Here is a 114,185-nt window from a genome sequence, read left to right on the forward strand (position 1 = left end):
TTCTCGTCGACCTACATCCGCAGCTGTGTCGACGCGGGGGACGTGCGGGCGGCCGCGGCGGCGCTCGGGCGTCCGCACCGGCTGGCCGGCGTGGTCGTGCGGGGCGATCAGCGGGGGCGGGAGATCGGCTTCCCGACCGCCAACCTGATGGTGCACCGCTATGCCGCGGTGCCGGCCGACGGCGTCTATGCCGCGTGGCTGATCCGCGGTGGCGAGCACGCCGCACGCCTGCCCGCGAGCGTGTCGATCGGCACCAACCCCACCTTTTCCGGGCGGGAGCGCCGGGTCGAGGCGTACGTGCTCGACTTCGACGGTGATCTCTACGGCGAGCGGGTGAGCCTCGATTTCGTCGCCCACCTGCGCGAACAGCGGACGTACGACGGCATCGAGCCGTTGGTCGCCCAGATCAACATCGACGTCCAAGAGACCCGCGCGCTGCTTCGTTAACAGGCTGGTAGCCTTGAGCCTGACGTCGGATGTCCGACGACCGGTCCCGCCTGCCTGCCCGACGCCGCGGGTCGCGGGGTAACCGCATTTCACCGGCAACACAGAAGCACGGAGAACATGGCGCTCGATCAAGAGACCAAGACCAAGATCATCGACGAGTACAAGGCGCAGGACGGCGACACCGGGTCGCCCGAGGTGCAGGTCGCGATGCTGACCAAGCGGATCGCCGACCTCACCGAGCACCTCAAGACTCACAAGCACGACCACCACAGCCGTCGTGGTCTGCTGCTGCTGGTCGGCCGTCGCCGCCGACTGCTCAACTACGTTCAGAAGAAGGACATCGCGCGCTACCGGACGCTGATCGAGCGTCTCGGCCTGCGCCGATGATTTGACGGGGGAGTGGCCGACGGCTGCTCCCCCGCGCTGTAAACCCACGGACCCGCGCGGTAAGCAGGCGAGCCACCGGTCCTCGGTAGTGGTACCCAGGCAGACACCACATCCTGGGCACTTCGATCGAAGACCGGCAGCCTAACCGCGTTGTGCAGACCGCCGGGTCCTCGACGAAGGAGTACCGCACCACATGACAGAGCAGAACACCGCTCTCGGCACCGAGTTCCGCACCGCCGTGATCGACAACGGGTCGTTCGGCACTCGCGAGATCACGTTCTCCACCGGCCGCCTCGCCAAGCAGGCCGCCGGCTCGGTCATCGTCCAGCTGGGCGAGACCGTCGTTCTCTCCGCGACCACGGCCAGCAAGCAGCCGAAGGAGCACTTCGACTTCTTCCCGCTGACGGTCGACGTCGAGGAGCGCATGTACGCCGCGGGCCGCATCCCCGGCTCGTTCTTCCGCCGTGAGGGTCGTCCCAGCGAGGACGCCATCCTCACCTGCCGCCTGATCGACCGGCCGCTGCGCCCGTCGTTCACCAAGGGCCTGCGCAACGAGGTCCAGGTCGTCGAGACCGTCCTCGCGCTCGACCCGCAGCACCCGTACGACGTGGTCGCCATGAACGGCGCCTCGATGTCGACCAAGCTGTCCGGCCTGCCGTTCAGCGGCCCGATCGGCTCGACCCGCGTCGCGCACATCGACGGCCAGTGGGTCGCGTTCCCGACCCTCGAGGAGCTCGAGCGGGCCACCTTCGACATGGTCGTGGCCGGTCGCGTCGTGGGTGACGACGTCGCCATCATGATGGTCGAGGCCGAGGCCACGCCGCACGCGATCAAGCTGATCGCCGCCGGCGCCACCGCGCCGACCGAGGAGGTCGTGGCGAGCGGTCTCGAGGCCGCCAAGCCCGCCATCCGCGAGCTCTGCCGCGCGCAGAGCGAGCTGGCCGAGGTCGCCTCGAAGCCGGCCGTCGAGTTCCCGGTCTTCCTGGAGTACCAGGACGACGTCTACTCGGCCGTCACCGAGGCCGTCCGGGCCGAGACCGCCGAGGCCCTCAAGATCGCCGCCAAGCAGGAGCGCGAAGAGGCCCTCGACCTGGTCAAGGCCAAGGCCCACGAGCTGCTCGACGAGCGCTTCGAGGGTCGCGAGAAGGAGATCAGCGCCGCCTTCCGCTCGGTCACCAAGAGCGAGGTGCGCCAGCGCGTGCTGCGCGAGCAGATCCGCATCGACGGCCGCGGCCCCCGTGACATCCGTCCGCTGACCGCGCAGATCGGCATCCTGCCCCGCGTGCACGGCTCGGCCCTGTTCGAGCGCGGCGAGACCCAGATCATGGGCGTCAGCACGCTGAACATGCTGCGCATGGAGCAGGCGCTCGACACCCTGGCGCCGGAGAAGTCCAAGCGCTACATGCACAACTACAACTTCCCGCCCTACTCGACCGGTGAGACCGGCCGGGTGGGTTCGCCGAAGCGCCGCGAGATCGGTCACGGCGCGCTGGCCGAGCGGGCCCTGGTGCCGGTGCTGCCGACGCGCGAGGAGTTCCCGTACGCCATCCGTCAGGTCTCCGAGGCGCTGGGCTCCAACGGCTCGACGTCGATGGGCTCGGTCTGCGCCTCGACCCTGTCGCTGCTGAGCGCCGGTGTGCCGCTGAAGGCCCCGGTCGCCGGCATCGCCATGGGCCTGATCTCGGACGAGGTCGACGGCAAGACGCAGTACGTCGCGCTGACCGACATCCTGGGCGCCGAGGACGCGTTCGGCGACATGGACTTCAAGGTCGCCGGCACCAGCGAGTTCGTCACCGCCCTGCAGCTGGACACCAAGCTCGACGGCATCCCGTCGGACGTGCTGGCCGGTGCCCTGCAGCAGGCGCACGACGCCCGCGCCACGATCCTGGGCGTGATGGAGGCGGCGATCAGCTCGCCCGCCGAGATGTCGGAGTACGCCCCGCGCGTCACCTCGGTCAAGATCCCGGTCGACAAGATCGGCATGGTCATCGGCCCCAAGGGTCAGACGATCAACGCGATCCAGGACGAGACCGGCGCCGACATCTCCATCGAGGACGACGGCACGATCTACGTCGGTGCCACCAACGGCCCGTCGGCCGAGGCCGCGGTCGAGCGCATCAACGCGATCGCCAACCCGACGCTGCCCAAGGTCGGCGACAAGTTCCTCGGCACGGTGGTGAAGACGGCCGCGTTCGGCGCGTTCATCTCGCTGCTGCCCGGCCGCGACGGTCTGCTGCACATCTCCAAGGTGGGCGACGGCAAGCGCGTCGAGAAGGTCGAGGACTTCCTCAACGTCGGCGACAAGGTCGAGGTGTCCATCGCGGACATCGACGCCCGCGGCAAGATCTACCTCGACAAGGTCCGCCCCGAGGGCGCGGAGGCCCCGGCCCCCGCGGAAGGCGCCTCCGAGGGTGGCCGTCCGCCGCGTGAGCCCCGGGGTGACCGTGGCGAGGGTGGTGGCGAGCCCCGCCGTCGCCGGTCCCGCCCGAGCGGTGACCGTGGCGAGCGCCGCGACTAATCACAGGTGACAGCGACATCGCGCGGGTCGGCCAATCGGCCGGCCCGCGCTCTTACCCAGACTTTGCACGAGGGTGCGAAGCGCACAACGCTGCCCAGCGGCCTGCGCATCGTGACCGAAGCCATCCCGACCACCCGCAGCGCCTCGCTCGGCGTCTGGGTCGGCATCGGCTCGCGCGACGAGACGCCGGCCATGTCCGGCGCCTCGCACTTCCTCGAGCACCTGCTCTTCAAGGGCACCCACAAGCGCACCGCGCTGGAGATCTCGTCCGAGATCGAGGCCGTGGGCGGCGAGACCAACGCCTTCACCACGAAGGAGTACACCTGCTACTACGCGCGGGTGCTCGACGCCGACCTGCCGCTCGCGGTCGACGTGCTCTGTGACGCGGTGGCCGACTCGATCCTCGAACCGGCCGACGTCGAGACCGAGCGCGGCGTGATCCTCGAAGAGATCGCCATGCACGAGGACGAGCCCGGCGACGAGGTGCACGACGTCTTCACCGAGGCGATCTTCGGTACGCACCCACTGGGCCGGCTGATCTCGGGGACCGAGGAATCGATCACCCCGATGACCCGCAACCAGATCAACGGGTTCTACAAGCGGCGCTACACGGCCCCGCACATCGTGATCGCGGCCGCGGGCAACCTCGACCACGCCACGGTCGTGCGTCTGGTGCGCAAGGCCCTGGCCGGCACGGCGCTCGACTCGGGTCCGGCCGAGCCCGCCGGACCGCGTACGGGAGCAAAGAAAGTGCCCACCCAGAAGCCGCACACGGTGGTCCGCAACCGGGACACCGAGCAGGGCCACCTGGTGCTCGGCGGGATCGGCATCGGCCGCCGGGACGAGCGCCGTTTCGCCCTCGGGGTGCTCAACAACGTGCTCGGCGGAGGCATGTCGAGCCGCCTGTTCCAGGAGATCCGCGAGAAGCGGGGCCTGGCCTACTCGGTCTATTCGTACGCGAGCCAGTACGCCGACGCCGGCCTGTTCGGGGTCTACGCCGGCTGCGCACCGGGCAAGGTCGAGGAGGTGCTCGATCTCACCCGCACCGAACTCGAACGGGTGGCGGCCAAGGGCGTCACGGCCGAGGAGATCGCCCGGGGAAAGGGCATGGTCAAGGGTTCGTACGTGCTCGGGCTCGAGGACACCGGCTCGCGGATGAGCCGCCTGGCCAAGTCGGAACTGCTGTACGGCGAGCTCATGGGGGTCGACGAACTGCTGGCCCGGGTCGACGCGGTCACGCCGGACGAGGTCAACACGATCGCGGCCGACCTGTTCGCCCAGCCGATGTCCCTGGCCGTGGTCGGACCCTTCGACGAATCCTCGTTCGTGGTCCCCCGCTAACCTTGGACCCCGTGACGACGCTGGAGACCCCACCGCCGCCGACCCCCGCCATCACGCCCGACCAGCGCAAGCGCCGGATCATCGGGATGCTGGTGTGGGCGGCGGCCTTCGCGGTGTTCGTGTGGCTGGTCGGCCTGCCGACCAGCGACCCGCTCGCCGCCTTCGGCTGGCTCTGGCTGGCCACGATCGCGTGGCGCAACTATCTGCCCTGGCGCGAGCACCTGCTGTTCCTGCGCGACTGGGGTCCGGTCGTGGTGTTCCTGATCGGCTACAACGTGTCCCGGGGCGCGGCCGACAAGCTGTTCGACCCGCACGTCACGCCGCTGATCAACGCCGACGTCGACATGTTCGGGTGGTTCACCGGCGGTCAGATCCCGACCGTCTGGCTGCAGCAGCACCTGTACGACGCCAACCACGTCCCCTGGTGGGAAGTGGTCATCACGATCGTCTACACGTCGCACTTCCTCACCGTGCCGACCGTCGCCGTGGTGCTGTGGCTGCGCAGCCGTCAGCTGTCCTACCGCTTCATCCGCCGCTGGATCACGCTGAGCTTCGCCGGCCTGATCACCTACTTCCTCTACCCGGCGGCCCCGCCCTGGTGGGCCTCGGAAAAGGGTTACCTGCCCGACCACGTCGAGCGGTTCTCGACCCGGGGGCTCGACGTGATCGGGCTGCACGGCGCCGGCAACACCCTCAACGCGCTGCAGGTCGAGCAGTCCAACCCGGTCGCCGCCATGCCGTCGCTGCACACCGCGTACGCGATGATGGCGGTCGCGTTCTTCCTGCCGATGGTGGCCCGGAAGTGGTGGCCGCTGCTGTTCGCCTATCCCCTCGCCATGACGTTCACGCTGGTCTACACGGGCGAGCACTACATCATCGACGTGCTGGTCGGCTGGCTCTACGTGGCGATGACGTTCCTGGTCGTCGGCTTGGCCGAGCGCTGGTGGGCCCGGCGCAAGGCTGCGATAAATTACTCGGGTGACAAACCAACCTGATTCGATCCGCGTCGGCGTTCTCGGAGCCCGGGGCCGCATGGGCCTCGAGGTGTGCAAGGCGGTCGACGCCGCGAGCGACCTGGAACTGGTCGCCATGATCGATCAGGGTGACGAGCTGTTCTCGGCCTCCGACGCCGGCGCCCAGGTGTTCGTCGACTTCACCACCCCCGACGTGGTGATGGAAAACCTGCACTGGGCGATCGAGCAGGGCATCAGCATGGTCGTGGGCACCACCGGCTTCAGCGAGGACAGGCTGGCCGAGGTACGCGGCTGGCTCGACAAGGCGCCTGGCGTGGGAGTGCTGATCGCCCCCAACTTCGGGCTCGGCGCGGTGCTGATGATGCAGTTCGCGACCCGCGCAGCGCGTTACTTCGAGTCCGTCGAGATCATCGAGCAGCACCACCCGCGCAAGCTCGATGCCCCCAGCGGCACGTCGACCCACACGGCAAGGCTAATCGCGCAGGCCCGGGCCGAGGCGGGTGTCGGCCCGATGCCCGACGCGACCAAGGACGAGATCGACGGCGCACGTGGGGCCGACATCGACGGGGTGCGAGTTCATTCCGTACGCGCGTCCGGGCTGGTCGCCCACCAAGAGGTGCTGTTCGGGTCGCTCGGCGAGACGCTGACGATCCGCCACGACTCACTCGACCGGGTGTCCTTCATGCCCGGCGTCCTGCTGGGTGTCCGCAAGGTCCGCGAGCACCCCGGCCTGACCGTCGGCCTCGACTCATTTCTCGATTGAGATCGCGTCGGACAGACCGGTCAGTCTGCCGTCGGTGAAGGTGACCGGGCGGCCGGCGATGACCAGGCCGGTCACGGTGGGGGCGTCGGGGAGCGGGCGCAGGCGGACGACGCCGTTCGGGATGTCGGGGTCGAGGCCCAGCTGCGCCTGCACGATCAGCACCGACGCGGCGGCCGCCCAGGCCTGCGGGTGACACGACGCCGGGTAGGGCATGGGCCGGTTGATGTCGGAGCGCGCGTCCCCGGCGTAGAGCTCGGGCAACCGGAAACCGAACGCCTCGCCCGCGCTCAGCAGACCGTCGATCAGTCGCTCGGCCTCGGCCGCGAACCCGGCCCGGGCCAGCCCGGCGGCCACGATCGCGGTGTCGTGGGCCCACACCGAACCGCAGTGGTAGGACAGCGGCGCGAACCCGCCGTCGTCGGCCGACATCGTGCGCAGCCCGTAGCCGCCCGACATGCCCTCGGAGGCGAGCGCCGCCGCGACCCGGGCCTCCTCGCTGGCGGTCAGGATGCCGGTGCCCAGCAGATGCCCGATGTTGCTGGTCAGAGAGTCGACCGGGCGCTTGTCGCGGTCGAGCGCGAGGGCCGGATAGCGGCCACCGTCGACCCAGAAGGCCTCGCGGAAACGAGACGCCAGGCGTTCCGAGAACAAACGCCACCGAGGGGCACCGGAGAGACCGAACGCGTCGAGCAGGGCGGCACCGTCGAGCGCGGCCCGATAGGCGTACCCCTGCACCTCGGCCAGCGCGATCGGCCCCTCGGCGATCCGGCCGTCGTGGAAACGCACCGCGTCGTGCGAGTCCTTCCAGCCCTGGTTGGCCAGGCCGCGACCGGTGGCGTCGAGGTATTCGAGGAAGCCGTCGCCGTCCGGGTCGGCGTGCTCGCCGAGCCAGCCCAGCGCCGCTTCGAGGGCGGGCATCAGCGCCGCGATCTCGGCCGGATCGTGGCCCCAGCGCCAGGCGTCGTGCAGCAGGCTGATCCAGAGCGGGGTGGCGTCGATCGTTCCGTAGTAGACGGCGGGCAGTCGCCCCTCGACCTCGACGTCCGAGCGCCGCAGCTCGTGCATGATCTTGCCGGGGGCCTCGCCGGTCTCGGGGTCGATCTTGGTGCCCTGGCGGCGGGCCAGCACGCGCAGTGTGCCCACGGCCAGCTCGGTGCCGAGCGGCAGCATCATCCGGGCCGCCCACAGGCTGTCCCGGCCGAACAGCGTCAGATACCAGGGGACGCCCGCGCCCAGGAAGGTGTCGCCGTCGTCGATCGCGGTGGTCAGGCGCAGGGCGGCCAGGTCGTCGAGGGACTGGTCGAGCAGGCGGGTCAGCCGCCGGTCGGGGCCGGTGACGACCGGGCGGGCGAAGTCGCCGCGGGGGCCGGGGAACATCACCGCGTGCGGGTCGTCCACGTCGAGCGACCACTGAAGGACCACCGAGCCGCCGGGCGGGATCGTCACCGTGCGGTGGAGATCGCCGGTGATGCGTACGGGAAAATCGCTTTTGTCCGAAAAATCGACGGAGCCGGACTTGACCGCGTCGATCGGCGCCAGATCTGAGGCCGTGGAAAGCATGAACGAGGCAGTCACCGGGGAGGAGGCGGTCGACGACAACGTGATCGTCTCGTCGAGGCCACCCGGCCGCACCCGCCGCAGGCGATCGACGCGAACCGTGGGATCGGGACCGGGATTGCCCAGCCAGCGCGCCAGCGAGACGAAGCGCGTCGCCCCCGGACCGGCCTGCGCGTGCCCGATCGGCTCGGGCTCACGGCCGTCGAGGTGCAGCACGGCCAGCGACAACACCCGCCGGTCGGCGTGGAAGACCCCCTGCACGCCGGCCGCCCGGATCTGACCGTCGGGCCCGGAGAGCGCCGACGTGGGCGCGGCCAAAGTGGGCACCAGATCGTGCAGAAGCGGCTGGAGAGACAAGAGAACCCCAAGGGTTGACACCGGGCCGGGGTGCAGGCAAAGTGCGAAACAACCCCGAAACTTGATCGATCCAATCCTGCCCTATCCGAATTTGATCGTTCAAGACCTAGAGAGGCACTATCTCGGTGGAAAAGGTGACGATCGCGACCGTGGCCCAGCGGGCCGGGGTCTCCCGCCAGACCGTGTCCAACGTGATCAACACGCCGGACGTGGTGCGCGAGGAGACCCGGGAGCGGGTCCGCGAGGCGATCAGCGCGCTGGGCTACCGGGTCAACCAGGCCGCCCGTCAGATGCGTACGGGCCGGTCGCGCCTGATCGCCGTACGCATCGAGCCGGCCCGCGACGGCATCAACGGCTCGGTGCTCGACCGGTTCCTGCACGGGCTGACCGACGCCGCGGGGCTGGCCGGCTATCGGGTCATGCTCTACACCGCCGACGGCGACGACGCGGAGATCGCTACGTACGACGAACTGCTGAATGCCTACGACCTCGACGCGTTCGTCCTGACCAGCACCCACCACGGCGACCCGCGTACGTCGTGGCTCGCCGCCCGAGATGTCCCGTTCGTGACCTTCGGCCGACCGTGGGGCGCCCCCGAGACGCACTCCTGGGTCGACATCGACAACGCGGCCGGCACCGCCGCCGCCACCGAACACCTGCTCGCCGCCGGCCATCAGCGGATCGGGTTCCTCGGGTGGCCGGCCGGCTCCGGTGTCGGCGACGCCCGGCGCGAGGGCTGGCATCGGGCGCTCGGTCCATGGGGGCCGGTCGGCGAGGCCACCGACGGCGTGGAATCCGGTGCCGTCGCCGCGCGCAAAATGCTGCAGAACGACCCCCCGACCGCGATCGTCTGCGCCAGCGACTCCCTCGCCCTCGGCGCCCTCCAGGCCGCCCGCGAACTGGGCCGGGAATGCGCGGTGATCGGCTTCGACGACACCGCCGTGGCCCGGGCGATCGGCCTGACCAGCGTGAGTCAGCCGCTGGCGGAGGCGGCCGGGCGCTGCATGGATCTGCTCCGCGAGCTTCTCGACGGCCACGCGCCGTCGCACCCGACGAATGTCCTGCTCCCACCATCCCTGGTCGTCCGGCAGACGGCCTGAATCCCCCTGGAGACCCCCATGAGAAGAAAGCTCTACGGCGCCGCCCTCGCCGCCGTGCTGGTCGCGACGAGCGCGTGCGGCAGCGGATTCGACGACAACGGTTCGGCCACGACCCAGCAGAGCGCCGGGCCGGCCGACCTCAAAATCATGATCGCCTCGTCCGGCGACGCCGAGACCAAGGCCGTGCAGGACGCGGCCGCGGCGTGGGCCACCAGCAGCGGCAGCAAGGCCACGGTGACCCCGGCTCAGGACATCGTGCAGCAGCTCGGACAGGCGCTGGCCGGAAGCACCCCGCCCGACGTGTTCTATGTGGACGCCGCCCGGTTCGCCGATTATGCGTCTGTCGGCGCGCTGGAGCCGTACGGGGAAAGCTTTGCCGGGGTTGATGCCTTTTTGCCGAACCTGCGGCAGAGCTTCACCTATGACGGCAAGCTGTACTGCATCCCCAAGGACACCTCGACCCTCGCGCTGCAGATCAACACCGACCTGTGGGCCAAGGCCGGACTGACCGACGCCGACATCCCGACCACCTGGGAGCAGTTGCGGTCGAGCGCCGAGAAGCTCAAGGCCAAGGGCATCACGCCGCTGGCCATCGGCGACACCCGCGACCGTGTCGGCGCCTTCCTGGTGCAGGCGGGCGGCTACTGGGTGAGCGCGGACGGCAAGCAGGCGACCGGTGACACGCCGCAGAACGTCGAGGCTCTGACCTATGTGCAGGGGCTGCTCAAGGACGGTCTGGCCAAGTATCCGAAGGCGATGGACGCGGGCTGGGCCGGCGAGGCGTTCGGCAAGGGCAAGGCGGCGATGGCGATCGAGGGCAACTGGATCAAGGGTGCGCTCAAGGCCGACTTCCCGAACATCAAGTACACGGTCAAGGAACTGCCGGCCGGGCCCAAGGGCAAGGGCACGCTCAGCTTCACGCAGTGCTGGGGTGTCGCCGCCAAGAGCCAGTTCAAGCAGCAGGCGGTCGCCTTCGTGCAGGCCATGACCAGCGCCGACCAGCAGCTCAGCTTCAGCAAGGCGTTCGGCGTGATGCCGTCGCGGCAGGACGCGCAGGCCACCTACCAGAAGGACAACCCGGACGACGCGGCGTTCGTGGCCGGCGCCCAGTACGCGCAGGGCCCGGTCAACGCGCCCAAGATGGACAGTGTGCTGGCCGACCTCGACTCGGGTCTGCAGGGGCTGCAGAACGGGAGCCCGGCGACGGTGCTGCAGCGCTTCGACAAGAACGCCAAGACGGCTCTGGGCGGCTGATCTTGCCCTTCGTGAAAGGCATCCGCGGCAACGAACAGCCGGCCGGCTGGCTGTTCGTTGCCCCGGCCGTGCTCATTCTCGGGCTGTTCATGCTGCTGCCGATTCTGATGGCGCTGTGGGTCAGCCTCACCCGCTGGAACGGGCAGGGGAGTCCGTTCACCGGTGACGTGCCGTTCGCCGGGCTCGACAACTACACGCGGCTGTTCACCGACGAGGGCCTGACCCGCCAGGACTTCATGACCAGCATCCGGAACAACGCCTACTACGTGTTCTTCGTGGTGCCGATCCAGACCGTGCTCGCGCTCGGGCTCGCCCTGATCGTCAACAATCGCCTGCTCAAGGGCAAAGGCTTTTTCCGTACGGCGTTCTACTTCCCCTCCGTCACGAGTTCGGTGGCGATCAGCGTCGTCTTCCTGTTCATGTTCGCCAACGGTGGGGCGATCAACGCCATTCTGTCGGTCTTCGGGATTCAGGGGCCGCAGTGGTTCTCGGATCCGCGCGGGCTCCTGCATCTCTTGTTCGAGAAGCTGGGCGTTTCGCCGTTCCTGACCGACAGCGGCGTTTTCGGACTGTCGTGGTGGGACTGGCTCTCCGGACCCAGCGTGGCGATGTGCGCGATCATCTCGCTGGTCGTCTGGACCACCTCGGGCACGTTCATGGTGATGTTCCTGGCCGCCCTGCAGAACGTGCCGGTCCAGCTCGAAGAGGCCGGGATGATCGACGGCGCCAACCGCTGGCAGCGCCTGCGGCACATCATCCTGCCCCAGCTGCGCCCGACCCTGTTCCTGGTGATCACGCTCGGACTGATCGGCACCTGGCAGGTCTTCGACCAGATCTACGTGATGAGTCAGGGCAACCCGGCCAAGACCACGCTGACCCCGGCGTTCCTGTCCTACCGCACGGCGTTCCGCGACTTCGACTACGGCTCGGGCGCCGCCATCTCGTTCGTCCTGTTCCTCATCATCGTGGTGCTCACCCTGATCCAGCGCCGGGTGACCCGGGAGCGTGACTGATGATCCGCACGCTGACCTCGCGTTTCCTGGGCTACGCGATCCTGATCTTCTTCGCCCTGGTCTTCCTCTACCCGTTCGTCATCCAGATCGCGAACTCCTTCAAGAGCGAGGCCGACGCGGCCGACAATCCGCTGTCGCCGATTCCGTCGCCGATCGAGACCGATTCCCTCGTACGCATCTTCGAAGGCACCGGATTCCCCACCTGGCTCGGCAACTCGGTGCTGGTCAGCGTCGTCGTGACGCTGGGCCGGGTGGCGTTCGCGTCGATGGCCGGCTATGCCCTGTCCCGGCTGAGGTTCCGCGGCCGTACGTTCCTGTTCGGCGGCCTGCTCGCGATGATGGCGGTGCCGCCGGTCGTGCTGCTCATCCCCAAATTCCTGGTGCTCAACCAGCTCGGCATGTACAACAGCTACGCCGGGCTGATCGTGCCGCTGCTGGTCGACGCGACCGGCGTCTTCGTGATGAAGCAGTTCTTCGACTCGGTGCCGGTCAGCGTCGAAGAGGCGGCCCGCATCGACGGCGCCGGCTCGTTCCGGATGTTCTGGTCGGTGGTGCTGCCGATGGCCCGGCCGGCCCTGATCACGCTGACCATTCTGATGTTCACCGGTTCGTGGAACGAGTTTCCGCACACCCTCGTCTCGGTGCAGGACCCGGGTCTGTTCACGCTGCCCCGCGGCCTGGCCGACCTGGTGAGCGGCTCGCTCGGGGCCGGGACGCAATATCCGCTCAAGCTCGGCGCGGCCCTGCTGGCGACCATTCCGGTGGCCGTCATCTTCGTGATTTTCCAGCGTTACTTCGTGCGCGATGCGGCCGCGGGTGCGGACAAAGGCTAGATTGCCTGGCTGTGAACCAGCTATCCGTCCGCGGCCGGGGGATCCGGGTGTTCGCCACCCTGATCGCCGGGGCGCTGCTGCTCGCCGGCACCCTCTGGGGCACCGACGACGACTTCCCGTTCGGGCCGTTCCGCATGTATTCGACGGCGCCCGACCCGAACGGGGACGCGCGCGACACCCGGGTCGAGGGTGTCGATGCCGACGGCCGGACGGTGGCGATCACCGAGGGCAACAGCGGCATCCGGCGGGCCGAGATCGAGGGACAGCAGCAGGCGTACGTGGATGACCCGGCCCGCCTCGACCAGGTGATCACGGCGTACGAGGAACACTCGCCGGCCGCCCGGCCCCTGCGCACCGTCCGCATCGTGATCCGCTGGCACGGCATCGAGCACGCCCGGCCCACCGGCACCTGGCGGGACGAGACCGTCGCGGAATGGACCCGCCCATGAAGTGGCTGTTCGCGCCGGTCCCGCTCGGCCGGGTCGCCGTCTTCCGGGTGCTGGTCTACGTCTTCGTGCCGCTCGACCTGGTGGTCTTCACGCCGTGGGTGCGGTCGCACGCCAACACGCCCGGTGACCTCTACGAGCCGCTGCTGGTGGGCCGTCTGCTCCCGCTGCCGACGCCGTCGCACACGTTGGTGTGGGCGGTTTTCTGGGCACTGATTGTTTTGTCATCATTGGCGGCTTTGAACAAAGCGCCCCGCATCCTGGGCTGGGCCGTCTTCGCGCTCTACTTCGAGTGGATGATCATCGCGATGAGCTACGGCAAGGTCGATCACGACCGGGTCGGGCTGCTGGTCGCGCTGGCCGTGCTGCCGACCGTCGGGAAGGCCCGGTTCGGCGACAAGACGCTCTCCGAGGCCGCCGGGTGGGCGCTGCGGGTCACCCAGATCGCCGTCATCTGCACGTATTTCCTGGCCGCGTGGGCCAAGCTCCGCTTCGGCGGCTTCGACTGGGTGACCAGCGCGGTGCTGGCCCAGGCGATCATCCGCCGGGGCACGTGGCTGGCCGATCACATCGCCGTGGTGCCCGGCCTGCTCATCGCGGCGCAGGCCGGGATCATCGCGTTCGAGCTGCTCAGCCCGCTGATCTTCGTCATCCCGCAGCGTTACCGCTGGATGGGCGTGGTCTTCTTCTACTCATTCCACGTGATGACGTTCTCGATGATCACGATCTCGTTCGCGCCGCACCTGGTGGCCTTGGCCAGCTTCCTGCCGTTGGAGAAAATTCGCTTTTCCCGTACGCCTCGTCGACTGGAACAAACGCACCAGGACGGCACCGCTGCTTCGCCCGGCTGAGTGCAACACCGGGCCGTAGCGCCCGACCGGGATGTTCCCGGTGGTCAGGCTCCAGTGCCATAGAGCGCGTCGCGCTGGGCCTGCGGCAACGAGCAGGCCGCCGTGCCGCCGGGCAGCATGTGCCGGTGCTCGGCGATCCACCGGTAGGCCGGCCAGGCCGCCAGCCGCACCGGCCCGATCTGCAGCGCGCTGCCGGCCAGCTGCCACGCGCGGCCCGCGTCGCGCAGCATCAGCGCGATCGCGTCGGGGCCCGCAGCGGTCGCGCCGTCGGTGCCGACCCACTGCACGGCCTCTTCGCACTGCTCCGTCGTGAGGCCGAGCGCGTCGAGGTCGGCGAACTGCCAGGGGACGACCCGGGCGTGGGTCGGGATGCGCGTCTCGATGAACTCGGCGCACGTCGTGCAGAACGAGCAGTCACCGTCGTAGACGAAGGTCGGCGTGGTCATACCGCTATTCTCCCGCTTCGATGTCGACGGACACATGCAGCCGCAGCTGGGGGACGAGCATGTCGTCGACGTCGAGCGCGCGGCCGGCGCCGTCGGGCTCCCAGCCGGCCGAGGTCAGGAACTTCTGCATCGCCTTGTCCTGCTCGTAGGCCCAGGCCACGGCGTACGAGAAATGGTCGTCGCGCCAGTGGGTGACCGCCGCCGACAGCAGCCGGCTGCCGTGCCCGCGCCGGCCCCAGCGGGGCTCGACCAGCAGGTCGGTGATCGCGGCCACGTTCTCGGGCAGCGGCGGCTCCTCGGGCGCCAGCGCCTGCTCGTCGGCCGGCCCGAACGCCGCGAAGCCGACCGTGCTCGACGCCGTCTCGCTCTGTTCGACCGCGACCAGCACACGATGCCGCTCGCTGGGCGGCCGCTCGATCGCCTCGGTCCAGCCGCGGGCCAGGTAGGCCACGTCGAGGTTGGCCAGCACGTGGGCCGGGAACATGCGCCGGTAGGCCGAGCGCCAGGTGTCGAGCTGGATGCGGGCGATCTCGGCCGCGTCGTCGGGACGGGCGGGACGCACGAAGCCGATTGCCATGCGGGGAGCCTACCCAGCCGCCGTGGCGCGCGATTTTGTCGTACCCCTGCTCTAACGTGCTCGTCGATGGCTGCTGACTCTCTCTCCGTCGCGCAGGCTCGCCGGGTGACGCTGGCCGCGCAGGGCTTCGCCGACCCCAAACCGGGCGGCGCGACCGACATGCGTCACCTCCGTCGGGTGCTGCGCCGCGTCCACCTGATCCAGATGGATTCGGTCAACGTGCTGCAGCGGGCCCACTTCATGCCGCTCTACAGCCGCCTCGGGCCCTATCCGGTCGAGCTGCTCGAGCGGGCGGCCTACCGCAAGCCCCGCGATCTGTTCGAGTTCTGGGGTCACGAGGCGTCGCTGATCACCACCGACCTGCAGCCGCTGTTCCGCTGGCGCATGTCGCGGGCCGCCGAGCTGGCCTGGGGCGGCATGCGCCGGGTGGCCGAGGATCAGCCCGAGCTGGTCGAGCGGGTGCTCGGCGTGGTGCGCGACCGCGGGCCGATCACCGCGGCCGAGATCGAGCACGACGAGCCCCGCCGCAAGGACAACTGGGGCTGGAACTGGTCGGCGGTCAAGCAGGCCCTCGAGTGGCTGTTCTACACCGGCCAGATCACCGCGGCCGAGCGCACCACGTCGTTCGCCCGGCGCTACGACCTGCCCGAGCGCGTGCTGCCGCGGGCGGTGCTGGAGGCGCCGACCCCGGCCCCGGTCGACGCGTTCCGGGCCTTGGTCGAGCTGTCCGCGCGGGCGCTGGGCGTGGCCGCCGAGCCCGAGTTGCGCGACTACTTCCGCCTCCCGGTCGACGGTTTCAAGCAGGCCGTGGCCGAGCTGGTCGACGATCGGGTGCTGCTGCCGGTCAGCGTCCCCGGGTGGAAGCAGCCGACCTATCTGCACCACGAGGCCAAGCTGCCCCGCTGGGTGCGCGCCGCCACCCTGGTCAGCCCGTTCGACCCGCTGATCTGGGAACGCAACCGCACCGAGCGGCTGTTCGGCATGAACTACCGGATCGAGATCTACGTGCCGGCCGCGCAGCGTCTCTACGGCTATTACGTGCTGCCGTTCCTGCTCGGCGACCAGCTGGCGGCCCGGGTCGATCTCAAGGCCGACCGCAAGACCGGCCGCCTGCTCATCCCGGCCGCGTGGCTCGAGCCCGGCGCGGACCAGGACGAGACGGCCGATGCCCTGGCCACCGAGCTGCACCGGCTGGCCGGCTGGCTGGGCCTCGACGAGATCATGCCGCCGGAGCGGGGCGATCTGGCCGGCCCGCTGACCGCGGCACTCAAGAGCCGGGCCGGTGTACCGTGACGGCCATGACCACCGCTCCCGCGCGCCCGTGGCTGGACGACCAGCCGGTGCAGGGGCCGCCCGTGCCGCCCGAGTGGCTGGCCTATTACGCGCAGCAGCAGGCGAGCCGCGAGCCCGACCGGGTCACCCGCTGGGTGCAAAAGGTGTGGACGAGGTCGCCGATCTGGGCCGCCCCGCTGGCGCTGCTGGTCTGCATGGGCGGCGCCGTCGGCTACACGCTGGCCACCCATCCGGCCGAGGCGGGGGCCGGCGACGAGCCCACCTGCCTGCTGAAATACACCACCGGCTTCGTCTGCCCGGGCTGCGGCGGCACCCGCGCGGCGTGGTATCTGCTGCACGGCGATCTGCCCGCCGCGGCCCGCCACCACGCGATCTTCACGTTCGCCGTCCCGTTCCTGCTCTACCTCTACGTCGCGTGGGCCGCGAAGCGTCTCTTCAAGTGGAACCTGCCGCAGCTCAATCTCAGCCCGGCCGTCCTGATCACCTTTGTCGCTGTGTGGGGGGTCTGGAGTGTTGCGCGCAACCTGCCCTGGGCCCCGTTCACCGCGCTCTACGTCTGAGCGGGCCGTCCTATAGGTTGGTGGGTATGACGCACGACCCGCGACCCTTCGGACGGTTGCTGACCGCCATGGTCACCCCGTTCGCCCCGGACGGCTCCCTCGACGTCGAGGGCGCGGCGAAACTGGCCACCTACCTGGTCGACGAGCAGCGCAACGACGCGCTCGTCGTCAGCGGCACGACCGGTGAGTCACCGACCACCACCGACGCCGAGAAGGAGACCCTGCTCCGCGCCGTGGTCGACGCCGTGGGTGACCGGGCCAAGATCGTCGCGGGCGTGGGCACCAACAACACCGCACACACCATCGAGCTGGCGCACGCCGCCGAGAAGGCCGGCGCCCACGGTGTGCTGGTCGTGACGCCGTATTACAACAAGCCTCCGCAGGAGGGCGTGGCCCGGCATTTCCTCGCCGTGGCCGACGCGGTCGGCCTGCCGGTGATGATCTATGACATCCCGCACCGGGCCGGCACGGCGATCGCCACCGAGACGATGTGCCGCATCGCCGAGCACGAGCGGATCGTGGCCGTCAAGGACGCCAAGGGCGACCTGATCGCCAGCTCGTGGGTGCTCGGCCGCACCGATCTGGCCTACTACTCGGGCGACGACGCGGCCACCCTGCCGCTGCTTTCGATCGGCGGGGTCGGCCTGGTCGGCACCTCCACCCACTTCACCGGCGTCCTGGCCAAAGACATGATCGAGGCGTTCGAGCGCGGCGACAACGCCACCGCGCTGGCCCGGCACCGGCAGGCGATGCCGCTGTTCACCGGCATCTTCCGGGTCCCGGGCACCATGCTGGTCAAGGCGGGCCTCAACGCGCAGGGCCGTCCGGCCGGTCCGGTCCGTTCGCCGCTGGTCGACGCGACCGGTGCCGAGCTCGACCAGTTGCGCCGCGACGCGGCCGACGCCGGGATCGCCCTGTAGAGGGCACCGGCCTTAGACGCTGAAAGACAGCCGGCTCCACCGGACGAAAGGTAGCCGGCTCCATCCGACGAAAGACAGATAGAAGCGAATGAGTCAAGCGCACGCTGAGCTGGAACCGCCGCCGCCGCTGCCCGAGGGCGCCCTGCGCGTCATCCCCATGGGTGGGCTCGGCGCCATCGGCCGCAACATGACCGTCCTCGAGTTCGACGGGAAGCTGCTGGTCATCGACTGCGGCGTGCTCTTCCCCGACGTGGAGCAGCCGGGCGTCGACCTGATCCTGCCCGACTTCTCGCCGATCCTCGACCGGCTCGACGACGTGCAGGCCATCGTGCTCACGCACGGCCACGAGGACCACATCGGCGCGGTGCCCTACCTGCTGGCCCACAAGGCCGACATCCCGCTGGTCGGCTCCGAGTTCACGCTGGCCCTGGTCGAGGCCAAGCTGGCCGAGCGCCGCCTCGACCCCTACACGCTGACCGTCCGTGAGGGCGGCATCGAGCGGCTCGGACCGTTCGAGTGCGAGTTCTTCGCGGTCAACCACTCGATCCCGGACGCGCTGGCCGTCGGCGTGCGTACCCCGGCCGGTCTGGTGCTGCACACCGGCGACTTCAAGATGGACCAGGTGCCGCTGGACGGCCGCATCACCGACCTGGCCGGGTTCGCGCGGCTCGGCGCCGAGGGCGTCGACCTGCTGCTCTCCGACTCGACCAACGCCGAGGTGCCCGGCTTCGTGGCCCCCGAGCGGGACATCGGCCCGGTGCTGAGCTCGATCTTCGGCAAGGCCAAGGGCCGCATCATCGTGGCCAGCTTCGCCTCCCACGTGCACCGCGTGCAGCAGGTCATGGACGCGGCCTGGGAGTACGAGCGCAAGGTGGCCCTGATGGGCCGGTCGATGGTCCGCAACATGGGCATCGCCCGCGACCTGGGCCTGCTCAACATCCCCGACGGCCTGCTGGTCAGCGTGGACGAGGCGACCCGGATGCCGGGCGACGAGATCGTCTTCATGTCCACCGGGTCGCAGGGCGAGCCGATGAGCGCGCTCGGCCGGATGGCCAACGGCGACCACCGGCACATCACCATCGAGTCCGGCGACACAGTGGTGCTGGCCAGCTCGCTCGTGCCGGGCAACGAGACCTCGGTCTACCGGGTGATCAACCGCCTGTCCCGGGCCGGCGCCACGGTCGTGCACAAAGAGACGGCCAAGGTGCACGTCTCTGGTCACGCCCCGGCCGGCGAGCTGCGCTACCTGCTCAACGTGGTGCGCCCGAGCAACCTCATGCCGGTGCACGGCGAGTGGCGGCACCTGCGCGCCCACGCCCAGCTCGGCGTCGAGACCGGGGTCGCGCCCGACCGGGTCGTGCTCTGCGAGGACGGCGACGTCGTCGACCTGGTCGAGGGCCACGCCCGGCACGTCGGCCGGGTGCAGAACCGCTACGTCTACGTCGACGGCCTCGCGGTCGGTGACGTCAGCGAGTCGCTGCTGACCGAGCGGCGCATCCTGGGCGACGGCGGCTTCATCTCGGCCACGGTGGTGATCGACTCGGTGACCGGCAAGGTGGTCGGCGAGCCGAACATCTCGGCCAAGGGCTTCAGCGAAGACCCGGACGCCTTCAACCCGGTGATCCCGTTGCTGACCGCCGCTCTGCACCGCTCGGCCGAGGACGGTGTCACCGACACGCACCAGTTGCAGCAGGTCGTACGCCGTACGGTCGGCCGCTGGGTCAACGACGCGTACCGCCGTCGGCCCATGATCGTGCCCACCGTCGTAGAAGTCTGAGTCTGATTTAAACCTTTCGCTGTCTCGCCACGTACTTCTGGTCACGACGGTGCCGCCCCCACGGCGCCGGTGGCGACGGGAGTACCTCAGATGCAGCGCAGACGGATCGCCGTGGCGGCGGCGGTCGTGGTCGCGGCCGGAGCAGCGGTGGCTTTCACCCTGCCTTCGATGGCCGGGACCACGCCGTCGACCAAGGCCGCGAAGCCCACGGCGGGTGGCGCAGCGCCGCAGATTCTTGCGGCCATGCAACGCGACCTCGGCCTGGACGGCGATCAGGCGACGGCACGCTTGCAGCGGTCGAAGTGGGCCAGCGGCGTGAGCGCCAAGTTGTCCGCGCAGACGGGCACCGGCTTCGGTGGCGCCTGGCTGGCCAAGGACGGCACCACGCTCAAGATCGCGGTGACCGACCCGGACGCCGAGGCGGCGGTGCGCGCCGCCGGGGCCGAGCCGGTGCTGGTCAAGCGCAGTGAGCAGGCGCTCGACGCGGCCAAGGCCAAGCTCGACGCGGCCGCCGAGGACGGCGCCGGCATCACCGGGTGGTACGTCGACGTCGCGTCCAACAAGCTGGTCATCGTGGCCAAGCCGGGCGAGGTGGCGGCGGCGAAGTCGCTGGCCCGGTCGGCCGGCGTCAAGAGCGACTGGTTCTCGGTCGTCACCAGCGAAGCCAGCCCCAAGCCGCTGTTCGACGTGCGCGGCGCCGACCCCTACTTCATCGCGGTCGACGGCGGCACGGCCCGCTGCTCGATCGGCTTCTCGGTCGAGGGCGGCTTCGTGACGGCCGGCCACTGCGGCGGTGTCGGCACCACCACGACCGGCTTCAACCAGCAGGCCCAGGGCACCGTCCGCGCGTCGACCTTCCCGGGCGACGCCGACATGGGCTTCGTCGAGGTCAACGGCGACTGGACCCCGCGTCCGGTGGTCAACGACTTCGAGGGCAACGAGCTGCCGGTGGCCGGCAACACCGAGGCGCCGGTGGGCGCGGCGGTCTGCCGCTCCGGCTCCACGACCGGCACGTTCTGCGGCACGATCCTGGCCAAGAACCAGACCGTGGTCTACCCCGAGGGTGCGGTCACCGGCCTGACACGCACCAACGTCTGCGCCGAGGGCGGCGACTCCGGTGGCCCGTGGCTCAGCGGCGACCAGGCCCAGGGCATGACCTCGGGCGGTTCCGGCGACTGCACGGTCGGCGGCGAGACGTTCTTCCAGCCGATCAACGAGATCCTCGCGGCCGAGAACCTGACGCTGGTGACCTCCGGCGGCGGCCAGAACGCCGGTGGCGCGGGCGAGGCGGCTCCGCCCGCCGAGTCGGCCACCGCGTGCGGTGACCAGGCTGTGCAGCGCCAGGGCAACCTGGCCCGGGCCCGCACCGCGCAGGCCCAGCCCGAGGGTGGCGCGTTCCGGTCCAACGCCGGCACCCAGACCGCATGCCTGAGCGCCTCCGACGGAGCCGACTTCGACCTCGTCCTGCAGCGGCTCACCCGCAGCGGTTTCCGCACGGTCGCCACCGCCACCGGCAACGGTGACAAGGAGCTGACCTTTGCGGGCCGCGCCGGCACCTACCGGTACGTCGTCGTTGCTTCCTCCGGCACCGGCACGTACACCCTGGGGTTCAGCACCCCGTGACGCGCCGGGCCACCAAACCTGCCTAGGTGGCGAAAGCGCATCGGATGCCCGGGAGGCCGTACGGTCTCCCGGGCATCTGCACGTCAGGAGGCCTGGCGCAGCTCGGCGATCTCGTTGGCCAGCTGCACACTGGTGGCGATCGCGGCCAGCAGCACCTGGTCGAGCTGCTCGGGGGTGACGCCCTTCTCCCAGTCGGCGATCACCTCGCCGACCACGAGCACCGTGCCGTCGTCGTTGACGTGCACATATGCCTTGGGGAAGAGCTGGTCGTGGTTCCACGAGTTGCAGAACTCGTAGAGCCGGGGAACCTCGTCGATCGCGAACAGGTGCTGCACCATCGCCCGGACCTGCAGCACCTCCTGCTGCTGCCCGATCCGGAAGAAATAGATCAGGTTGCCCTGAAAGTTCCCCCCGATGTCGCCCTCGGCATCCTCGAAGTACTTGAAGTCGCGCGCGTCGAGCGCGTCCGTGATCATCTGCTTGGTGAATGCCTGCACAGGTCGACCCTACGTCGGTGCGCCTCCCTTATTCATGAGCGTCGCGGCGATACGGTGTGACCATGGCGGGCCGTACTCCTCCGGCGAGCCGGGGCCGCGCCGCGTCCAACTCGCGCGGCTCCGCGACCAGTCGTGCCCGCCAACCGGCCGCACGACAGCCGGCTCGTAAGGCGACCAAGTCGCGTCCGGCCGCCCGGCGCCCGTCGGCGTCCCGCGCCCGGCCCAGCATGGGCTCGGCCGTCGCCACCGGCGTCGGTCGTGGCCTGGGCGCCCTCTGGATGGGCCTGGCCCACAGCGTCGGCTGGGCCGCCCGCGGCGTCGGCCGGCAGGCGGCCACGGCCAAGGAGATCGACCCCGAGCACCGCCGCGACGGCGCCGGCCTGCTCATGCTGGGCCTGGCCATCCTGGTCGGGGTCGCGGTCTGGGCCGACAGCGCGGGCCCGGTCGGCCAGTGGCTGGCCGACTCCACCCACCTGTTCTTCGGCGGCCTCGCGGTCCTGCTCCCGCTGCTGCTCCTCTACGGCGCGGTCCGGCTCATGCGCAAGCCGGCCGACCCCGAGCACCGGGGTCGTTCCGTGGTCGGCTGGACGGCCCTGGTCGTCGCCACCGCCGCCCTGCTGCACATCAGCGAGCGGCCCACCGACGACGTCGGCATCACCAACGCGGGTGGTCTGCTCGGCTACGGCTTCGGCGCGCTGCTCGAACGGGCGGTGACGGCCTGGGTCGCCGTACCGCTGCTGGTGCTGCTGTTCGTGTTCGGCCTGCTGGTGATCACCGCCACCCCGATCAACAAGATCCCCGAGCGGGTGATGCTGCTGATCGACGTGCTGATGGGCCGCTCGACCGACCGGGCCCCGCTGCCGACGCCGGAACTGCCCGACGACTACGACCCCGACGACGGTGGCGACGACCAGGAGGAGCCGGCCACCAAGCGCCGCCCGTCCCGGCGCCGTCAGGGCTCGCTGGCCGACATCGGCTTGGCGGAGCCCGACCCGGTGGCCGAGGACGACGACTTCCTCGTGCACGACACGGTCGTGGTGCCCAAGCAGCCGGCCGCGCGCAAGAAGCCGGCGCCGCCCCCGGAGCACTCGGAGCCGCTGCCCACCCGGGCCGAGCAGCTCGAGATCAGCGCGGTGCCGGGCGACTACCGGCTGCCGCCGCCCACCCTGCTCGGCAAGGGCGCCCCGCCGAAGTCGCGCAGCCGGGCCAACGACGAGATCATGGCCGCCCTGACCGGCGTGTTCGAGCAGTTCAACGTCGACGCCATGGTCACCGGCTTCACCCGCGGGCCGACGGTCACCCGCTACGAGGTCGAGATCGGCCCGGGCACCAAGGTCGAGCGGATCACGCAGCTGTCGCGCAACATCGCGTACGCGGTGAAGTCGCCCGATGTGCGTATCCTGAGCCCGATCCCGGGTAAGAGCGCGGTCGGCGTCGAGATCCCCAACACCGACCCGGAAAACGTGTCGTTGGGCGACGTGTTGCGCTCCCGCGCGTCGACCGCCGATCACCACCCGATGCTGGTCGCGCTGGGCAAGGACATCGAGGGCGGCTTCGTGGTGGCCAACCTGGCCAAGATGCCGCACATCCTGATCGCGGGCGCGACCGGTGCCGGCAAGAGCTCGTGCCTCAACTCGCTGCTGGTGTCGCTGCTGACCCGGGCCACCCCGGACGAGGTGCGCCTGCTCCTGGTCGACCCCAAGCGCGTGGAGATGACCGCCTACGAGGGAATCCCGCACCTGGTCACGCCCATCATCACCAACCCGAAGAAGGCGGCCGACGCCCTCGAGTGGGTCGTGCGCGAGATGGACATGCGCTACGACGACCTCGCGGCCAACGGCGTCCGGCACATCGACGACTTCAACCGCAAGGTGCGCAGCGGTGAGATCGTGGCGCCGCCCGGCAGCGAGCGCGTGATGAAGCCGTACCCCTATCTGCTGGTGATCATCGACGAGCTGGCCGACCTGATGATGGTCGCCCCGCGCGACGTCGAGGACTCGGTCGTCCGGATCACCCAGCTGGCCCGGGCCGCGGGCATCCACCTGGTGCTGGCCACCCAGCGCCCGTCGGTCGACGTGGTGACCGGCCTGATCAAGGCGAACGTGCCGTCCCGCCTGGCCTTCGCGACCTCCTCGCTGGCCGACAGCCGGGTCATCCTCGACCAGCCGGGAGCCGAGAAGCTGCTCGGCCGGGGTGACGGTCTCTTCCTCCCGATGGGTGCCTCCAAGCCCGTACGCATCCAGGGCGCCTGGGTCGAGGAGAAGGAGATCGCGTCGGTCGTCAAGTTCTGCAAGGACCAGCGCGAGCCGGAGTTCCGCGAGGACGTCACCGAGGCCCCGGCCAGCAAGAAGAAGCAGATCGACGAGGAGATCGGCGACGACCTCGAGGTGCTGATCCAGGCCATCGAGCTGGTGGTCACGAGTCAGTTCGGCTCGACGTCGATGCTCCAGCGCAAGCTGCGGGTCGGCTTCGCCAAGGCGGGCCGCCTGATGGACCTGATGGAGACCCGCGGCATCGTCGGCCCGTCCGAGGGCTCCAAGGCCCGCGACGTGCTGATCAAGCCGGACGAGCTGGAAGAGGCTCTGGCCTCGCTTCGATTGGACTGAGCCTCTGGTCGCCGCTCCGCGGCTCCGGGATTTCGCCCCTACAGGCCGATGACTTGGGCGCCGAAAACGGCCTCGCTTCGCTAGCCGTTTTCGGCGCCCAAGTCATCGACGGGCGAAATCCGACTCTGGTCGCGGTTCGACCATGTCGAGAATCGCTGCGATCTCTTTCTCGATCTTTACTTCCCGTTCCTCTTCCCCCGGCCGGCGGAAGGCGTCCCGCATCAGGTGGACCAGCACCACGATCAGGGCGGCCAGCATCAGCAGGGCGGCGATCGTGGGCAGCACCGGGACGACGCGGCCGAACAGGTAGGGCTGGTAGGACAGCAGCGACGACGCCTGGACGAGCAGCGGGACGTACCAGAGGCGCGGGACGAAGACGGCCAGCACGAGCATCGTCACGTCGGCCAGGAAGAAGTAGCGCTCGTGCATGCCGGGCAGCAGGAACGGCACCAGGATGGCGAACAGGGCGGCCACCACGACGATGCGCTCGGTGGTCAGCTCGACCGCCTTCGCGATCAGCACGTAGATGACGCCGATGACCACGGCCGCGCAGAAGAGGTAGCCCAGCATCCGCAGGCTGTCCTCCCGGGTGCTGCCGGTGACCAGGGCGAACACGTTCGGGGCGCGCAGGCTCAGCTCGGGCACGTTGACCGCCTGACGATTCATCGAATAGATCGTCAGCAGCTCGACCGGGTTGCGGCCGACCAGGATCGCCGGGAGGTCGAGGGCCAGGTAGGCGGCGGGGGCGGCCAGGAGCGTACGCCAGGGAATGCGGCCGGCCAGGGCGAGCAGCAGCAGGAGCGGGAAGATGAACACGCCCTGCGGCTTGATCGCGAGCGCGACGCCGCACAGGGCCACCCCGACCCAGGGCCGGCCGCGCAGCAGGTAGTAGACGGCGCCCAGGGCGGGCGCGGCCCACATCGCGTCCATCTGGCCCCACCACGACGCGTTGAGCACCACCGTCGGCAACATCACCACGACCAGCGCCGCGGCCGCCGGGATGCGGCTGTACGGATGACGCAGGGCGACGATGCGGTAGGTGAAGAAGGCCAGCGCCACGTCGAACAGGACGAACAGCGCCTTGATCTTGAAGAGCAGCGGGCCGGGCACCAGGTGCAGGAACGCCAGCAGATAGACGAACGGCGCGTTGTAGTTGCCGACGTCGGCGCCGAGCGCCCGCCAGTCACCCACCGAGCCGAGCTGGTGGTACCACTTGAAGAAGATCCGCATGTCGGTCGTCTTCTCGTGGAAACCGGCCCAGCGGACCAGGATCGCGATGACGACGAGGGCCGCGATGAGCAGCCACTCCGCGTGCCGGGCGGGCTTGGGTGAAGTCTGCATGGTGACCTGGGGTACGGGCCGGACACCCGATCGGATCAGTGCGCGGGTGAACCGGGGGTGGAAGGCGGCTAACCTTGTCGGGTGTCGGTAACTCCTTCTCCCCGCCGTGTCGCCCTTCTCACCCTCGGCTGCGCCCGTAACGAGGTCGACTCCGAGGAGCTCGCGGCCCGCCTCGACCAGGGCGGCTGGCAGGTCAGCACGGACGCCGAGGGCGCCGACGTGGTGGTCGTCAACACCTGCGGTTTCGTGGAAAAGGCGAAGCAGGACTCGATCGAGACGCTGCTCGCCGCGGCCGACACCGGCGCCAAGGTGGTCGCGGCCGGGTGCATGGCCGAGCGCTACGGCAAAGAGCTGGCCGACAGTCTGCCCGAGGCCGCCGCCGTGGTCAGCTTCGACGACTACACCGACATCGCGGCCCGGCTCGACGGGGTGCTGGCGGGCGAGACGTTCGACGCACACACCCCGCGCGACCGCCGCGAGCTGCTGCCGATCACGCCGGTGCAGCGCCAGTCGGCCAAGGTCGTGATCCCCGGGCACGCCACGGTCGACGAGCACACCCCGGCCCACCTGCGCCCGGTGCTGCGGCGCCGGCTCGACAACGCGCCGGTCGCGAGCCTCAAGCTGGCCAGCGGGTGCGACCGCAAGTGCGCGTTCTGCGCGATCCCGTCCTTCCGCGGTGCCTTCGTCTCGCGTGATCCGCAGGAGCTGCTGGCCGAGGCCGAGTGGCTGGCCCGGTCGGGCGTGCGCGAGCTGGTGCTGGTGAGCGAGAACAGCACTTCGTACGGGAAAGATCTGGGTGACCCGCGCCTGCTCGAGAAGCTGCTGCCGCAGCTGGCCGCGGTCGACGGCATCGTCCGCGTGCGCGCCAGCTATCTGCAGCCCGCCGAGACCCGCCCCGGCCTGGTCGAGGCGATCGCCGGCACGCCGGGCGTGGCGCCCTACTTCGACCTCTCCTTCCAGCACTCGAGCGAGCCCCTGCTGCGCCGGATGCGGCGTTTCGGCTCGACCGACCGCTTCCTCGACCTGCTCGACTCGGCCCGCGCGCTCGCCCCCGCGGCCGGCGCGCGCAGCAACTTCATCGTCGGCTTCCCGGGCGAGACCAAGGCCGACGTCGACGAGCTGGTGCGCTTCCTGTCCGAGGCCCGGCTCGACGCGATCGGCGTCTTCGACTACAGCGACGAAGACGGCACCGAGGCGGCCGGGCTCGACAAGAAGGTCAAGGAAGACACCATCAAGCGCCGGTACGACCGGATCGTCACGCTGGCCGACGAGCTCTGCAACCAGCGGGCCGAGGAACGGCTCGGCTCGATCGTCGAGGTGCTCGTCGACTCGGTCTCGCCGGAGGCCGAGGTGGAAGGGCGCGCCGAACACCAGGCGCCCGAGGTCGACGGCTCCACCACGCTCGTCGCGGGTGACGAGGGTGTCGACCTGGCCGCCCTGCGTCCCGGCGACTTCGTCCGCGCCCGGGTCACCGCGACCGAGGGCGTCGACCTGATCGCCGTGCCGGTCGAGATGATCTCCGCGGCGCCGGTGTCCGCGCGGTGACCGAAGAGCCGGCCCCGGTGGCCGCTCCGCGGACGGTCTCGCCCTACAACGCGGCGAACATCCTGACCGTCGTACGGATCGTCCTGGTCCCGGTGTTCCTCGCCCTGGTGGTCTCGTCGCAGCTCACCGGCACCGGCCCGCGCATCCTGACCTGCCTGGTGTTCTGCGTGGCGTCGGCGACCGACTTCGTCGACGGCTGGATCGCCCGGCGCTGGTCGATGGTCACGTCGTTCGGCAAGGTGGCCGACCCGATCGCCGACAAGGCGCTCACCGGCACGGCACTGGTGCTGCTCTCGGTCTACGACCGCCTGCCCTGGTGGGTGACGGGGCTGATCCTGTTCCGCGAGTGGGGCATCACCGCGCTGCGGTTCTGGGTGATCCGCTACGGCATCATCCCGGCCAGTCGCGGCGGCAAGCTCAAGACCGTGCTGCAGATCGCCGCCATCGCCTGGTACCTGTGGCCGGTGCCCGAGCCGTTCGACATCGTCGGCCCGTGGCTCATGGGTGCGGCCACGGTGGTGACGGTGGTGACCGGTGTGGACTATGTGATCGCGGCTTTGCGCCTGCGGCGCGATGCCCGGCGAACGGCCACCCCGGACGCCTAGACTTTCGGCGTGGGAGTGGAGATCGCGGCCCAGGTGGCCGTACGCCGGCTCAAGGAACGCCAAGAGACCTTCGCCACCGCCGAGTCGCTGACCGGCGGGCTGGTGGCCGCGACCGTGGTGGACATCGAGGGCGTGAGCGCTGTCTATCGGGGTGGCTTCGTCGTCTATGCCACCGACCTGAAGCACTCCCTGACCGGAGTGCCGCAGCAGCTGCTGGCCGAGCGGGGTCCGGTCGACCCCGACGTGGCCAAGGCGCTGGCCGAGGGTGCCCGGCAGAGATGCGGTGCCGACTGGGGCGTGGCGACGACCGGGGTGGCCGGGCCCGACGCGCAGGGCGGCAAGCCGGTCGGCCGCGTCTATGTCGCCGCGGCCGGTCCGACCGGGGCCCAGGTGCGCGAGCTGACACTCGAAGGGGACCGGGCGGCCATCCGCGCCGAAAGTGTGACGAGGGTGCTACTGCTGCTCGCGGACTGCCTGAAGGAGGCCCCGGCCCGCGTCTGAGCTGGGGAATGTCTGATCGATCGACGAGGTTACCCATTCGCGCCGCTGCCGGGCGGCCCCGGAATTCGGCGGGGCGGGATGTCGGCTTGGCCGGCAGCGGGTACGGTTGCGGGAAGCCTCCGGCGTGTGCCGGCGGCCCCGCCGCAGGAGGAGGTGCCATGGTCCTGCTACGCCGGGTCATCGGCGACGCACTAAGGGCGCGCCGGCAGGGGCAGCACCGCACGCTGCGCGAGGTGTCCACCGCCGCGAATGTCAGCCTGGGTTACCTGTCCGAGATCGAGCGCGGTCAGAAGGAAGCGTCCAGCGAGCTGCTCGCCGCCATCTGTGACGCGCTCGGCGCACGGCTCTCCGAGTTGCTCAGCGAGGTCAGCGACACGCTGTCCCTGGCCGAGGACATGGACGGCGTGCTGGTGCCGGTCGACGACAAGAAGAGCGTCTCGACCGACGGGAACGTCTCCGTCTCGGTCCGGCAGGATTCGCCGCTCAAGGCGACCCTGCGCGCGACCAGAAAACCACAACGCGACGTCGTCTACGCCGCCTGAGAATTGTTGTGACCAGGCCGGGCCCGCTCCCCACGAGCGAGTCCGGCCTGATTTCTCTCCACCACCTGTAAAGATCCTGTGCACTACTCCGGGACGCTCCCTCGGGATCGACCCCGACCGGGATGAGCGCGTAGCCTCGAACCGTGGGGGAGACCCTGAGATCCCCCGGAGGTCACGTGACGTCGGTGGCGTCGAGCTGACACGATGGCAGTTACACCGGGCCGAAACACACCTGGTGACCCGCCATCGCGACAGCTCCTCGATCTGCGTCGGTGGCGGAACCGACTGAGTGACATTGAGGGGATACCGCGAGATGGCGAACCCGTTCGTCAAGGGCTGGCGTTACATGATGGCGCTCTTCGGCGCGAAGATCGATGAGTACGCCGATCCGAAGGTCCAGATTCAGCAGGCCATCGAGGACGCACAGCGGCAGCACCAGGCCCTCGTGCAGCAGGCGGCGGCGGTGATCGGCAACCAGCGTCAGCTGGAGATGAAGCTGTCCCGCCAGATGTCCGAGGTCGAGAAGCTGCAGGGCATGGCGCGGCAGGCGCTCGTCCTGGCCGACCGGGCCCGGGCCGGCGGCGACGAGTCCGAGGCGCAGAAGTACGAGTCGACCGCGCAGACGCTGGCGACCCAGCTGGTCTCGGGCGAGCAGTCGATGGAAGACCTCAAGACCCTGCACGACCAGGCGCTCTCGGCCGCGGGCCAGGCCCGCAAGGCGGTCGAGAACAACGCGATGGTGCTCCAGCAGCGGATCGGCGAGCGTTCGCGCCTGCTGAGCCAGCTCGAGCAGGCCAAGATGCAGGAGACCGTGGCCAAGTCGCTCGAGTCGATGTCGTCGCTGGCCGCGCCGGGCAACACGCCGTCGCTGGACGAGGTGCGCGACAAGATCGAGCGCCGCTACGCCGACGCCATGGGCCGGGCCGAGCTGGCTTCCAACTCGGTTGAGGGCCGCATGCTCGAGGTGCAGAAGTCCAGCCTCGACATGGCCGGCAACTCCCGGCTCGAGCAGATCCGGGCCAGCATGGCCGGTGACAAGCTCGGCGCGGCGCCGGCGCAGCCCGCGGTCGAGTCGGCCGGTCCGGCCTCCGACCCGGCCAGCGTGGCCCGGCTCGACGAGATCCGGGCCAGCATGAATCAGAAGCGCGGCGACACGACCGCCGCCGGCTGAGTAGTCCCAGGGGAGGGCGACGGTGGACGAGCGGACCAGATACTTCCGGCGGCTCAAGCGGCTGCGCAGTTCGGCGCGACGCTGGAGTGTGCTGGGAGGCGGACTGACCGCGGCCACCGCCGTCCTCACGCCCTATGCGGGCATCGGCTGGGGCGACGCGATCTGGGCCGGCGCCGCCGGTGCCTCGGTCGCCCTGGCCTGGTGGCGGCACAGCGACCATCGCGAGCTGGCCGCCACGCCCGCCCCACCCGAGCCGCCGCCGATGATCCCGGGGGCCAAGCTCACCGCGGCCCTCGAGCGTTTCCCGGCCGGGCGCACGGTGATGAACGAGATGCGCCGGCAGAAGAACCGCTACGCGCTCCGCGGCTCGGCGATCACCCAGGCCTGGGACAGGCTCGACCGCGCGTCGGCCACCCTGACCGCCCTGGCCGGCCGGCTCAGCGGGCCGGGCGAGGGCGCTCTGCTCGAGGCCGCGGTCGCCGAGGAATGGCTGCGCGATCTCGGCCAGCGGGTGGCCAGCGTCGAGCGGGCCCTGCCGCTGACCCCGCCCGAGCAGCGTGCGGCGCTGGTCGATTCGCACGGGTCGCTGGCCGCGCAGTTCACCGAGGGCGTGGAGGCGTACGAGCGTCTCGTCGCGGCCGCCGCCAGCTACGTCGCCGAAGACGGTCACCCGGTCGTCGACGGGCCGCACCCCGCGTTCGGCAGCCTGGTCGACGCGACCGATCGGCTGCGTGGACTGGCCGAGGGCCTCTCCGAGCTCAAGCGCACGCCGACCACTGTTTTCAAGCAGGCCTCGGCTGACAGCGCGCACACCAATATGTGATCCGTTCGCCCTTCTCGTCCTTCTGGATCGGGCCGGCGCACCGACGGCACGGCTTCGCGCGGCGACCGTACACATAGCTCGTCTCGCCGCGCCGCAGTGAGCCCGTGGTGGTCTGCGTCCAGCGTCCGCGGTTCGAGGCGACCAGCTTCTGCGCCAGCGTGACCGTGCCCAGCAGGTCGGCTACCTGCGACACCGGCGTCCACGGCCACAGTCCACGCAGGAACAGGGTCTCGGCCTTGTAGAGGTTTCCCACGCCGGCCAGGTTGCGCTGGTCGAGCAGGGCCTCGGCGATGGTGGTGCCGGGGTGCGCGGCGATCCGGCGCGCGGCCTCCTCGGCGTCCCAGTCGGCGCCCAGCAGGTCGGGGCCGAGATGCCCGACGTGCTGCTCCTCGTCGGCGGTCGGATAGAGCGCCAGCTCGTGCAGGTGATAGCCGACGGCGACCGACCGCGCGGTGCGCAGCACGACGCGGATCAGGTGGACCGGGCGGGCGGTCCAGCGTTCCCCGGGGGCGTAGGCGCGCCAGGCACCCTCCATCCGCAGATGCGAGTGCAGGGTGAGCGGCTGCTCGTCGTCGCGGGTCAGGCGCAGGAGCAGGTGCTTGCCGCGGCTGGCTGACTCGGCGACGGTCCAGCCGCTCAGGTCGGTGGTGGCCAGCTGCGGCACGCGGAAGTCGGAGCCGGTGAGCAGGTCGCCCTGCAGCGCCTTCTCCAGCACGCGTGCGGTGTTCCAGACGGTGTCGCCCTCAGGCATTGTTCAATTGTTCCCGGTTTCGGCGCCACGATGCGCGCTGATGCTCGTGTTGTCCGCGTTCGCCCTCGCCACGCTCAGCAGGGCGGGTAGGTCCGCCTCGTCGTCGGCCGTGTCGGGGAACGCGGCCGGCGGGATCAGCTCGGCCAGGCCCGCGGCGCGGATCGGGTCGGCGCCGTCGAGGTCGAGTCCGCGGCGGGCGGCGGCTCGGCGCACCGACACGAGGAGCCGGGCCGCTTCGTCGACGCGTCCGGTGAGGGCCATCGCGTACGCCCCGGTGTGCAGGCAGGCGAGCACGTTGCCGACGTCGTCCTCAGAATCAAAAAGAGCCAGAGCTTCCCGTACGACGGTAAGCGCCTCCCCGGGCCGCGCCGGTGTGGCCGCCTCGGTGGGCGTTTCTTGTGGCCGGGCCGGTGTGGCTGCCTCGGAGGGCGGCGCTTCTTGTTGCCGGGCCGGTGTGGCTGCCTCGGAAGGCGGCGCTTCCTGTGGCCGCGCCGGTGACGCTGTGAGCAAGGCGCGAGCCAGCAGCAGGCCGGACATCGCGGCCGTCCAGCCCTGGCGCAGCGCGGTCGCCTCGGCCCCGGCCCGGGCCAGCACGCGCCGTCCCTCGTCGACCTCACCCGAGCCGGCCAGCGCGGCGCCCAGGGACATCGTGGCCGCGGGCAGGATCCACTCCTCACCGATCGCCGTGGACATCGCCATCGAGCGGCGGGCCGGGGCCACCGCCCGGGGGAAGTCGCCGCGGAACGACCAGTAGAGCGACTCGTAGTAGGCGCCCTGCGCGGCCAGGATCTCGCCGTCGTGGTCGGGGTGGTCGCCGAGGATCTCGAAGCCGGCGTAGAGCTCGTCGGGCGCCAACGGGTCGCCGGACATGTAGCGCAGCATGCATGCGCTCAGGTGCGCCCGCGCGCGATCGGTCGGCGGCGCGTCGGGGGCAGCGGCGAGCGCGGCGTGCAGCAGGGGCAGCCCGTCGGCGACCAGTCCGCCGCGGAACCAGAACCACTCCAGCAGACCGGCCGTACGCAATGCCGTCGCCGGGTGCTGTTCCAGGTCGTGGCGGATGGCGGTCCGCAGGTTGGGCAGTTCCCGGTTGAGCACCCGGATCGAGTGGGCCGACCGGTCACCGCGCAGCAGCGGGGCGTGGTGCTCGACCAGAATGCGGACCCAGGCCGCATGCTGCTCCCGGCTTCCCGCGGGGTCGGGGTCGCGTTGCCGGCAGTAGGCCCGCACGATCTCGAGCAGGCGGTAACGGGTCGGGGTCACGGTGGTGTCGGCGACCACGACCGAGCGCGCCACCAGGGCCGACAGGGCATCGAGGTCGTCTTCGACGGCCGAGAGCGGAAAGCCACCTTCGTACGGCCACAGGCGCAGCAGCATGGCGCGGTCGGACGCGCCGAGCAGGTCGACGCTCCAGGCCACCGCGGCCTCCAGCGTCTCGTGCGGAGCGAGCGCGCCGCGCGGCACCGGGCCCAGCGCCGGGAACCGGTCGTGCAGCATGTCGAGCAACTCGGCCAGGCTCAGCACGCGCGCCCGGGCGGCGGCCAGCTCGAGCGCGAGCGGAATGCCGTCGAGCGCCTCGGCCAGCCTGGTCAGCGTCGCGGACTCGGCCGGGGCGGGGCGCCAGCCGGGGCGTACGGCGGAAATCCGGTCGGTCAGCAGCGCGATCGCGTCGGCCGTGGGCAGCGGCGTGACCGGCAGGAGCCGTTCGCCGTCGACGGCCAGCGATTCGCGGCTGGTGGCCAGCACCCGCAGGCCGGGGCAGCGGGTAAGCAGTTCGAGGGCGAGATCGGCGACCGCGGCGACGACATGCTCGCAGTTGTCGAGCAGCAGCAGCCCCGGCCGCTCGCCCAGCGCGGTGGCGATCGCGGTGGTCGTCGCCCCGCGCACCCCGATCGCGGCGGCCACGGCGGCCGGCACCAGCGCCGCCTCCCGCACGTCGGCCAGCCGGACGAACCACGGGCCGAGCGAAGCGGCGTGCTCGATCGCGAGCCGCGTCTTGCCCGCGCCGCCCGGACCGACCAGCGTCACCAGGCGGGCGTGGGCGGTCAGCTCGGCCAGCGCGGCGAGCTCACCGGCCCGGCCGAAGAAGTGCGAGAGCGGCCGTACGGCGGGAGCGGGCCGGGACGGCAGCAACAGTCCCGGGTCTTGGGCCAGCAGCCGGCCCTCCAGCTCCTGCAAAGCCGGACCGGGGTCGATGCCGAGGTCGTCGGCGAGCCGGCTCCGCACCCGGCGCAGCGCGGCCAGCGCCTCGGCCTGCCGGCCGCCGCGGTAGAGGGCCGTGATCAGCAGCTCCCAGCGCCGCTCGCGGTAGGGCTCGGCCCGCACGGCCGCCTCCAGCTCGCCGGCCGCACCGGGGGCGTCGCCGGTGGCGAGCCGGGCCGCCAGACGTTCCTCCTCGGCCACCGCCCGTAGTTCGGCCAGCGCGGTGCGGGCGTACGTGTCGGGAAGGTCGGCATAGGCCTCACCCCGCCACCGGGCCAGAGCCGTCTCGAACCGCCGGAGAGCCTCGCCCGGCCGCTCGTCGCCCAGCAGTTCCCGCCCGCGGCGCACGTCGGCCGCGAACCGGGCCGCGTCGGTGTCGTCGACGACCAGCCGGTAACCCTCACCGGCCCGGATCAGCGCCGACCGGCCCAGCGTGCGGCGCAGCCGGGACACGTACGCCTGCAGGGAATTGCCGGGGTTGGCGGGTGGGCCGGTGCCCCAGACGGCCTCGGCCAGCGCGTCCTCGGCGACCGGCCGGCCCTCGGCGGCGAGCAGCGCGGTGACGAGCCGGCGCGGCAGCGGGCCACCGAGGTCGGCGACGGCTCCGTCCACCTCGACCTCGGTCGGTCCCAGCACCCGGCCGATCAGCACGGGTCAGAGCATAGAAGTGCAGGCCGCTTGCAGGCAGTCTGCAAGGCGACCCTGCGACCTTGGCCGCATGACTTCAGCCGGCATTCTGGAACGTACCGACACCTGGGACATGATCGTCGTTCACCGCGTCTTCCGCCGCGAGTTCCGCATCCTGCCCGCCCTGGTCCGCGCGGTGACGCCGGGCGACACGGACCGGGCCGAGGTGCTCGGTCAGCATCTGGCCAACATCGCGCTCGGGCTGCACCACCATCACTCGGCCGAGGACGAGCTGGTCTGGCCGCTGCTGCTCGAGCGGGCCGCGATGCACGCCGGGCTGATCCACCGGATGGAGGCGCAGCACGAGCGCCTGCACGAGCCGCTGGCCCGCATCGACGAGATCCTGCCGCGCTGGCGGTCCCGGGCGTCGGCGGCCGACCGTGACGAGCTGGCCGACGTGATCGCCCAGGCCGCCGTGGCCCTGGACGAGCACCTGGCCGACGAGGAACGCGAGATCCTGCCGCTGATCGAGGAACACCTCACCCCGGCCGAGTGGAAGGCGGTCGGCGACCGGGGCAAGGAGGTCATTCCGAAGGGGAAGATGGCGCTGGTCTTCCTGGGCGCGATCCTCGAGGAGGCCACGCCGGACGAGCAGCGGCGCTTCCTGGGTGAGCTGCCGCGGCCGGCCCGGTTGTTGTGGCGCCTTCTGGGGGAACGGACCTACGCGACGTCGCGCGACCGGATCCGCAGCGCCGCCTAGCGTCCCTGGATCTTGACGATGTCGCCCGGCTGGACCGAGAGGACGACGACGGCGCGGCCGTTGTTGACGGCGATCGCGACGTGGCCGGCCGAGTCTTCGAAGACCAGCAGGTCACCCTTTCCGACGTCGGCGAACGTGCTGCCGCGGCGGGCGCTGACGCTGGCGTTGATCATGAGTTCGGTGCCCAGACCGCTCAGCATGTCGCCCCCGGCGGCCAGCTGCACGTTGCCGAACCGGTCGACCGTCAGCACCTCGGCCTCGATCCAGCCGTCGCCGAGTGTGACGACCGGGTCGGGGAGGCGTACGAGGGAATCGGGGTTGATCTCGGGCCCTTCGATCTTGTCGCCGAGGGCCAGCCGGGCCGCCGCCGGAGCGAACACGTCGCGGCCGTGGAACGTGCTCGAGACGGTGCCGTCGGTGCGGATCTCGTGCGCCGCCTGGATGCCGCCCAGCGCCTCGGCGGCCCAGATCAGCAGGCCGTTGTCGGGACCGACGAGCAGACCGCCGGGCGTGGTGAGCACCACGCCGCGCCGGGACGTGCCGACGCCGGGATCGACCACGGCGACGTGCACGCTCGGCGGGAGGTGCGGCGCCGTCTGCGCCAGCACCGCCGCACCGCGGGCCACATCGGCCGGCGGAACGTGGTGGGTGACGTCGATGACGCGCACCTGCGGCGCGATGCGGGCGATCGACCCGTGGCACGCCGCGACGAAACCGTCGAACGTGCCGTAGTCGGTCGTGAAGCTGATCCATGAATACCCGGCCATGGTGAGAAACGTTACTGCCTTGCTACGGATCGTGTGTGGCAGGTTCCACAGGGCGCGCCGAGCGTGATCTGGCAGGGTTGGGCCATGCGTCTCGTGATCTTCACCGAGCCCCAGCAAGGGGCAAGCCACGACGATCTGCGCCAGGTCGCGCAGACCGCCGAGGCCAGCGGATACGACGGCTTCTTCCGCTCCGACCATTACGTGACGATGGGCGGCGACGGCCTGCCCGGGCCCAGCGACGCCTGGCTGACCCTGGCCGCGCTGGCCGTGCAGACCTCGCGCATCCGGCTCGGCACGCTCGTCACCTCGGCCACCTTCCGGCTGCCGGGTCCGCTGGCCGTCGCGGTCGCCCAGGCCGACCAGATGAGTGGTGGCCGGATCGAGTTCGGGCTCGGTGGGGGCTGGTTCGAGGCCGAGCACACCGCGTACGGCATCCCGTTCCCGCCGCTCGGCGAGCGCTTCGACCGGCTCGAGGAGCAGCTCGAGATCATCACCGGGCTGTGGGAAACCCCGGTCGGCTCGACCTACGACTTCCAGGGCAAGTACTACCAGCTCAACGACTCGCCCGCGCTGCCCAAGCCGGCCCAGTCGCCGCGCCCGCCGGTGATCGTCGGCGGCCACGGCAAGAAGCGGACCCCGGCGCTGGCCGCCCGCTTCGCCGACGAGTTCAACGTCCCGTTCTCCAAGGTCGCCGACGTGGCGCCGATGTTCGAGCGGGTGCGGGCGGCCTCGGCGGCCATCGGGCGGACGTCGCTCCCGACGTTCTCGGCGGCGGCGGTTCTGTGCGTCGGGCGCGACGATGCCGAGGTGCGCCGGCGGGCGGCCGCGATCGGGCGCGAGGTCGACGAGATGCGCGAGAACGGCGGAATCGTCGGTACTCCGGCCGAAGCGGTCGAGATCATCAAGGCGTACCGGGAAGCTGGTGCCTCTCGCCTGTTCCTGCAGGTCCTCGACCTGAGCGACCTCGACCACATCGAGCTGGTCGCCTCTTCCGTGGCACCCCAGCTTTAGAACCTCGCTCGGTTGGCCTCGGCCCAGGCTCGGAACGTCGCGGGTCTGCGGCCGAGGATCCGCTCGACGTCACCGGTGACGACGGCGTTGCCACCCTCGCGGACCAGGCGGGCGCCCTCTGCTTCGGAAGGGGTGTCGACGGCGGTGGCCTTCACGCCGAGAATTTCGCCGAGCACGGCCACCTGCTCGGGCACGGTGATCAGCTCGGGACCGGTCAGCGTGTAGGTCTGTCCATCATGGGCATCGCTGGTCAGGGCGGCGGCGGCCACCGCGGCGACATCGGCCGGATCGACGACACCCTGCCGGCCGTCGCCCCAGAAGTTCGGGATCGGCCGCCCTTCTCGCAGGTCGTCGGCCCAGGCCAGCGAGTTCGAGGCGAACGTGGTCGGCCGCAGGATCGTCCACGACCGCCCACTCGCCCGCACGGCCGCTTCGCCGGGCTGATGCCAAGATCCCAACTGCGTTTCCCGTACGGGGTGGTCAGGCGTCCCGATTGCCGACAACTTCACGATTCGCTTGATACCCAGCCCGATCGCGGCCCGGATATTGGCCAGATCGTGCTCGGGAATCTCCGGTCCCGGCGGAGCGACCAGATAGATCGCGTCGGCCGGCTCGATGCCGGTGCTGATCGTGAGGCCGGCCCGGGCCCGCATCCGAGCCGGGTCGCGGGTGACCGCGGTGACCTCGTGACCGCCGGACAGAAGCGCGTCGACGAGGGCGGAACCAGTGGTGCCGGTGGCACCGAGAACCAGAATCATGCCGTCCACAGTCGTCGGCCCTGCGTCGTGGGTATTGGAAGTTTCGGCACTGTCCGGCCGTGGTCGTCCCCGGCTAGCGTGGTTTCGTGCCCGCCCTTGCCGTCCCCGAGATCGTGTCGCCCCCGCAGGCGGGCTCCACGGTCGTGCAGATTCCTGACGTCGCGACGGCGCTGGCCTTCCGCACCACCGACGCCGGGCGCAGCGACCTGTTCGTGGTCGGCCCCCGCACGCGCGGCCGCTACCACCCGACCCGGGGCGTTCCGGTCTGCGTACGCCTGCGCCTGCGGCCCGGGGTGGCGCGCGCCCTGTTCGGGCTGCCAGTGTCAGCGCTGGTCGACCGGACCGTGCGGCTGACCGACCTGTGGGGTGCGGCCGGAGCCCGCCTGACGGACACCGTGTCCGACGCCGCGCCCGACACCGACCTGATCGTCAGCCTCCTGAGCGACGCGCTGGCCGCACGCCTGGCCTCGCCTGTCTCCTCGGCCGGCGCCTTCCCTGCCTCGCCCGGCGCCTTCCCGGCCTCCGCCGGCGTCTTCCCGGCCGGTTCACCCGGCGGCTTTCCGGACGGCTCGCCCGGCTCGGAAACCGGCCTGCTGGCCGCTGCGGTACGTCTACTCCCGACGGCGTCCCGATTGTCCGACGCCGCCGCCGAACTCGGGGTGAGCGAACGGCATCTCCGCAACCTCTTCGCCCGCGAGACCGGCCTGTCCCCGAAACACTTCGCCCGCATCACCCGACTGCGCCGCGTCCTCGACCAGGCCGGCACCCGCCAGTGGTCCGCCGTGGCCGGCGACACCGGCTTCTTCGACCAGGCCCACATGATCAGCGATTTCCGCGCTTTCATGGGCGTCACGCCGGCCGCCTACACCGCGGGCAATCTGCCGAAACCCACCCCGTGCGCCGACCTGACCCGACTCCGACCCGCAGCCTGAACCGGCCACGCTTCTCCGCTGTCGCGCCGGGTCAGCCACGCGGCTTCGCGGCCGGCCGCTGTTGGCCCCTGCGGTCCGGCCCGGCGTGGTCGCGGCTTGGTCTGCCGGGCATGAGCGGGTCCCCTCATCTCTCCCGGCCCGGCATGGTCGCGGCTTGGTCCGCCGCGTGTTGGCGGGTCGGGCGCTCCCTCCTCGTCGAGCACCCGCAGCACGTCCGCTTCATCTTTCCCGGCTCGGCGTGGTCGTGGCCTGGTCCGCTGGGTGTGGGCGGGTCGCCTCATCTTTCCCGGCCCGGCGTGGACGCGGCCTGGTCCGCCGGGCATGTGCGGGTCCCCTATCCTTCGGAACGCAGGTGTCTGCGCATCGGGGAGGTGCGGTGGCGAGATCGCGGCTGTATGTCGCACGGGACGAACGCGCCACGATCGTCTCGCGGGAACGCCTGCGGGTCTCCGGGTCGCGTGTCGTCCGCCGCCCGTGGAGCACCCTGGTCGAGACGACCGCGCCGAGCGTGGCCGACCTGAAGGAAGGCGCCTCGCCGCACGGCACGATGCTGGTCGTCCTGCCGCCGCTGGCCGTCTGCGCCGTGGTCAGCACCTTCGGCACGCTCGAGCTGGGTCTCGCCTCGGGCGGCGCGGTCTTCTTCGGCATCGCCTACGTCGAACCGGCCCTGCGCCGCCGGATCGCCCGCAAGGGCATGAAGCCGGCGCCCGCCGCCGCGCTCACCCTGCGGAGCGAGAACGAGCGTGAGGCTTTCGCGCGGGCCGTGTCCCTGGCCGATTCGATCAGCCGGACCTGGCCCCAGCTGGGCGACCTGATCGACGTCCCGGAGGCCGAGTCGATGCTGGCCGAGGCTCTGTGGGAGATCGCCGCCGTGCTGGCCCGCCACCAGCAGCTGACGGCCGTGCTGGCCGACCTGAGCCGCCCCGACTTCGTAGCCCAGTCCCCGAGCGACGAGACCGCGCTCGAGCTGCGCACCCAACGCCAGGCCACCGAACGAGCCCTGGCCACCCTCGAACTCGACCTGGCCCGCCGCGACTCCGGCTTGCGGCGGGCCTTGCAGGCGGGCCGCGAGTTCATCCGCGAACAGCAGATGCGCGAGGCCATCCGAGCCGCCCGCGAGTCCCTGGGCACCGACCAGCCCGCCGTCACGAACGAGACCCCGTCCGACGCCGCCGCCGAACTGGCCGACCACACCCGCACGGTCCTCGACGCTTACCGCGAACTGACCGACGGCCTGCACCCCGACCCACCCCAACCGTAGCCACCCCACATTCGCCCGCCGCAGCCAGCTGCCGGCTCGACCGCCCGCCGTCGACCGCTGATCTGGTCACCAGCCGTCGGCACGACCTACCGTCCCTGGCTTCGCCCGTGTCCTCAAGCGCGCACCCGTGCCCCCAAGCACGGACCTGTGTCCCTGAGCACAGACCCGTGCCCTAAGCACGGACCCGTGCCCCACGCGCGCACCCGTGCCCCCTAGCGCGGACCTGTGCCCCAAGCACGGACCTGTGTCCTCAAGCGCGCACCCGTGCCCCAAGCACGGACCTGTGTCCCCGAGCACAGACCCGTGCCCTAAGCACGGACCCGTGCCCCACGCGCGCACCCGTGCCCCCTAGCGCGGACCCGTGCCCCCTAGCGCGGACCCGGTCGCCAAGCGCGGAGCCGTGTCGCCAAGCGTGGACCCGTGCCCCCAACTGCGGACCCGCGCGGCCCGCCGCCCCGCCCCGGCTCGGCTCGGCGTATCAACCCCCACCGCACCCCGCATCCCAGCGCTGCCAGGCTCGGCCCCGCCCGAAGCGGCCCCGAGTGGCCGGCGGTCAGCCGCGCAGGCGCAACCCCCTCGGCGTGGTGCGGAAGCCCGCCTCGGTCAGCGCGTCTCGCAAAGGCGACGCGTGCACCGACTCGCCGTCCGCGCGTTCGACGGACATCGCGCCCAGCGCCCCCGACCGCACCGAGGCCGCCAGCGCCTTGCCCGCCGCGATCAGCGCCTCGGGATCGTCCACGAAGGACAGCAGGGTCTTGCCGCCGCGTTCGACGTAGAGGATCAGTTCGCCCGAGACCAGGATGACCAGGGCGCCCGCCTTGCGCCCGGCCCGGTGACCCGCCTTGGCCACCGGCTCGCCGTCGCCGCTGTCGATGATGCGCTCGGGCCACGGCAGCGCCGCCCCGTACGGGTTCGCGGGATCGGTCGCGGCCAGCACCACGGCCGTCACGCCCGCGCGTTTGGCCAGTTCGGCCGGCTCGGCCAGTGCCCGTAGCCGGTCGACCGCCCCCGGCACCGCGAACTGCGCCGCCCCCAGCCCTTCGACGAAGTAGCCCCGGCGGGCCGCGCCCCGTTCTTCGAGCGCGCCGAGCACCGGATAGACCCCGGCGAACCCGCCGACCGGCCCCTCGGCCATGACCGCGCCGCGGGTGACCACGCCGTGGCGTTCGAGCAGCAGGTCGGCCAGGGCGGCGGCGCGCCGAGTCGGATCGAGGTCGCGGTCGGGGAGCCGGGACCAGCGGCCGGCCATGTTCGGCGGACCGCCGCGGGCCGGCATCGCGATGCGGCCGGGCCGTCGATAGCGGCTGCGGGCCGGGGCCGCCTTGGACTTGTGCGCACCACTGCCGCCGAGCAGGGCCCGGAGCGGCGCCAGCGTGTCGTTGGTCAGGTGACCGGCCCAGACCAGGTCCCACACCACGGCCGCGAGCTTGGTGTCGTCGGTCGAGCCGACCCGATCGGACAGCGAGCGGAAGAACAGCGCCTGCCCCTCGCCGAGCGCGTCGAGCACGGCTTGATGCAGTGGCGTCGCGGCGAATTCCTCGTCGGCCGGCGGCAGCAGCAGGGGCGCGGTGTCCGCGTAGGCCAGGGTGACCCATCCGTCGTTGTTGCCGATCGAGCCCGAACCGGCCCACAGCACGTCACCGCCGCCGCTCATCTCGTCGAGCATCGGCGGCGTGTAGTCACCGACCCGGGCCGGCAGCACCAGCCGTTCCCAGGCCGAGGCCGGCACCGCGATGCCCTGGAGCTGCTCGATCGAGGCGGACAGCGCGTCGATCCCGCGAGCGTTGCCGCCGATCTGGTGCCAGCGGGGCAGGAACGCGGCCAGCACCCGGGGCGGCACCGGCTCGATCTCGCGGCGCAGCGCGGCCAGCGAGCGCCGGCGCAGCATGCGCAGCACCTCGGCGTCGCACCACTCGTTGCCGGCGCCGCCGGGGGAGAACTCGCCCTGCGCGACCCGGCCGGTCGACGAGAGCCGCTTGAGGACCTGCTCGACCACGAAGACGCCGAGCCCGAACCGGGCGGCACAGGTCGCCGCCGCGAACGGCCCGTGCGTCCGCGCATAGCGGGCCACCAGATCGCCGAGCGGGTCGGCGACCGAGGACAGATAGGCCTCGGGCAGCCCGACCGGCAGCGCCACGCCCAGCGCGTCGCGATAGCGGCCGGCGTCGTCGATCCCGATCCAGCGTTCCTCGCCCGCCACCCGGATCCGGATGGCTCGCCGGTTGGCCTCCAGGGTGGACATCCACGACTCCTCGACCCCGCGCACGGCGAGCTCGGTCGGGGACAGGTCGCCCAGCAGGCGCAGCAGTTCGGCCGCGTCTTCGGCGTCGCGCGGCTGCCGTTGCGTGGTCAGCCACTGCAGCTGGGCCTCGGTCTCGCCCACCACGTCGGGGTCGAGCAGCTCACGCAGGTCGACCCGGCCCAGCAGCTCGCCGAGCAGGGTCGAGTCGAGGGCCAGCGCGGCCGCGCGGCGCTCGGCCAGGGGCGCGTCGCCCTCGTAGAGGAAGGCGCCGACATAGCCGAACAGCAGAGACCGCGCGAACGGCGACGGGCGGGGTGTCTCGACCTCGACCAGGCGCACCTTCCGGCCGGCCAGTTCGCGCATGAGGCCGGTGAGCCCGGGCAGGTCGAACACGTCTTGCAGGCATTCGCGGGCCGCCTCGAGCGTGACCGGGAAGTCGGCGAACTCGCGGGCCACGTCGAGGAGCTGGGCCGAGCGCTGCCGTTGCTGCCAGAGCGGCTGGCGGCGGCGCGGATCGCGGCGGGGGAGCAGCAGCGAGCGGGCCGCGCACTCGCGGAAGCGCGAGGCGAACAGCGCCGAGGTGCCGACCGATTCCTCGACCAGCTGGGCGATCTCGTCGGGTTCGAAGGCGACCAGATCGGCGCCGGGCGGTTCCTCGGCCGTGTCGGGCAGGCGGACCACGATGCCGTCGTCGGAGGGCATCACCTGGCCGTCGACCCCGTACCGCTCGGACAGCCGCCGCGCGATGGCCAGCGCCCACGGCGCGTTGACCCGGGCGCCGAGCACACAGTGGACGGTCATGCGCCAGTCGCCCAGCTCGTCACGGAAGCGCTCGACCACCACCGTCCGGTCGTCGGGCAGGTTGCGGGTGGCCTCGCGTTGCTCGCGCAGGTAGGCCAGGAGGTTGCCCGCGGCCCACTCGTCGAGCCCGGACCCACGCAGGGTCGCGGTCGCCTTCTCGTCGTCGGCGCGGGTCAGCGAGCGCAGCTGGGCACCGATGGCCCGGCCCAACTCGATCGGCCGGCCGGGCGAGTCACCCTTCCAGAACGGCATCTTGGCCGGGGCGCCGGGCGCGGGGGAGACCAGCACCCGGTCGGGCGTGATGTCCTCGATCCGCCACGACGTCGAGCCCAGCAGGAACACGTCGCCCACCCGGGACTCGTAGACCATCTCCTCGTCGAGCTCGCCGACCCGGGAGGCCCGCTCGGAGCCGGCCAGGAACACGCCGAACATGCCACGGTCGGGAATGGTGCCGCCGCTGGTGACGGCCAGGCGCTGGGCGCCGGGGCGGCCGGTCAGTTCGTCGGTGCCGCGATCCCACACCAGGCGGGGGCGCAGCTCGGCGAACGCGGTGGACGGATAGCGACCGGAGAGCATGTCGAGCACCGCGTGCAGCGCCGACTCGGGCAGTTCGGCGAACGGCGCGGCCCGGCGCACCAGCGCGGCCATCTCGTCGACCTGCCACGCGTCGAGCGAGACCATGGCGACGATCTGCTGGGCCAGCACGTCGAGCGGGTTGCGCGGATAGCGCAGCTCCTCGATGGCACCGGCGCTCATCCGGTCGGCCACCACGGCACAGGAGACCAGGTCGCCCCGATGCTTGGGGAAGACCACCCCGCGCGAGACCGCGCCGACCTGGTGACCGGCCCGGCCGATGCGCTGCAGACCGGCCGCGACCGACGGGGGCGCCTCGATCTGCACCACCAGGTCGACCGCGCCCATGTCGATGCCCAGCTCGAGGCTGGAGGTGGCGACCACGGCCGGGAGGGCGCCGGATTTCAGCGCTTCCTCGATCTGCTTGCGTTCCTCGCGCGAGACGCTGCCGTGGTGCGCACGGGCGACGACCGGCGGCGCGCCACCGGCCTGCCCGGCCTGGGCCATCATCGCGGCGGGCGGTTTGGCCGGCGTCTCGGTGGGCGTGCCGGCGCGCTCGGCCGACAGTTCGTTGATGCGGGCGCAGAGCCGCTCGGCGCCGCGCCGCGAGTTGGTGAAGACGATCGTCGACCGGTGAGCCTCGATGAGGTCGAGCACCCTTTCCTCGACGGCGGGCCAGATCGACGGTGAGTGGCGGCCGGCGCCCGGGTCGTCGGGGTCGACGTCGGGCACCTCGTCGAGGCGGGTCATGTCTTCGACCGGGACCTCGACCGCGACCTCGATGGTCTTGGACGACGGGGGCTGGACGATCTCGACGTCGTGGGCGCCGCCCAGGAAGCGGGCGGTCTCGTCGATCGGGCGCACGGTGGCGGACAGGCCGATCCGCTGCGCCGGCCGGCCCAGCAGCGCGTCGAGCCGCTCGAGGGAGAGGGCCAGGTGGGCGCCGCGCTTGGTGGCCGCGACCGCGTGCACCTCGTCGATGATCACCGTCTCGACGCCGCGCAGCGAATCGCGCGCGGCCGAGGTGAGCAGCAGGAACAACGACTCGGGAGTGGTGATCAGGATGTCGGGCGGGGTGCGCGCGAAGAGGCGCCGCTCGTCGGCCGGCGTGTCGCCGGTGCGCATCGAGACCGTGATGTCGGGTGGGGCGATGCCGAGCCGCCCGGCCGCCTGCCGGATGCCGGTCAGCGGCGCCCGCAGGTTGCGCTCGACGTCGACCGCCAGCGCCTTCAGCGGGCTGACGTAGAGCACCCGGCAGCGGCGTTTCGGATCCTCGGGCAGGGGCTCGCGGGCCAGCCGGTCGAGTGACCAGAGGAAGGCGGCCAGCGTCTTGCCGGAGCCGGTCGGTGCGACGACGAGGGCATTGCGCCCGGCGCCGACTGCCCGCCAAGCACCCGCCTGAGCCGCCGTGGGCGCGGCGAAGGCCGCCGTGAACCACTCGCGGGTGGCCGGACCGAACTGCTCCAGAACCTCTTGCATGAATCCATGCTCCCTCGGGGGTACGACAAAAACCGAAGCCTCGCTAATGGGTCATCCGGGCATGAGTAGGACGTCCGGGCAGCGGAATGTCTCAACCTCCCGGACCATGGTGCAATCCGGTGGCGGAGGGATATACATGGGCGCCACTGGAGTAGCCGGCCTGATGTAGGAGACCCGATGCGAAACCTGCGGCGATTCGCCGCCGGCGCGGCGGCGCTGGCGACGGCCCTGCTCGGAGCGGCCCCGGCCCACGCGGCCGTGGGCAGCGGATACGTACGCCTGGCCCACCTCTCGCCCGACACCCCGGCCGTCGACGTCTATCTCAAGGCCGATTCCGGCGCGGTCGAGCCGCAGACCTTCCGGGCCGTGGCCTACGGCGACATGTCCCGCTATCTGCGCCTTCCGACCGGCACCTATCAGGTCGCGATGCGCAAGGCCGGCGCCCCGGCGAGCGAGAAGCCGGTGATCACCACCGAGGTCGGCGTCGAGAACAACGGCGCCTACACGGTGGCCGGCGTCGGCCGTTTCGCCGATCTCGGCCTGCGCGTGCTCAAGGACGACCTGCGCCTGCCCGACGCCGGCCGGTCGAAGGTGCGCATCATCCAGGCCTCGGTCAAGGCGCCCGTGCTCGACGTCGCGGGCAAGAACGGCACCACGATCGCGGACGGCGTCGAGTTCGCCACCACGACCGCCTACCGCGAGGTCAAGCCGGGCAAGTGGAGCGTGCAGGTCGAGCCGACCGGCGGCGGCCGGGCCAGCGAGCTGCCGTGCACCCTCGGCGCGGGCAGCGTCTATTCGCTGGTCGTCCTCGACGACGACGCGGGCGGGCTGAAACCCGAGTTGCACGTCGACGCCGAGCGCCAGGGCACGGTGCCGCTCGGCAGCGTGGCCACCGGCGTGGGTGGCACCGAGCCGGCTTCGCGGCTGCCCGGGGCCCTGCTCGCCGCCGCCGTGGCCGCTCTGGTGATCGGCGGCCTGGTGGTCGTCCTCCGGCGCCGGCTGCGCACGGCCTGAGGTCGGGGAGGCTCCGGTGGCAGGCGACGACACCGACACTCCGCTGATCGTCCGCATCCCGGCCGACCGCGCCGAGACGCCGGACGTCCCCGGCGAGGTCGAGGTCAACTGGGTCGCCCGGGGCCGCGCCAAGATCGTCAAGCCGGGCACGATCCGGGCGCGGGCCCTCGTGCCCGGCGCGCTGTCGATCCCCCGGCCCAAGCCCAGCCGTCGCCTGCGCCTGGGCCAGGCCGACACGCCCTTCCCGAGGCGGGTGTTCCCGACCGTGGAGCAGCCGGCCGAGACAGAAAAGGCCGAGACAGAAAAGGCCGAGACAAAAAAGGCCGAGACACAAAAGGCCGAGAAACCGGAACCAGCCACGACTGACGCGCCACCGATCCGAGCGGCAACCCCCACAAGCACTCCTGCCGGCGTACGGGAAAATCGTGCCGCGCCTGCGCCTCGGAGCTCTCACCCCGTACGGAAAAAGGGGTTGATCCTGCCCATCGCGGCGGCCGGCCTGGCCGCCGGTATCGCCGCCACCGGATATCTCGCCGTCACCGACCGCACGCCCTCCGACATGGGCCGATGGGCCGGAACCGCCACCAGCGCAGCGACCAGCGAGGCCCCGGCGGCCGCGGTCGAACGGCCCGCGGGCGACCCCTTCGGCAGCGTCGCCGCCCTCCCCACCGGCGCTCCGACCCGGCTCCGGATCGGTGCGATCAAACTGGACACCCCGCTCGAGAGCCTGACGATCGGCCCGGACGGCGCCCTCCGGCCACCGGCCCAATTCGCCGACGCGGGCTGGTACGCCGACGGCACCGCACCCGGCGACACCGGCCCCGCCGTCATCGCCGGCCACGTCGACTCCCGATCCGGCCCGGCCGTCTTCTACCGCCTGCGTGAACTGGCCACCGGTGACCGCATCGACGTCGTCCGCGGCGGCGCCACCGTCCCGTTCACCGTCACAGCCATCCGCTGGTATCCGAAGTCCGAATTCCCGACCGAGGAGGTGTACGGCCCGACCCCGGACCGGCAGCTCCGCCTGATCACCTGCGGCGGCGTCTTCGATCGATCGCTGCGCTCCTATCGCGACAACCTCGTGGTCTACGCGGTGGCCGGGTGATCGTCGTTCCGCTGGGAGAAGGGTCGAATTAGGGTGGTAGTCGAGTCGACTTCTGGGGGCGGGATGGCGGTCGCACGCATGCTCGTCGCCGGTCGGTATCGTCTCGGCGAGCCGGTCGGGTCCGGTGGCATGGGCCGGGTCTGGCTCGCGCGCGACGAGATGCTGGACCGTGACGTCGCGGTCAAGGAGTTCGTCCCGCCCGAGTGGATGACCGACGACGAACGCGCCCGGCTGCGGGATCGCACGCTGCGCGAGGCCCGCAGCGCCGCGCGGCTCAACCATCCGCACGTGGTGCGCATCTATGACGTCGTGCACGCCGACGGTCTGCCGTGGATAGTCATGGAATACGTGCCGTCGCGCTCGTTGCACCAGGTCATCCATGAGGACGGCCCGTTCTCGCCGGCCACCGCCGCCCGCATCGGGGTGGCCCTGCTCGACGCCTTGCGCGCCGCCCACGCCGCCGGCGTTCTGCACCGCGACGTGAAGCCGCACAACGTGCTCATCGGCACCGATGGCCGTGTCGTCCTGACCGATTTCGGTCTGGCCACCTTTGTGGACGACGGTGCGGTCACGGGTCCCGGTCTGGTCGTCGGCTCGCCGCAATACGTGTCACCCGAGCGGGCCCGGGACGGCACGTCGAGCCCCGAGTCCGACCTGTGGTCGCTGGGTGCCACGCTCTACGCCGCCGTCGAGGGCCGTTCGCCCTACGCGCGCGAGAACGCGATGGCGACCCTGATGGCGCTGGCCACCGAGGAGCCCGATGCGCCCTCGCGGGCCGGCATGCTCGGTCCCGTGCTCACCGGTCTGCTGCGCCGCCAGCCGCGCGACCGGCTCACCGCGGCCGAGGTCGAGCGCCGCCTGCGCATGATCGTCCTGGCCACTCCAGCGCCGCCCAAGGTGCCGTCGCCAAGACGCGTACGAGCCGTCATCGGGTCCGATATTGATCACTCAGCCGAGGTGCGGGCGATGGCCGCCGAACCGCCGCCGCCCGAAGACCCGCCGCCGCCCGAACCGCAGTCCCGCTCGGCCCTGGTCGCGGCCGGTCTGGCCCTGGTGGCGGTACTCGGCGTGGGCGGCATTCTGGGCGGATACCTGGTCCGCGACACGCCGGACGAGTCGGTCGCCGCGCCGCTGCCGGCCAGTGCCACCGTTCCGCCGTCCCCGGCCGCGCCGGCCGGCTTCTCCGCCGTGGCCTGCACCCGCACCGAGCCGGCCGGCCTGCCGAAGCTCCCGCTGCGCAACGCCTCGCGCGAGTCGCGGGACTGGGGCGCGGTGATCCCCGCCGGCTGGTCCTACTTCACGAACAACGCCGGCTTCGGGCTGGCGGTGCCGGACGGCTGGACCTGGCAGCGGATCAACAACACCTACTGCTTCCGCGACCCGGTCGGCGACACGGTGATGAGCCTCGACACCGGTCGCAACCCGGCCGGCGATCCGGTCCAGGCCTGCCGCGCCGAGGCGGCCCGGCTCGTGAAGGCGGGTGTGCTGCCCGGCTACAAAGAGATCCTCCTGGAGCGGAGGCCGCTGCTGAACAAGACCGCGGACTGGGAATACCAGTACGTCCGGAAGGGCGTGCCCATGCACGCCCAGACCCGCTGGCTCGTCAAGGCGGGCCGGGGTTTCGCGATCACCTGGGCCACCCGCGAGTTCGACTGGACGGGCGACCTGGGAAAGATCAACATGGTCCTGGCCACCTTTAATGCACAGCCGACGACAGGCTGACTCTCAGGTTTTCTTCAGCCTGGGTTGTTAGCGTTTCGGGTCATGAGCGGCAGTAGACAGCCGGGCTCGGCCCGGCTCCCCGTTGGAACACCTCGGCCGTGTTGATCGTCACCGGCCTTCTCCTGGTTCTTGTCGTGACTGCCGTCACCGGCTATTTCGTGGCGCAGGAATTCGGCTATGTCGCGGCCGATCGCGGCCGTCTGCGCAGCGAGGCCGAGCAGGGCGACCAGGCTGCCGCCCGCGCCCTCAAGGTCACCGAGCGGCTCTCGTTCGTGCTGTCCGGGGCGCAACTCGGCATCACCGTCACCGCGCTGCTCGTCGGTTACGTCGCCGAGCCGTTCATCGGCGAGGGCCTGTCCGCGCTGCTCGACGGCGCCGGCGTCCCCACCGCGGTGAGCATGCCCGTCTCGGTCGCGGCCGCCCTGCTGCTGGCCACCGTCGTCCAGATGGTGCTGGGCGAGCTGGCGCCGAAAAACCTCGCCATCGCGCGCGCCGAAACCCTGGCCAAGGCGCTCAGCCGGTCCACGCTGATGTATCTGACCGTTTTCGGGCCGATCATCCGCCTGTTCGACCGCACCGCCGCCGGCCTGCTGCGCCGCATCGGCATCGAGCCGATCGAGGAACTGCCCGAGGGCGCGACCGAGGAGGATCTCGAGCAGATCATCCGCGAGTCCCGGGCCAACGGCGGTCTCGACGCCGAGCTCTCCACGCTGCTCGACCGCGGCCTCGACTTCCGCGGGCGCACGGCCGCCGAGGCGATGATCCCGCGCGTCGACGTGCACACTCTCCCGGCCACCGCGACCGCATCCGACGTGGTCGCGCTGCTCGACTCGCATCATTCCCGTTTCCCCGTACGCGGTGACGAGGTCGACGAGATCGTCGGTGTCGTCGGCATCTCGGACGTCCTGGCGATCGACCCGGCCGACCGCGACACCAAGCCGATCTCGACCGTGATGTCGGCCCCGGTGCTCGTGCCGTCGTCGCTGCGGCTGCCGGCCGTGCTCGAGCGCCTGCGCTCGGCCCACCGCCAGCTCGCCTGCGTGGTCGACGAGTTCGGCGGCTTCGCCGGCATCATCACGCTCGAAGACATCGCCGAGGAGCTGGTCGGCCAGATCCGCGACGAGGACGACGAGGCCGAGCCCGCGCCGGTCCGCCAGTCCGACGGGTCGTGGCTCGTCCCGGCCCGCTGGCGCATCGACGAGATCACCGATGCCACCGGTGTCGACCTGCCGGTCGGCGATGACTACGAGACGGTGTCCGGCCTGGTGCTGGCGCGGCTCGGGCGGGTGGCCAAGGCGGGCGACTCGGTCACCCTCGACGACGGGTCCCTTTCCGTACGGGTGGAAAGCGTCGACCGGCACGTTCCTCTCACGGTTCGGATCTCACGATGAACGCGCTCTGGGTCACGTTGCTGCTGCTCGGCAACGCCTTCTTCGTCGCCGCCGAGTTCGCCCTGGTGGCGAGCAAGCGGCACCGTCTCGAGCAGGCCGCTTCGACCGGCAGCCGGGCGGCCAAGGCGGCCCTCGACGGCACCAGGGAACTGTCGGTCATGCTGGCCGGCGCCCAGCTCGGCATCACGCTGTGCTCGCTGGGCCTGGGCGCGCTGGCCGAACCGTCGCTGGAGCACCTGTTCGGCCCGGCCCTGCACGCGCTCGGCCTGCCCGATGTGGCCAGTCACGTCATCGCCTTCCTGCTCGCCCTGATCATCGTCACGTTCCTGCACCTGGTGATCGGCGAGATGATGCCGAAGTCGTGGGCGATCACCCACCCCGAGCGCTCGGCCATCCTGCTGGCGGTGCCCTTCCGCCTCTACGCGCGGATCGTCGGCCCGGCCCTGCGCGTGCTCAACGCCATGGCCAACGCGGCACTGCGGCCCTTCGGCGTGCATCCGCAGGACCAGTTGGCGCAGGCCCACGGGCCGGCCGAGATGCGGATCCTGCTCGACCGCTCCCGGGCCGAGGGCCTGATCGAGGCCGAGCAGAGTGAGCTGCTGACCAGCGTGCTCAGCCTGGCTTCTCTTCCCGTACGCGAGGTCATGCTCCCGACCGACCGACTGGTCTCGGTTCCCGAGCCGGCCGCCGTCGCCGACATCGAGCTCGCGTCCCTGACCAGTGGCCGTTCCCGGCTGGCCGTCACCGGCACCGACGGTGCGGTGGTGGGCGTCGTGCACGTCCGCGAGGCCGTCCGGGCCACCGCAACCGGCCGGGACGCGACGGCCGCCGAACTCATGGAGCCGCCGTTCCTGCTCGACGCCGGGGTCAACGTCGTCGAGGCGGTGGCCGCTCTCCGGGCCGGACGCGCCCAGCTCGCGGTCGTCACGGACGACGCCGGGGCTCAGGTCGGGTTCGTCGCCCTGGAAGACCTCCTCGAGCAGGTTATCGGCCGCTTCGACGACGAGACCGACCAACTGCCCGCCCCGGCCAACGCCTGAATCAACCACCCCTTCAACGGCCCGGCGCAGGACGCGCCGAGCCAGTCCGGCGCACCCGCGTCGGGCGCCCGCAAAGTTCCCGCCACCCCAAATGTCAGTTCAAGGAGGAATGACCCGGTGGTTTTCAAGAAGATGATGCGCGCCTTCGGCGTCGGCGGCCCGACCGTCGACACCGTGCTGGCCAACCCGAACGTGCGACCCGGACAGCCCCTGGAGGGCCAGGTCCGGATCGCCGGCGGCGACCACGACGTCACCATCGAGGGAATCGTGCTGGGCCTGGTCTCCCGGGTCGATTCCGAGCACGGCGAGAACCTGGTCGAGTTCTACCGGCTGCCGGTGTCCGGGACCTTCCAGCTGCGCAAGGGCGAGAACCGCGACATTCCGTTCCAGTTCCCGATCCCGTGGGAGACGCCGGTCACCGACGTCTACGGCCAGCGGCTGCACGGCATGACGATGGGCCTGCGGACCGAACTGTCGGTGGCCAAGGCGGTCGACAAGGGCGACCTCGACCACGTGTCGGTGCACCCGCTGCCGGCCCAGGAGCGGATTCTGGACGCGTTCGCGCGGCTGGGCTTCCGCTTCAAGAAGGCGGATCTCGAGCGGGGTGCGATCTACGGCGTCAACATGACGCTGCCGTTCTACCAGGAGATCGAGTTCTACCCGCCGCCGCAGTTCGCGGGGGCCATCAACGAGGTCGAGCTGACCTTCATCGCCGACCCGCAGGGTGTCGAGGTGGTGCTGGAGTTCGACAAGCGGGGCGGTTTCCTGCAGCCCGGTCACGACTCGTACGGCCGTTTCCGCGTCAACCACGCCGATGTCGACACGACCGACTGGGCCGCGGTTGTCGACGGCTGGGTGTCCGAGGCGGCCGGCCGTTACCAGGGCATGCGCGCGGCGGGCGGCTTCCCCGGCGGTCACGGCGCCCCCGGCTACCCGGCGCCCGGTCACGGCGCCCCCGGTTACCCGGCGCCCGGTCACGGCGCCCCCGGTTACCCGGCGCCCGGTCACGGCGCCCCCGGTTACCCGGCGCCCGGCTACGGTGCTCCGGGTTACGGCGCGCCGGCGCCGGGCTATGGCGCGGCCGCGTACGGCGCCCCGGGCTATGGCCAGCCCGGTTATGGCCACCAGGGTCACCACGGCCACTACCGGGGCCACGGTCATGGCCGGGGCGGCGGCATGGGCATGGGCGGCGTGGCGATGGGCGTCGCCGGTGGTGTGGTCGGCGGCATGATCCTCGGCGAGGCCATGGACGGCATGTTCGAGGGCGACGACGAGGACGGCGGCGGCGACGAGGAGTGACTTGCTCCGGCCGTGCGTTCCCAATGAATTGGGGCGGAACGCACGGCCAGCTCGCGGGCGGCCCAGCCGGTTCGGCCGGGCCGCCCGCGGCACCCTTCGCCAGCCCCGCGCTCGTGCACCGCGCCCCGTGCCCGCACATCGCACCCCGTGCCCGCACATCGCGTGCCGTGCCCGCACATCGCGTGCCGTGCCCGCACAACGCGCCGCGCGCCCGTGCAACGCGCCGCGCCCGCGTCGGCCCAGCGGCGGTGTCAGCCGACGCTGGCGGTGGCCAGCTTGATGCTGAAGCCCACGAACAGCGCGCCCACACCGGCCGCCGCGCCCGCGGCCAGACGCCGGCGCCGCTGGAACTGACCGGCCAGGAACTTGCCACCGAAGATCAGGGCCGACAGGTAGAGCAGGCTGAACAGCTGCACGACGGCCCCGAGCACCAGGAACGACAGGGCCGGATGGGCATAGCCCGGCTCGACGAACTGGATGAAGAACGACACGAAGAACAGGATCGCCTTCGGGTTGAGCAGGCTGATCACGACCGACCGGCGGAACGGGCTGCGCAGGTCGGCCGGCTCCTCGATCGTCGTGCCTGTCGCCTCGCCCCGGCTGCGCCATTTCCGCACGCCACCCCGGACGATGCCGAACCCGATCCAGAGCAGGTAGGCGGCTCCGGCATATTTGATGACCAGGAACAACGGCGGATAGGTGCGCAGCAGCGAGGCCGCCCCGGCCGCCGACAGGACCATCAGCACCGTGTCGCCGAGGAAGACCCCGGCCGCGGCCTGATAGCCGGCCCGCACCCCGCGCCGGGCGCCGACCGAGAGCACGAAGATCGAGTTAGGCCCGGGCAGCAGGATGATCGCCACGGTGCCGATCACATAGGTCCAGAAGTCGGTGATCCCCAGCATCGCGGCCTCCTAAGCGACCGCGAGGGCGGTGGAACCACCCGCGGCCAGCAACTCTCGCAGCCGTCGGCCGGCCTCGGGCCACTCGTCGACGGTCATGCCGAACACTACGGTGTCGCGCCACGAGCCGTCGGGCCGCCGTTTGTGCCGGCGCAGCACCCCCTCGCGAACCGCCCCGAGCCGGGCGATCGCCTGCTGGGAGCGCTGGTTGCGATCGTCGGTGTACCAGAACACGCGCTCGGCCCCGAGCTCGTCGAACGCGTGGCCGAGAAGCACCAGCTTGGCCTCGGTGTTGACCCCGGTGCGCCACCACCGCCGCCCGACGATCGTGTGCCCGATGGCCAGCGCCCGCTGCTCCGGATCGATGTCGTGATAGCTGGTCATGCCGATCACGTCGCCGGTGGCCGGATCGACCTGGGCCCACAACGCCCGGCTGCCCGTCCACTGCGCCCGGAGCAGGCCCGCCAGGTAGTCACGCATCGCCTCGACCGTCGCCGGCCGTCGCGTGGGCAGGTGTTCCCACACCTCGTCGTCGCCGAGCGCCGCCACCAGCCCGGCGGCGTGGCCGAGCGTCAGCGGCTCGAGGCGCACGCGTTGCCCGGTGAGTGGCAGCGGGGCCGCCCAGTGCGACCCGCCAGGCAGGTAGCCGGGTGTGGCGGCCGTGACGCCGGCGTCGGCCGTGGGCGGCCCGAACACGCGCCGGATCGGCAGGACGCCGGCCCAGTGGGGCAGCGGGAGGTCGTCGGGATCGTCGAGCACCCCGCCCCGGCGGGCCCGGGCCGACACCTCGACCAGCGGCAACGCGAGCACACTGGTCTGCGCCGCCTCCTTGGCGTCGGCGGCCCGGCTGTCGGTGGACCGGCCCGCGCCGACCTTGTCGACCAGGGCGGCCATCGCCGCAAGCTTCTCGTCGGGGTCGGTGACCAGGCGGGCCCGGCCGTGCACGATGACCGAGCGGTAGTTGGCGCTGTGGTGCAGATGAGACCGGGCGTAGACCAGACCGTCGAGCAGGGTGACGCTGACCACGACCGGCACCTCGCCGCCGCGGGCCGACAGGCCCATGCGGCCGCCGGACGAGCCGTGCAGATAGAGCGTCTCGCCGGCCCGGACGTGCAGGGTGGGCAGCACCCGCGGCTCGCCGTCGACCACGAAGCCCACCGTGCAGTCGAACGCCTCGTCGAGGATGGCGTGGGCCAGTTCGCGGTCGTAGTGCATGCGGTCGCGGTAGCGGGTGGCGGTCGTGCGGCTCGTCCGCGGATAGAGGTCGGACATCGGGCCCTCCCGGCTTGCCATTCTTGCTGTACTAGTACAAACTCTGTCTTGTGTCAGCACAGTATCAGGTCTCCGGTGACAGCGCCGCCTCGATTTCCGCCAGCATCGAGCAGGGCGTCCGTGCCGGCGACTGGGTGTTCGGCGCCGCGCTGCCGCCCGTCCGGGTGCTCGCCGAGAGCCTCCACGTCAGCCCGGCGACGGTGGCCAAGGCCTATCAGGAGCTGCGGCAACGCGGCGTGGTCGAGACCGAGGGCCGCCGCGGCACCCGCATCCGGTCGCGTCCGCCGGTGGCCGGGCCGCGGTCCGCGCTGCGCCTGCCGGTCCCGCCCGGTGTGCGCGACGTCTCGTCCGGCGAGCCCGACCTCGGGCTGTTGCCCCCGCTCGACCGGGCGCTGCGGGCCGTCGCCGAGAGCAACGGCCCACCCCAGGGCTACGCGTCGGCGTCGGCCATGCCCGAGCTGATCGAGGCGGCCCGGCCCCGGCTGGTCGCGGGGGGCATCCCGGCCGGCGAGGCCCAGATCACCGTCACCTCGGGCACTCTCGACGCCATCGAGCGTCTGCTCACGGCTCATCTGCGCGCGGGCGACGCGGTCGCCGTGGAAGATCCGGGCTGGTCCAATCTGTTCGACCTGCTGGCCGCGCTCGGCCTCCGCCCGCTGCCGGTGGCCGTCGATCAGCAGGGTCCCGACCCGGTCGCGATGGCCGCCGCTCTTCAGGCCGGCGCCCGGGCCGCGGTCGTCACTGTGCGCGCGCAAAATCCGACCGGCGCCGCCGTCAGTGCCGCCCGGGCCGATTCGCTGCGTGCCCTGTTCGCGGGTCATCCCGGTGTCCTGCTGATCGAGGACGATCACGCCGCCGAGCTGGCCGAGGATCCGCCGCACTGCATTGGCCCGGTCACCGGCGCGTGGGCGGTCACCCGCTCGGCGTCCAAGCCGTTCGGCCCCGATCTGCGCATCGCCGTGCTGGCCGGCGACGAGGCCACCATCGCCCGGGTCGCCGGCCGCATGCGCATCGGCTCCGGCTGGGTCTCCACCGTTCTCCAGCGTCTGCTCCTGCATCTGTGGCGCGACGACGAGGTCACCGCAACCGTCGCGCGGGCCGCCCGGGCCTACGGCGATCGCCGCCGGGCCCTGATCGAGGCGCTGCGATCCCGGGGCGTTCCCGCCGAGGGTGCCACCGGCATCAACGTCTGGGTGCCGGTGCCCGACGAGACCCGCACGGTCGGTCTGCTGCGTGAGGCCGGCTATGCCGTGGCGCCGGGTTCCCTGTTCCGGCTGTCGGCTCCTGCGGGCGTACGGATATCAATCGGTCCTCTGCCCGAGGCGCAGATCGCCGCGCTGGCCGAGGCCGTGGCCGTCGCTGTTCGTCCGCCGTCGTTCTATCCGCCGACTCGTTAGGGTGCCCGGGATGCTTTCGTGCCGGGGTTTCGGGTAGAACGTTGTCCATGCCTAGGACCGAAGCGCCGGTCGGCGCGCAGCAGTGGGTGCCGGACGAGCCGCGGAGCATCGACCAGCTCAAGTCCGCGGCAGCCGGCTGCGAGGGCTGCGAGCTGCACGCCGACGCGACGCAGACCGTGTTCGGCCGCGGTGCCCCGCACGCCCGCCTGGTGCTGGTCGGCGAGCAGCCGGGCGACGTCGAGGATCAGAAGGGCCTGCCCTTCGTCGGCCCGGCCGGGCGGCTGCTGCGCGAGGCGGTCGACGATTCCGGCCTCGACGCGAGCGACGTCTACATCACGAACGCCGTGAAGCACTTCCGCTTCGAGCTGCGCGGCCGGCGGCGCATCCACCAGAGCCCCGGCCCCGCCCACATCACCGCCTGCCGGCCCTGGCTGGTGGCCGAGTTCTCGCTGCTCAAGCCCGAGATGATCGTCATTCTCGGCGCCACCGCGGGGCGCGCCCTGCTCGGGCCCTCGTTCCGGGTGACGCAGCAGCGGGGGCGGCTCATGCCGTGGCCCGCCGCGGCCCAGCATCCCGAAGACTTCCCGGTCGCCGAGTGCCAGGCGCTGGCCACCATTCATCCGTCGGCCGTGCTGCGCGCCGACGACCGCGAGACGGCGTACCGCGGCCTGGTCGACGACCTCAAGCTGGCGGCCGCCGCTCTGCGGTGAGCATCTGCTCCAGCCCGTCGAGGATGCGCTCGAGGCCGAAGCGGAACGAGCGCTCCGAATCCCGGATGGCGTTGTACTCCTCGCCGGCTGCGGTGCCGACCCGGCCCGAGATCGGGTAGCCGCCGGGCGGCATCACCCGCTCAAGCACCGGCGCGTTGACCGCCCACCAGTCCGCGTCCGAGACGCCGCTCTGCTCCGCGATGCGAAGGGCGGCGATGTCGGCCCGCGCCGACGCCCACGTGAAGTCTCCGATCAGCGTGATGGTCTGATCCATCTCGAGGTCGCCGAAGCCGGCCCCCTCGATCGCCGCCAGTTGCCACTCGTACCGGTCGGAGCCGTTGGGCCCGATCCACGGCCGGCTCTGCTCGACCTGCAGCAGCCACGGATGCCGGTGGAACTCGTCCCACATCTGCCGCGCGACCGCCGTCAGCCGCTCGCGCCAGGCGCCCTCGTGCGGCGTCAGTTCGGGTTCGCCCATCACCTCGTCGACCATCAGACCGATCAGTTCGTCGCGGCCCGGCACGTACGTGTAGATCGACATCAGCTTGAGGCCGAGCCGGTCGGCGACCTTGCGCATCGAGAACGCAGGTAGCCCCTCCTCGTCGGCCACCTCGATCCCGGCCCGGATCACCTCGTCGACGCTGAACCGCTGCTTCGGCCCCCGGGAGCCCTGCGGCGTCCCGAGCGTCCGCCGCCACAACAGGGTCAGGGTGCGGTCGACGTCCGAATTTTCCATGTGCGGATATTACCCCGTGGGGTGTACGGTGTAGCGCGCAGCAAATACCGTAAGGCATACGGAGTTAGGGGCGACGGGTGAATCTCGAGGCGGACGGACTACGGAAGAGATACGGCGACGTACAGGCTCTGGACGGTTTCGACCTGGCGGTGGCTCCCGGAGTGATCCACGGCCTGCTCGGTCCGAACGGCGCCGGCAAGACCACGGCGGTGAAGGCCCTGGCCACCCTCATCGATGTCGACGAGGGTGTGGCCCGGGTCGCCGGCTACGACGTACGCACCCAGGCCGCCCAGGTCCGCCGCCGGATCGGGCTGATCGGGCAGAACGCCGCGGTCGACGAGATCCTCGGCGGCCGGCAGAACCTGGTGATGTTCGGCCGGCTCTACGGCCTGAGCAAAGTGGACGCCCGGGCCCGGGCCGACCGGCTGCTCGACATGTTCGGGCTGGTCGACGCGGCCGAGCGGGCGGTTTCGACCTACAGCGGCGGCATGCGGCGCCGCCTCGACATCGCGGCCGGCTTCATCCTCACGCCCGCCGTGCTCTTCCTCGACGAGCCCACCACCGGCCTCGACCCGCGCGCCCGCAACGAGGTCTGGGCCGCCGTCCGCGAGGTCGCCGCGGCCGGCACCACGGTGCTGCTGACCACCCAATATCTCGACGAGGCGGACCAGCTGGCCGCGCGGATCTCGGTGATGAACCACGGCCGGGTCGTCGCCGACGACACTCCCGGCGTGCTCAAGCGCCAGATCGGCGGCGATCGGGTGACGGTGACGATTCCGGCCGGCGCTCCGCTGGAGACGGTGACGCAGCAGCTCGCGGCGGCGGTCGGGATCCCGGCCGTGCCCGACGACGAGGCGCGCAGCCTCACTTTCGAGGTCGGTTCCGGCGTCACCGCGCTCGCCGCCATCGTCCGGGCGCTCGACGACTCCGGCATCACGCCCGAGGACCTGGTGCTGCGGCGCCCGACTCTCGATGAGGTCTTCCTCACCCTCACCTCGCAGGAGGCAATCCGATGACCGCCGTACGAGCCGGGTGGATCCTGACCCAGCGAAACCTCGCGCATTGGGTTCGCCAACCGTGGGCACCGATCTTCGGACTGCTCTTTTCGATCATGCTGTTGCTGGTCTTCGGTTTCCTCTTCGGCGGCGCCATCACCGTGCCCGGCGGGGGCGACTACATCACCTTCCTGCTGCCCGGCATGCTGGCGCTGAGCATGATGTTCGGCGTCGAGAGCACGGCGACGGCGATGGCGGGCGACGCGCGCAAGGGCATCACTGACCGATTCAGATCGCTGCCCATCGGCAGCGCCTCGGTTGCTCTGGGCCGGGTCGGCGCGGATATGGCCAACTCCGCGCTCGAACTGCTGGTGCTCATCCTCGGTGGCCTGCTGATCGGCTGGCGGATCACTTCGGACCCGGCCTCGGCCGCTCTCGCCGTGATTCTGCTGCTTTTCCTGCGATTCGCGATGCTCTGGATCGGCATTTTCGTCGGCCTGACGTTCCGTGGCGACGGCGCGACCATGGCCGTACAGGTGCTGGTCTGGCCGATCGGATTCCTCTCCACCGCGATCGTCTCGGCCGAGACCATGCCGGACTGGCTGGGCGCGATCGCCGCCTGGAATCCCTTGTCGGCCACGGCATCGGCGGCGCGTGAACTGTTCGGCAATCCCACCGGAATCACCGAGGGGCCGCTCGCCGACCACGCCGTCTGGCTGGCGCTGGGCTGGCCGGCGCTGCTCACGGCGGTCTTCCTGCCGCTTTCGGCGCGCGCCTATCGCCGGTTGCGAGCCTGAGACCATTTTCCCGTACGTGGTGAGGCCGCGCTCGGCGTCCGAGTCTTTACCCCGTACGGGAAAATGCCCTTTCCCGTACGCCGTCACGCGCGCGCCCCGGGGTCCTGGGGCGGTGTCGGGGAATGGGTACGCTCGGGGTGTGCGGTTGACGGATTTCTGGGCGCGGCTGGAGGAAGCCTTCGGTCCCGCCTATGCGCGCAGCATCGCGGCGGACCATTCTTTTGCCGGCCTCGGTGACCGGACAATCGAGAAAGCGATTGCGGACGGTATCGATACCGCCACTATCTGGCGTGCAGTCGTGGCCGCGTACCCCGATCGGGTGCCCGCTCGCCTGCGTTGACCCGATTTTCGTACACCCGTTCTGGCGTGTCACTCGTTCGTCGTACACGTGTTCGGCTATTGTCCACAGCGGCTCGTTATCCACAGGCTCGAGCCGGGCGGTCGATTTTTGTCATACCCACCGCTTACCTTGATGCCCGTGGTGAACAGAAGCGCATCGGCGAAGACGACCGTTAAATCGGGTACAGGGGTGGCGGACATGGTGGCAGGACCTGACCGGGACAAGGCGCTCGATCTGGCGCTGGCTCAGATCGACAAGCAGTTCGGCAAGGGCTCGGTGATGCGCCTGGGGGAGCGTCCGGTCGTCGAGACCGCGATCATCCCCACCGGCTCCATCGCGCTCGACGTCGCGCTCGGCGTCGGCGGCCTGCCGCGGGGCCGGGTCATCGAGGTCTACGGGCCGGAGTCCAGCGGTAAGACGACAGTCGCGCTCCACGCGGTGGCCAACGCGCAGCGCAACGGCGGCATCGCCGCGTTCATCGACGCCGAGCACGCGCTCGACCCGGAATATGCGAAGGCCCTGGGCGTCGACACCGACGCGCTGCTGGTCTCGCAGCCCGACACGGGTGAGCAGGCGCTCGAGATCGCCGACATGCTGATCCGCTCCGGCGCGCTCGACATCATCGTCATCGACTCGGTGGCCGCCCTCGTGCCGCGCGCCGAGATCGAGGGCGAGATGGGTGACAGCCACGTCGGTCTGCAGGCCCGCCTGATGAGCCAGGCACTCCGCAAGATCACCGGCATCCTGAACAACTCGGGCACGACCGCGATCTTCATCAACCAGCTCCGCGAAAAGATCGGCGTCATGTTCGGCTCGCCCGAGACGACGACCGGTGGCCGCGCGCTGAAGTTCTACGCCTCCGTCCGCCTCGACGTGCGCCGCATCGAGAGCCTCAAGGACGGCACCGACGTGGTCGGCAACCGCACCCGCGTCAAGGTCGTGAAGAACAAGGTGGCCGCGCCGTTCAAGCAGGCCGAGTTCGACATCATGTACGGCAAGGGCATCTCGCGCGAGGGCTCGCTGATCGACGTCGGCGTCGAGCAGAGCATCATCCGCAAGTCCGGCGCCTGGTACACCTACGACGGTGACCAGCTGGGCCAGGGCAAGGAGAAGGCGCGCGAGTTCCTCAAGGAAAACCCCGACGTCGCCGCCGAGATCGAGAAGAAGATCCTCGAGAAGCTGGGCGTCGGCCAGACGACCGGCGACGCCGCGGGTGGCCCGGAGCTCCCGCCGGTCGACTTCTGATCGGTAGGTCCACATCGTGCCGGCCCGACGGGGCGCACGTTCCGGCCGCGGGTGGGACCCGGTCCCGCCCCGGCCCGCCCGCGCCTACGATGAGCACCCGCCCGGCGAGCCCCATACCGGCGACGACCAGGAACGCGGCAACGTTCCACCCCGTCGCCGGCGGGCCTCGCCGGGCGGAATCCCCTACCGCGACGACCTGACCATTACCCCCACCGACGCTTCCGCTCCCGACGACGCCGTTCCCGGCGGCTCGTCCACACCGCGCGTTCGGCGCGGCATCCAGAGCGGCTTGCGCGCCGACGGCTACGCCACCCGCAACGACGAGGCTGATCTCGGCGGGGTGAGTCGTGGTGTTCGGAGCGGCTTGCGCGCTGACGGTTATGCGACCCGTGACGATCTCGCCGTCGGCTCGGACGGGATTGATCGCGACGGCGAGGCCGATCGCGGCAGCGCTGGTCGTGGTGTTCGGAGCGGCTTGCGCGCCGACGGCTATGCCACTCGTGACGACGAGGCTGATCTCGGCAGGGTGAGTCGTGGTGTTCGGAGCGGCTGGCGCGCCGACGGTTCTGCCGCGCGTGGTGACGACGTCGGCCGTGGCGGGGCTGGGCACGACGAAGCAGGGCTCGACGGTGCCGGACATGATGAGGCGGAGCGCGACGGAACCGGGGGAGCGGGCGGTCGCGGGCGCCGGGGCCGGCGGGGTCGTGGCGGGGATCGTGCCCAGGGTGGCGTCGTCCGGCAACCCGGGCAGAGCGAGAGCGAGCGGGCGCGTGAGATCTGCCTGCGTCAGCTCGCGGTGCGGCCGCGCACCCGGGCCGAGCTGGCCAAGGTGCTCGCCCGCAAAGAGGTCCCCGACGAGGTGATCGCCGAGGTTCTCGACCGCTACGACGAGGTCGGGATCATCGACGATGCGGCCTTCGCCCGGGCCTGGGTGACCAGCCGCCATCAGGGCCGTGGTCTGGCGCGCCGTGCGCTGGCCAACGAGTTGCGCCAGCGTGGCGTCGACGCCGAGGTGGCCAGTGAGGCTCTCGAGACGCTGGACGAGGATGACGAGGCCGCCACGGCTCGCGCGCTGGTCGACCGCAAGCTCCGCACGGCCACGGGCGCACCCGACGCCGTCTTCCGCCGTCTGGTCGGAATGCTGGCGCGCAAGGGTTACCCGGCCGGCGTGGCCATCCGTGCGGTCAAGGACGCGCTGGCCGCCCGCGACGCCGAGGCAGCCGAGTTCGCCGACCAGCTCGACGCCGACGCCCTGGCCACCGACATCGACCCCACCGCCTGACCCACCCCACCACCGGCGCTGACAGGGTCTTCCGTTGTGTGGCGCCTCAATCTGGCCGCCGACCAGCGGCGCTGACCGGGTCTTCCGTTGTGTGGCGCCTCAATCTGGCCGCCGACCAGCGGCGCTGACCGCGTCTTCCGCCGCGTGACGCACCAACCTCGCCACGTCGAGTTGCACCCTCGCCCTGCGGCGTCCTGGCCTTCTCGCGTGGCGTCCGATCGCTGGCGTAGTCGGCCGAGTCGACACCCATCCCCGCGTCCGCGTGACCGCGTTCAGTCTCAGCCGCGTTTGGAGCTGCCGCGGCCGCACAGGTCTGCCCCCTCGATCACGACGTGGCTGTGGTTTCGTGTCGCGGCCCACCCTGCGATCGCGTGGGGTCGCAAGGGTGATCGGGCAGGTCGAGGGCGTCTGCGGCAGACATCGGCGTTCGCCACTGGTTGGTAATATGCGGCATTGTGACCGAGTCTTCGCAGGGCAGGTTGCGGGGCCACGGTCCCTTCCCGGAGGGTGCCGAGCCGACCGCTCCGCTCATTCCGCAGCAGCAACCCAACCCTGCCTCGGCCGCCCCGGCATCCCCGTCGCCGACGGGCGCAGCCGCAGCCCCGCCGCAGCCGACTGCCCCTGCGTTGCCGCCGCGGGCCACCGCCCCGGTGCCGCCGCAGCAGGTGAGCGCTCCCACGGTCCCTGCGCAGGCGAGCAACAACCCGCCGCCCAGCGACGAGCCCAGCAACCCCACGCCGCAGTCCGGCCCCGCCCCGGCTAGCGAGACCCCAAATCCCAGCACCCCATCCGGTCCGGCCGCCGGAAGCCCACACCCCGCCGGTCCGACCAGCGGAATGCCGACCGGGTCAACACCGAACAGCGGCATGCCGACCGGGTCAACACCGAACAGCGGCGTGCCGGCCAGCGGAGGCCCACACCCCGCCGGTCCAGCCGGCGGAATGCCGACCGGGTCACCGACCAGCGGCATGTCGGCCAGCGGGACCCCATACCCCGGCGGCCCGGCCAGCGGCGTGCCGGCCAGCGGAGGCCCACACCCCGCCGGTCCAGCCGGCGGAATGCCGACCGGGTCACCGACCAGCGGGACCCCATACCCCGGCGGCCCGGCCAGCGGCGTGCCGGCCAGCGGAGGCCCACACCCCGCCGGTCCAGCCGGCGGAATGCCGACCGGGTCACCGACCAGCGGCATGTCGGCCAGCGAGACCCCATATCCCGGCGGCCCGGCTAGTGGCGTGCCGGCGAGCGGGAGCCCGTACCCCGGCGGCCCGGCCAGCGGGAGCCCGTACCCCGGCGGCCCGATCAGCGGACCCCCGACCGGCAGCGCCTACGGTCCCTTCCACGGCGGCGACCCCTTCGGCGAGCGTCAAGAGGGCTGGACCGACACCCCCTACGGCTTCAGCACCCCTCCCGGCCGCCGCATCGAGCCGTCCCCGCCGCCCGCGCGCAACCGCCTCGTCATCGGCATCCTGGCCGGCCTGGTCGCCGGCCTCCTGCTCTTCGGCACGGGCGGCTACTTCGTGGGCCGGGCCACCGCCCCCAACGAGCCGAAGGCCCAGCAACCAAGCCTGGGCTCGTTCGAGCAGAACCAGCTGACCCTCAATCGGGCCACCTTCGCCGGCACCGCGCTGACCCCGATCGCCGAGGGCTTCCTGCCCTATCTGACCTCCTGCACCCGGCCCAGGGCCAACACTGGCGAGAAGGCCCGGGTCCGCTGTTCCCTGGACGGGATGAGCGCGATCTTCGTCGAGTACGACTCGGTCGCCGACCGGGACCGGGCGCGGGCGAAGGCGGACACCGGCGACGCCCCGGAACTCACCCCGGGGGTGGCCCGGGCGACTGAGGGGACCACCCCTTCGGGCCGAATTACCGGCAACTACCTGGAGTACGCGTACCGTCTCACCGAGAGTGGCACGACGAGAACGGTCAGCGGTGTGTGGTGGGACGACGCCCGGACCCCGGTTGCCGGCTACCTGCTGGCGTACTGGAAGGAAGGTCTGGGGGAGAAGTGGGAACCGATGCGCGATCTCTGGTCCCGGTACGCCTGAAATGCCCGTCGGTGTCGTGAGCTGGGGGTAAGCGAGTCTGTGCCCTAAGTCCCATCCGCTGCCGAATCATGGATCCTTGACCGAAGTGGCACTCGCGACCTAGCCTCGCGTTACACAAGGTTTGTTCGACCATCGCAAGCAACAGTCACAACATAGATCGCATTACATTACGGCATCACTTGTAGCCAGCAAGCAGCCACAGATACGGCACCGGCGCGAGACCGCATGCGTCGTGGAGCCGATATAAGGGCGGTCGGCACCGTCGCACCCCCAAGTGGGCGGCGGGTCGATGAGTCGTGCCTTGGTCGGGCATCCCGCAGCAACGGGCCCGCACGTTCACACCGTGCCGGGCGGAGGGAGACGCGCCGAGATGACGACCACCCTGGACTGGGTGCTGGTGGTGGCGATCGTCGTCCTCGCCGCGATCGTGGTGGCCGGCATCGTGCTGGGCACCCGCGCGATGCGACAGCTGCACCGGGTCCGGGTGGACGACCAGGGTCAGGGTCAGGCCGTCGACGACGCGCTGGCCAAGGTCGAGGACGCCAACGCCAAGGTCGAGGACGCGAACGCCAAGGTCGACGACGCCAATGCCAAGGCCGCTTCCGTACGCGCGGAGGCCGCTGCCGCCAAGGCCGAGGCGGGCGCCGCCCGGGCCGAGGCCCGCCGGGTGCTCGAGGCCGCCCACAGCGAGGCCGACACGATCCTCGAGCACGCCCATCGCCAGGCCGAGGCCGACGCCGAGCAGGTCCGCACGGCTGCCCGCCGCCAGGGTGAGCGTGAGGTGGCGCTGCTCAACACCACCGCCAAGGAGCAGGCCGCCGAGGTCGAGCGCCGCGCCGCCCGGATCGACGAGCGCGAGCGCCTGCACGGCGACGAGGTGGAGCGGCTGGTCGAGCGGGAACGCCGCCTGGCGACCATGGACGCCGACCTCGTCACCCGTGAGGCGGCCCTGGCCGGTCGCGAGTCCGAGCTGGCCGGCGTCGAGGAGAAGAAGCGCCGCGAGCTCGAGCGGATCGCCGGGCTGACCGCCGACATCGCCCGCACCGAGCTCGTCGAGAGCATCGAGGCGCAGGCCAAGCGGGAGGCCGCGATCCTGGTCCGCGACATCGAGAGCGAGGCCAAGAGCACCGCCGACACCCGGGCCCGGCACATCGTCGTCGACGCCATCCAGCGGATCGCCAGCGAGCAGACCTCGGAGAGTGTGGTCAGCGTGCTGCACCTGCCGAGCGACGAGATGAAGGGCCGGATCATCGGCCGTGAGGGCCGCAACATCCGGGCGTTCGAGTCGGTCACCGGGGTCAACCTGATCATCGATGACACTCCCGAGGCGGTGCTGCTCTCCTGCTTCGATCCGGTACGCCGTGAGGTCGGTCGCCTGACCCTCGAGAAGCTGGTGCTGGACGGCCGGATTCATCCGCACCGCATCGAGGAGGTGTTCGAGAGCGCCAAGGGCGAGGTCGAGCAGCTCTGTGACCGGGCCGCCGAGGAGGCGCTGGTCGACGTCGGCATCACCGACCTGCACCCCGAGCTGGCCAAGCTGCTGGGCCGGCTGCGCTACCGCACCAGCTACGGCCAGAACGTGCTCAAGCACCTCATCGAGACCGCCCACATCGCCGGCATCATGGCGGCCGAGCTGGGCCTGGACATCCCGACGATGAAGCGGGCGGCGTTCCTGCACGACATCGGTAAGGCGCTGACCCACGAGGTCGAGGGCAGTCACGCGCTGATCGGGGCCGACCTGGCCCGCAAGTACGGCGAGTCGGAAGACGTGGTGCACGCGATCGAGGCGCACCACAACGAGGTTCAGCCGCAGACCATCGAGGCCGTGCTGACCCAGGCCTCGGACGCCTGCTCGGGCGGGCGTCCGGGGGCACGGCGGGAGAGCCTCGAGGCGTACGTGAAGCGCCTGGAACGCATCGAGGAGATCGCCGCCAGCAAGGTCGGCGTCGAGAAGGTCTTCGCGATGCAGGCCGGGCGCGAGATCAGGGTGATGGTGCGCCCGGACGACATCGACGACATCGGTGCGGCCGTGCTGGCCCGCGACGTGGCGAAGCAGATCGAGGAGGAGCTGACCTATCCGGGTCAGATCCGGGTCACGGTGGTGCGGGAGTCCCGCGTCACCGAGCTTGCTCGTTAGCCAGCCCCAGCTGCTCGCGGAGGATGTCGGCGTGGCCGCAATGCTGCGCCAGCTCCCGCAGCAGGTGCAGGTAGACCCAGCGCAGCGGCAGCGGCCCGCGACGGTTACCCGGCAAAAGATCATCGAGGCCGAACCCGATGGCGGCGGCTCGGGACTCATCGCACACTGACAAATACGTTTCCCGTACGGACGCAATGGTGTCCGAATCATCCAGGATGAACGATTCGTCGGGGTCCGTGGGGATGCCGATCTCGGCCCGCGACCGTCCCGTGACCGCCTCGTCGAACCACACTTTCTCGACGAAGGTCGCATGCTTGACCAGGCCCAGCAGCGTCGTGCGGGACGGCACGAGCGAGCTGCGCACCTGCTCCTCGGTGAGGTCGTCGAGACAGTCGTGCAGAGCCTGGCGGTGCTCGTCGAGGAAGACCTCGAACTGGGCTCGTAGCGGCTGGTCGGTGACGTCGTCCGTGGAGATCATGGCGGCAGCATGTCAAGAGCCGGCATCCGGGAGCAAGCCGGATCGACGTGAGCGTGCAGACACCAGCCGGACAGGAGTGAGCAGGCCGACAAAAGTGGCCCCGGCGAGGTACCGGGGCCACTTTTGCGAGCGCTTACAGGCGTACGGGAAAAGGGTCTGTCAGCTCGTGCCCCCGCCGCCGCCCATGCCGGGCTCGACGGTCATCTGCTGCGCGCCGGTGACCCGCGGTGCCTTGCCGGTGCGGCGGGTGCGCCGTCCGAGCCAGCCCGCGAACGCGGTGAGCAGCGAATTCACGATGATGTAGATGATCGCGGCCACGATCGCGGCCTGCACCACGTTGCCGAAGTTGGCCGAGAGGTTGTTGACGCCCAGCTGGATCAGCTCGTTGTACGAGATGATGTAGCCGAGCGCGGTGTCCTTGACCAGCACGACCAGCTGGCTGACGATCACCGGCAGCATCGCCCGGGCCGCCTGCGGGATGAGGATCTGGCTCATCACCTGGCCCTTGCGCATGCCGATCGCGTACGCAGCCTCGCTCTGCCCGCGGGGCACCGAGTAGACGCCGGCGCGGAAGGCCTCGGCCAGCACCGATCCGTTGTAGAGGGTCAGACCGAGGACCACGGCCCAGAAGATCGACATCGGCTCTTCGGTGATGAACGGCACCCCGAAGAAGATGAAGAACATCAGGAGCAGCAGCGGTACGGCCCGGAAGAACTCGACAACCGCACCGGCGGGCCACCGGACCCACCAGTGGTCGCTGAGCCGGCCGACCGCGAACAGCACACCGAACACCAGCGACAGCACCATCGCGACCGCGGCCGCCTTGATGGTGCCCCACAGGCCGGGGAGGATGTAGTCGGTCCAGGTGCTCGACTGGGTGAACGGCTTCCAGAGGTTGGCGTCCCACTGGCCCTTCGCGTCGAAGCGCGAGTAGATCCACCAGAGCAGCCCGAGCACCGCGATCCCGAAGACTACGGTCAGGACGAGGTTGCGGACCTTGGCCTTGGGCCCCGGGTGGTCATACAAGACGGCATCGGTGCTCATCGTTTCACCGCCAGGCGGTTGGCCAGCCAGCCGAACGCGTAACCGGTGGGGATCAGGAAGAGGGCGAACGTGCCGGCGAACACCAGGAAGATCGGGATGACCGCGTCGCCGTTCGCGTTGATCAGTTCCTTCATCGCGTTGGACGACTCCATCAGGCCGATCGTGCCGACGATGGTCGAGTTCTTGCAGAGCGCGATCAGGATGCTGCCCAGCGGCGCGATCACGGCCCGGCCGGCCTGCGGCAGGATCACGATCGTCAGCGTCTGGCGGAACGTCATGCCGATCGCCCGGGCCGCCTCGGCCTGACCGGCGGGCACCGTGTTGATGCCCGAGCGGATCGCCTCACACACGAACGCGGCGGTGTAGACGGCGAGGCCGATCGCGCCGAGCCAGAAGTTGTTGAGGTTGATGTCGTCCGAGAGCGACAGGCCCAGCGTCGAGAACAGGCCGAAGTAACAGAAGAAGATGATCAGCGTGAGCGGGGTGTTCCGGAAGGTGTTGACCCAGGCGGTGCCGAAGCCGCGCAGCACCGGGACCGGCGACACCCGCATCGCGGCCAGCAGCACGCCGAGCACCAGGGCCCCCACGCCACCGGCCAGCGTGAGCTTCAGGATCCAGAGGAACCCGGTGAGATATACGTCCCGGTTCAACGCATCGGAGAAGACGTCCATCGGCACCTTCGATTGAAAGAGGTGTGGAAAACAACATCGGCGGGGCCGGTCGCCCGGCCCCGCCGACTAGAAAAGGATCAGCTGCAGTTGGTCAGCTTGGACGTGTCGAGCTCCGGCGCCGCCGTGCCGCTCTTGCCGAGCGTGTCGTCCCAGGCCTTCTTGTACGACCCGTCGGTGGCCGCCGTCTTCAGGATCTCGTTGATCTTGTTGCAGCCCGCGGTGTCGTCCTTCTTGAGGCCGATGCCGTAGGGCTCCTCGCTGAAGGGCTTGCCGACGACCTTGAACTTGCCCGCGTACTGGTCCTGGGCGGCGTAACCGGCGAGGATGATGTCGTCGGTGGTGACCGCGTCGACCTGACCGCCGGCCAGCGCCGTCACGCACTTGGAGTACGTGTCGAACTGCTGGAGCTGGGCGTCCTTGTGCTCTTCCTGGATCCGCTTGGCCGGCGTCGAGCCGCTGACCGAGCAGACCTTCTTGCCGGCGATGTTGTCCACGCCGGTGATCGTCGAGTTGGTCGGGACCAGCAGGTCCTGGCCGGCGATGTAGTAGGGGCCGCCGAAGTTGACGACCTTCTTGCGCTCGTCGTTGATCGTGTAGGTGGCCACCACGATGTCGACCTGACCCTGCTGGATGTAGGGCTCACGGTTGGCCGAGACGGTGGTCTTCCACTCGATGCCGGAGTCCGGAACGCCCAGGCCCTTCGCGATGATCTTGCCGATCTCGACGTCGAAGCCGGTGTAGGTGCTGCCGGTCTGCAGACCCAGGCCGGGCTGGTCGGCCTTGACGCCGATCACGAGCTTGCCGCCCGCGGCCTTGCCCTCGATGCCACTGGCACCGCCGCTGCCGGTGCCCTCGTCGTCCCCGCCGCACGCGGCCACGGCGAGCGCCATGGTGAGCGCTCCGAACGTGGCAGCCAATCGGGTGATGCGCATGATTTCGCTCCTCGAATTCGTATCCGCTTATGGATCAACAGCTAGTGCGTGAGGATTTTGGAGAGGAAGTCCTTGGCACGGTCACTCTTCGGATTGGCGAAGAACTCGGCCGGGGGAGCGGACTCGACGAGCTGGCCGTCGGCCATGAAGACCACGCGGTTGGCCGCGTGGCGGGCGAAGCCCATCTCGTGGGTGACGACCACCATCGTCATGCCCTCCTTGGCGAGCGAGGTCATCACCTCGAGCACCTCGCCGACCATCTCGGGGTCGAGGGCGCTGGTGGGCTCGTCGAAGAGCATCGCCTTGGGCTGCATGGCCAGGGCGCGGGCGATGGCGACGCGCTGCTGCTGGCCGCCGGAGAGCTGGGCCGGATATTTCTCGGCCTGGTTGCCGATGCCGACCCGGTCGAGCAGGGACATGGCCCGGTCGCGGACGACGGCGGGCTTCTCCTTGCGCACCTTGGTCGGGCCGAGCATGACGTTCTGCAGGATCGTCTTGTGCGCGAACAGGTTGAACGACTGGAACACCATGCCGACCTCGCTGCGCAGCCGCGCCAGCGGGCGACCCTCGGCCGGCAGGGGCTGTCCGTCGAAGGTGATGGTGCCGTCGTTGATCGGCTCGAGTCGGTTGATCGAGCGGCACAGCGTCGACTTGCCGGACCCCGACGGTCCGATCACGACAACCACCTCGCCCTTGGCAACGGAGAGACTCACGTTGTCGAGAACGTGCAGCGGACCGAACCACTTGTTGACCTTGTCGAGGACGATGAGAGCCTCGTCGGACACTGCTGGACCACCGTCCCTGTTCTGGCGGATCACCCGGATGGGCACACTCTATGTGGGCGGTTGTATCGGTTCACACCGAGAATGGTCACGGAGCGGTAACACGGACAGTGCGCGGCGCGAGCATTGTCCACCATGTTCGGTATGGCTGACATGGATCCGACAGGCGGCCTTTGGAACTGGGCGGCCGCATCGTCCCTTGATTCGGATCGCGTGTGTGGTGCCCTCGCGGGTGCCCTCGAGCGGAATGTCGTGCTCCTGGACTCGACGGAGATCGACAACGCTGTGTTGTGCGACGTCTATCACGTCAATGGTGACTTTCCGACACTGATAGATGTGTATCTGGCACCCGAGAGCCTGGCCGAGACCACGGCGGCCAGCGCGGTCGCGGTCCGGCTGGAGGTCGCGATCCTGCTCCCGGACGACTCCCTCAACCCGACGCGTTACGTGCTGGCCGAACCCGACGGGAGTCTCCGGCTCGTGCACGTCGACGAGGTCGAGACCGACGACGGTCCCGTACGCCGGCACATGCGCCCCTGCACGGGCGACGACCCCGCGTGCGCAGCCGGGCCGGAGGAGGAGGCCGCCTAGGCGCAGTTGGTGAACTTCGACGTGTCGAGTGTCGGCGCCGCCGTGCCGCTCGCACCGAGCGTCTTGGTCCAGGCCTTCTTGTACGACCCGTCGGCGGCCGCGGCCGTGAGGATGTCGTTGATCCGCTGACAGCCGGCGGTGTCGTTCCGGCGCAGGCCGATCCCGTACGGCTCCTCGCTGAACGGCTTGCCGACCAGCTTGAACTTGCCCGCGTACTGCTTCTGCACGGCGTAGCCGGTGAGGATGATGTCGTCGGTGGTGACCGCGTCGACCTGATCGCCGGCCAGCGCCGTCATGCATTTGAGGTACGTGTCGAACTGCTGGAGCTGGGCGTCCTGGTAGTTCGACTTGATCCGGTTGGCCGGGGTCGAGCCGCTGACCGAACAGACCCGCTTGCCCGCGAGATCGTCCGGGCCGCTGATCGTCGACGCGGTCGGGACCAGCAGGTCCTGGCCGGCGATGAAGTAGGGGCCGCCGAAGTTGACGACCTTCTTCCGCGCCTCGTTGATCGTGTAGGTCGCGATGACCAGGTCGACCTGACCACCCCGGAGGTAGGGCTCGCGGTTGGCCGACACGATGGTCATCCACTCGATGCGGGACTCGGCGACGCCCAGACCCTTCGCGATGATCTTGCCGATCTCGATGTCGAAGCCGGTGTAGGTGCCGCCGCGGTGCAGGCCGAGGCCGGGCTGGTCGGCCTTGACGCCGATCACCAGCTTGCCCGCGGCGACCCGGCTCGCGATGCTGGCGTCGACCGTCTCTCCGCCACCATCGGTGACGGTGGCCGCCTCGTCGCTCCCGCCGCAGGCCGCCGCGGCCAGCGCCAGGGTGAGTGCTGCGAGCGCGGCCGCCGGCCGAGAGATGCGCATGCGCCGAATCTATGGGTGCGATCACCGGGTATTGCCCAGAGATCGGTTACGGAGCGGTAACTCGGCCCGAGGAGAACGCCGTCTGAAGCCAGGCCGAGAAAGCGCGTACCCTGCCTATTGCCATGACTACTGAAATCGCCGGCGCCTCCCGCACGTACGACGTGCGCACTTACGGCTGCCAGATGAACGTGCACGACAGCGAGCGCATCTCCGGACTGATGGAGGATGCGGGCTACGTCCGTGCCGCCGATCCCGAGTCGGCCGACGTCGTGGTCTTCAACACCTGCGCCGTACGGGAAAATGCCGACAACCGCCTCTACGGCAACCTCGGCCACCTGCGCCCGACCAAGGTCAAAAACCCGGACATGCAGATCGCGGTCGGCGGCTGCCTGGCCCAGAAGGACCGCGGCGACATCGTCAAGAAGGCACCCTGGGTCGACGTCGTCTTCGGCACCCACAACATCGGCTCGCTGCCCGCCCTGCTCGAACGCGCCCGGCACAACCAGGAGGCCGAGGTCGAGATCCTCGAGTCGCTCGAGGTCTTCCCCTCCACGCTGCCGACCAAGCGCGAGTCGACGTACGCGGGCTGGGTCTCGATCTCCGTGGGCTGCAACAACACCTGCACGTTCTGCATCGTGCCGTCGCTGCGCGGCAAGGAGAAGGACCGTCGGCCGGGCGAGATCCTGGCCGAGGTCGAAGCGCTGACCAAAGAGGGTGTCCTCGAGGTCACGCTGCTCGGGCAGAACGTCAACTCCTACGGCGTCGAGTTCGGCGACCGGCTCGCCTTCGGCAAACTGCTGCGGGCCACCGGCGAGATCGAGGGCCTCGAGCGGGTGCGGTTCACCAGCCCGCACCCCAAAGACTTCACCGACGACGTGATCGCCGCGATGGCCGAGACGCCCAACGTCTGCCACTCGCTGCACATGCCGCTGCAGTCCGGCTCCGACCGCGTGCTCAAGGCCATGCGGCGCAGCTACCGCCAGGAGAAATACCTCGGCATCATCGACAAGGTGCGGGCGGCGATGCCCGACGCCGCGATCACGACCGACATCATCGTCGGCTTCCCGGGCGAGACCGACGACGATTTCGAGCAGACCCTCGAGGTCGTGCGCCGGGCCCGGTTCTCCAGCGCGTTCACCTTCCAATACTCGAAGCGCCCGGGCACGCCCGCCGCGACGATGGACGAGCAGCTGCCCAAGGCGGTCGTCCAGGAGCGCTACGAGCGGCTGATCACGCTGCTCGAAGAGATCACCTGGGCCGAGAACAAAAAGCTCGTCGGCGAAAAGGTCGAGGTGCTCGTCGCGGTCGGTGAGGGCCGCAAGGACGACCGTACGGGCCGGCTCAGTGGCCGGGCCCGCGACGGCCGGCTGGTCCACTTCGCGACCGGCGATCTCACCCCGCGCCCGGGCGACATCGTCGATACCGTGGTGACCTACGCGGCGCCGCACCACCTGAACGCCGACGGCCTGCCGCTCAGCCATCGGCGGACGCGGGCCGGCGACGCGTTCGAGGCGGGCCGCACCCCGAAGCTCAAGGGAGTGTCGCTCGGCCTGCCGTCACTCGGTGTCCCGGCTCCGCTGCCGGCGGCCGAGGGCTGCTCGCTCTGATCATTTCGGTCAGCGCTCTCGTCGCGGGTGGGTCGGGTGCCTCGCCCGCCACCGCGACCAGCACGCGCCGCCCTCGGCCGGGCAGGGGCACGACGCGGACGCGCTCGTTGCGATGTGCCGCCAGCGCCAGCCCCGGCAGGGTGGTGACCCCGAGGTTGCGCGCGACCAGTTGCTGCACCGCCACGTAGTCGTCGGTGGTGAACCGGATGTCCGGCGTGAACCCCTCGGCGGCGCACGCCCGCAGCAGTTCGGCCCGGCAGCGCTCGCAGCCGCCGATCCACCGTCGCCCGCGATGGTCGGCCAGCCCGTCACCGGCCCAGTCCAGCGGCGTGACCAGGTAGGTCTCGTCCTCGAAGAGCTCCTCGGTGCGCAGACCGGTCACGTCCTCATGTGTGAAGATCACCGCCACGTCCACCTCGCCGCGGCGCAGCAGATCGATCGCCGCGGGCGGCTCGGCCTCCCGGAACCGAAGATCGATTCCCGGGTACGCCTCGTCGAACGCGGCCGCCGCGACGGGCACGAACGTGCCGAGCGCCGACGGAAAAGCGGCTAGCCGTACGCGCCCCGCCCGCAGCCCCGCATGGGCGGCCAGTTCCTCCTCGGCCGCGTCGAGCCGGCCCAGGATCTCTTCGGCCCGGTCGGCCAGCAGGCGACCCGCCTCGGTCAGCCGTATGCCGCGCCCGGACCGCTGCACCAGCCGGGAGCCGGTCTCGGCCTCGAGCCGGGCCAGATGGTGGCTGACCGACGGCTGGGCGTAGTGGAGCGCCTCGGCCGCGGCGGTGACACTGCCGTGCCGGGCGACGGCGGCCAGCACGCGCAGACGGGTGACGTCGAGCATTCATCAATCGTATCTATGGCTTTTCAAGAAGAACGGCATTGGACCGATGGATGCCGTTGCCGCGACGATCGAGTCATGGACTTCTCCTACGCCGACGTGCGAGCCGCCAAGATCTCTTTGCCGCCCACCCCGATGTGGTCGTACCCGGTACTCAACGCCGCCGTGGGCGCGACGGTGCACGTGAAGCACGAGAACGTCCAGCCGATCGGCGCGTTCAAGATCCGGGGCGCCCTGAACCTGCTCGCCACCTCACCCGGCCGGGGCATCGTCACCTATTCGACCGGCAACCACGCCCAGGCCATGGCGTACGCGAGCCACCAGTACGACACCCCGTGCACCGTCGTCATGCCGCAGGCGGCCAGCCCGACCAAAATCGCCGCCGTACGCGCGTGGGGCGCCACGGTCGTCCTGGCCGGCGCCAACCTCGGCGAGTCCGAGGCGCACGCGGTCGAGCTGGCCGCCTCGACCGGTCACCGCCTGGTCAGCCCCGGTGACACCCCCGAGCTGCTGGCCGGCGTCGGCACCCTGTACGACGAGATCCTCACCGCGCGCCCGAACCTGTCCGCCATCGTCGTGCCGGTCGGCAGCGGAACCGGCGCCGCCGCCGCATCCGTCGTGGCCGCCGAGCTGGCGCCCACCTGCGAGATCATCGGTGTGCAGTCGGCGTCGTCGCCCGCCGCCCACGATTCGTGGCGCTCCGCCTCGCTCGTGACGCGCCCCAACCAGACCCGGGTCGAGGGCCTGGCCACCGGCCGCGGTTACGAGCTGCCCCAGCAGATCATGTGCAAGCTGATGAGCGACTTCGTGCTGGTCCCCGACGACCGCATCGTCGAGGCCCAGCGAATGCTCGCCTCGGCGGCGCACACCCTGGCCGAGGGCGCCGGGGCGGCCGCGCTGGCCGCCGTGCTGGAGTTTCCCGAGCGCTTCGCGGGCCGCGAGATCGCCGTCGTCTGCTCCGGCGGCAACGCCTCCCCGGCTGAGCTGGCTCTGATCGCTTCGCAGGCCAACTAGCCATACCCCGCCCACCCTGGGGGACGAGCCCAGCCCAGCCTATCGAAGGCGGCGCGGCGCACGGCCGGGTTGTCCACAGGCCACGAGTTTGTCCACAGGCGCGCTGACACAGCGTCACCGACGAGCGGCGTTGTCCTTCACTAGTCAACGGGAACGGCCGCCCCGCGACACAGGGTCGAGAGGCGGCCGGACGGCGTACGGGAAAAGAATCTCAGTTGGCCTGCTCAGCCAGGGCCAGGAACTGCTTCTTCGAGTTGAGCGCCTGCTCGGCCTCGCGGATGCGCTTGGCGTCACCGGCCGACTTGGCCCGCTCGAGACGCTGCTCGGCCTCAGCCACCTGCTCGCGCATCTGCTGGAGCAGCGGGTTGTCCTGCGGCGTGGTCTTGCGCCAGGCCGAGTCCATCGCCACGCGGATGCGCTCCTCGGCGGCCCGCCAGCGACGGTCGAGCGACGCCGACGACTCGCGGGGAACCCGGCCCGCGTCGTGCCACGCGGCCTGGGCGTCGCGCAGCTTGTTCTGCGCACCGCGCGGGTCGGCGTCGACGTCGAGCGCCTCGACCTCGGCCAGGATCGCCTGCTTCTTGTCGAGGTTGCCCTTGTATTCGGCGTCGCGAGCCGAGAAGACCTCGCTGCGGCGGGTGAAGAACGCGTCCTGCGCGGCCCGGAAGCGTTCCCAGAGGCGCTGCTCGGCCTCCTTGGCGGCGCGCGGGGCGGCCTTCCACTCGGCCATCAGGTCTTTGAGCCGGTTGGCCGTGGACGACCACTCGGTCGACTCGGACAGGCTCTCGGCCTCGGTGACCAGATCTTCCTTGGCCGTCTGGGCCTGCTTGCGCTGGCCGTCGAGGGTGGCGAAGTGGGCGCCCCGGCGGCGGGTGAAGCCGTCCCGCGCGGTGGCGAAGCGCTTCCACAGCTCACCGTCGGTCTTCTTGTCGACGCCGCGGATCGTCTTCCACTCGTCGAGGATCTCCTTGAGCCGGTCGCCGGCCGACTTCCAGCCGGTGGAGTCGGCGGCGATCTTCTCGGCCTCCTCGACCAGCGCGGTCTTGCGGGCGACGGCCTCGGTGCGGGCCGTCTCGCGGGCCGCCCGGGCCTCGCCGGCCTTTTCGTCGGCCAGCGTGGCCAGGCGCTCGAGCCGGTTGGTGAGCCCGTCGATGTCACCGACCACGTGCGCCTCGTCGAGCTGCTGGCGCAGCCGCTTCACGCTGGTCAGCGAGTGTGACGCGTCGGCCGCGCCGGACTTGAGGCGGGCCTCGACGAGCTCGACCTCGGTCACGAGGTCGGCGAAGCGCCGCGCGAAGTGGGCCAAGCCTTCCTCGGGGGTGCCCGCCTGCCAGGAGCCGACCACCCGGTCGCCCTCAGCGGTCTTCACGTACACGGTGCCGTCGGCATCCACGCGCCCGAAGGCCGTCCAGTCGTTCATGACCCATCCTCGTCTTCCCGGCATCTCCGATCCCGTGGGACCGGCGACCACCGCCACAGCGCAGTCGAACGCCTAGCTTCTCTACGGCATTCTTTCTCGCGCATTGTCACAGGTCCAACCCGGTTACGGGGAAGCGCCCGCCGATGACCGTGGCCAAACCTTGTCCTACCGTTGCTCCGTGCCGTCAGCAGGAGCTCCGCGCGTGATCACCGTCGTCGGGCCGACCGCGGCCGGAAAGTCCGCGCTCAGCCTCGATCTCGCCCGGGAACTCGGCGGCGAGGTGGTCAACGCCGACTCGATGCAGCTCTACCGGGGCATGGACATCGGCACGGCGAAACTCACCCTCGGTGAGCGCGAAGGGGTGAATCATCACCTCCTCGACATCTGGGACGTGACGGTCCCGGCCGCCGTCGCCGAATACCAGGGACTGGCCCGGGCGGCGATCGACGACATCCACGCCCGGGGGCGGGTGCCGCTGCTCGTCGGCGGGTCCGGCCTCTATATCCGGGCGGTTCTCGAGGAGTTCGAGTTCCCGGGCACCGATCCGGCCATCCGGGCCCGGCTCGAGGAGGAGCTGGCCCGGGTCGGCCCGGAAGAGATGCACGACAGGCTGAGAAGCCGGGACCCGATGGCGGCCGGCAAGATCCTTCCCTCGAACGGGCGGCGTATCGTCCGCGCGCTCGAGGTGATCGAGATGACCGGGCAGCCGTTCACCGCTTCGCTGCCGGCGCCCACTCCTTATTACCCGTCGGTGCAGATCGGGGTCGACCGGGAGACCGGTGCGCTGGACGAGCGGATCGCGCTGCGGGTCGAGCTGATGTGGGCGGCCGGGCTGCTCGACGAGGTGCGCGCGCTGATTCCCCAAGGGCTGCGCGAGGGGCGGACGGCGAGCCGGGCGCTGGGCTATCAGCAGGCGCTGGCCGAGATCGACGGCGAGATGACAAACGAAGAAGCCAAGGCCGACACCGTACGGGGAACTCGCCGTTTCGTCCGGAGACAGCGCTCCTGGTTCCGGCGTGACCCGTCGATCACCTGGCTCGACGGAGGCTCGCCGACGCTGTTGGCGGACGCGCTCGCGCTTACGGGATGATGGTCCGGTGAGATTCACCAAGGGCCACGGCACCGGCAACGACTTTGTGATCATCGAGGATGTCGACGGCGCCCTCGACCTGACCGCGGAGCAGGTCGCCGACCTCTGCCACCGCCGGTTCGGCATCGGGGCCGACGGCGTGCTCCGGGTCGTGCGCAGCGCCAAGGATCCGGCCGGCGCCGGGATGGCGTCCGAGGCCGAGTGGTTCATGGATTACCGCAACAGCGACGGTTCGATCGCCGAGATGTGTGGCAACGGCGTGCGCGTGTTCACCCGCTACCTGGTCGAGAACGGCCTCGCCCCGGTCGATCAAAAAGGCATTACGGTCGCGACGCGGGCCGGCGTCGTGGTCGCGGTGGTCGAGGGCGACGAGATCCGCGTACGGATGCGAAGCCCTCGCGTGTACGCGGCCAGCACCGCCACCACCGGCCCGCTGACGTTCCCGGGCGTGGCCGTCGACTGCGGCAACCCGCACCTGGTCTGCGGTCTGCACGACAGCCTGCCCCTCTCGTCGCTCGACCTGCACCTGGCCCCCGGCTACGACAAATCGCTGTTCGCGAGCGGGGTCAACGTCGAGTTCGTCGTCCCCGCGCCCGCGCTGCCCGAGACCGACCTGCACGTCGCGATGCGTGTCTACGAGCGTGGCTCGGGCGAGACGCTGTCCTGCGGTTCGGGCGCGCTCGCGGTCGGCGCGGTCGCCCTGCGTGACGCCGGTCTGGCCATGGGCACGGTCGCGGTCGACCTGCCCGGCGGCCGCCTCACGGTGACCCACGACGATCAGGACGGCTGGTGGCTGGCCGGTCCGGCCGTGCTGGTGGCCACCGGCGACACCCTCTGATGCACAACGTCGCGCACCGCGGCTATTCCTTCGTCGCGCCCGAGAACACGCTGCCCGCTTTCGAGGCCGCCGTCCGGGCGGGTGCCACCCACGTCGAGTTCGACGTACGCACCACCGCCGACGACGTCCCGGTGGTGATCCACGACCGCACACTCGACCGCACGACGTCCGGGTCCGGGCACGTCTGGGATTTCCCGTACGAAACGGTGGCCGCTCTCGACGCCGGTTCCTGGTTCTCGCCCGCCTACGCCGACGTGCGCGTCCCCTCGCTGGCCGAGGTGCTCGACCTGGTCCAGGGCCCCGAACTGCTCCTCGAGATCAAGCCGCCCGCCACGCTGTCCCAGGTCAAGACCATCCTCGAACTGGTCGCCGCCGCCGGTGTGCGCGACCGCACGATCGTGCAGAGCTTCGACCCGGCGATCGTGGCCCTGGTCCGCGAGGTCGATCCGGCCGTACGCCGTGGCCTGCTCCGCCTGCGCTTCGAGCCCGGCACAGTGGCACTGGCCGACGAGCTCGAGGTCGTCTACCTGAACCCGTCGACCGCCGACGTCCTCGGCGACCCGGGCACGGTGGCCGCCCTGACCGCCCGCGGCATCGACGTGATGCCGTGGACGGCCAACGACATGGCCGTGTGGCCGGTTCTCGCCCAGGCCGGGATCGCCGGCCTGATCACCGACCGGGTGGCCGAGCTGACCGGCTGGCTCGCCCGTTAGAAGGTCTCTTCGGGCGCCGTCTCTAGGTCGGCCTCGGGCAGGGCCGCCACGTTGTGCGCCGCCGCCGGTCCCTTCACGGCCGCCCGGATCGCCGCCGCCACGGCCGGGGTGACCTTGGGGTCGAAGACGCTCGGGATGATGACCGTGGGGTTGAGCTTGTCCTCGCCCACCACGTCGGCGATGGCCCGGGCCGCGGCCAGCGCCATCTCCTCGGTGAACTCCTCGGCACTCACGTCGAGCATGCCGCGGAATACGCCGGGGAAGGCCAGCACGTTGTTGATCTGGTTGGGCTGGTCGGACCGGCCGGTGGCGACGACCGCGGCGTGCTTGCGGGCCTCCCGGGGGTCGACCTCGGGGTCGGGGTTGGCCAGCGCGAACACGATCGACTTCTCGGCCATCTTCGCGATGTCGTCGCCGGTGAGCAGGTTGGGCGCGCTCACGCCGATGAACACGTCGGCGCCCACGATCGCGCCGGGCAGGTCACCCGAGTAGTTGCTCTTGTTCGTGTGGTCGGCCAGCCACTGCCACGTCTCCGACATCTCGGCCATGCCGCGGTGCAGAGCGCCCTTCCGGTCGTACGCGATGATGTCGCCCACGCCCTGGCGGAGCAGCAGCTTCATGATCGCCGTGCCCGCGGCGCCCGCCCCGGACACCACGACCCGGACGTCCTCGAGCCTCTTGCCGACCACCCGCAGCGCGTTGGTCAGGGCGGCGAGCACGCAGATGGCGGTTCCGTGCTGATCGTCGTGGAAGACCGGAATGTCCAGCTGCTCGCGCAGGCGGGCCTCGATCTCGAAGCAGCGCGGCGCGGCGATGTCCTCGAGGTTGATGCCGCCGTAGGCCGGGGCGATCGCCTTCACGATCTTGACGATCTCGTCGGTGTCCTGCGTGTCGAGCACGACCGGCCACGCGTCCACGCCGCCGAACCGCTTGAACAGGGCGGCCTTGCCCTCCATGACCGGCATCGCGGCGGCCGGGCCGATGTTGCCCAGGCCCAGCACGGCCGAGCCGTCGCTGACCACGGCCACGGTGTTGCGCTTGATGGTCAGGCGACGGGCGTCGGCCGGATTTTCGGCGATCGCCATGCAGACCCGGGCCACGCCGGGCGTGTAGGCGCGGGAGAGCTCGTCACGGTTGCGCAGCGCGACCTTGGACGAGACCTCGATCTTGCCGCCCAGGTGCAGCAGGAAGGTGCGGTCGGAGACCTTGCGGACGTCGACGCCGTCCTGCTCCTCCAGCTGCTTGACGACCTGGTCGGCGTGGTTGGAGTCGGCCGTGTCACAGGTGAGGTCGACGAGTACGCGAGTGGGGTCCGAGTCGACCACGTCGAGGGCCGTCACGATGGCGCCGGCCTCGCCGACGCAGGTGGTGAGCCGGCCGATGGACGAGGCGTCCGCGGTAACGGCTATCCGGATCGTGATCGAGAATCCTGCGCTCGGCAGGCGGGTCGTCACCACGGTGTTCCCTCCGACATTGGTGGGTGCGTCACCGTAATCTTGCCCCCGCGGAATATTGGTTTCCCATCGGGTCGTTGTAGTAGGCCCAGGCACACCCTCGAAAACGCCCGGCCACGTTATGTGGATGCGTCCGTCACCGTGACGTGCCACGATCGGGGCCGAGGAGGTCACCTTTTGCGAAACTCTTACCAGGCACCCGTACTAGATCTTGACGAGCCGGATGTCACGTCCGGCGACCTCGAGCTCGAGGAGCGGCACTCGCTGCGGCGGGTCGCCGGCCTCTCCACCGAGCTCACCGACATCACCGAGGTCGAGTACCGGCAGCTGCGGCTGGAGCGGGTCGTCCTGGTCGGCGTGTGGACCGAGGGCAGCGTCTCCGACGCGGAAAACTCTCTGACCGAGCTGGCCGCGCTGGCCGAGACCGCCGGTTCCCAGGTCCTCGAGGGCCTGATCCAGCGGCGTTCCCGTCCCGACACGGCCACCTTCATCGGCCGGGGCAAGGTCGACGAACTGCGTGATGCGGTCGTGGCCACCGGGGCCGACACGGTCATCTGCGACGGCGAGCTCTCCCCTTCGCAGCTGCGGAATCTCGAGCAGCAGGTCAAGGTCAAGGTCGTTGACCGGACGGCGCTGATCCTCGACATCTTCGCCCAGCACGCGAAGAGCAAAGAGGGTAAGGCCCAGGTCGAGCTGGCCCAGCTGCAGTACCTGCTCCCGCGTCTGCGCGGCTGGGGTGAGTCGCTCTCCCGGCAGGGTGGTGGCGCCGGTGGTGGCTCGGGCGGTGGTGGCGTCGGGACGCGTGGTCCCGGTGAGACCAAGCTCGAGACCGACCGTCGCCGGATCAACCAGCGCATCGCCAAGCTGCGCCGGGAGATCAAGGCCATGCGCACCGTACGCCAGACCAAGCGTTCCCGCCGGGCCAGCAGCGGGACGCCGGCCGTGGCGATCGCCGGCTACACCAACGCCGGCAAGTCCAGCCTGCTCAACCGTCTGACCCAGGCCGGTGTGCTGGTCGAGGACGCGCTGTTCGCCACGCTCGACCCGACCACCCGGCGCACGGCGGCCGAAGACGGTCGTGTCTACACGCTCTCCGACACCGTCGGGTTCGTCCGCCACCTGCCGCACCAGATCGTGGAGGCGTTCCGCTCCACGCTCGAAGAGGTGTCGTACGCCGATCTCGTCGTCCACGTAGTCGATGGTGCCCACCCCGACCCCGAGGGTCAGGTCAGCGCCGTCCGCGAGGTGCTGGCCGAGGTCAGCGCCGACGCGATCCCCGAGCTGCTGGTGATCAACAAGGTGGACGCCTCCGACGAGGAGACCCTGCTGCGGTTGAAGCGCACGTGGCCCGACGCCGTCTTCGTGTCGGCCCACTCGGGTCAGGGCATCGCCGAGCTGCACCAGGCGATCGCCGCGAAGCTGCCTCGCCCGGCGGTCGATATGCGAGTTCTGCTGCCTTACGACCGTGGTGATCTGGTCGCCCGGATTCATCGGACCGGTCAGGTACTCCAGACCCGCCATGTGGAGGAGGGAACCGAGTTGCGGATCCTCGTCGATGAGCGGTTGGCCAACGAGCTGGAGTCGTACCAGCACTGAGCGTTTCTCACGACACGGTCCTGGGCTGGGCGTTGATTAACGCGTAACACCGGCACGCGACGCCGCATGCGACACTGATCGGATGCGGCGTCTCGTGTTCCCGGCCATCGTGGCTTCCGGGCTGGTGATGGTGGGTCCGTCGGCGGTGTTCGCCCAGGAACCGGCCCCGACGGTCAGCGCGCCCTCGGTGGCCGGCAAGAAGATGTGCCAGATCAAGGACGAGCGGATCACCGAGGCGTCCGGCCTGGTGGCCACGGCGTCGGGCTACGTCGTGGTGAACGACAGCACGAGCGACAACGCCAACAAGCGGATCTTCTTCCTCAACGCGCAGTGCGAGGTCGCCGACACCGTCAAATACAGCGGCAAGGGCCAGCTCGACCCGGAAGACCTGATCCTCTCGCCCGACGGCAAGACGCTGTGGGTCGCCGACATCGGCGACAACGACTTCGACAACGACAAGAGCCGCCCCACCATCGGCCTCTGGTCGTTGCCGGCCACCGGCAAAGGCGAGCCCGTGCTGCACCGGCTTTCCTACCCCGAGGGCGACAAGCACGACGCCGAGGCGATGCTGCTGAACGGCGACGGCACCCCGCTGATCATCACCAAAGAGATCGGCAAGCCGGCCGGCATCTACAAGCCGACCGGCCCGCTCAAGGACAACAACACCGAGGGCGTCCCGATGCAGCGCGTCGGCGAGATCCAGCCCTCGGCCACGCAGACCGCCGGCGGCCCGTACGCCCGCATCGGCAACAAGACGATCAGCGGTGGCGCGGTGGCCCCCGGCGGCGGCAAGGTCGCGCTGCGCACCTACACCGACGCGCTCGAGTGGGACGTGCAGAACGGCGACGTGCTGTCGGCCATCAAGAACAAGCCGCGCACGACCGGCCTGCCGAACGAGACGCTGGGCGAGTCGATCGCCTACAGCCCCGACGGCAAGTTCTTCTACACGACCTCGGACATGAACGGCGAGAAGGAACCGCCCAACTACATCCTTCGCTACACGCCGGCCACCTCGGTCGCGGCCAACGTCAAGGACAGCTCGGCCGAGGGCAGCGGCGACAAGTGGTACGCCAACCTCGAGCTCAGCGACATCACCTATGCCGTGGGCGGGGTCGGGCTGCTCGGCCTGATCCTGGTCGGCGTCGGCGTGCTGGGGATCGTCAAGCACCGTCGCCGGGTGGCCGGGTCGCCGGTCGCGTCGGACGGCGACGATGACGCCCGCAAGCCGCGCGGCAACGACCCCGAACTGATCGGTGTCGGCGGGGCGCCGCCGCCGAAGGCCGGTGTCTACGGCGGCGGGGCCCGCTCGGGCCCGGCCGCGCCGAAGGCCGGTGTCTACGGCGGTGGCCAGAAGCCCAACGGGGTCTACGGCGGCTCGCCGGAAAAGGCGCAGCCCGCTCGGGCCGGTGTCTACGGTGGACCGAAGGGCGGCGGCCAGGGCCAGCCTCCGCGCGGTCCGCAGGGTCAGCCTCCGCGCGGTCCGCAGGGTCAGCCCCCGCGTGGCCCGCAAGGCCAGCCTCCGCGTGGCCCCCAGGGTCAGCCGCCCCGGGGTCCGCAGGGTCAGCCTCCGCGCGGTCCGCAGGGTCAGCCCCCGCGTGGCCCACAGGGCCAGCCTCCGCGCGGTCAGCAGCCGCCGCCCCGGGGACAGCAACCGCCCCGGGGACAGCAGCCTCCGCGCGGTGGTGGCGGTGGCGGTGTCTACGGCGGCGGTGGTGGCCGGCCCCCGCAGGCGAACAATGGCTACAACGAATACCAGAGCCGGCCCGAGGGCCGATACGGTCCTCGGCGCTGAACCGAGTGTGGCGGGCGGGTCTTCGGACCCGCCCGCTTTCTCTTCGGGCTCAGACCCGCCGCAGGACGGCCACGACGCGGCCCATGATGGTCGCGTCGTCGCCCGGGATCGGGTCGAACGCGGGGTTGGCCGGCATCAGCCAGACGTGCCCGTCGCGCTGGCGGTAGCTCTTCACCGTCGCCTCGCCGTCGATCATCGCGGCCACGATGTCGCCCGCGTTCGCGTTCGGCTGCTGGCGCACGACGACCCAGTCGCCGTTGCAGATGGCCGCGTCGATCATCGAGTCGCCCTTGACCTCGAGCATGAAGACCTCGCCCTCGCCGACCAGCTCGCGCGGCAGCGGGAAGAACTCCTCGACGGCCTGCTCGGCCAGGATCGGGCCACCGGCGGCGATGCGGCCGACGAGCGGCACGTAGGCCGGCTGGGGCCGGGCCGAGCGCAGGCCTTCCTCGTCGACCATCTCGCTGGGGGAGCGCACGTCGACGGCACGCGGCCGGTTGGGGTCACGGCGCAGGAAGCCCTTGGTCTCGAGCGCCTTCAGCTGATAGGCCACGCTGGACGGTGAGACCAGGCCGACCGCCTCGCCGATCTCGCGCACGCTGGGCGGATAGCCGTAGCGCTCCACCCAGTCGCGGATGAACTCGAGAATGCGCTTCTGCCGGGCGGTGAGGTCGGCGGTGACCGGCTCGGGGAACTGGCTGACCACCGGGGTGACCGAGCGCAGCTGCGGCGCGTCGGCGGAACGGCCGCGGCTCGGTGTGCGGCGGCGCAGTGCGGCGCCGCTGTCTGGCTTGGTCTGGTGTTGCCGGCTGCTCGTCCGGTCGTCGGTCGACACGTCCGCCCTCCCTGTCGGCCAGTGCCTCGCGGCACGTGGTGCGTCTCGCGTTCGCGGAGCCGGGTGACGGACGCCGTGGGGATGGCGTCGGCCCGGCTGAACCCCTCTTGAGGGAAGACCGTAATGGCGCGGTACGACATATTCAAACATCTGTACGACATTCTTCCGGCGTGTCGCCCGGAAGTGCTCGACTTCCGTACGCGTGTTCTGATAAATCTTCGGACGGGTGTTCGATCGAACGCCTGTCCGAGGGGTCATCTTCCGTGGGGGCGAACAGCATGGTGGCGAACGAGGTGCGGCACGTCGAGGCTCCGCTCCGCCTGACCCGCCGGGGTCGCGCGGTCGTCCTCCTCTTCCTCGTCCTCCTGGCGTCGCTCGCCAGTGCCGTGTTGTTCACCACCGCGTCGCGGGCCGAGGAATCGCCCGCCGGTCCGCCCCCGACGGTCGTCGTCCGGTCGGGTGACACGTTGTGGGACATTGCCGCCCGCACAGCGCCGCAGCGTGACGGTCAGAGGGCCGTGGAAGAGTTGCGCCGGCTCAACGGCCTGTCGGGCTACAGCGTGGCCGCCGGTGATGTTTTGATCTTGCCGCGGGCCGCCTGACTTCAGCGGTCCGTGACCGCCGGTCCACCGCTCGTGTCGTGTCGGAAAATACGGCGCGCCGCCCCGCCGCTGAGCTTGCGCCCGCGTCCGCCGCGGCATAGCGTCTACCCCAACATCTAGTAGTTACAAGGGTGTAAGTCATCCACTGGTTGGGGTTTACCTCCCCCGGTCATCCACACGCTGTAACGGCGCGGGCTGGTTCTCACCAGCTTCGACGCCGTGTTTTGGCGTGTCCGGATGCTGTCGGGAGGGGCTCGGAAGGGGTTCACGGTGCGCTGTCCGTACTGTCGCCACGCCGATTCTCGCGTGGTCGACTCGCGCGAGGCCGACGACGGTCAGCTGATCCGTCGCCGTCGATCGTGCCCCGAGTGCGGCAAGCGGTTCACCACGGTCGAGGAAGCGATCCTCGCGGTGGTGAAGCGGAGCGGGGTCACCGAGCCGTTCAGCCGGGCCAAAATCATGAGTGGGGTCCGCAAGGCCTGCCAGGGCCGGCCCGTCGACGAGGACTCGATCGCGCTGCTGGCGCAGAAGGTCGAGGAGACCGTCCGGGCCAAGGGCGCGGCCGAGGTGCCCAGCCACGAGGTGGGCCTGGCGATCCTGGCCCCGCTGCGTGATCTCGACCAGGTGGCTTACCTCCGGTTCGCCAGTGTTTACAAGTCCTTCGACTCGCTGGACGAGTTCGAGAAGGAGATCAGTGCGTTGCGCGAGGCGGCGATCGCCCGCGAGACCGGGGCCAGGCACCCCGTGACTCCGCGGTCCAGCGGTCGCGCACCACGCGCCTGACGACGTAGTAGCGGCATTTTTTCCGAGGGGGAGCAGTATGGCCGGGGACGGCATCACAGCAGGTCGGCAGCGCAGCCGTACGAACGGCTCGAGCGCGGCCGGCGGGGGGCTGCGGGTCGAGCGGGTCTGGACGACCGAGGGGATCCACCCGTACGACGAGATCGAGTGGGAACGCCGCGACGTCGTCATGACGAACTGGCGGGACGGCTCGATCAACTTCGAGCAGAAGGGTGTCGAGTTCCCGGTCGCGTGGAGTGTCAACGCGGCGAACATCGTCACCACCAAGTACTTCCGCGGCGCGGTCGGCACGGCCGACCGTGAGTGGTCGCTCAAGCAGCTGATCGACCGGGTCGTCTCGACCTACCGCAAGGCGGGCGAGAAGAACGGCTACTTCGCCACTAAGGCCGACGCCGAACTGTTCGACCACGAGCTGACCTGGATGCTGCTGCACCAGGTGTTCAGCTTCAACTCGCCGGTCTGGTTCAACGTCGGCACCAAGTCGCCGCAGCAGGTCAGCGCGTGCTTCATCCTGTCGGTGGACGACTCGATGGACTCGATCCTCGACTGGTACAAGGAAGAGGGCCTGATCTTCAAGGGCGGTTCGGGCTCCGGCGTGAACCTGTCCCGCATCCGCTCGTCCAAGGAACTGCTGTCGTCCGGGGGGACCGCCAGCGGGCCGGTGAGCTTCATGCGCGGCGCCGACGCGAGCGCCGGAACGATCAAGTCGGGCGGCGCCACCCGCCGGGCGGCCAAGATGGTCATCCTCGACGTCGACCACCCCGACATCGAGGAGTTCGTCCGCACCAAGGCGCGCGAGGAAGACAAGATCCGCGCCCTGCGGGACGCCGGCTTCGACATGGACCTCGGCGGCGACGACATCGTCTCCGTGCAGTACCAGAACGCCAACAACTCGGTCCGGGTCAGCAACGAGTTCATGAAGGCGTACGAGGAAGGCACCGAGTTCGGCCTGCGCGGCCGGCTCGACGGCGAGGTGATCGAGACCATCGACGCCAAGAAGCTCTTCCGCGACATCGCCCAGGCCGCCTGGGAGTGCGCCGACCCCGGTCTGCAGTACGACGACACGATCAACGACTGGCACACCAACCCCGAGACCGGCCGGATCACCGCGTCCAACCCGTGCTCGGAGTACATGTCGCTGGACGACTCGTCCTGCAACCTGGCCTCGCTCAACCTGATGAAGTTCCTCAAGGCCGACGGCGGCTTCGAGACCGAGAAGTTCGTCAAGAGCGTCGAGTTCATCATCACCGCGATGGAGATCTCGATCTCGTTCGCCGACTTCCCGACCGAGAAGATCGGCGTCACCACCCGGGCCTACCGGCAGCTGGGCATCGGCTATGCCAACATCGGCGCCCTGCTGATGGCGTCCGGCCTGCCCTACGACTCGGAGGCCGGCCGCAGTGTGGCCGCCGCCATCACCTCGCTGATGACCGGCACGGCATACCGCCGTTCGGCCGAGCTGGCCGGCGTCGTGGGCCCGTACGAGGGATACGCCCGCAACGCCGAGGCGCACAAGCGCGTCATGCGCAAGCACGCCGCCGCCAGCGACGACATCCGCCCGGTCAACGCCGTGGCCACCGAGCTCGCCCGCGCCGCCACCAAGCAGTGGCAGGACGGCCTCAAGATCGGTGAGAAGAACGGCTGGCGCAACGCCCAGGCGTCGGTGCTCGCCCCGACCGGCACCATCGGCCTGATGATGGACTGCGACACCACCGGCATCGAGCCCGACCTGGCCCTGGTCAAGTTCAAGAAGCTCGTCGGCGGCGGCTCGATGCAGATCGTCAACCAGACGGTGCCGCGCGCGCTGCGCACCCTCGGCTACCCCGAGGAGCAGGTCGAGGCGATCGTCGAGCACATCTCCGACCACGGCAACGTGGTGGACGCGCCGGGCCTCAAGCCCGAGCACTACTCCATCTTCGACTGCGCCATGGGCGAGCGCGTGATCGCGCCGCTCGGCCACGTGCGCATGATGGCCGCGGTGCAGCCGTTCATCTCGGGTGCCATCTCCAAGACGGTCAACATGCCCGAGTCGGCGACCGTGGAAGAGATCGAGGAGATCCACTACCAGGGCTGGAAGCTCGGCCTGAAGGCGCTCGCGATCTACCGCGACAACTGCAAGGTCGGCCAGCCGCTGTCGGCCGCGGGCAAGAAGAAGAACGCCGCGACCCCCGAGGTCCCGGCCGCCGTCGCGGCCGAGATCGAGAAGGTCGTCGAGAAGGTCATCGAGTACCGCCCGGTCCGCAAGCGCCTGCCCAAGAAGCGCCCGTCCGAGACGGTGTCCTTCTCGGTCGGTGGCGCCGAGGGTTACCTCACCGCGTCGTCCTACCCCGACGACGGCCTCGGCGAGGTCTTCCTGAAGATGTCGAAGCAGGGTTCGACGCTGGCCGGTGTCATGGACGCCTTCTCCGTCGCGATCTCGATAGGACTGCAGTACGGCGTCCCGCTCGAGACCTACGTCGGCAAGTTCACGAACATGCGCTTCGAGCCGGCCGGCATGACCGACGACCCGGACGTGCGCATGGCGGCGTCGGTGATGGACTACATCTTCCGTCGTCTGGCGCTCGACTTCCTCCCGTACGACACCCGGGCCGACCTGGGCATCTTCACGGCGAAGGAGCGCGCGGCGCAGGTGCAGGCCGAGGCCGCCGCCGAGGCCGCCGCGGTCGACCAGGCCGTGACCACGCTGGCCGCGTCGGCTCCGGTGTCCGCGCCGGTCGGTGCGGTGTCGGCCCCGGTCGAGGCCAAGGCCCCGGTCGCCGAGCCGGAGAAGCCCGCGCCCACCGCGGTCGGTTCCTCGACGGAACTGCTCGAGATCGTGATGGGCCAGTCGGCCGACGCGCCGCTCTGCTTCACCTGCGGCACCAAGATGCGCCGGGCCGGCAGCTGCTACGTGTGCGAGGGCTGCGGCTCCACGTCCGGCTGCAGCTGATCCACTAAGAGAAATGGCCCCCGGACCGCGAGGTCCGGGGGCCACTTTTCTTTCGCTTACGGCAGCAGCACGTTGTCGACCGTGGTGACGGTGCCGAGGCTCAGGGCGACCTCATCGGCCTCGTCGTACGAGAGCTTCTGGTACGCCCACTGCTCGACCGCGTCCTCGTCGGCCGCGCGGAAGGCGACCTTGACCCGCCACGGCGACAGCTTGTCGAACTGGTAACGCCCGTCGGCGTCGGTGGTGGTCTGCAGCTCGAACGCCGTCTCGGTGAGGAAACGGACGCTGGCCCCGGCCACCGGCGCCCCCGCGGCGTCGGTGAGGCGGCCCGTCAGCGTCGCGGCGGTCAGCAGCCGGTCGTTGACCCGCACGGTACGACCCGAGGCGACCGGGAAGTGCCGGGCCTGCTCGCTGTCGGTGGTGTGCGGCGCGTACTGGCGCAGGTAGCCGTCGATGAACTTGACGGTGTAGTCGGTGCCGGGCTGCACCTTCAGCGTGTACCGGCCGGTCGCGCTGGTGGTGGTCTCCCAGAACCGGGCGTTCTCGTAGTTGTCGGCCACGACCCGTACGTTCGCGGCCGGGGAGCCGTTCGCGGTGACCAGCCGGCCGCTGATGATGCCGGCCGCGGTGACGATGCTGTTGGCCCGTGTGCCGCGTCCGGCTGCTACGGCGTACGAGGTCGCGGTCTCCTGGGAACGTTGACCGGGTGCCCAGTCGGACCAGCCGCCCAGCCCGATCTGCACCTTGTAGCGGCCCGCCTCGAGAGCGGGGATCCGCCAGCGGCCGGCGCTGTCGGTGGTGGTCCGGGCGACGGCGTCCCCGGCCTGGTTGTCATCGGCGTAGACGCTGATCCCGGCGTCCGCGACGATGGCGCCGCGGGTGTCGCGGACGGCGCCGGACAGGCTGCCGGTGTCCGTGGCGGCCAGGGCCGGGCCGGCTCCGCCGATCACGGCGCCGGTGCCGGCCAGAGCGACGGCGAGAGCGGATCTGATGAACGTGGATCGCTGCACTTCGTGTCCCTTTCGGTGGGTGACGTGCCGCGAACGCTATTCGTGCCCGGTTGTCACCGGCCGGCCCGAGACATCGGTCGGCACGAATCCGGTAGTGGATCGATCACCGTCGGTGCTCGATGGCGCGTCGGTTTAACGTGTAAGTTCACCGCGTGGATCTTGATCAATCGCGTGTGACCGCCGCGAAGATCGCGGTCGGCTTCACCTTCGCGACCAACGGGCTCGCCTACACCGGCTGGCTCGCCCGGGCTCCCGCCGTCCGCGACAGTCTCGATCTCTCGGCGGCCGGGTTCGGGCTGCTCCTGCTGTGTCTGTCGGGTGCCGCCATCTCGGCGATCCCCCTGGCTGGCCCGCTCGTGCAGCGCATCGGACCGGCCCGTACGGTCCTGCTCGGCAGCACGTCGATGGTGGTCGGCCTGACCGGTCTGGGCACCGGCACGCTGATCGGCTCGGTGCCGGTGGCCGGGATCGGGCTGGTGCTGATCGGCATGGGCAACAGCACCTGGGACGTCGCCATGAACGTCGAGGGCGCCGACGTCGAGCGCCGCCTCGGTCGCACGATCATGCCCCGCTTCCACGCCGGCTTCAGCCTGGGCACGGTCCTCGGCGCCCTCTTCAGCGCCGTCGCCGCCGCGGCCGGTCTGCCGATCTGGGCTCAGCTCTACCTCACGGCCGCACTCACGCTGGCGGTCACCTATCCGACGATCAAGAGATTCTTCCCGTACGCTCCGTTGCCCGCCGGACAGCAGCACGCGATGAGTGTCGGCCAGGCCTGGCGTGAGCCCCGCACCCTGCTCATCGGGCTGGTCATGCTCGGCTTCGGGTTCACCGAGGGCACGGCCAACGACTGGCTGGCCATCAGCCTGGTCGACGGCTACCGGACCAGCGAGACGATCGGCGCGATCGCCTTCGGCGGGTTCGTGACGGCGATGACGCTCGGTCGTCTCTTCGGTGGCTACGCGATCGAGCGTTGGGGACGCGTCATCACGCTGCGCGTCACCGCCGCCTCGGCCGCCGTCGGTCTGTTGCTGGTCGTGGCCGAGGTCGCCGTGCCGGTGGCGATCGCGGGCGCACTGCTCTGGGGTGCGGGGGCGTCGCTCGGCTTCCCGATCGGCATGAGTTCGGCCGCCGACGACCCGGCCCGGGCGGCCATCCGCGTCTCGGTCGCGGGCTCGATCGGCTACGGCGCCTTCCTGGCCGGCCCGCCCCTGATCGGTCTGCTGGCCGAGCATCTCGGCGTGCTCCGGGCGCTCCTCTGCGTCTTCGGTGCGCTGGTCATCGGGCTGGTGGCCTCGGGTGCCACCAGGCCGTTGCCGGAGAGCGGGGTAGCGGGGAAATCCGGGGAGTGACAGCCTCGGCAGATGGCTTACGACAGCTCCGCCGAGATCAAGGCACGGGTCGCCGCTTCGCCCGAGCAGGTGTGGTTCGCGCTGACCGACGCCGGCGCGCTCACCGCCTGGTACTGGCCTGCCTCGATGGACCCGCGGGCCTTCTCCGATCCGGTGGCCGGTGGGCGCTTCGGTGTCGACGCGGGCGACATGGGGTTCGCGGGGGAATATCGCGAGTTCGACCCGCCGCGCCGCATGGTGCAGTCGTGGCGGTGGACCGGTGACGATCGCGACAGCCGGGTGACGATCGAGCTCACCCCGTCCGGCGACGGCACCGACATCGTGATCGTCCACGACCAGGTCGACGAGGAGACCGCCGAGATGTACCGCGCCGGATGGGAGAGCTGCCTGACCCGTCTGCCCGGCTATCTGGCTACTCGGAGCGCAGGAAGTCGGTGATCAGTCCGGCCAGCACGGCCGGCTGCTCGATCACCATGGCGTGCGACGCGTCGGCCAGCTGGATGAAACGCGGGTGCCCGGCCGCCCGCACCTGCTCCACCACGAAGCGGCGGTACGCGTCGTAGAGCTCTCCGAAGGGCTCCTGCTCGGGCCGGTTGCGGGTGGCGATCACGACGAGCTCCGGGCAGGTGGTCGACGCGTACACCGGACCAAGGTCAAGTTCCTTCATTCCCGTACGCATCTGAGCCGTCAACGCCGCCGACGGCCGCAACGAGGTCTCGCCGTTGTCGGTCGTGAGGTTGCGCCGGAAGCCCTCGATCCACACCTTCTCGTTGGCGCCCATGTCGCGGGCCGCGGACCGCTGCTCCTCGACCAGGCTGGCCAGCTGGTCGGCCTCGATGATCCGCCCCGCCTGCGCCGAAGACTGGTCGTACACCGCCTCGAGCCGGGCCAGCTCGGCCACGGCCTTGTCCGGGTCGAGTCCGGGCAGCTGCGCCGGCGAGCTGGGCGGCGGAGCCCCGTCCAGGTTCACCACGCCCGGCGCCTCCGGATGCCGCTGACCCCACAGCGCCGCCAGCATGCCGCCGAGTGAATGGCCGACCACCGCAGGCCGTTCGATCTCCATCTGTACGCACACCGCGGCGAGATCACCCAGCGCCGTGTCCCACGTCCAGGTGCCCTCGCCCGAGCGCCCGTGCCCGCGCAGGTCCACAGTGATCACCCGGTGGTTCGGCCGCAGCGCCCGGGCCAGCGTGGTCATCGTGGCCAGGTTGCCGCCCGCGCCGTGCAGCAACAGCAGCGGCGGCTGGTCGCCCCCGAAGTCGCGTACGGCCAGCGGCACATCGCCCGCGTCGATGAGCCGGTCGTTGATCATGGCATCTCCAAGTGGCTGAGTGGTGCTTTCACTGTGCGTACGGCCCTGTTCGCTTTCGTGGCCTTTCGCAGACCTGTCCGAGCCCAGTACGGTGTGCCCGAAATATCTCGGGAGGATCACTCGTGCGTTCGCGTCCCGCCGTCGTGGCCGCCGTTGTGCTGCTGCTCGCGACGACCGCCTGTGACAAGCGCGAGGAAGAGCCGGCCGCGGTCTCGCCGCCGGTCAGCATCGTGCAACAGCCTGCCGCATCGGCCGGCGGCGCGTGCATCCTGTGGGACTACGCCTTCATCAAGCAGAAGCTCGGCGTCACGTTCGACGTGGCCGCCTCCGACCAGGTCGACGACACCTCGAGCTGCGTCGTGCAGACCGCCACGGGCGACTATCCCGACCTCATGCTCTCGGTCGTCGAGAGCACCCCGGCCAGCGCGACGCAGTTCCTGAGTGACCTCAAGCCGGCCAAGGCGACCACGCTGAAGGGGCTGGGCAAGGCAGCCTACCGGCTCTACACACCACCGGCGGCCGGGCGCGGCCCGATCATCGAGATCGGCTGGCTCAGCGAGGCCAAGCAGCTGCAGACGCTGCGCTTCACCTTCGCCCAGGACGCGACAGCGGCCGCCGTGTCCGCGATGAATCCGAAGATCATCGCCCTCGCGAAAGCGATGGACACGACGGCCGGCTGATTCAGTGCGCGGCTACGAACACCCGGGACGCCACCTCACGCGGCAGGCGGATCTTGTCGCCGGAGCGGTCGATGGTCACGCCATCACGCTCCTGGGCCACCGTCACCGTCGTACCCGGGTCGATGCCGGCCGCGTGCAGCTGGCGCAGCACGTCGGCGTTGGTCTGCACGCTCTCGCAGATGCGCTGGACCACGACGCTCCCGGTGAGGCCGGGGAACGCCAGGTTGCGCTCGCCGGGCACCTCGGTCTCCTCGATCTCGTCGGCCCCGCCGAACGCGTCCAGCCCCGGGATGAGGTTGCCGTAGGGCGACCGGGTCGGCTTGTTGAGCAGCTCGTAGACCTTCTTCTCCACGGAGTCGCTCATCACGTGCTCCCAGCGGCAGGCCTCCTCGTGGGCCTCCTCGTAGGGCATGCCGATCACGTTCACCAGCAGCAACTCGGCCAGGCGGTGCTTACGCATGACGGCGACCGCGGTCGCGCGGCCGTCGTCGGTGAGGACCAGGTGCCGGTCGTTCTCGATGGTCAGGAGGCCGTCGCGCTCCATGCGCGCGACTGTCTGGCTGACCGTGGGGCCGCTCTGGTGCAACCGCTCGGCGATCCGCGCCCGCAGCGGCGGCACACCCTCTTCCTCGAGCTCGAGGATGGTGCGTAGATACATCTCGGTGGTGTCGATCAGGTCGTGGTTGTGCAGCGACGTCTTCACAATGCGGCCCTCCCAGCAGCGATAATACCTCGTTGCCGGGGGTTGACAGCCGCCCCGAGCAGGTGCTGGAAGCGTACCTGACGGCACGGGCAACTTGCCGCGAGGCGAAAGCGTCGGTGGGGCGTGGCAGCATGACCGTCATGGCGGATCCGACGACCACGGTGGTGTGGGATCGAGCACTGCTCGACTACGACATGGGCGATCACCCGCTCAATCCGGTGCGGGTCGAGCTCACCATGGCGCTCGCCCGCGAGCTCGGGGTCCTCGACCGGCCCGGCGTGCGCCTGGTCACGCCCGATCCGGCCACCGAAGCCGACCTGACCAGGGTGCATCGCGCCGACTATCTCGAGGCCGTCCGGCACGCCCCGCTCGACCCGTTCTTCCGCGGCTGGGGGCTCAACACCGACGACAACCCGGTCTTCGAGGGCATGCACGAGGCGTCCGCGCGCATCTGCGGCGCGACCATCGCGGCGGCCGAGGCGGTCTGGCACGGCACGACCACGCGCGCCGTCAACGTGGCGGGTGGTCTTCATCACGCTCTGGCCGCGCGCGCGGCCGGCTTCTGCGTCTACAACGATCCCGCCGTCGCCATCGCCCGCCTGCTCGACCAGGGCGCCCAGCGGGTGGCCTATGTGGATGTCGACGTCCACCACGGCGACGGGGTGCAGGCCGCCTTCTACAACGACCCCCGCGTGCTCACGGTCAGCCTGCACGAGTCGCCTCTCACCCTCTTCCCGGGCACCGGCTTCGTCGAAGAGACCGGCGGCCCCGGTGCCGAGGGCACGGCGGTCAACGTCCCGCTCCCGCCCGGCACGGGCGACGCGGCCTGGCTGCGCGCGTTCCATGCCATCGTGCCCTCGGTGGTCCGCGCGTTCGCCCCCGAGATCATCTTCAGCCAGTGCGGAGCCGACGCCCACCGGCTCGACCCGCTGGCCGACCTGCGGCTCTCGGTCGACGGTCAGCGCGCGGCCTATCTGGCCATGCGCGAACTGGCCGACGAGCTGTGCGGCGGCCGCTGGGTCACGATGGGCGGCGGGGGCTACGCGCTGGTCGAGGTCGTGCCCCGCGCCTGGTCCCACCTGCTGGCGATCACCACCGGCACGGCGATCGACCCCGCGACCCCGACCCCGGCCACCTGGCGCAAACTCGCCGCCGAGCGTTGCCCTCGGGCCGTCGTGCCCGAGACGATGACCGACGGCACCCCGCCCGCGGTCGAGCGCTGGGAGCCGGGCACCACACCCGACGCCGTCGACCGGGCGATCCTCGCCGCCCGCACGGCCGTCTTCCCGCTCCACGGTCTCGACCCGCACGATCCCCGCGACTGATCACCGCTGAGAGGAGGGGTGGCATGGACATCAGCGCCGACGTCCTGCTCTCCGACGGCAGTGCCGTCCACCTGCGACAGATCCAGCCGTCCGACGCCCCCGCCATCGTCGACTTCCACTCCCGCATGAGCGAGCGCACCCGCTACCTGCGCTACTTCTCGCCCTACCCGCGGATCCCCGAGCGCGATCTCGAACGCTTCGTCAACGTCGACCACCACGACCGCGAGGCGTTCGTCATCGTCAGCGGCCCGCGCATCATGGCCGTCGGCCGCTACGAGCGACTCGGCCCCGAATCGCCCGAGGCCGAGGTCGCCTTCGTGGTCGAAGACGCGCATCAGGGCCGCGGCATCGGCTCGGTGCTGCTCGAGCATCTGGCCGAGGCCGCCCGGGCCAACGGCCTCACCCGGTTCGTGGCCGAGGTGCTGCCGGAAAACGCCGGCATGCTGCGCGTGTTCAGCGACTTCGGCTACCACGTACAGCGCAAATATGCCGACGGCGTGGTGCACCTGAGCTTCCCGATCGCCCCCACCGAGAAGTCGCGCGAGGTGCAGGAGTCGCGCGAGAAGCTCACCGAGGCCCGCTCGATCGCCCGGCTGCTGGCGCCCCGGGGCGTCGCGGTCTACGGCGCCAGCGCGAGCGGTCAGGGCATCGGTGCGGCCATGCTCGGCCACTTGCGCGACGGCGGTTACGCGGGCCCGATCGTCCCGGTCCACCGCAACGCCGAGCGGGTGGCCGGCCTGCGCGCCTACCGGTCGGCCACCGAGGCCGGCGTCGACATCGATCTCGCCCTGATCGCCGTCCCGCCCGAGGGGGTCGCCGCCGCTCTGGCCGACGCGGCCGCGAGCGGGGCCGGGGGACTGGCGGTGATCTCGGCCGGTTTCGCCGAGACCGGGGCCGAGGGCGCGGCTGCGCAACGGGCCCTGATCGAGGGCGCGCACGCGGCCGGGTTGCGCGTGGTGGGGCCCAACAGCATGGGGGTGGCCAACACCGATCCCTCCGTACGCCTCAACGCCACGCTCGCCCCACTCCTGCCCGCCGCCGGACGGGTCGGGTTCTTCAGCCAGAGCGGCGCGCTCGGGGTCGCGCTCCTGGCCGAGGCCGACCGGCGCGGGCTGGGCCTGTCCAGCTTCGTCTCGGCCGGCAACCGCGCCGACGTCTCCGGTAACGACCTGCTGCAGTACTGGCAGGACGACCCCGGCACCGACGTCGTTCTGCTCTATCTCGAGACGTTCGGCAACCCGCGCAAGTTCGCCCGCCTGGCCCGCCGCATGAGCCGGGTGAAGCCGGTGGTCGCGGTCGCCTCGGCCACCCGTCCGCCGGGCCTGGCCGGTGACCTGCCCGGTCCCGACGTGCACGCGGTCACCGCCCTGTTCGCCCGCTCGGGCGTGATCCGGGTCGACACCGTGCAAGAGATGTTCGACGTCGGCCTGCTGCTCGCCCACCAGCCGCTGCCCACCGGCCGCCGGGTGGCCGTGGTCGGCAACTCGTCGGCCCTGTCCGAGCTGGCCGTGTCCGCCTGCCGGGCCAACGGTCTCACGGTCGCCGAGGGCTACCCGCTCGACATCAGCCCCCAGGCCGGTGCCCACGACTTCGCCGACGCGCTGGCCGACGCCGCAGTCGACGACCGGGCCGACGCTCTGGTCGTCGTGTTCGCGCCCCCGCTGCCCGGCCAGCTCGCCGACGAAGACGCCGACTTCGCCGCCGCCCTGGCCAGCGTCGCCCTGGCCGGCGAAAAGCCAACGGTCGCCACGTTCCTGCTCGGCAGCCTGCCCCCGCGCGTCCCGGCCTACCCGTCGGTCGAAGAGGCCGTACGCGCCCTGGGCCGGGTGGCCACCTACTCCGACTGGTTGCGCCGCCCGCCCGGCGTGGTGCCCCAGTTGGTGGGCGTAGACCCGTCCGCCGCCGACGTCGACGGCCCGCCCTCGGCGTTGCTGGCCGCCTACGGCATCGACGTGGTGCCGTCCACACTGGCCGCCGGCGCCGACGAGGCGATCGCGGCCGCGTCGGCGCTCGGCTATCCGGTCGCGCTCAAGGCGGCCGGCGGCGCCCTGCGGCATCGCATCGACCTCGGCGCCGTCCGGCTCGCGCTGGCCGACGAGGAGGACGTGCGCTCGGCCTACGCCGAGTTGTCGGCCGCCTTCGGTCCCGACGTACTGGTCCAGACGATGGTCCGCGCCGGAGTGGCCTGCCGGGTCGAGGTGATGGAAGATCCCGCGTTCGGCCCGGTCGTCGGTTTCGGCCTGGGCGGCGTGGCCAGCGAGCTCTTGGGCGACCTGGCTTGGCGGGCCGCCCCGCTCACCGATCGCGCCGCCGAGGCCCTGGTCGTCGAGCCGCGCGCCGCCCCACTCCTGCACGGTTACCGGGGTTCCGAGCCGGTCGACCGAGACGCGCTGATCGACCTGCTGCTTCGAGTGGGCCGCCTGGCCGACGACCATCCCCGCCTGCGCGGACTCTCCCTGAACCCGGTGCTGGCCCGCCCCGACGGTCTCTCGGTCCTGCACGCAACCACCGAGATCGGCGACCCCACCCGCCGCCCCGACACCGGCCCCCGCCGCCTGCGAACCCCCTGACACGACCGCCCGGCCGAGCCGTGTGGCTCGACCGGGCGGTCGTGAAGGTGTTGCGGCGCGTCAGCCGGCGTAGGCCTCGAGGCGGGACGCGCGCTCCGGGTCGCGGAGCTTGAGCATGGTGACCTTCTCGATCTGGCGGATGCGCTCGCGGCTCAGGCCGAACTCGCGACCCACCTCGTCGAGGGTGCGCTGGCGGCCGTCGTCGAGGCCGAAGCGCAGCCGGATGACCGCCGACTCGCGCTCGCTCAGCGTGGCCAGCACGATCTCGACCTCGTTGCGCAGCTCGCCCGAGCCGGCCGTGGCGCCGGGCTGGTTCTGGTCGACCGCGGCCACGAAGTCGCCGAGCGCGCTCTCGCCGTCCTCGCCGACGGCCTGGTCGAGGCTGACCGGTTCACGGTCGTACGAGATCAGCTCGATGACCTGGAACTCGGGAACGCCCATGGCCTCGGCGATCTCGGCGATGCTGGGCTCGCGGCCGAGCGTCGCGGCCAGGTCGCGCCGGCTGCGGACCATGCGGTTGACCTGCTCGACCATGTGCACCGGGATGCGGATGGTGCGGGCCTGGTCGGCCATGGCGCGGGTGATGGCCTGGCGGATCCACCAGGTGGCGTACGTGGAGAACTTGTAGCCCTTGGTGTAGTCGAACTTCTCGACCGCGCGGATCAGGCCCAGGTTGCCCTCTTGGATGAGGTCGAGGAACGCCATGCCCCGCCCGGTGTACCGCTTCGCGATGCTCACCACGAGGCGCAGGTTGGCCTCGAGCAGGTGGTTCTTGGCGGCCTTGCCCTCCGCGATGATGATCTGCAGGAGCGGGGCCAGGTCAACTGTTGCGTCCGGGAGCTTCTCCTCGGCGTACAAGCCGGCCTCGATGCGCTTGGAGAGCTCGACCTCTTCGACCGCGGTCAGCAGCCGGGTGCGGCCGATGCCGTTCAGGTACGCACGAACCAGGTCGGCGGAGACGCCACGCTCATCCGTCGCGTCCAGGTCGGTAAGAAGCTCGACACCATCGGTCATGCTGTTCTCAACGGCAACCGCCGCTACGGACTCCGACGCCTTCATCTGCAGGACCACCTTTCAGTCCCCTCCCCGCTGATAACCGTCTCGTGCAGTCCGGCCCGCCGCGTGATGCTGCGTGCCGGTGTGATCGATAGCTTGGCCCGGAGCGCGTTAAGCCGAGGTGAGGCAAGCGTCCAGGTGGCATGAATCAGGGAGAACCCTGACGTCGCCAAGCCGACAAGTGACCGTATTGCCGGTACTCGCCGCGTGTTGCGCGCCGATACTGTTCCCCAAACGCCCGCTAGGAGGAGAAGGTTCAGTGGTCTTCAAAAAGTTGATGCAGGCAATGGGAGTCGGCGGCCCATCGGTCGAAACAGTGCTGGCCAACCCCAATTGCCGGCCTGGTGGATTCCTCGAGGGCCAGGTGCACGTGATGGGCGGAGACCACGCCACAGACGTCGAATATGTGGCAATTGGGCTGATGACCCGGGTCGAGGTCGAAAGCGGCGACAGTGAATACAACACGAATCAGGAATTCCACCGGCAGCGTTTGACCGGTTCGTTCCGACTCGACCCCGGTGCCCGTTATGACGTGCCATTCCGATTCGACGTGCCCTGGGAAACGCCGATCACCGAGGTGTACGGCCAGCACCTGCACGGCATGACGATGGGGCTCACCACCGAGCTCGAGGTCGCGCGCGCGGTCGACAAGTCCGATCTGGACGCCGTCGCGGTGCACCCGCTGCCGGCCCAGGAGCGGATCCTTGACGCGCTGCTGCGGCTGGGCTTCCGCTTCAGCCGGGCCGACGTCGAGCGCGGCCGGGTCTACGGGGTGCAGCAGCAGCTGCCGTTCTACCAGGAGATCGAGTTCTACCCGCCGTCGGCCTACGCGAGCGGCATCAACCAGCTCGAGCTGACGTTCCTGCCGACGCCGCACGTGCTCCAGGTCGTCCTCGAGATCGACAAGCGGGGCGGCCTGTTCACCGAGGGGCACGACGCGTTCGGCCGGTTCGACATCGACTACTCGACCGTCGACCAGGTGGACTGGGCCGGCCAGCTCGACAACTGGCTGCGGCAGTCGGCCCAGCGCCGCGGCCTGTTCTTCTAGGTTCCTCGGCTTTACAGCTCCAGCAGGATCGTGCGCGGTCCGACGTTCACGCTCTCGACCAGCATGTGCGCCCGGAAGCGGCCGGTTTCCACGGTCGCTCCCCGGGCGCGCAGGCTTTCCACGTACGCGGTGACGAGCGGCTCGGCCACCTCGGCCGGGGCGGCGGCGTTCCACGTCGGACGGCGCCCCTTGCGCGCGTCGCCGTAGAGCGTGAACTGGCTGACCACGAGCAGCGGGGCGCCGAGGTCGGACGCGGAGGCCTCGTCGTCCAGGATGCGGAGCTCGTACGTCTTACGGGCGAGCTCGACGGCCTTGGCGGGCGTGTCGTCGTGGGTCACCCCGACCAGCACCAGCAAGCCGTCCTCGATCTTGCCGATGACCTCATCGTCCACGGTCACGCTGGCCCGGCTGACCGTCTGCACCAAAGCCCGCATGATTAATTCCCCCGTACGCGCGCAGCCGCCAGCGGCAGCATGGCTACTTCCTCCGACGACATCGTGGACTGCCTGGACCGCATGTCCACCGCATCGTCCAACGCGCGAAGCGGGTCGCCGGGCGCGAGCTCGAGAAAAGCGTCGAGCATCTCGCCGACCAGTTCTCCGGTCGGATGCTCGATGGCCCCGGTGGCGACCTGCGCGAGGATCAGCGCGGTGAACGCGGTGTCGAGGTCGCCGTCCCCGTCGCGCGAATTCCGCCAGTCGATCACCACCGGCCCGTCCGCCGCCATGATGACGTTGTCGGGATGCAGGTCGAGGTGAACGACCGACGGCGCGGTCCCCGTCAGACTCGGCAGCGCGTGCAGCCGCCGCAGCAGGTCAGCCAGGATCGCCGCGCCGTCCCGCAACGACATGCTTCCCGCAAGCAGCACGGTCGCCATGGTCGGCCCGTCGAGCCGCTCGAGAACGAGATCGGGCCCGCCCGCCTCGTACACCCGCGGCACGGGATATCCGAGCCCACCGACGTGCCGCATGACCGCAGACTCGGGGCCGGTGTCCCCACCATGGCGATAGCGCCGCAGCACCCGGCCTTCGTCGAGCGCATAGACGTCAGCCTCCCGCCCGAAGGCGAACGGCTCTCCCAACGACTCAGCCCCCAGCCGACCATCCACGCCGGTGACGTTAACCCACCACCCCAGGCCCGCGCGGCCCCTGCGTTGCGGTCGGTCCAGCGCGTGCCGTGCGTGGTGGGGCCGCGCCGCCGGGCGGGCGGCGCGGCGTTGCGTGGTCAGTCGATGGCGTTGCTGCTGGAGTCGCTGGTGTAGCTGTCGACCGGCGTCTCCATCGCGCCGGTGGTGGCGTCACCGGTCGTCGTGTTGGCGACGCCCGGGCCGGAGCGCGGGTGGGTCTTGAAACTGTTCGGCCCCGCCGTGCCACCCGTCGTGGTCATCACGCCGTGCTCCGGGTGCGGCCCGCCGTCCTGCAACTGCTCGGTGTCCGTGCCGGCCGCGAGGGTGCTGGACAGGCCGGGGTCGTCGTCACCCTTTTCGGGCCGATAGGTCTCGGGCTCGTCGAGCGCTCCCGGGGCGTAGTCGCTTCCGAGGATCTCCCGCTCGATGCTCTCCTGCGAGTCACTCATGGTGTTCGTTCCCTCCGACAGTTCGGCGGCACCCAACGTGCCCCGGCCGACCCGGCGTAAACCGGGGTGCCGCGACGCACGGCCATCATGCTCGCTCCCGGGCGGCACCGGCATCCGCCAGTTCGGCCCGGGCCGCGCTGAGCCACCCGGGCGAGCATTGGGTGAGGAGGTTGGTGGGGGAAGGGCGGGACCTGCGAGGATGTGCGCCATGACGCTTTCGCTGCCGATCGAAGCCGAGGCCAACGAGCTGCTGTCCACCGATCCGTTGGCGCTGCTCATCGGCATGGTGCTCGACCAGCAGATTCCGCTCGAGAAGGCGTTCAGCTCGCCTTACGTGCTGGCCCAGCGGCTCGGGCACGCGCCGACGGCGGCTGAGCTGGCCGACTTCGATCCGGAGGCACTGATCGCGATCTTTGCCACGCCGCCGGCCCTGCACCGGTTCCCCAAGGCGATGGCCGTCCGGGTGCAGGAGGTCTGCCGGGCGCTCGTCGATCGGTACGACGGTGAGGCGGCCAACCTGTGGACCGGTGTCGAGGACGGCGCCGAGCTGCTCAAGCGGGTCGCGTCGCTGCCGGGGTTCGGGAAGCAGAAGTCGCAGATCTTCGTGGCGCTGCTCGGCAAGCAGTACGGCGTCGAGCCGGCCGGCTGGCGTGCGGCGGCCGGTGGGTACGGCGAGCAGGGCTCCTTCAAGTCGGTCGCGGACATCGTCGACGACCAGTCGCTGGGCAAGGTGCGCGCGTACAAGAAGGAGATGAAGGCCGCCGCCAAGGGGTGACGGACCTGGGGAAATCGGGTGTGGGACGGCGCTGCCTGGGCGCACCGGCATCAACGGTGCAAGTATGAGGGGTCGATCGGAGAACCTCATCGTGAAGAAGCAGCCGGTTCTGATCACCAACGCCGCGCAGAGCCCGGACGATCAGTTCCGTAGCCGGCAGATCCGCTACGTGACGATGATGAGCATCCGCGCCGCGTGTCTGATCCTCGGGGCGGTGCTGATCAGCTTCCGGGTGCCACTGCTGCCGGTCTGGCTGATCCTGTGTGCGGCGGGCATGGTGTTCCTGCCCTGGGCGGCCGTGCTGATCGCCAACGACCGGCCGGCCAAGACGAAGGCCGAGCGGGCCGCCGACGCCCTCGCCCGTGAGGCGAAACCGCAGGCCACGCTGCCGCAGCACTCGGCTGAGGCGACCGAATACCTGACCATCGACCTCGAGCCGACCGAGACCGGCGAGCGCTGGATCCCGGTAGAGCCCCGAGAGCGCGAAAAGGGCTAGGCGGCCGGGCGGGCGCCGATCAACGACACCGCCGAAGCCCCCAAAGTCGCTCCGGCGGTCAGGGCAGCCTCGGGAGACTGACCGGCGCACCAGGCGGCCACCAGCCCGGCCGCGAAGGCATCCCCGGCCCCGGTCGGGTCCGTCATCGGAACGCGCTCCGGGCGCACCGAGGCCACCACCGAGTCATCGGCGGCCCAGACGGCACCCTCCGCACCCTGTTTGACGACCACATTCCGTACGTACGGAGTCAGCCGCACCGCCTGCGTAGCCGCCGGCCCGGCCCCCGCGAGTACGTCCGCCTCGTCCGCGTTGCAGAGCAGCAGGTCACACCCGCGTACGAAAGCCAGGAACTCCGCCGCCCCCACCGAGCGCAACGGTGCCGCCGAGGCCGCGTCGACGCTGGTGGTCAGGCCGTTCTCCCGGGCTGCGGCGAGCGCTTCGAGCCCGGCCGCCCGGGAGCCCTCGTGGAGCAGCGGATAACCGGAAAGGTGCAGGTGGCGGGCACCGGAAGCGACGATCGCGGCTCGCACGTCGGCCGGGTCGAGCAGCAGCGACGCACCCCGATCGGTGATCATCGTGCGTTCCGAGGGGCCGGCCAGCACCACGATGCTGCCCGTGACCGCCCCGGCGTGGGCGCGCACCTCACAGAGCACCCCGGACGAGGTCAGCTCGGCCACGCGTTCGCGTCCGGCCGGGTCGTCGCCCACCGCGGCGATCAGCGTCACCGGCTGACCCGCGTGCGCGAGCCAGGCCGCCGTGTTCGCGGCCTGACCACCGCCACCGACGGTGATCGCGGCGTCGGTGTCGGAGCCCGTCTCGATCGGCCCGTGGTGCGCCACCAGCACGTCGGTGACGAGGTCACCCACGACGGCGATCACGCAGGGACGCTGAAGCCGAGCGGGGCCACGGCGGCCGAGGCGGTCGCCACCGCGATCTTGGCCGCGAGCTCGGCGTTGCGCAGGATGATCCGGACGTTGACCTCGAGGCTCGCGCCGTGGGTGCTCTCGTGGAAGTGGCTGAGCAGGAACGGGGTGACCGCCTTGCCGGTGATCCCGCCCCGCGCCAGCAGGGAGAGGCCCTGGGCCAGCGTGTGATCGTGCAGGTCGGGGTCGAGCTGCTGATCGGTCGGCAGCGGGTTGGCCAGGATGAGTGCGCCGGCGCCCACCTCGTGGTCGGAGCGGGCGCGGATCACGTCGGCGACCTGCTCGGGCGAGTCGAGCTGCCAGTCGACGTCGAAGCCGCCGTCGGTGATGAAGAAGCCGGGGAAGCGCTTGGTGCCGTACCCGGCCACGGCGACGCCCAGGGTCTCGAGCCGTTCCAGCGTGGCGCCGACGTCGAGGATCGACTTCACGCCCGCGCAGACCACGACGATCGGCGTGTGGGCCAGCGTGGTGAGGTCGGCCGACTCGTCGAAAGTGACATTCGCCTCTCGGTGCACGCCGCCCAGGCCGCCGGTCGCGAACACGCCGATGCCCGCCGCGGCCGCGACCGCGCTGGTCGCGGCGACCGTGGTGGCACCGTCGGCGCGCCGGGCGGCGGCCACCGCGAGGTCGCGGACGGACAGCTTGGCGACACCCTCGGCCAGCGCCAGGTGCTCGATCTGGGCGTCGTCCAGCCCGACGGTCAGCTCGCCGCCGACCATGCCGATCGTGGCCGGCACGGCGCCCTGGTCACGGACGGTCTGCTCGATCTCGCGTGCGACCCGCAGGTTGTCCGGGTGCGGCAGGCCGTGCGAGATGATCGTGCTCTCCAGCGCGACCACCGGCCGGCCGTCCCGGCGGGCGCGGGTCACATGCTCGCCGAAGCGAATCGCGAAGTCAGTCACGACAGTTACCGTACGGTGCCCCGACGCGAGCTGGCCAAAGACGGCCCAGCTGGTCGTTGGACCGGCCCGGTCCGAGGTGCCACACTTGCGGGTTGGAGCTTGCGTCAGGAGTCGTCGGCCGGGGGACCGGCGGCTCGGTTGAGAAGAGAACGTGACCGAAGGGCAGATGTCGTGACCACCGAGATCCTTGAGCGTCCCGAGACCAAGGACGCCGACACCGGGCCGGAGATGTTCCACTACGTACGTAAGGAGAAGATCGCCGAGAGCGCGGTCATGGGCACTTACGTCGTGGCACTGTGCGGCGAGAAATTCCCGGTGACCAAGTCGCCGAAGCCGGGTTCGCCGGTGTGCCCGCAGTGCAAGGAGATCTACGAATCGATGCAGCACTGACCAGTGCTGACGGGCTACTCGTCGCGGACCTGATCGGCGTGGCGGTGTTCGCCGCGTCGGGGGCCGCGGCGGGCGTCGCCAAGCGCTTCGACCTGTTCGGCATCGCGTTCGTCGGCTTCGTGGCCGCGCTCGGCGGCGGCATCCTGCGCGACCTGGTGATCGGGGCCGTGCCGCCGCTCGCCTTCGCCGACTGGCGCTACGCGGTCACCGCGGTTCTCGCCGCGGTGGCCGTCTTCTGGCTGCACCCCCGTCTGGCGCGCTGGCGCCGCCCGGTCCTGCTGCTCGACGCGGCCGGACTCGGGCTCTTCACCGTGACCGGCACGCTCAAGGCGCTCGACGCGGGCGTGCCGGCGGTCGGTGCCTGCCTGATCGGCATGCTCACCGCGATCGGCGGCGGCCTCGCCCGCGACATCCTGACCGGCGAGATCCCGGTGGTCCTCCAGCGTGACATCTACGCCGTCGCCGCCCTGGGCGGCGCGATTCTTGTCACGATCCTGCGAGGCCTGGATGTCGCGGACCCGCTCACGATGGGCATGTCGGCACTGCTCATCACGGGTGTTCGGCTGGTCGCGCTGTACCGCCGCTGGTCGGCTCCGGTGGCGGCGCCGTAACCCGCGCGGAGCCGCCCTCGCGGCTATGCTGGTTGCCGCCTCCGGTCCCGCGCCGGGGGTGTTTTCTTTGGAGAAGGGATCGTCGCAGCTTGAGCCCGCCACTGCCGGATCTGGAGACCTTCCCGCCCCTGCGTGACTGGCAGCGCAAGGCCCTCGTGGGCTATCTGCGCCGCCCTGGCGACGATTACATGGCGGTGGCGACCCCCGGCGCCGGCAAGACCACGTTCGCCCTGCGGATCGCCGCCGAACTGCTTGCCCACGGCACGGTCGAGGCGGTCACCGTGGTCTGCCCGACCGAGCACCTCAAGGTGCAGTGGGCCCAGGCCGCGGCCCGGGTCGGCATCCAGCTCGACCACGAGTTCCGCAACTCCGACGTCCACTCGTCGCGCGACTTCCACGGCGCCGTGCTCACCTATGCCCAGGTCGGCATGGCGCCCGCGGTGCACCGGCGCCGCACCATGACCCGCTCCACGCTGGTCATCCTCGACGAGATCCACCACGCCGGTGACTCGCGCAGCTGGGGTGACGGAGTCAAAAACGCTTTCGAGCCCGCCGTACGCCGTCTGATGCTCACCGGTACACCGTTCCGCTCGGACGAGAACCCGATTCCCTTCGTGAGCTACGAGCGGGGCGAGGACGGGCTGCAGCGGTCGCGGGCCGACTCGGTCTACGGCTATTCCGACGCCCTGCGCGACGGCGTCGTGCGCCCGGTGCTCTTCATGGCCTACTCGGGCGAGACCCGCTGGCGTACGAACGCCGGTGACGAACTCGCCGCCCGCCTCGGTGAGCCGATGACCAAGGATCTGGTCGCGCAGGCCTGGCGGACCGCGCTCGACCACCGTGGCGACTGGATGCCCCAGGTGCTGCGGGCGGCCAACGCCCGGCTCACCAAGCTGCGCGAGCACGGCATGCGGGACGCGGGCGGCCTGATCATCGCCAGCGACCAGCAGACCGCGCGCGCCTACGCCAAGCTCATCGGCGAGATCTCCGGGGAGCAGGCCACGGTGGTGCTCTCCGACGACGACGGCGCCTCCAAGCGGATCGCCATCTTCGCCGCCTCGGAGGAGCGCTGGATGGTCGCCGTCCGGATGGTGTCGGAGGGCGTGGACATCCCGCGGCTCGCGGTCGGCGTCTATGCCACCAGCGCCTCCACCCCGCTCTATTTCGCCCAGGCGATCGGCCGTTTCGTGCGGGCCCGGCGCAAGGGCGAGACCGCGACCGTCTTCCTGCCCAGCGTGCCGCACCTGCTCGGGCTGGCCAGCGAGATGGAGGCGCAGCGCGACCACGTGCTGGGCCTGCCCAAGCAGAAGGACGGCCTGGACGACGACCTGCTCGAGCGCGCGCAGCGGGAGGAGAACGCCGAGGGCGACCTCGAGAAGCAGTTCGAGGCCTTGTCCGCGACGGCTGAGCTCGACCAGGTCATCTATGACGGCACCTCCTTCGGCATGGGGGCGATGACCGGCACGGCCGAGGAGGAGGAATATCTCGGGCTGCCCGGCCTGCTCACCGCCGACCAGGTCTCGGTGCTGCTGAACAAGCGGCAGGCCGATCAGATGGCCGCGCAGAAGAAGCGCAAGGCGGCCGAGCCCCCGGCGCCGGCCCAGCGTGAGGCGCCCGTCCCGATGACCGCGGGGGAGCGCCGCAACAGCCTGCGCCGCCAGCTGAACACCCTGGTCGCGGCGCATCATCACCGCACCAACCTGCCGCACGGCAAGATCCACGCGGAGCTGCGCCGGCTCTGTGGCGGGCCACCCAGCGCCCAGGCCACGATCGAGCAGCTCGAGGAGAGGATTGCGACGATCCAGACCATGTGATCCCGGAAAGCGTGTCAGGAAGTCTTTACGTCAAGTCCACTTGACGTCAAGAGGACTTGACGCGATGATGGACGCATGACGACGACAATCCTCGATCGGGTCATACGCTGGAATCTGGATCTCAACGGCGACCTCTACGGCGACGAGCGCGAGCGCTACCGCTGGTATGAGGGCATCACCGCCGCCGCGTCGATGCAGTGGCTCGCCGTGCCGTGGGCCGCGGCGATCATGGTGTGGCCGCTGGGCCGTTCGTCCGTCCTTCCGCTCGCCGTCGTGCTGGTGCTCATGCTCTTCCCGATCTGGCTGTGCGGGGTCTACGTGCGCCGCCGCCGGGTCGACACCACGCCCCGGGTCTGGGACGCCAAGCGATTCGTGCTGGGCGTCCTGGGCGGCACGCCCTATGCGTTCTTCCTGGTCGGTGCCCTGCGTGCCTACGATCCGGACGGATCGACCTGGGTCGGCGCGGCCGTCGGCGGGGTGATCGGTGCCGTGGGCGGGATCGTGGCTCAGATGGTGCAGAGCCGTCGCCGGCGCCGTGACGAGGCGCTCGCGACCGCGGACGAAGACTGATGGCGCCACCAGCGGGCCCGGTGCGCGCTCCCGAGGCCGGGGGCGCCGCCGGGGTTCGCATCCGGGCCGCTCGCAAGGAGGCCGGCCTGACCCAGCAGGGGCTGTCGGCGGCCGTGCAGGTGAGCCGTCAGACCATCATCGCGATGGAGACGGGCGACTACGCGCCCTCGGTCTACCTGGCGCTGAAGGTCGCGAGGGCCCTCCACACGACCGTGGAGCGTCTGTGGGACGCCGACCCGGACGTGGAGACGCCGGCCTGACGTCGCAGCCGCAGAGACCGCGTCAGCCGATCGCCGTGCTGCGCCGCGTGAGGTGGCCGCGCTGAGTGAGGCGGAGGCGCCGCGTGGTGGCTGCGTGAGGCGGAGGCGCCGCGTGGTGGCCGCGTTGCGTGAGGCGGAGGCGCCGCGTGGTGGCCGCGTTGCGTGAGGCGGAGGCGCCGCGTGGTGGCCGCGTTGCGTGAGGCGGAGGCGCCGCGTGGAGTGGCCGTGCTGCGTGAGGCGGAGGCGTGTGAGGTGGCCGCGTTGCGTGAGGTGGCCGCGCTGCGTGAGGCGGAGGCGTGTGAGGTGGCCGCGCTGTGTGAAGGGCCGCGTCGCGAGAGGGGCGGCACGACGGCGGCGGCCGGGCGGGATCGGGCATGGGAAAGGGGCGCCCCACACCGTGGGCGCCCCTTTTCAGAGTCTTGCTCGGGGGGTGAAGTTGTTCAGTTGGAGTTAGACATCATGTCCGCGCCACGCCAGGTGAACTCCGGGTCTGCCGTGAACTGCACGGCGATCTTGACCAGGTCCTCGGCGTACCGGTTGGCGTGGTGTCCGCAGAACACCAGCTCACTGCCACCAGCCAGGGTCAAACGGAGCTTTCCGGCTGCATTGCAGCGGTCGCACCGTTCATCGGCTGCGGGGCCGGCCACACTACTCGCCGGCGGCGTGAGAGTCGGGGTCATCGCCTTCCTCCTCTGTTCGAACCGATGAACACGTTCCTCGGCTACTGCTCACCATCGTGCAACACCCTGCACCGTTGCAGCCTTCCCACTGTGCCCCGGGGGGACCGAGGTCACACGTGCTGGGCTAAGTGTGCCGTGATCCAAGGGTGCCACGTCAACGATCACTTCTGCACAACGGTCTGATCACCACCCGATGTTGTACGGGTGGTGACCATTCGGGCACGCTTTGTTGACCGAACGCCCTAGTCCAGGTAGTCGCGGAGAACCTGGGAGCGGGACGGGTGTCGCAATTTCGACATCGTCTTGGACTCGATCTGCCGGATGCGCTCACGGGTGACCCCGTAGACCTGGCCGATCTCGTCCAGCGTCCGCGGCTGGCCGTCGGTGAGGCCGAACCGCAGCCGCACCACACCCGCCTCGCGCTCGGACAGCGTCTGCAGCACCTGCTGGAGCTGGTCCTGCAGCAGCGAGAACGACACCGCGTCGACCGCGACGACCGCCTCGGAGTCTTCGATGAAGTCGCCCAGCTGGCTGTCGCCCTCGTCGCCGATCGTCTGGTCGAGCGAGATCGGCTCCCGGGCGTACTGCTGGATCTCGAGGACCTTTTCCGGCGTGATGTCCATTTCCTTGGCCAGCTCTTCGGGCGTGGGCTCGCGACCCAGGTCCTGAAGGAGCTCGCGCTGGATGCGGCCGAGCTTGTTGATGACCTCGACCATGTGCACCGGGATGCGGATGGTGCGGGCCTGGTCGGCCATGGCGCGGGTGATGGCCTGACGGATCCACCAGGTGGCGTACGTGGAGAACTTGTAGCCCTTGGTGTAGTCGAACTTCTCGACCGCGCGGATCAGGCCCAGGTTGCCCTCTTGGATGAGGTCGAGGAACGCCATGCCGCGGCCCGTGTAGCGCTTGGCCAGCGACACGACCAGACGCAGGTTGGCCTCGAGCAGGTGATTCTTGGCGCGCTCACCGTCCCGGCCGATCCAGCGCAGGTCGCGCTCCATGTTGCGCTCGAGCTTCTCCTCGCCCTCGTCGCAGGCGCGCAGGCGCTCGGCGGCGTAGAGGCCGGCCTCGATGCGCTTGGCCAGCTCGACCTCCTGCTCGGCGTTGAGCAGCGGGACCTTGCCGATCTGCTTGAGGTAGGCGCGGACCGAGTCGGCCGACGCGGTGAGCTCGGCGTCGCGACGCGCCTGCTTGAGCGCCTCGGACTCCTCGTCGTCCCACTCGAAGTCGCCGTCGGTGGCCGAGCTGGCGGCGTCGGCGGCGGCAGCGGCGACCGCAGCGGCCGGTTCCTCGACGACGACGTCCTCGATCTCGGCGGCGAGCTCTTCGGGATCGATCTCTTCGCCGTCGCCGGGGCCCTCCTCGCCGGGGGCGGCGGCCTTGCCGGGCGCGGCCTTCTTGGCGGGGACGGCCTTGGCCGCTGCCTTCTTGGCGGGCGCCTTCTTGGCCGGCGTCGCGGCGGCGTCGCCCTCGGCGGCGGCCTGCTTGGGAGCGGGAGCCGCCTTGCGGGCCGGGGCGGCCTTGGCGGTGGTGGCCTTGGAGGCGGGAGTCGCGGCCCGGGCGGCGGCGACCTTGCGACGGGTGCTCGCCGAGCCGTCGACGACCACGGTGATGCCCGCGTCGACCAGCCCGCGGAGGATCTTCTTGGCCTGAGCCGGATTCACCTCGGCGGACTCGAGCGTGTGCGCGACCTCGGCCGAGGTGAGCTGCCCACCAGCACCCTGTGCATGAGCGATCAGGGCCTCGGTGAGGGAGCGAACGTCGGCACCGTTCTGGTGGGCGTCTGTCACGAAAGACCTTCCGGAGGCGATCAGGTGGAGCACGGCCATGAGCCCAGCGCAGCGCACGGCGAGGAGGCTGGCCGGTGTTGGTGTGAGGACCCCCGGGACGCGGACGATCGGTGCTCGGTGTCCGTGAAGCGGTGGGCAGGGGTGAATTGTAGCGCCGTCGAGCGAGATCCTCCCGCCGCAGCACGCCGCTGGAGCCCGCCGACCTCGCCGGAGAGGCTCGGCGACAGAATGGTAACGGCGGAAAGGGCATACACGTGAACGAGTTTCCGGCCGGAAAAAACCCCGGCCAAGATGGTGGTACGAATTCCGGCGAGTTGCTGGAGCTGGCGGTCCGGGTGGCCCGGGAGGCGGCGGCGACGGCCCGGCGGATGCGGGCCGAGGCGATCGACGACGTCGAGACCAAGAGCACGGCGACCGATGTCGTGACGGCCGCCGACAAGGCCGTCGAGCGTCAGGTCGTCGAGGCGCTGCGGGCGATGCGGCCGGGTGACGGGATTCTGGGCGAGGAGTACGGAAGCTCCGAGGAGCCCCTTCCCGGCGCCGTACGGTGGATCCTGGACCCGATCGACGGAACGGTGAACTACCTCTACGGGCTCCCGCAGTACGCGGTCTCGCTGGCCGCCGAGGTGGACGGCGCGGTGGTCGCCGGGGTGGTCGTGAACGCGGCGACCGGCGACGAGTGGACGGCCACGCTCGGCGGTGGTGCCTGGCGCGGCGACCGGCGGCTGTCCGGCTCGACGCCCTCCGGGCTCGGCCAGTCCCTGGTCGGCACCGGGTTCGGCTACGACGCCCGGCGCCGGGAGCATCAGGGCCGGGTGCTGGCCGGATTGATCACCCAGGTGCGTGACATCCGCCGGTTCGGCGCGGCCGCCCTCGACCTCTGTGCGGTGGCCGAGGGGATGCTGGACGGCTACTACGAGAAGGGGCTCAATCCGTGGGACTGGGCAGCCGGCGGTCTGGTCGCGACCGAGGCCGGCGTGGTCGTCGCGGGCCTGAACGGTGCCGCTCCCGGCGCCGAGATGCTGGTGGCGGCCTCGCCGGCGGTGTTCGGGCCGCTCCACGACGCGCTGGCCGCGCTGGATGCCGCGGGCGGCGCGTGAGCCTAGGAGTCCTTGTTCTTGTCGGCGGGCTTGAGGCAGGTGCCCGGCGGCAGCGTGGGCTCGCCGACCTCGACCAGCGACTGGTTGACCTCGGTGGTGGTGGCCAGCTGGCGGAACTCGTTGCCGATCACGATGTCGATGACCTGGCCCTTGCGCTTGGCGCTGTAGGTCATCTTCGACTGGGCCAGGAAGTAGGCGCGCAGGAGCTGGGCCTTGCCGACCGTGTCGGGGCCGAACCGGATCTCGGCCACGCCCTTGTACTTGGTCTTGCTCTCGGCCGGCTTCTGCGTGGTGAAGCGCCGGTTCTTGAACTCGTTGGTGACGCTGTCGGCCAGGCCCGACTTGTCCGTGCCGTTGTAGACCTTGACGGTGACCTCGGCCGGGTCGTCGGGCAGCCGGACGTCGACCAGTGGAGTGCCGGCCGGGCAGTCGTCACCGGCGTTGGTGCCACCCTGGGTGTCCTTCGCCAGCGCGACGATGACGAACACCACCGCGGCCACGGCCAGCACGCCGACGACGACGAGCGCTCGTACGCGCGCAAAGCTCATGGGGCAGACTCCAGGGCGGATCTGAATGGGACACCGACGGGGACTTATGCCCGCCGGGGTACGGACGGACCTGTCGAGAGGTTAGCGTCTGTCCGCCAGGCATGCGGAAACAGGGAATACTTCCGGCGCGTTGACGATGATCCAGAGGCTGATACCCCTACTTTGATGTCGCCTCGGTCACATCGGGAACAATGGGCCGCCCGTGCGCGTACAACAGTGCCGCGACAGCGGTAAGGTTCCGCGCTCACCGGGGGTGTTGGGCATGTCAGGGGCAGTGTCGGAAATCGTCCGGCGGAACCGGGAACCGAAACAGGGTCGCGGGCGTTACTAACGCCAAGTGACACATCGATACAGGAGAGTGAAGACCGATGGCCACCGACTACGACGCTCCGCGTCGCGATGAGGTCGACCTCGGCGAGGACAGCCTCGAGGAGCTCAAGGCCCGCCGAGCCGACTCGCAGTCGGGTTCAGTGGACGTCGACGAGGTCGAGGTGGCGGAAAGCTTCGAGCTGCCCGGCGCCGACCTGGCCGACGAGGAACTCACCGTCAAGGTGCTGCCGATGCAGACCGACGAGTTCCGCTGTTCTCGCTGCTTCCTCGTACACCACCGCAGCCAGCTGGCGGCGGAGCGGAACGGGGAGCTGATCTGCCGCGAGTGTGCCTGACCGGCCACTAGCGCAGAGCACCACCACCCGGCCGCGGTTCGCGGTCGGGAGTCAGGTCGTTGCCGGGGTTTGACCCGGGGTCGACACCGGGCATCACCATGAAGGTACCGAGAGAGACCTGGCCCGGTTTTGACGCGGAAGGACGACGATGAGCGGAACCGACGAACAGAGCGTGCCGCCGCCCCTGGAGCAGAGCTCAGCCAAGAGCCAGGAGCTGGCCGCGGTCGATTCTGAACTCGGCGAGACCGTCGCCGCGCTCACCGCCGACGACCTGGAACCGGCCGGCCGCAGGCAACTGCTGAGCCGGCTCGTCGCGGACATCCGCCGCCGTGGACTGGGGCAGATGTTCAAGCCCAAGGCCGCGGTGCGCTGGATGGCCGACGTCGTCGCCGAGGTGGCGCCGCACGTCCCGGTCCGCGACATCGAGACCCTGCGCCGGCATTTCCCCGGCCTGAACGACGACGACCTGGCCGAGCGCCTGGTCCGCAACGCCGCCCGGTCGACCGCCGGCATCGGCGCCGCCGGGGGTGGCGTCGCCTCGATCGAGTGGATCGCGCCGCCGACCCTGCTCTCCGCGCCCATCCTGCTCGGCGCCGAGACGGTGGCGGTGGTCGCGATCGAACTCAAGCTGGTCGGCGAGTTGCACGAGATCTACGGGCAGCCGATCCAGGGCAGCCTGGGCCAGCGGGCCGCGGGCCTGATCCAGGCGTGGTCGCAGCAGCGCGGCGTCAACCCGCTGGTGCCCGGGGTCGGCGTGGCCACCGTGCTCGGCACGGCCGCCCGCCGGGAGCTGCAGAACTCGCTGCTCAAGCGCTTCGGGCGGAGCCTGACGACGCTGGGCCCGATGCTGACCGGGGCCGCAGTGGCCGGCTATCTGAACCGCCG

104 protein-coding genes and 1 pseudogene (2 of these 105 running past the window's edge) are annotated in these 114,185 nt (G+C 70.6%); 70 read left to right on the forward strand and 35 right to left on the reverse strand.

Annotation, left to right across the window (positions count from 1 at the left end; all coding sequences use genetic code 11):
• The 6 genes from KOI35_RS01905 to dapB all read left to right on the forward strand — a co-directional run.
• Positions 1-447, forward strand: the final stretch of a protein-coding gene (locus tag KOI35_RS01905; protein WP_215784228.1) for a bifunctional riboflavin kinase/FAD synthetase. The gene continues 486 nt to the left of window position 1, outside the view; only the last 447 of its 933 coding nucleotides appear in the window; its start codon lies off the left edge, out of view; it ends in the stop codon at positions 445-447.
• 117 nt (positions 448-564) lie between these two features.
• Positions 565-834, forward strand: a complete 270-nt coding sequence (gene rpsO / locus KOI35_RS01910) for a 30S ribosomal protein S15 (RefSeq protein WP_215784229.1) — start codon at positions 565-567, stop codon at positions 832-834.
• 193 nt (positions 835-1,027) lie between these two features.
• Positions 1,028-3,352: a polyribonucleotide nucleotidyltransferase gene (locus KOI35_RS01915; protein ID WP_215784230.1), complete on the forward strand. Its 2,325-nt coding sequence runs from the start codon at positions 1,028-1,030 to the stop codon at positions 3,350-3,352.
• 6 nt (positions 3,353-3,358) lie between these two features.
• Positions 3,359-4,693 carry a M16 family metallopeptidase gene (locus KOI35_RS01920; RefSeq protein WP_215784231.1) on the forward strand — a complete coding sequence of 445 codons (1,335 nt, stop codon included), beginning with the start codon at positions 3,359-3,361 and terminating at the stop codon, positions 4,691-4,693.
• 86 nt (positions 4,694-4,779) lie between these two features.
• Positions 4,780-5,688, forward strand: coding sequence for a phosphatase PAP2 family protein (locus KOI35_RS01925; protein WP_215784747.1), 909 nt, complete (start codon positions 4,780-4,782; stop codon positions 5,686-5,688).
• Entirely contained in the window at positions 5,672-6,430 is a 759-nt protein-coding gene (gene dapB / locus KOI35_RS01930) for a 4-hydroxy-tetrahydrodipicolinate reductase (RefSeq protein WP_215784232.1), read from the forward strand. The genes KOI35_RS01925 and dapB overlap by 17 nt, the downstream gene beginning before the upstream one ends.
• Here dapB and KOI35_RS01935 read toward each other — a convergent pair.
• The gene (locus tag KOI35_RS01935; protein ID WP_308120735.1) at positions 6,416-8,314 is read right to left on the reverse strand and encodes a glycogen debranching N-terminal domain-containing protein; all 1,899 of its coding nucleotides are present in this window, start codon (positions 8,312-8,314) and stop codon (positions 6,416-6,418) included. The two genes, dapB and KOI35_RS01935, sit on opposite strands and share 15 nt — an antisense overlap.
• A gap of 164 nt (positions 8,315-8,478) precedes the next feature.
• Here KOI35_RS01935 and KOI35_RS01940 point away from each other — a divergent pair, with 164 nt between their 5' ends.
• From KOI35_RS01940 to KOI35_RS01965, 6 genes are read left to right on the forward strand one after another with little or no spacing between them, the layout of a single operon-like run.
• Positions 8,479-9,444: a LacI family DNA-binding transcriptional regulator gene (locus tag KOI35_RS01940; RefSeq protein WP_308120737.1), complete on the forward strand. Its 966-nt coding sequence runs from the start codon at positions 8,479-8,481 to the stop codon at positions 9,442-9,444.
• An 18-nt stretch (positions 9,445-9,462) separates the two neighbouring features.
• Positions 9,463-10,698, forward strand: coding sequence for a sugar ABC transporter substrate-binding protein (locus KOI35_RS01945; protein ID WP_215784235.1), 1,236 nt, complete (start codon positions 9,463-9,465; stop codon positions 10,696-10,698).
• 11 nt (positions 10,699-10,709) lie between these two features.
• Positions 10,710-11,711 carry a carbohydrate ABC transporter permease gene (locus KOI35_RS01950; RefSeq protein WP_215784236.1) on the forward strand — a complete coding sequence of 334 codons (1,002 nt, stop codon included), beginning with the start codon at positions 10,710-10,712 and terminating at the stop codon, positions 11,709-11,711.
• Positions 11,711-12,544: a carbohydrate ABC transporter permease gene (locus KOI35_RS01955; protein ID WP_215784237.1), complete on the forward strand. Its 834-nt coding sequence runs from the start codon at positions 11,711-11,713 to the stop codon at positions 12,542-12,544. Before KOI35_RS01950 ends, KOI35_RS01955 begins: the two co-directional genes overlap by 1 nt.
• A gap of 11 nt (positions 12,545-12,555) precedes the next feature.
• Entirely contained in the window at positions 12,556-12,993 is a 438-nt protein-coding gene (locus tag KOI35_RS01960; RefSeq protein WP_215784238.1) for a hypothetical protein, read from the forward strand.
• A complete protein-coding gene (locus tag KOI35_RS01965) occupies positions 12,990-13,841 on the forward strand; it encodes an HTTM domain-containing protein (protein ID WP_246612501.1) in 852 nt (283 codons plus the stop codon). Before KOI35_RS01960 ends, KOI35_RS01965 begins: the two co-directional genes overlap by 4 nt.
• Positions 13,842-13,885: 44 nt before the next feature.
• On the opposite strand, the gene KOI35_RS01970 is transcribed toward KOI35_RS01965, so the two are convergent.
• Together KOI35_RS01970 and KOI35_RS01975 are read right to left on the reverse strand one after the other, a co-directional pair.
• Complete coding sequence (locus KOI35_RS01970) at positions 13,886-14,287, reverse strand: thiol-disulfide oxidoreductase DCC family protein (RefSeq protein WP_215784239.1); 402 nt, start codon at positions 14,285-14,287, stop codon at positions 13,886-13,888.
• A gap of 4 nt (positions 14,288-14,291) precedes the next feature.
• Positions 14,292-14,864, reverse strand: coding sequence for a GNAT family N-acetyltransferase (locus KOI35_RS01975; protein WP_215784240.1), 573 nt, complete (start codon positions 14,862-14,864; stop codon positions 14,292-14,294).
• Positions 14,865-14,930: 66 nt separating this feature from the next.
• On the opposite strand from KOI35_RS01975, the gene KOI35_RS01980 reads away from it, so the two are divergent.
• The 5 genes from KOI35_RS01980 to KOI35_RS02000 all read left to right on the forward strand — a co-directional run bounded on the left by KOI35_RS01980 (position 14,931) and on the right by KOI35_RS02000 (position 21,037).
• Complete coding sequence (locus KOI35_RS01980) at positions 14,931-16,157, forward strand: winged helix-turn-helix domain-containing protein (RefSeq protein ID WP_215784241.1); 1,227 nt, start codon at positions 14,931-14,933, stop codon at positions 16,155-16,157.
• Between the two features lie 5 nt (positions 16,158-16,162).
• Positions 16,163-16,717 carry a DUF2752 domain-containing protein gene (locus KOI35_RS01985; protein ID WP_215784242.1) on the forward strand — a complete coding sequence of 185 codons (555 nt, stop codon included), beginning with the start codon at positions 16,163-16,165 and terminating at the stop codon, positions 16,715-16,717.
• Between the two features lie 26 nt (positions 16,718-16,743).
• Complete coding sequence (gene dapA, locus KOI35_RS01990) at positions 16,744-17,637, forward strand: 4-hydroxy-tetrahydrodipicolinate synthase (RefSeq protein ID WP_215784243.1); 894 nt, start codon at positions 16,744-16,746, stop codon at positions 17,635-17,637.
• 88 nt (positions 17,638-17,725) lie between these two features.
• Positions 17,726-19,414 carry a ribonuclease J gene (locus KOI35_RS01995; RefSeq protein ID WP_215784244.1) on the forward strand — a complete coding sequence of 563 codons (1,689 nt, stop codon included), beginning with the start codon at positions 17,726-17,728 and terminating at the stop codon, positions 19,412-19,414.
• A 90-nt stretch (positions 19,415-19,504) separates the two neighbouring features.
• Positions 19,505-21,037: a S1 family peptidase gene (locus KOI35_RS02000; protein WP_215784245.1), complete on the forward strand. Its 1,533-nt coding sequence runs from the start codon at positions 19,505-19,507 to the stop codon at positions 21,035-21,037.
• Positions 21,038-21,120: 83 nt separating this feature from the next.
• On the opposite strand, the gene KOI35_RS02005 is transcribed toward KOI35_RS02000, so the two are convergent.
• Positions 21,121-21,534, reverse strand: a complete 414-nt coding sequence (locus KOI35_RS02005; RefSeq protein ID WP_308120739.1) for a YbjN domain-containing protein — start codon at positions 21,532-21,534, stop codon at positions 21,121-21,123.
• A 62-nt stretch (positions 21,535-21,596) separates the two neighbouring features.
• On the opposite strand from KOI35_RS02005, the gene KOI35_RS02010 reads away from it, so the two are divergent.
• Positions 21,597-24,140, forward strand: a complete 2,544-nt coding sequence (locus KOI35_RS02010; protein WP_215784246.1) for an FtsK/SpoIIIE family DNA translocase — start codon at positions 21,597-21,599, stop codon at positions 24,138-24,140.
• Between the two features lie 102 nt (positions 24,141-24,242).
• Here KOI35_RS02010 and KOI35_RS02015 read toward each other — a convergent pair whose 3' ends face one another.
• A complete protein-coding gene (locus KOI35_RS02015) occupies positions 24,243-25,481 on the reverse strand; it encodes a glycosyltransferase 87 family protein (protein WP_215784247.1) in 1,239 nt (412 codons plus the stop codon).
• Positions 25,482-25,562: 81 nt separating this feature from the next.
• Between KOI35_RS02015 and rimO the strand changes: the two genes are divergently transcribed.
• The 6 genes from rimO to pspM all read left to right on the forward strand — a co-directional run bounded on the left by rimO (position 25,563) and on the right by pspM (position 30,668).
• Positions 25,563-27,026, forward strand: coding sequence for a 30S ribosomal protein S12 methylthiotransferase RimO (gene rimO, locus KOI35_RS02020; protein ID WP_215784248.1), 1,464 nt, complete (start codon positions 25,563-25,565; stop codon positions 27,024-27,026).
• Positions 27,023-27,631, forward strand: a complete 609-nt coding sequence (gene pgsA / locus KOI35_RS02025) for a CDP-diacylglycerol--glycerol-3-phosphate 3-phosphatidyltransferase (protein WP_215784249.1) — start codon at positions 27,023-27,025, stop codon at positions 27,629-27,631. The genes rimO and pgsA overlap by 4 nt, the downstream gene beginning before the upstream one ends.
• Before the next feature lie 9 nt (positions 27,632-27,640).
• Complete coding sequence (locus KOI35_RS02030; RefSeq protein ID WP_215784250.1) at positions 27,641-28,132, forward strand: CinA family protein; 492 nt, start codon at positions 27,641-27,643, stop codon at positions 28,130-28,132.
• Positions 28,133-28,290: 158 nt separating this feature from the next.
• Positions 28,291-28,674: a helix-turn-helix domain-containing protein gene (locus tag KOI35_RS02035; protein ID WP_215784251.1), complete on the forward strand. Its 384-nt coding sequence runs from the start codon at positions 28,291-28,293 to the stop codon at positions 28,672-28,674.
• Between the two features lie 313 nt (positions 28,675-28,987).
• Positions 28,988-29,845, forward strand: coding sequence for a PspA/IM30 family protein (locus KOI35_RS02040; RefSeq protein ID WP_215784252.1), 858 nt, complete (start codon positions 28,988-28,990; stop codon positions 29,843-29,845).
• Between the two features lie 22 nt (positions 29,846-29,867).
• A complete protein-coding gene (pspM, locus tag KOI35_RS02045) occupies positions 29,868-30,668 on the forward strand; it encodes a phage shock envelope stress response protein PspM (protein ID WP_215784253.1) in 801 nt (266 codons plus the stop codon).
• Here pspM and KOI35_RS02050 read toward each other — a convergent pair.
• Positions 30,628-31,419 carry a DNA-formamidopyrimidine glycosylase family protein gene (locus KOI35_RS02050; protein WP_215784254.1) on the reverse strand — a complete coding sequence of 264 codons (792 nt, stop codon included), beginning with the start codon at positions 31,417-31,419 and terminating at the stop codon, positions 30,628-30,630. The genes pspM and KOI35_RS02050 overlap by 41 nt on opposite strands.
• Before the next feature lie 3 nt (positions 31,420-31,422).
• Positions 31,423-34,269 (reverse strand): ATP-binding protein, encoded by a 2,847-nt coding sequence (locus tag KOI35_RS02055; RefSeq protein WP_215784255.1) that lies wholly within the window; start codon positions 34,267-34,269, stop codon positions 31,423-31,425.
• A 67-nt stretch (positions 34,270-34,336) separates the two neighbouring features.
• Here KOI35_RS02055 and KOI35_RS02060 point away from each other — a divergent pair, with 67 nt between their 5' ends.
• Positions 34,337-35,005 carry a hemerythrin domain-containing protein gene (locus tag KOI35_RS02060; RefSeq protein ID WP_215784256.1) on the forward strand — a complete coding sequence of 223 codons (669 nt, stop codon included), beginning with the start codon at positions 34,337-34,339 and terminating at the stop codon, positions 35,003-35,005.
• On the opposite strand, the gene KOI35_RS02065 is transcribed toward KOI35_RS02060, so the two are convergent.
• Entirely contained in the window at positions 35,002-35,772 is a 771-nt protein-coding gene (locus KOI35_RS02065) for an SAM hydrolase/SAM-dependent halogenase family protein (protein ID WP_215784257.1), read from the reverse strand. The genes KOI35_RS02060 and KOI35_RS02065 overlap by 4 nt on opposite strands.
• Before the next feature lie 84 nt (positions 35,773-35,856).
• On the opposite strand from KOI35_RS02065, the gene KOI35_RS02070 reads away from it, so the two are divergent.
• Complete coding sequence (locus tag KOI35_RS02070; RefSeq protein ID WP_215784258.1) at positions 35,857-36,783, forward strand: LLM class F420-dependent oxidoreductase; 927 nt, start codon at positions 35,857-35,859, stop codon at positions 36,781-36,783.
• Here the strand turns inward: KOI35_RS02070 and KOI35_RS02075 are convergent.
• Positions 36,780-37,541 (reverse strand): SDR family oxidoreductase, encoded by a 762-nt coding sequence (locus KOI35_RS02075; RefSeq protein WP_215784259.1) that lies wholly within the window; start codon positions 37,539-37,541, stop codon positions 36,780-36,782. The two genes, KOI35_RS02070 and KOI35_RS02075, sit on opposite strands and share 4 nt — an antisense overlap.
• An 86-nt stretch (positions 37,542-37,627) precedes the next feature.
• On the opposite strand from KOI35_RS02075, the gene KOI35_RS48715 reads away from it, so the two are divergent.
• Together KOI35_RS48715 and KOI35_RS02085 are read left to right on the forward strand one after the other, a co-directional pair.
• Complete coding sequence (locus KOI35_RS48715; protein ID WP_215784260.1) at positions 37,628-38,473, forward strand: helix-turn-helix domain-containing protein; 846 nt, start codon at positions 37,628-37,630, stop codon at positions 38,471-38,473.
• 376 nt (positions 38,474-38,849) lie between these two features.
• A complete protein-coding gene (locus KOI35_RS02085; protein ID WP_215784261.1) occupies positions 38,850-39,734 on the forward strand; it encodes a hypothetical protein in 885 nt (294 codons plus the stop codon).
• A 553-nt stretch (positions 39,735-40,287) separates the two neighbouring features.
• On the opposite strand, the gene KOI35_RS02090 is transcribed toward KOI35_RS02085, so the two are convergent.
• The gene (locus tag KOI35_RS02090) at positions 40,288-44,829 is read right to left on the reverse strand and encodes an ATP-dependent helicase (RefSeq protein ID WP_215784262.1); all 4,542 of its coding nucleotides are present in this window, start codon (positions 44,827-44,829) and stop codon (positions 40,288-40,290) included.
• Between the two features lie 177 nt (positions 44,830-45,006).
• Here KOI35_RS02090 and KOI35_RS02095 point away from each other — a divergent pair, with 177 nt between their 5' ends.
• From KOI35_RS02095 to KOI35_RS02120, 6 genes are all read left to right on the forward strand, one after another.
• Positions 45,007-45,843, forward strand: a complete 837-nt coding sequence (locus tag KOI35_RS02095) for a DUF4397 domain-containing protein (RefSeq protein WP_215784263.1) — start codon at positions 45,007-45,009, stop codon at positions 45,841-45,843.
• Between the two features lie 16 nt (positions 45,844-45,859).
• On the forward strand, positions 45,860-46,948 hold the full coding sequence (locus KOI35_RS48720) for a class F sortase (protein WP_308120741.1): 1,089 nt from the start codon (positions 45,860-45,862) through the stop codon (positions 46,946-46,948).
• A 78-nt stretch (positions 46,949-47,026) separates the two neighbouring features.
• Positions 47,027-48,670 (forward strand): serine/threonine-protein kinase, encoded by a 1,644-nt coding sequence (locus KOI35_RS02105; protein WP_246612358.1) that lies wholly within the window; start codon positions 47,027-47,029, stop codon positions 48,668-48,670.
• Between the two features lie 98 nt (positions 48,671-48,768).
• On the forward strand, positions 48,769-50,061 hold the full coding sequence (locus KOI35_RS02110) for a hemolysin family protein (protein ID WP_215784265.1): 1,293 nt from the start codon (positions 48,769-48,771) through the stop codon (positions 50,059-50,061).
• Positions 50,058-51,101 carry a hemolysin family protein gene (locus KOI35_RS02115; RefSeq protein ID WP_215784266.1) on the forward strand — a complete coding sequence of 348 codons (1,044 nt, stop codon included), beginning with the start codon at positions 50,058-50,060 and terminating at the stop codon, positions 51,099-51,101. Before KOI35_RS02110 ends, KOI35_RS02115 begins: the two co-directional genes overlap by 4 nt.
• A 117-nt stretch (positions 51,102-51,218) precedes the next feature.
• On the forward strand, positions 51,219-52,400 hold the full coding sequence (locus KOI35_RS02120; protein ID WP_215784267.1) for a sporulation protein: 1,182 nt from the start codon (positions 51,219-51,221) through the stop codon (positions 52,398-52,400).
• 251 nt (positions 52,401-52,651) lie between these two features.
• Here KOI35_RS02120 and leuE read toward each other — a convergent pair whose 3' ends face one another.
• Positions 52,652-53,302, reverse strand: a complete 651-nt coding sequence (leuE, locus tag KOI35_RS02125; RefSeq protein WP_215784268.1) for a leucine efflux protein LeuE — start codon at positions 53,300-53,302, stop codon at positions 52,652-52,654.
• Positions 53,303-53,311: 9 nt separating this feature from the next.
• Complete coding sequence (locus KOI35_RS02130) at positions 53,312-54,592, reverse strand: bifunctional pyridoxamine 5'-phosphate oxidase family protein/GNAT family N-acetyltransferase (RefSeq protein WP_246612359.1); 1,281 nt, start codon at positions 54,590-54,592, stop codon at positions 53,312-53,314.
• 29 nt (positions 54,593-54,621) lie between these two features.
• Here KOI35_RS02130 and KOI35_RS02135 point away from each other — a divergent pair, with 29 nt between their 5' ends.
• Both KOI35_RS02135 and KOI35_RS02140 read left to right on the forward strand, forming a co-directional pair.
• The gene (locus KOI35_RS02135) at positions 54,622-55,968 is read left to right on the forward strand and encodes an aminotransferase class I/II-fold pyridoxal phosphate-dependent enzyme (RefSeq protein ID WP_215784269.1); all 1,347 of its coding nucleotides are present in this window, start codon (positions 54,622-54,624) and stop codon (positions 55,966-55,968) included.
• A gap of 47 nt (positions 55,969-56,015) precedes the next feature.
• Entirely contained in the window at positions 56,016-56,678 is a 663-nt protein-coding gene (locus KOI35_RS02140; RefSeq protein WP_215784270.1) for a UdgX family uracil-DNA binding protein, read from the forward strand.
• Here the strand turns inward: KOI35_RS02140 and KOI35_RS02145 are convergent.
• Entirely contained in the window at positions 56,650-57,414 is a 765-nt protein-coding gene (locus tag KOI35_RS02145) for a TetR/AcrR family transcriptional regulator (protein WP_215784271.1), read from the reverse strand. The two genes, KOI35_RS02140 and KOI35_RS02145, sit on opposite strands and share 29 nt — an antisense overlap.
• Before the next feature lie 77 nt (positions 57,415-57,491).
• Here KOI35_RS02145 and KOI35_RS02150 point away from each other — a divergent pair, with 77 nt between their 5' ends.
• The 7 genes and pseudogenes from KOI35_RS02150 to rny form a co-directional block, all read left to right on the forward strand.
• The gene (locus tag KOI35_RS02150; RefSeq protein WP_215784272.1) at positions 57,492-58,430 is read left to right on the forward strand and encodes an ATP-binding cassette domain-containing protein; all 939 of its coding nucleotides are present in this window, start codon (positions 57,492-57,494) and stop codon (positions 58,428-58,430) included.
• Positions 58,427-59,206, forward strand: a complete 780-nt coding sequence (locus tag KOI35_RS02155) for an ABC transporter permease (protein ID WP_215784273.1) — start codon at positions 58,427-58,429, stop codon at positions 59,204-59,206. The genes KOI35_RS02150 and KOI35_RS02155 overlap by 4 nt, the downstream gene beginning before the upstream one ends.
• Positions 59,207-59,345: 139 nt before the next feature.
• A complete protein-coding gene (locus KOI35_RS02160; RefSeq protein ID WP_215784274.1) occupies positions 59,346-59,546 on the forward strand; it encodes a DUF3046 domain-containing protein in 201 nt (66 codons plus the stop codon).
• A gap of 198 nt (positions 59,547-59,744) precedes the next feature.
• On the forward strand, positions 59,745-60,791 hold the full coding sequence (gene recA / locus KOI35_RS02165; RefSeq protein WP_203377732.1) for a recombinase RecA: 1,047 nt from the start codon (positions 59,745-59,747) through the stop codon (positions 60,789-60,791).
• Between the two features lie 775 nt (positions 60,792-61,566).
• On the forward strand, positions 61,567-62,073 hold the full coding sequence (locus tag KOI35_RS48725; RefSeq protein ID WP_215784751.1) for a regulatory protein RecX: 507 nt from the start codon (positions 61,567-61,569) through the stop codon (positions 62,071-62,073).
• Positions 62,074-63,305: 1,232 nt separating this feature from the next.
• Positions 63,306-64,118, forward strand: a complete 813-nt coding sequence (locus tag KOI35_RS02175; protein WP_215784275.1) for a hypothetical protein — start codon at positions 63,306-63,308, stop codon at positions 64,116-64,118.
• Between the two features lie 595 nt (positions 64,119-64,713).
• Positions 64,714-66,255: pseudogene (rny, locus tag KOI35_RS02180) on the forward strand (ribonuclease Y); the annotation flags it as partial.
• On the opposite strand, the gene KOI35_RS02185 reads toward rny, so the two are convergent.
• The 5 genes from KOI35_RS02185 to KOI35_RS02205 form a co-directional block, all read right to left on the reverse strand.
• Positions 66,236-66,733, reverse strand: a complete 498-nt coding sequence (locus KOI35_RS02185; RefSeq protein WP_215784277.1) for a DinB family protein — start codon at positions 66,731-66,733, stop codon at positions 66,236-66,238. The pseudogene rny and the gene KOI35_RS02185 sit on opposite strands and share 20 nt — an antisense overlap.
• 159 nt (positions 66,734-66,892) lie before the next feature.
• Positions 66,893-67,777 carry an amino acid ABC transporter permease gene (locus tag KOI35_RS02190; protein WP_215784278.1) on the reverse strand — a complete coding sequence of 295 codons (885 nt, stop codon included), beginning with the start codon at positions 67,775-67,777 and terminating at the stop codon, positions 66,893-66,895.
• Positions 67,774-68,448: an amino acid ABC transporter permease gene (locus tag KOI35_RS02195; protein WP_215784279.1), complete on the reverse strand. Its 675-nt coding sequence runs from the start codon at positions 68,446-68,448 to the stop codon at positions 67,774-67,776. The genes KOI35_RS02190 and KOI35_RS02195 overlap by 4 nt, the downstream gene beginning before the upstream one ends.
• A 77-nt stretch (positions 68,449-68,525) precedes the next feature.
• Positions 68,526-69,380 carry a glutamate ABC transporter substrate-binding protein gene (locus KOI35_RS02200; protein WP_215784280.1) on the reverse strand — a complete coding sequence of 285 codons (855 nt, stop codon included), beginning with the start codon at positions 69,378-69,380 and terminating at the stop codon, positions 68,526-68,528.
• 41 nt (positions 69,381-69,421) lie between these two features.
• Positions 69,422-70,165, reverse strand: coding sequence for an amino acid ABC transporter ATP-binding protein (locus tag KOI35_RS02205; protein WP_215784281.1), 744 nt, complete (start codon positions 70,163-70,165; stop codon positions 69,422-69,424).
• 333 nt (positions 70,166-70,498) lie between these two features.
• Between KOI35_RS02205 and KOI35_RS47005 the strand changes: the two genes are divergently transcribed.
• Positions 70,499-70,753 (forward strand): hypothetical protein, encoded by a 255-nt coding sequence (locus KOI35_RS47005; RefSeq protein ID WP_246612360.1) that lies wholly within the window; start codon positions 70,499-70,501, stop codon positions 70,751-70,753.
• Here the strand turns inward: KOI35_RS47005 and KOI35_RS02215 are convergent.
• Positions 70,750-71,622, reverse strand: a complete 873-nt coding sequence (locus tag KOI35_RS02215; RefSeq protein WP_215784283.1) for a glutamate ABC transporter substrate-binding protein — start codon at positions 71,620-71,622, stop codon at positions 70,750-70,752. The genes KOI35_RS47005 and KOI35_RS02215 overlap by 4 nt on opposite strands.
• 122 nt (positions 71,623-71,744) lie before the next feature.
• Here KOI35_RS02215 and miaB point away from each other — a divergent pair, with 122 nt between their 5' ends.
• Positions 71,745-73,229: a tRNA (N6-isopentenyl adenosine(37)-C2)-methylthiotransferase MiaB gene (gene miaB / locus KOI35_RS02220; protein ID WP_215784284.1), complete on the forward strand. Its 1,485-nt coding sequence runs from the start codon at positions 71,745-71,747 to the stop codon at positions 73,227-73,229.
• On the opposite strand, the gene KOI35_RS02225 is transcribed toward miaB, so the two are convergent.
• Positions 73,153-74,067: a LysR family transcriptional regulator gene (locus KOI35_RS02225; RefSeq protein ID WP_215784285.1), complete on the reverse strand. Its 915-nt coding sequence runs from the start codon at positions 74,065-74,067 to the stop codon at positions 73,153-73,155. The two genes, miaB and KOI35_RS02225, sit on opposite strands and share 77 nt — an antisense overlap.
• A gap of 75 nt (positions 74,068-74,142) precedes the next feature.
• Between KOI35_RS02225 and KOI35_RS02230 the strand changes: the two genes are divergently transcribed.
• The gene (locus KOI35_RS02230) at positions 74,143-75,078 is read left to right on the forward strand and encodes a threonine ammonia-lyase (protein WP_215784286.1); all 936 of its coding nucleotides are present in this window, start codon (positions 74,143-74,145) and stop codon (positions 75,076-75,078) included.
• 211 nt (positions 75,079-75,289) lie between these two features.
• On the opposite strand, the gene KOI35_RS02235 is transcribed toward KOI35_RS02230, so the two are convergent.
• Complete coding sequence (locus KOI35_RS02235; RefSeq protein WP_215784287.1) at positions 75,290-76,498, reverse strand: DUF349 domain-containing protein; 1,209 nt, start codon at positions 76,496-76,498, stop codon at positions 75,290-75,292.
• Positions 76,499-76,658: 160 nt separating this feature from the next.
• On the opposite strand from KOI35_RS02235, the gene miaA reads away from it, so the two are divergent.
• The 3 genes from miaA to KOI35_RS02250 are packed head-to-tail and all read left to right on the forward strand — an operon-like array spanning position 76,659 to position 79,139.
• Positions 76,659-77,588 carry a tRNA (adenosine(37)-N6)-dimethylallyltransferase MiaA gene (miaA, locus tag KOI35_RS02240; protein ID WP_246612361.1) on the forward strand — a complete coding sequence of 310 codons (930 nt, stop codon included), beginning with the start codon at positions 76,659-76,661 and terminating at the stop codon, positions 77,586-77,588.
• A gap of 7 nt (positions 77,589-77,595) precedes the next feature.
• Positions 77,596-78,426, forward strand: coding sequence for a diaminopimelate epimerase (dapF, locus tag KOI35_RS02245; RefSeq protein WP_215784288.1), 831 nt, complete (start codon positions 77,596-77,598; stop codon positions 78,424-78,426).
• Positions 78,426-79,139 (forward strand): glycerophosphodiester phosphodiesterase, encoded by a 714-nt coding sequence (locus tag KOI35_RS02250; RefSeq protein WP_215784289.1) that lies wholly within the window; start codon positions 78,426-78,428, stop codon positions 79,137-79,139. Before dapF ends, KOI35_RS02250 begins: the two co-directional genes overlap by 1 nt.
• Here KOI35_RS02250 and KOI35_RS02255 read toward each other — a convergent pair.
• The gene (locus KOI35_RS02255) at positions 79,136-80,596 is read right to left on the reverse strand and encodes an NAD-dependent malic enzyme (protein WP_215784290.1); all 1,461 of its coding nucleotides are present in this window, start codon (positions 80,594-80,596) and stop codon (positions 79,136-79,138) included. The genes KOI35_RS02250 and KOI35_RS02255 overlap by 4 nt on opposite strands.
• Positions 80,597-80,770: 174 nt before the next feature.
• Here KOI35_RS02255 and hflX point away from each other — a divergent pair, with 174 nt between their 5' ends.
• Positions 80,771-82,189 (forward strand): GTPase HflX, encoded by a 1,419-nt coding sequence (gene hflX / locus KOI35_RS02260; RefSeq protein WP_215784291.1) that lies wholly within the window; start codon positions 80,771-80,773, stop codon positions 82,187-82,189.
• Between the two features lie 82 nt (positions 82,190-82,271).
• Positions 82,272-83,981 carry a hypothetical protein gene (locus KOI35_RS02265; protein ID WP_215784292.1) on the forward strand — a complete coding sequence of 570 codons (1,710 nt, stop codon included), beginning with the start codon at positions 82,272-82,274 and terminating at the stop codon, positions 83,979-83,981.
• Positions 83,982-84,030: 49 nt separating this feature from the next.
• On the opposite strand, the gene lexA is transcribed toward KOI35_RS02265, so the two are convergent.
• Complete coding sequence (gene lexA / locus KOI35_RS02270) at positions 84,031-84,816, reverse strand: transcriptional repressor LexA (protein ID WP_215784293.1); 786 nt, start codon at positions 84,814-84,816, stop codon at positions 84,031-84,033.
• A gap of 263 nt (positions 84,817-85,079) precedes the next feature.
• On the opposite strand from lexA, the gene KOI35_RS02275 reads away from it, so the two are divergent.
• From KOI35_RS02275 to KOI35_RS02285, 3 genes are all read left to right on the forward strand, one after another.
• On the forward strand, positions 85,080-85,418 hold the full coding sequence (locus KOI35_RS02275; RefSeq protein WP_308120742.1) for a LysM peptidoglycan-binding domain-containing protein: 339 nt from the start codon (positions 85,080-85,082) through the stop codon (positions 85,416-85,418).
• A 270-nt stretch (positions 85,419-85,688) separates the two neighbouring features.
• Positions 85,689-86,201, forward strand: coding sequence for a transcriptional regulator NrdR (nrdR, locus tag KOI35_RS02280; protein WP_215784294.1), 513 nt, complete (start codon positions 85,689-85,691; stop codon positions 86,199-86,201).
• A gap of 37 nt (positions 86,202-86,238) precedes the next feature.
• Positions 86,239-89,148 carry a vitamin B12-dependent ribonucleotide reductase gene (locus KOI35_RS02285; protein WP_215784295.1) on the forward strand — a complete coding sequence of 970 codons (2,910 nt, stop codon included), beginning with the start codon at positions 86,239-86,241 and terminating at the stop codon, positions 89,146-89,148.
• Positions 89,149-89,204: 56 nt separating this feature from the next.
• On the opposite strand, the gene KOI35_RS02290 is transcribed toward KOI35_RS02285, so the two are convergent.
• The gene (locus tag KOI35_RS02290) at positions 89,205-90,158 is read right to left on the reverse strand and encodes a carboxypeptidase-like regulatory domain-containing protein (RefSeq protein ID WP_215784296.1); all 954 of its coding nucleotides are present in this window, start codon (positions 90,156-90,158) and stop codon (positions 89,205-89,207) included.
• A 152-nt stretch (positions 90,159-90,310) separates the two neighbouring features.
• Here KOI35_RS02290 and KOI35_RS02295 point away from each other — a divergent pair, with 152 nt between their 5' ends.
• Positions 90,311-91,507, forward strand: a complete 1,197-nt coding sequence (locus KOI35_RS02295; protein WP_215784297.1) for an MFS transporter — start codon at positions 90,311-90,313, stop codon at positions 91,505-91,507.
• A 12-nt stretch (positions 91,508-91,519) separates the two neighbouring features.
• Positions 91,520-91,945, forward strand: a complete 426-nt coding sequence (locus KOI35_RS02300; RefSeq protein ID WP_215784298.1) for an SRPBCC family protein — start codon at positions 91,520-91,522, stop codon at positions 91,943-91,945.
• Here KOI35_RS02300 and KOI35_RS02305 read toward each other — a convergent pair.
• Complete coding sequence (locus tag KOI35_RS02305) at positions 91,920-92,819, reverse strand: alpha/beta fold hydrolase (protein WP_215784299.1); 900 nt, start codon at positions 92,817-92,819, stop codon at positions 91,920-91,922. The genes KOI35_RS02300 and KOI35_RS02305 overlap by 26 nt on opposite strands.
• Before the next feature lie 122 nt (positions 92,820-92,941).
• Between KOI35_RS02305 and KOI35_RS02310 the strand changes: the two genes are divergently transcribed.
• The gene (locus KOI35_RS02310; protein WP_308120743.1) at positions 92,942-93,499 is read left to right on the forward strand and encodes a hypothetical protein; all 558 of its coding nucleotides are present in this window, start codon (positions 92,942-92,944) and stop codon (positions 93,497-93,499) included.
• 1 nt (position 93,500) lies between these two features.
• Here KOI35_RS02310 and KOI35_RS02315 read toward each other — a convergent pair whose 3' ends face one another.
• Positions 93,501-94,190, reverse strand: coding sequence for an iron-dependent transcriptional repressor DtxR (locus KOI35_RS02315; protein ID WP_215784755.1), 690 nt, complete (start codon positions 94,188-94,190; stop codon positions 93,501-93,503).
• A 152-nt stretch (positions 94,191-94,342) separates the two neighbouring features.
• Here KOI35_RS02315 and KOI35_RS02320 point away from each other — a divergent pair, with 152 nt between their 5' ends.
• Positions 94,343-95,527, forward strand: coding sequence for an acetoin utilization protein AcuC (locus tag KOI35_RS02320; RefSeq protein WP_215784300.1), 1,185 nt, complete (start codon positions 94,343-94,345; stop codon positions 95,525-95,527).
• A gap of 23 nt (positions 95,528-95,550) precedes the next feature.
• A complete protein-coding gene (locus KOI35_RS02325; protein ID WP_215784301.1) occupies positions 95,551-98,097 on the forward strand; it encodes a bifunctional acetate--CoA ligase family protein/GNAT family N-acetyltransferase in 2,547 nt (848 codons plus the stop codon).
• A gap of 60 nt (positions 98,098-98,157) precedes the next feature.
• Here the strand turns inward: KOI35_RS02325 and sigB are convergent, their stop codons facing one another.
• A complete protein-coding gene (sigB, locus tag KOI35_RS02330; RefSeq protein WP_215784302.1) occupies positions 98,158-99,111 on the reverse strand; it encodes an RNA polymerase sigma factor SigB in 954 nt (317 codons plus the stop codon).
• A gap of 301 nt (positions 99,112-99,412) precedes the next feature.
• On the opposite strand from sigB, the gene KOI35_RS02335 reads away from it, so the two are divergent.
• Complete coding sequence (locus tag KOI35_RS02335) at positions 99,413-100,201, forward strand: sporulation protein (protein ID WP_215784303.1); 789 nt, start codon at positions 99,413-99,415, stop codon at positions 100,199-100,201.
• Positions 100,202-100,212: 11 nt separating this feature from the next.
• Here the strand turns inward: KOI35_RS02335 and dtd are convergent, their stop codons facing one another.
• The 3 genes from dtd to KOI35_RS02350 form a co-directional block, all read right to left on the reverse strand.
• Positions 100,213-100,635: a D-aminoacyl-tRNA deacylase gene (gene dtd, locus KOI35_RS02340; RefSeq protein ID WP_215784304.1), complete on the reverse strand. Its 423-nt coding sequence runs from the start codon at positions 100,633-100,635 to the stop codon at positions 100,213-100,215.
• 2 nt (positions 100,636-100,637) lie between these two features.
• Positions 100,638-101,309: a phosphotransferase gene (locus KOI35_RS02345; protein ID WP_308120744.1), complete on the reverse strand. Its 672-nt coding sequence runs from the start codon at positions 101,307-101,309 to the stop codon at positions 100,638-100,640.
• Between the two features lie 116 nt (positions 101,310-101,425).
• The gene (locus KOI35_RS02350; RefSeq protein ID WP_215784305.1) at positions 101,426-101,776 is read right to left on the reverse strand and encodes a hypothetical protein; all 351 of its coding nucleotides are present in this window, start codon (positions 101,774-101,776) and stop codon (positions 101,426-101,428) included.
• 208 nt (positions 101,777-101,984) lie between these two features.
• Between KOI35_RS02350 and KOI35_RS02355 the strand changes: the two genes are divergently transcribed.
• Positions 101,985-102,551 (forward strand): HhH-GPD-type base excision DNA repair protein, encoded by a 567-nt coding sequence (locus tag KOI35_RS02355; protein ID WP_215784306.1) that lies wholly within the window; start codon positions 101,985-101,987, stop codon positions 102,549-102,551.
• Between the two features lie 64 nt (positions 102,552-102,615).
• Positions 102,616-103,047, forward strand: coding sequence for a DUF3099 domain-containing protein (locus KOI35_RS02360; protein ID WP_246612363.1), 432 nt, complete (start codon positions 102,616-102,618; stop codon positions 103,045-103,047).
• On the opposite strand, the gene KOI35_RS02365 is transcribed toward KOI35_RS02360, so the two are convergent.
• Positions 103,044-103,922 (reverse strand): carbohydrate kinase family protein, encoded by an 879-nt coding sequence (locus KOI35_RS02365; RefSeq protein ID WP_215784758.1) that lies wholly within the window; start codon positions 103,920-103,922, stop codon positions 103,044-103,046. The genes KOI35_RS02360 and KOI35_RS02365 overlap by 4 nt on opposite strands.
• Positions 103,922-104,872: a pseudouridine-5'-phosphate glycosidase gene (locus KOI35_RS02370; RefSeq protein WP_215784307.1), complete on the reverse strand. Its 951-nt coding sequence runs from the start codon at positions 104,870-104,872 to the stop codon at positions 103,922-103,924. Before KOI35_RS02370 ends, KOI35_RS02365 begins: the two co-directional genes overlap by 1 nt.
• Before the next feature lie 171 nt (positions 104,873-105,043).
• Here KOI35_RS02370 and KOI35_RS02375 point away from each other — a divergent pair, with 171 nt between their 5' ends.
• The 5 genes from KOI35_RS02375 to KOI35_RS02395 all read left to right on the forward strand — a co-directional run bounded on the left by KOI35_RS02375 (position 105,044) and on the right by KOI35_RS02395 (position 108,517).
• The gene (locus KOI35_RS02375) at positions 105,044-105,262 is read left to right on the forward strand and encodes a DUF3039 domain-containing protein (protein ID WP_215784308.1); all 219 of its coding nucleotides are present in this window, start codon (positions 105,044-105,046) and stop codon (positions 105,260-105,262) included.
• Positions 105,259-105,873 carry a trimeric intracellular cation channel family protein gene (locus KOI35_RS02380; RefSeq protein ID WP_215784759.1) on the forward strand — a complete coding sequence of 205 codons (615 nt, stop codon included), beginning with the start codon at positions 105,259-105,261 and terminating at the stop codon, positions 105,871-105,873. The genes KOI35_RS02375 and KOI35_RS02380 overlap by 4 nt, the downstream gene beginning before the upstream one ends.
• Positions 105,874-105,962: 89 nt before the next feature.
• Positions 105,963-107,687: a DEAD/DEAH box helicase gene (locus tag KOI35_RS02385; RefSeq protein ID WP_215784309.1), complete on the forward strand. Its 1,725-nt coding sequence runs from the start codon at positions 105,963-105,965 to the stop codon at positions 107,685-107,687.
• Positions 107,688-107,762: 75 nt separating this feature from the next.
• The gene (locus tag KOI35_RS02390; RefSeq protein WP_246612365.1) at positions 107,763-108,257 is read left to right on the forward strand and encodes a hypothetical protein; all 495 of its coding nucleotides are present in this window, start codon (positions 107,763-107,765) and stop codon (positions 108,255-108,257) included.
• The gene (locus KOI35_RS02395; protein WP_215784310.1) at positions 108,257-108,517 is read left to right on the forward strand and encodes a helix-turn-helix transcriptional regulator; all 261 of its coding nucleotides are present in this window, start codon (positions 108,257-108,259) and stop codon (positions 108,515-108,517) included. Before KOI35_RS02390 ends, KOI35_RS02395 begins: the two co-directional genes overlap by 1 nt.
• Positions 108,518-108,957: 440 nt before the next feature.
• On the opposite strand, the gene KOI35_RS02400 is transcribed toward KOI35_RS02395, so the two are convergent.
• Together KOI35_RS02400 and KOI35_RS02405 are read right to left on the reverse strand one after the other, a co-directional pair.
• A complete protein-coding gene (locus KOI35_RS02400; RefSeq protein WP_215784311.1) occupies positions 108,958-109,197 on the reverse strand; it encodes a DUF7455 domain-containing protein in 240 nt (79 codons plus the stop codon).
• Positions 109,198-109,439: 242 nt separating this feature from the next.
• A complete protein-coding gene (locus KOI35_RS02405; protein WP_281419965.1) occupies positions 109,440-111,026 on the reverse strand; it encodes an RNA polymerase sigma factor in 1,587 nt (528 codons plus the stop codon).
• Between the two features lie 215 nt (positions 111,027-111,241).
• On the opposite strand from KOI35_RS02405, the gene KOI35_RS02410 reads away from it, so the two are divergent.
• Positions 111,242-112,087 carry an inositol monophosphatase family protein gene (locus KOI35_RS02410; protein ID WP_215784313.1) on the forward strand — a complete coding sequence of 282 codons (846 nt, stop codon included), beginning with the start codon at positions 111,242-111,244 and terminating at the stop codon, positions 112,085-112,087.
• Between the two features lie 2 nt (positions 112,088-112,089).
• On the opposite strand, the gene KOI35_RS02415 is transcribed toward KOI35_RS02410, so the two are convergent.
• Positions 112,090-112,635 carry a LytR C-terminal domain-containing protein gene (locus tag KOI35_RS02415; RefSeq protein WP_215784314.1) on the reverse strand — a complete coding sequence of 182 codons (546 nt, stop codon included), beginning with the start codon at positions 112,633-112,635 and terminating at the stop codon, positions 112,090-112,092.
• 368 nt (positions 112,636-113,003) lie between these two features.
• Between KOI35_RS02415 and KOI35_RS02420 the strand changes: the two genes are divergently transcribed.
• Both KOI35_RS02420 and KOI35_RS02425 read left to right on the forward strand, forming a co-directional pair.
• A complete protein-coding gene (locus tag KOI35_RS02420) occupies positions 113,004-113,300 on the forward strand; it encodes a DUF4193 domain-containing protein (RefSeq protein WP_133874975.1) in 297 nt (98 codons plus the stop codon).
• Positions 113,301-113,448: 148 nt separating this feature from the next.
• Positions 113,449-114,185, forward strand: the 5' portion of a protein-coding gene (locus KOI35_RS02425) for a hypothetical protein (protein ID WP_246612366.1). The gene runs 73 nt beyond the window's last position; the window shows 737 of its 810 coding nt (coding positions 1-737); it begins with the start codon at positions 113,449-113,451; its stop codon lies off the right edge, out of view.

It is taken from the genome of Paractinoplanes bogorensis, from assembly GCF_018829635.1.
In the GTDB taxonomy this organism is placed as follows: domain Bacteria; phylum Actinomycetota; class Actinomycetes; order Mycobacteriales; family Micromonosporaceae; genus Actinoplanes; species Actinoplanes bogorensis.

Coding starts and splice junctions, on each gene's coding strand:
- KOI35_RS02050 (WP_215784254.1), bottom strand. CDS start 31,419: ATGCCTGAGGGCGACACCGTCTGGAACACCGCACGCGTGCTGGAGAAG.
- KOI35_RS02400 (WP_215784311.1), bottom strand. CDS start 109,197: ATGACCCCGACTCTCACGCCGCCGGCGAGTAGTGTGGCCGGCCCCGCA.
- KOI35_RS01955 (WP_215784237.1), top strand. CDS start 11,711: ATGATCCGCACGCTGACCTCGCGTTTCCTGGGCTACGCGATCCTGATC.
- KOI35_RS02040 (WP_215784252.1), top strand. CDS start 28,988: ATGGCGAACCCGTTCGTCAAGGGCTGGCGTTACATGATGGCGCTCTTC.
- KOI35_RS02300 (WP_215784298.1), top strand. CDS start 91,520: ATGGCTTACGACAGCTCCGCCGAGATCAAGGCACGGGTCGCCGCTTCG.
- KOI35_RS02225 (WP_215784285.1), bottom strand. CDS start 74,067: ATGCTCGACGTCACCCGTCTGCGCGTGCTGGCCGCCGTCGCCCGGCAC.
- KOI35_RS01915 (WP_215784230.1), top strand. CDS start 1,028: ATGACAGAGCAGAACACCGCTCTCGGCACCGAGTTCCGCACCGCCGTG.
- leuE (WP_215784268.1), bottom strand. CDS start 53,302: ATGCTGGGGATCACCGACTTCTGGACCTATGTGATCGGCACCGTGGCG.
- rpsO (WP_215784229.1), top strand. CDS start 565: ATGGCGCTCGATCAAGAGACCAAGACCAAGATCATCGACGAGTACAAG.
- KOI35_RS02190 (WP_215784278.1), bottom strand. CDS start 67,777: ATGAGCACCGATGCCGTCTTGTATGACCACCCGGGGCCCAAGGCCAAG.
- KOI35_RS02060 (WP_215784256.1), top strand. CDS start 34,337: ATGACTTCAGCCGGCATTCTGGAACGTACCGACACCTGGGACATGATC.
- KOI35_RS02185 (WP_215784277.1), bottom strand. CDS start 66,733: ATGATCTCCACGGACGACGTCACCGACCAGCCGCTACGAGCCCAGTTC.
- dapA (WP_215784243.1), top strand. CDS start 16,744: ATGACGCACGACCCGCGACCCTTCGGACGGTTGCTGACCGCCATGGTC.
- KOI35_RS01980 (WP_215784241.1), top strand. CDS start 14,931: ATGGCTGCTGACTCTCTCTCCGTCGCGCAGGCTCGCCGGGTGACGCTG.
- KOI35_RS02415 (WP_215784314.1), bottom strand. CDS start 112,635: ATGAGCTTTGCGCGCGTACGAGCGCTCGTCGTCGTCGGCGTGCTGGCC.
- KOI35_RS01925 (WP_215784747.1), top strand. CDS start 4,780: ATGCTGGTGTGGGCGGCGGCCTTCGCGGTGTTCGTGTGGCTGGTCGGC.
- KOI35_RS02405 (WP_281419965.1), bottom strand. CDS start 111,026: ATGGCCGTGCTCCACCTGATCGCCTCCGGAAGGTCTTTCGTGACAGAC.
- KOI35_RS02010 (WP_215784246.1), top strand. CDS start 21,597: ATGGCGGGCCGTACTCCTCCGGCGAGCCGGGGCCGCGCCGCGTCCAAC.
- KOI35_RS02015 (WP_215784247.1), bottom strand. CDS start 25,481: ATGCAGACTTCACCCAAGCCCGCCCGGCACGCGGAGTGGCTGCTCATC.
- KOI35_RS02320 (WP_215784300.1), top strand. CDS start 94,343: ATGGCGGATCCGACGACCACGGTGGTGTGGGATCGAGCACTGCTCGAC.
- miaB (WP_215784284.1), top strand. CDS start 71,745: ATGACTACTGAAATCGCCGGCGCCTCCCGCACGTACGACGTGCGCACT.
- KOI35_RS02115 (WP_215784266.1), top strand. CDS start 50,058: ATGAACGCGCTCTGGGTCACGTTGCTGCTGCTCGGCAACGCCTTCTTC.
- KOI35_RS02000 (WP_215784245.1), top strand. CDS start 19,505: ATGCAGCGCAGACGGATCGCCGTGGCGGCGGCGGTCGTGGTCGCGGCC.
- KOI35_RS02130 (WP_246612359.1), bottom strand. CDS start 54,592: ATGGCAAGCCGGGAGGGCCCGATGTCCGACCTCTATCCGCGGACGAGC.
- KOI35_RS02350 (WP_215784305.1), bottom strand. CDS start 101,776: ATGAGTGACTCGCAGGAGAGCATCGAGCGGGAGATCCTCGGAAGCGAC.
- KOI35_RS02285 (WP_215784295.1), top strand. CDS start 86,239: ATGGCCGGGGACGGCATCACAGCAGGTCGGCAGCGCAGCCGTACGAAC.
- recA (WP_203377732.1), top strand. CDS start 59,745: ATGGTGGCAGGACCTGACCGGGACAAGGCGCTCGATCTGGCGCTGGCT.
- KOI35_RS01965 (WP_246612501.1), top strand. CDS start 12,990: ATGAAGTGGCTGTTCGCGCCGGTCCCGCTCGGCCGGGTCGCCGTCTTC.
- KOI35_RS02355 (WP_215784306.1), top strand. CDS start 101,985: ATGACGCTTTCGCTGCCGATCGAAGCCGAGGCCAACGAGCTGCTGTCC.
- KOI35_RS02250 (WP_215784289.1), top strand. CDS start 78,426: ATGCACAACGTCGCGCACCGCGGCTATTCCTTCGTCGCGCCCGAGAAC.
- KOI35_RS02075 (WP_215784259.1), bottom strand. CDS start 37,541: ATGATTCTGGTTCTCGGTGCCACCGGCACCACTGGTTCCGCCCTCGTC.
- KOI35_RS02215 (WP_215784283.1), bottom strand. CDS start 71,622: ATGCGCATCTCTCGGCCGGCGGCCGCGCTCGCAGCACTCACCCTGGCG.
- KOI35_RS01985 (WP_215784242.1), top strand. CDS start 16,163: ATGACCACCGCTCCCGCGCGCCCGTGGCTGGACGACCAGCCGGTGCAG.
- KOI35_RS02200 (WP_215784280.1), bottom strand. CDS start 69,380: ATGCGCATCACCCGATTGGCTGCCACGTTCGGAGCGCTCACCATGGCG.
- KOI35_RS02235 (WP_215784287.1), bottom strand. CDS start 76,498: ATGAACGACTGGACGGCCTTCGGGCGCGTGGATGCCGACGGCACCGTG.
- KOI35_RS02140 (WP_215784270.1), top strand. CDS start 56,016: ATGCCTAGGACCGAAGCGCCGGTCGGCGCGCAGCAGTGGGTGCCGGAC.
- KOI35_RS02035 (WP_215784251.1), top strand. CDS start 28,291: ATGGTCCTGCTACGCCGGGTCATCGGCGACGCACTAAGGGCGCGCCGG.
- KOI35_RS02360 (WP_246612363.1), top strand. CDS start 102,616: ATGAGGGGTCGATCGGAGAACCTCATCGTGAAGAAGCAGCCGGTTCTG.
- KOI35_RS02065 (WP_215784257.1), bottom strand. CDS start 35,772: ATGGCCGGGTATTCATGGATCAGCTTCACGACCGACTACGGCACGTTC.
- KOI35_RS01975 (WP_215784240.1), bottom strand. CDS start 14,864: ATGGCAATCGGCTTCGTGCGTCCCGCCCGTCCCGACGACGCGGCCGAG.
- KOI35_RS02195 (WP_215784279.1), bottom strand. CDS start 68,448: ATGGACGTCTTCTCCGATGCGTTGAACCGGGACGTATATCTCACCGGG.
- KOI35_RS01945 (WP_215784235.1), top strand. CDS start 9,463: ATGAGAAGAAAGCTCTACGGCGCCGCCCTCGCCGCCGTGCTGGTCGCG.
- KOI35_RS02325 (WP_215784301.1), top strand. CDS start 95,551: ATGGACATCAGCGCCGACGTCCTGCTCTCCGACGGCAGTGCCGTCCAC.
- dtd (WP_215784304.1), bottom strand. CDS start 100,635: ATGCGGGCTTTGGTGCAGACGGTCAGCCGGGCCAGCGTGACCGTGGAC.
- KOI35_RS02090 (WP_215784262.1), bottom strand. CDS start 44,829: ATGCAAGAGGTTCTGGAGCAGTTCGGTCCGGCCACCCGCGAGTGGTTC.
- KOI35_RS02230 (WP_215784286.1), top strand. CDS start 74,143: ATGGACTTCTCCTACGCCGACGTGCGAGCCGCCAAGATCTCTTTGCCG.
- sigB (WP_215784302.1), bottom strand. CDS start 99,111: ATGACCGATGGTGTCGAGCTTCTTACCGACCTGGACGCGACGGATGAG.
- KOI35_RS01970 (WP_215784239.1), bottom strand. CDS start 14,287: ATGACCACGCCGACCTTCGTCTACGACGGTGACTGCTCGTTCTGCACG.
- KOI35_RS02265 (WP_215784292.1), top strand. CDS start 82,272: ATGCGGCGTCTCGTGTTCCCGGCCATCGTGGCTTCCGGGCTGGTGATG.
- KOI35_RS02145 (WP_215784271.1), bottom strand. CDS start 57,414: ATGGAAAATTCGGACGTCGACCGCACCCTGACCCTGTTGTGGCGGCGG.
- KOI35_RS02095 (WP_215784263.1), top strand. CDS start 45,007: ATGCGAAACCTGCGGCGATTCGCCGCCGGCGCGGCGGCGCTGGCGACG.
- KOI35_RS01995 (WP_215784244.1), top strand. CDS start 17,726: ATGAGTCAAGCGCACGCTGAGCTGGAACCGCCGCCGCCGCTGCCCGAG.
- KOI35_RS02155 (WP_215784273.1), top strand. CDS start 58,427: ATGACCGCCGTACGAGCCGGGTGGATCCTGACCCAGCGAAACCTCGCG.
- KOI35_RS02070 (WP_215784258.1), top strand. CDS start 35,857: ATGCGTCTCGTGATCTTCACCGAGCCCCAGCAAGGGGCAAGCCACGAC.
- KOI35_RS02395 (WP_215784310.1), top strand. CDS start 108,257: ATGGCGCCACCAGCGGGCCCGGTGCGCGCTCCCGAGGCCGGGGGCGCC.
- KOI35_RS02390 (WP_246612365.1), top strand. CDS start 107,763: ATGACGACGACAATCCTCGATCGGGTCATACGCTGGAATCTGGATCTC.
- KOI35_RS02305 (WP_215784299.1), bottom strand. CDS start 92,819: ATGATCAACGACCGGCTCATCGACGCGGGCGATGTGCCGCTGGCCGTA.
- KOI35_RS02105 (WP_246612358.1), top strand. CDS start 47,027: ATGCTCGTCGCCGGTCGGTATCGTCTCGGCGAGCCGGTCGGGTCCGGT.
- KOI35_RS02420 (WP_133874975.1), top strand. CDS start 113,004: ATGGCCACCGACTACGACGCTCCGCGTCGCGATGAGGTCGACCTCGGC.